Raw genomic sequence first — 93,960 nt, forward strand, 5'->3', positions numbered from 1 at the left:
GGTGGAGCCGGCCACCGAGCCCGCGGCAGCCGAATCCGCCACCGCGGTCGCGACGGCCGCGGCCGGTACCCGGACCCAGGTCGACGGAGAGACCAGAATCGTCATCCCGGCGCCCAGCAACGGCCCGCTCGTGCTGGTCGAGGCGGCCTGACCGGTTATAGCCGCCGTATATCCGATCGTGACAATGCGCGCGGCGCCGGGGACCGGATAGATTCGTAGTATGCGTCGGCGTGGCCGTGCCCGGCGAGACGCGGCGTCGTTCGGTGGCCGGGACCCGGCGCCGCATGGTGGAGGATAGGCAGATACCGAGTGCGTGACGGTCGCGCACTCCGAGTCGCCGAGGCGGCACAGTAGATGGAGGCGGGATCAACCGATGGCTAATCCGTTCACGAAGGCCTGGAAATACCTGATGGCCCTCTTCGATTCCAAGATCGAGGAGCACGCGGATCCGAAGGTCCAGATTCAGCAGGCTATCGAAGAGGCCCAGCGTCAGCACCAGGCCCTGTCCCAGCAGGCCGCCTCGGTGATCGGCAACCAGCGTCAGCTGGAGATGAAGCTGAACCGGCAGCTCGACGAGGTCGAGAAGCTCAACGCCAACGCCCGTCAGGCCGTCGTCCTCGCCGACCAGGCCAATGCCGCGGGTGACGCCGAGAAGGCCATCCAGTACACCAACGCCGCCGAGGCGTTCGCCGCGCAGCTGGTCACCGCCGAACAGTCGGTCGAGGACCTGAAAGTGCTGCACGATCAGTCGCTGCAGGCCGCGGCGCAGGCGAAGAAAGCGGTCGAGCAGAACGCGATGCTGCTGCAGCAGAAGGTCGCCGAGCGCACCAAGCTGCTCAGCCAGCTCGAGCAGGCCAAGATGCAGGAGCAGGTCAGCGCCTCCCTGCAACAGATGGACAGCACGCTGTCGGCACCCGGCAGCGTCCCCAGCCTGGACGCTGTGCGGGAAAAGATCGAACGCCGCTACGCCACCGCGCTGGGGTCTGCCGAACTCGCCCAGAACACCGTGCAGGGGCGCATGCTCGAGGTCCAGCAGGCCAGCGTCCAGATGGCCGGTCACAGCCGGCTCGAGCAGATCCGCGCTTCCATGCGCGGCGATTCCCTGCCCGCCGGGAACACCGGCGCGGCGCTCGACGCCGGGAAGTCGGCGGCCGAACCCGCACAACCACAGATGGACAAGGGTCGGACCGCGCAGCAGTAGCGGCTCCACCGAGTTCGGCGAGGACAGCGATGAAGTCTGACAGGTCCCGACTCCGCACCGGGTCCCGGGAGTTCGCCCGTGCCTGGCCCGAACTGCAGCCGCAGGCGGCCTACGTCGCCGACAGTCTGCGGGAGGCCGGTGCGAACGCGCTCGTCGCGGTCCGCCGCTGGGCCGATCCGCGCGAACGCGAACTCCGCCGGCGCCGCCGGGCCCGGCGGCGCAGTATCGGCCTCGGCACGGCCTCCGGCCTCACCACCGCCGGGGCGGTCGGACTGGTGATCCTGTCCGCTCCCGCCTGGGCGGTGGTGTTCCTCGGTGGCGGGGCGGTCGCCCTGGTCACCGGCGCCGCCTTGAGTACACGCCGTTATCTGCGGTTGCGACAGGCGCCGCTGCCGCCGGCCGGCTATCTCCCGCGCAAACTCCCCTCCGGCCGGTCCGCCGCCCGGCCCGCGATGGCTCGATTGGCGCGCGCCGAACGCGCGTTACACGAGGTGGCCGGGCAGATCGCCCGGTCACGTCGGCTACCCGCCGACGAACTGGAGGATCTGATCGCCACCGCCGGCTCCGGCGCCGCCGCGCTGACCGCGCTGGCCGCCGATATCGCCACGATGGAAGGCGCGGTCCGTGCCCTCGCCGGAGGCGCGGCCGAGATCACCGACGCGGCCGATGTCCATCGGCTCGGGCAGACACTGCAGTCGATCGTTGCCCGGCTCGACGGCGGCGTCGCCGAGTACGAGCAGGTGGTCGCCGCGGCCACCCGGATTCTCGCCGTCGACGAAACCGCGGCGCTACGGTACGAGTTCGACGGTATCGTCACCGATCTACGGCACGCGGCCGACCGGATGGACGGCTGGGCGCAGGCACTCACCGAACTCGCCGACCGGGCTCCCGGTCCGCTGCCGCCCGCCGCGGGCCACAGCTCGTGGCAACCGCCCGTGGCCGAGCTGCCCCGCTCTCGCGCGCGCGGGTAAACGGTCTCAGGGTCAACCCTGATCTTCCCCCGATATTGCCCTTCACCTGGTGATTTCCCCTGTTCGCGATGCCATGCTCGAAGCAGGAGACAACCGCTGGGAGGCACAAATGCTGTGGAAGATCATCGGCGTGGTCGCCGTCGTCTGGATCGCGCTGGCAGTGATCGGCGCACTGATCAAAGGGCTGTTCCCGATCCTGGTGATCAGCGCGGTGGTGTTCGGGCTGTATCTGCTCTACAAGGCGATCTCCGGCTCGGACGACAACTCGGTCACCAAGGTCTGAGCCGCGGCAGGCGACCATGCGGCCGGATGCCTCTCCGCCCGGAGGGTCATCCGGCTTTTCCGTGTCACAGGGCAGGCGCCGGTGCTTGAATGGCGCCATGCAGCACCTTCCGCAGGACTGGCAGCGCGCCCTGGTCATCGTCGCCCACCCCGATGATATCGAGTACGGGGTCGCCGCCGCGGTGGCCCGTTGGACCGGTCAGGGCAAAGACGTGCGCTACCTGCTGGTGACCTCCGGCGAGGCGGGAATCGCCGGTATGCCGCCCGCCGAGGCGGGTCCGTTGCGCGAAGCCGAAGAGCGCTCCGCGGCCGCGGTCGTCGGAGTCGGCGAGGTGGAATTCCTCGGCCATCCCGACGGCCGGATCGAAGCGAACCCGGCCCTGCGCCGCGATCTGGCCGCCGCGATCCGCCGGCACCGTCCGGAACTGGTGGTATTGGGTCACTTCGGGCCGACCTGGGCCCCCGGCATTGTCAACAGCGCCGACCACCGGGCCGTCGGTCGCGCGGCACTCGACGCGGTATCCGATGCCGGCAACGAGTGGATCTTCCCCGAGATCACCGATCCACCACCGTGGACCGCGCGCTGGGCGGCCGTGGCCGTTCCGGCCGGCGCCACCCACGCGGTGGATGTCACCGCCACGGTCGGCGTTGCCGAGGCGTCACTGGCCGAACACCGGCGCTATCTGGAAGCGCTGAGCCCGGAGCCGGTGGCCGATCAGGCGCGCGCGGTGGTCACGATGACCACGGGACAGCTGGCCGGTTTCGACGCCGAGCGCGCCGTCGGGTTCAAGCTGTACACCTTCACGGGCTGAGCCGGCGGCGCGCCGTGCGACCGCCGTGGCGGGACGCGCCCCGACAACGGTGCGGTGGCCGCCGCGAACGCCGAAGCGCGGCCCGGACTCGGTGCCTGCGGGTGCGCCGATAGCATGATCGGATGCGAGTGGCTGTCGTCGCCGGTCCCGATCCGGGTCACGCGTTTCCCGCTATCGCGCTCTGTCTGCGTTTCCGGGACGCGGGTGACGATCCTGTCCTCTTCACCGGTCCTCGCTGGCTCGAGGCAGCGCGAGCGGCGGGTATCGGGGTGCGGCGGCTGAAGGGGTTGGCGCCCAGGCCGATCGACGACGACGGCGACGCCGGTGCGCGGATTCACCAACGGGCCGCCTACATCTCGACCGAGATCCTGCCCGAGCTCGGGGCGATGCTGCCGGAACTGGTTGTCTCCGATGTGCTCACCGCGGGAGGCGGTATGGCCGCCGAACGGTTGCGGGTGCCGTGGGTGGAACTGTCACCGCATCCGCTCTACCTTCCATCGAAGGGGTTGCCGCCGATCGGCAGTGGGCTCGCGCCGGGCACCGGGGTGCGGGGTCGTACCAGGGACTCGGTGCTGCGGATGTTCACCGCTCGCGCGGTGCGGACCGGGCAGCGGCAGCGGGAGGCCGCCCGGGCCGGGGTGGGTCTACCGGCGACCGACCCGGGTCCGGCCGCGCGGCTCGTCGCCACCCTGCCCGCGCTGGAGGTACCTCGACCGGACTGGCCGGAGGAGGCAGAACTGGTCGGCCCGCTGTTGTGGGAGCCGACCGAGCGGCGACTGGAGCTACCGCCGGGGGACGGCCCCTTGGTGGTGGTGGCGCCGTCCACCGCGCATACCGGGGTCGCCGGGATGGTGGAAACGGTGCTGGACGCTTTGGCGGGAACCGGGGTCCGGGTGGCGATCTCGATGCTCGACGAGCCGCCGGAGTCGCTGCCGGAATGGGCGACCGCCGGCCTCGGACGACAGGACGAACTCCTCACCCACGCCGCCGTGGTGGTCGGTGGCGGTGGGCACGGACTCCTGGCGAAATCGCTGGCCGCGGGAGTGCCCGTGGTGACCGTTCCCGGTGGCGGCGACCAGTGGGAGCTCGCCAATCGTGCGCAACGCCAGGGTTCGTCGCTACTGGTCCGCCCGCTCACCCCGGAGGCGGTGCGCGCCGCGGTGCTGCGGATACTGGCCGAACCGGGGTTCACCACGGCGGCGCGGACGGCGGCCGCGGGAGTCGCCGAAGTGGCCGATCCGGTACAGATCTGCCATCGGGTCCTGGACTCGGTGCGGACACACTGACCGCACCGCGCCCACTGCCGCCGGTGCGGGTATCTTGTGCACGGTGCGGTTGACGGAATTCCAGGAACTCATGCACACCGAATTCGGCGAGGCCCGGGGCGACACTCTGCTCAACGATCACGTCATCCCCTCACTCGGCGGCCGGACCGGAGCCGTCGCCATCGAAGCCGGTGTCGATCCACGCGACGTATGGCGGGCGCTGTGCGCAGAATTCGACGTGCCGCGCTCTCGCTGGTGATCTCGTGCCCGCTGTGCGGCGGTCGGCTCCGGCGCGTAGGCGCCGGGCCCGCCGACTCCAGCCGGATCCGGAGACCGGCACCGTCGGTGAGCAGGTCGGGCGGGCCGTTCTCCCTCCACCGCGACGCGCGGCCGCCTGGCTTGACTCGAACACCTGTTCGTCTAGGCTGAGCCCAGAACTTGTCGGTGCCGCCCTCTACTGTGGGCGCCATCCACACCACCTACCTACCACCCGGTGAAAAGGGGAGTCACGATGGCGCCACAGCCCTATGACCGCGACAAAGCGCTCGAACTCGCGCTCGCGCAGGTCGAGAAGAGTTTCGGCAAGGGGGCGGTCATGCGCCTCGGTGAAGAAGCCCGCCAGCCGGTCTCGGTGATCCCGACCGGTTCCATCGCGCTCGACGTCGCCCTGGGTATCGGTGGTCTGCCCCGCGGCCGCGTCGTGGAGATCTACGGCCCGGAATCCTCCGGTAAGACCACGGTCGCACTGCACGCGGTCGCCAACGCGCAGGCCGCCGGTGGTGTCGCGGCCTTCATCGACGCCGAGCACGCACTCGATCCCGATTACGCCCGCAAACTCGGTGTCGATACCGACGCCCTGCTGGTGTCCCAGCCCGATACCGGTGAACAGGCCCTGGAAATCGCCGATATGCTGGTCCGCTCCGGCGCCATCGACATCATCGTCATCGACTCGGTGGCCGCCCTGGTGCCCCGTGCCGAGATCGAGGGCGAAATGGGTGACAGTCACGTCGGCCTCCAGGCCCGCCTGATGAGCCAGGCGCTGCGCAAGATGACCAGTGCCTTGAACAATTCCGGCACCACCGCCATCTTCATCAACCAGCTGCGCGAGAAGATCGGTGTCATGTTCGGGTCCCCCGAAACGACCACGGGCGGTAAAGCGCTGAAGTTCTACGCGTCGGTGCGGCTGGATGTGCGCCGTATCGAAACCCTGAAGGACGGAAGCGACGCGGTCGGTAACCGGACCCGGGTCAAGGTCGTGAAGAACAAGGTTTCCCCACCGTTCAAGCAGGCCGAATTCGACATCCTGTACGGACACGGAATTTCGAAGGAGGGCTCGCTGATCGATATGGGGGTGGAGCACGGATTCATCCGTAAGTCCGGCTCCTGGTACACCTACGAGGGCGATCAGCTCGGCCAGGGTAAGGAGAACGCCCGCAAATTCCTCCTGGAGAACACCGATATCCGGGACGAGGTCGAGAAGAAGATCAAGGAAAAACTGGGGATCGGCGCGGATGTGACCGCGACGGAAGAGACCCCGGCCGATTTCTGACCCGTTGGACACACGGCCACGGGCGCACACCGAGACCCCCGACCCGGTGGCGCAGATGCGGCGCCGGCTCGACGAACTCCTGGCGGCAGGTGGTACGGCCACCGGCTCCGCCCGGAGTCCACGGCCGGACGAACCCGATCCGCAGCGGGTTCGTCCGGCCGGCCCCGGCCCATCCGATGATGCGCCGGTCGGTGGATCCCCCGGCGCCGAGGCACAGGGCGTTACCGAACAGGCGAAAGAGGCCGCCCTGCGATTACTGGCCGTCCGGGCCCGTAGCCGGGCCGAGCTCGTGCGACGGCTGTCCGCCAAGGGGTATTCGCCCGACGTGACCGAGCAGGTGCTCGACCGGCTGGCCGAGGTAGGGCTGATCGACGACGCCGATTTCGCGCGGCAGTGGGTACGGCAGCGGCACGGTTTCTCCGGGAAGGGGCGGCGCGCGCTGGAGCAGGAACTGCGGCGTAAAGGGGTTTCGCAGGAGGATTCCGCGGCCGCGTTGGACACTGTCACGGCCGATGACGAATACGAGCGCGCCACCGAACTGGTGCGCCGCAAACTGCGGAGCCTGCCGGCGGGGCTGGACCGGGAGAAAGCCATCCGCCGATTGGTGGGGATGCTCGCCCGGCGTGGCTACGGACATTCGGTGGCATACGCGGTGGTCAAGGCCGAATACGAGTCCGCCGGTCTCGGAGACGAGAATGTACCGCTGGATTGAGCCCCGGTCGGCCACGGCGCTTCGGCTCTGTGGAGCCCCGGCGCTCACCCGTGAGCGGAGCCGGCCCGATGAATCCGCACGCGGGAAGTTTGTGCGGTGGTTTCCCGCCACCGAACCGCTGTGCCGGACCCCGCGAGGTCCGGCACAGCGACGGACTACTTGGTGATGTCCACTCCGGGCGCGGCGTCGGCGATGACCGAATCGGCCGCGACGACCGCGCTGCCGCGTTTCCGGCGGCCCGCCCGCAGGCGCTTCTCCAGCCCGGTGGCGACCGTCGAGAGCAGCACGTTCAGCACGATCATGATGATGGCGACCACGATCAAAGCCGGAATGGTGTTCGATTCCGCCGCCCCGAGCTGTTGCGCGCTGCGGACGACTTCCTCGTAGGTGATGACATAGCCCAGGGCCGAATCCTTCAGCGCGACCACCATCTGGGAGATGAGGGCCGGCAGCATCGCGGTGATCGCCTGCGGGAGCAGGATGAGCCGCATCAGCTGACCCTTGCGCAGGCCCAGCGCCACACCGGCCTCGGTCTGCCCCTTGGGCAGCGACAGGATGCCGGCTCGCACGATCTCGGCGATCACCGACCCGTTGTAGATGGTCAGTGCCGTCACCACGGCGCCCAACGCCAGGTACTCGGATTCGAAGAGATCGTATTCGGAGTACAGGGCGAACAGGAAGATCATCAGGATCAGCACCGGGATGGCGCGGGCGATCTCGACGATCGTGCCCGCGGTCCAGCGCACCCAGCGGTGATCCGAGAGCCGGGCGATACCGAAGATCATGCCGATCACCATGGCGAACACGATGGACAACAGTGCGGCGAGGACCGTGCCGCGCAGGCCGGGCAGGATATAGGTGCTCCACACCGCCCCGTCCAGGAACGGTTCCCATTTCTCGGCCGTGAACTGCCCTTTGTCGGCGAAGCCGCGGTAGACGAACCAGCCCGCGGCCACGACCACAGCGAATACCACGAGGGAGTAGACGATATTGCGGATACGGGCGACGGGGCCCGGGGCATCGTAGAGAACGGATGCTGTGCGGCTCATCGGGCCACCTCGAATCGTTTGGCCAGATGTCCGAACAGCAGGCCGGCGGGCAGCGTCAGGATCACGAAACCGAGCGTGAAGATCAGGCCGATGGCCAGTAGCGCCGCCTCGGTTTCGATCATGTTCTTCATCAGGAACGATGCTTCGGCGACGCTGATCGCGGAGGCGACCGTGGTGTTCTTGGTCAGCGCGATGAACACACTGCCCAGTGGGGCGATCACCGAGCGGAACGCCTGGGGCAGCACGATGATCCGCAGATTCTGCAGGAAGCTCAGCCCCAGCGAGCGACCGGCCTCCGACTGGCCCATGGGCACGGTGTTGATACCGGCCCGCAGCGATTCACAGACGAAGGCCGCCGTGTACACGCTGAGGCCGATCACGGCCCAGCGGAAGTTGTTGTCGGCCAGCGAGGTGGGCCCCTCGGAGGCCAGGTTCATCCCGAGCGTGGAGTACAGGCCCAGGGAACAGAACACCAGGATGAGGGTGAGCGGGGTGTTGCGGAACACGGTCACATAGGCCGTGCCGACCCAGCGGGCCACGGGGACCGGCGATACTCGCATTCCGGCGACAACGGTACCCAGCACCAGGGAACCCACCGCCGAGAACACGGTCAGTTTTATGGTCATCCAGAATGCTTCGAGCAGCTGGGTGTCGTATTCCGAGATCAAATCGAACACGGTGGTTGCGCGCCTCCGATCGGCAGGATGGGTCCGGACCGGAGGGCCGGACCGCGGTTGCGGCCCGGCCCTCCGATGCGGTGGTCAGTACCGGTCCACCTGCGGGGCCTGCGGGGTCTCGTAGCTCGCGGCCTTACCGACCGTCTCCTGGAACGCGGTGTCCCAGGCGCCCGAGCTGATCATCTTCTCGATCGCGTCGTTGATCTTGTTGCGGGTGTCCTGATCGCCCTTCTTCAGGCCGATCCCGTAGTTCTCGGTGGTAAACTTCTCGCCGACGACCTTGTACTTGCCGGGCGACTGCGACGCGTAACCGGCTAGGATGATGTCATCGGTGGTCACCGCCGCGATGGCACCACTGTTCAGACCCTCGAGGCACAGCGAGTAGGTGTCGTAGGTCTGCAGCTGGGTGTCGGGGTACTTCTTCTGGATGTTCTGCGCGGGCGTGGAGCCGGTCACCGAGCACACCGTCTTGCCCTCGAGGCTTTCCGGGCCGGTGACATCGTTGTTGTCGGCCCGCACCAGCAGGCTCTGCCCCGCGATGTAATAGGGGCCGGCGAAATCGACCTTTTCCTTGCGTGCGTCGGTGATCGAGTAGGTGGCGACCACGAAATCGACCTGCCCGTTCTCGATCAGGGTCTCGCGCTGCGCGGAGGGGGCTTCCTTGAAGGTGATGCCGTCCGGCTGGACGCCGAGTTCGGCGGCCACGTACTCGGCGACCTCTACATCGAAGCCGCTGTAGGTCCCGTCGGTGTTACGCAGGCCCAGACCGGGCTGATCGTATTTGATGCCGATGGTGAGCCGGCCCTCCTGGGCATTCTCCAGCGCGGTCTTGTCGCTGCCGCCGCCGCAGGCCGCGGTGGTGGCGGCGGTGACGGCCACCGCGACCGCGCCGACCGCGACGCGGAGTGCTCGATTGATCCTCATCGGTTTTCCTTCCCTCATCTCCTCGACGGCGCGATGCCCTCGAGTCTGTGCCTGTCTATCCGCCGGGCAGATTCAGTGACTGAGAATCTTGCCCAGGAAGTCCTTGGCACGATCGGACTTCGGTGCGCTGAAGAACGTCTCCGGGTCGGTGTCCTCGACCACCTGGCCGTCGGCCATGAACAACACCCGGTCGCCGGCACGGCGGGCGAAGCCCATCTCATGGGTGACCACCAGCATGGTCATGCCCTCTTTGGCCAGCGAGACCATCACATCGAGGACTTCGTTGACCATCTCCGGGTCGAGGGCCGAGGTCGGCTCGTCGAACAGCATCACCTTGGGGTTCATGGCCAGGGCCCGGGCGATGGCGACGCGCTGCTGCTGACCGCCGGAGAGCTGGGCGGGATATTTGTCGGCCTGATTGGCGATACCGACCCGCTCCAGCAGTTCCATGGCGTGGCGGCGGGCCTCGTCCTTCTTGGTTCCGCGAACCTTCATCGGCGCGAGCATGACGTTGTCCACGATGGTCTTGTGCGCGAAGAGGTTGAACGACTGGAAGACCATGCCGACATCGGCGCGCAGGGCGGCCAGAGCGCGACCCTCGGCCGGCAGCGGTACCCCGTCGACGCTGATCTCTCCGGAATCGATCGGCTCCAGCCGGTTGATGGTGCGGCAGAGTGTCGACTTCCCGGAGCCCGACGGCCCGAGCACGATCACGACCTGCCCACGGGGCACCTCGAGGTTGATATCGCGCAGTACGTGCAGAGCACCGAAGTGCTTGTCGACGGCGCGTAGGGTGATCATGGGCACAGCAGTAATGTCGCCGGCCGCCTCTGGCGTGTCGGCGTCGGTGTCGGTCATGGACATGACCTTAAGCCGAAATTTCGGTTTTGCGAGCCTTTCGACGACACTCCCCGGCGCCACACCGAGTCGAAATTCGGGTTTAACCCGGTGGTCATCCGCTGTAATCCGTTCGCTCGGCCGGGATTTGCCCGCCGCCGGGCCCGCGGGGTGGTAGCGGCGGATCGGCCGGCCGATTCCCCATATGTGGGAAGTACCACGGCGGGCGCACCGTCTCCGCGCGGCCGCGAGCGGGCCGGCTCCGGCCGTCGCGGCGGGAGGGGCGGATCTGCTGGAAAACGCCCCGGCGAGGGCCCGTACCCTGGACCCGTGGATTCGATCGGACAGGTAGCGCTCCCCACTCGGATCGAGCCGGACGGCGCGCGCAGTTACGAGGTCCGCACCTTCGGTTGCCAGATGAACGTGCACGATTCCGAACGCTTGTCCGGCCTGCTCGAGGATGCGGGCTATCGGAAGGCCGCGCCCGGCGCGACGGCCGATCTGGTGGTCTTCAACACCTGCGCGGTGCGGGAGAACGCGGACAACAAGCTGTACGGCACCCTCGGCCATCTCGCGCCGATCAAGGCGTCCCGACCCGGTATGCAGATCGCGGTCGGCGGCTGCCTGGCCCAAAAGGACCGGGATTCGGTCCTGAGCCGGGCGCCCTGGGTGGACGTGGTGTTCGGTACGCACAACATCGGTTCGCTGCCGGTGTTGCTGGAACGCGCCCGGCACAACGACGAAGCCCAGGTCGAGATCCTGGAATCGCTCGAGGCGTTCCCCTCGACTCTGCCCGCGCGCCGGGAATCGGCGTACGCGGGATGGGTCTCGATCTCGGTGGGATGCAACAACACCTGCACCTTCTGTATCGTGCCCGCCCTGCGCGGTAAGGAGGTGGACCGGCGCCCCGGTGATGTGCTGGCCGAGGTGCAGGCGCTGGTGGACCAGGGTGTGCTGGAGGTGACGCTGCTCGGGCAGAACGTCAACGCCTACGGTGCCTCCTTCGCCGATCCCGGGCAGCCCCGCGACCGTGGCGCGTTCGCCAAACTGCTGCGGGCCTGCGGCGGGATCGAGGGCCTGGAGCGGGTGCGCTTCACCTCACCGCACCCGGCGGAGTTCACCGACGATGTGATCGAGGCGATGGCCGAGACTCCGAACGTCTGCCCGCAGCTGCACATGCCGCTGCAGTCGGGTTCGGACCGCGTACTGAAGGCCATGCGCCGGTCCTACCGGCAATCCCGCTATCTGGGAATCATCGAGAAGGTGCGGGCCGCGATGCCGCATGCGGCGATCACCACCGATATCATCGTCGGCTTCCCGGGGGAGACCGAAGAGGATTTCCAGCAGACTCTCGATGTGGTCCGCCGCGCCCGGTTCACCAGCGCCTTCACCTTCCAGTACTCTCCGCGACCGGGTACTCCCGCCGCGGAGATGGCCGATCAGATCCCCAAGAAGGTGGTGCAGGAGCGTTACGACCGGCTGATCGCGCTACAGGAGCAGATCTGTGTGGAGGCCAATCAGGCCATGATCGGCACCGAGGTGGAACTCCTGGTCGCCGACGGTGCGGGCAAGAAGAACGCCGCGACCGCCCGGATGAGCGGGCGGGCCCGGGACGGGAGACTGGTGCATTTCCGGCCCGACGGCGCCGGCGCGCCGATCCGCCCGGGCGACCTGGTCACCGTCGAGGTGACCGGCGCGGCACCCCATCACCTGGTCGCGGACGCGGGTGTCCGGGTGCATCGCCGGACCCGGGCCGGTGATGCGCACGAGGCCGGTACCACTCCGAAGACCGCGCCGATCGGCGTCGGGCTCGGGCTGCCGCGGATCGGCGCGCCCGCAGCGGAACCGGTCGCCTCGGGTTGTGCTTCCGGATGCGGGACATGAGCGGGACCGGCGACGACGATCGCAGCGACGAGGAGCGCGCGGCCGAGGATGCACGGGATGCGACCCCGTCGGCGCACGACGCGCCGGGCGCGGGACACCGATCAGGCGAGGGAAACGAGGACGATGTGAATCCGGCCGAGACCGAGCAGTTCGAAGAATTCCGCCAAGACCTCGACGCGGTGGAGCGCCGGATCGCGGGCGAGATCGACCCGGGTATGCGGGCCATGGTGGTGGCCGGCGCGGTATTCCTGCTGCTGCTGTCGCTGGTGCTGCCGCATACCGGGGGCGCGCGCGGTTTCGATGTGCTGCTCGGCTCGCAGGCGGCCACGGTCGAGCACGTCGGGTTGCCGTCGCGGATCTTCGTATGGTTCGTGCTGATCTTCGGAATCGGTTTCTCGCTGCTGGCCCTGATGACCCGCCGCTGGGTGCTCGCGTGGATCGCGGTGGCCGGGTCGGCGATCGCCAGTGCGTTCGGGGTCTTCTCGATCTGGCATCGGCAGACCCCGGGCCTGAACAACTATGTGGGGTCCGGGCCCGGCATCGGCCTGGTGCTGGGCACCCTCGCGATCATGGTGCTGACCTTCCACTGGGTGAAGGTGGTCTGGAGCCGGACCGCGCTGCAACTGGCGGCCGAGGAACAGCGGCGTATCGCCGCGGCCCAGGAGGAAGAGCGGCAGCGGCGCGATCGGTTCGGCAAGGACTGACACCGGAATCCGGAGCCGTCCGCCGCGGCCGACCGGCCACGGCGGACGGAGCGTCGAAACAAGGGACCGCTCAGAGGTTGCTGACCGCGCCCTCCGCCGCTTCGGCCCATTCCCGCCACTGCTGTGCCTGCGCGAGAGCCTTCTCCGCATCGCGGGTCTTACCGGCGGCGGCGGCCTTGGCTGCCTGCTCCTCGAACTGGGCCACCCGCTCCCGGAACTGCGCGGCCCGGGCCAGTGCCTCCGGGTCGGTGCGGCGCCACTGGGCGTCGGCGGCCTGCCGGACGCGTTTCTCGATGGCGCGCAACCGGCTCTCGAGATCGTGCATCCGCTCGCGCGGGACCTTGCCGATCGCGTCCCAGCGTTCCTGCAGATCACGTAATGCGGCCCGGGCGCCTTCGAGATCGGTGTCGGGATCGATGACCGGCTCGTAGCTGTTCAGCAGTTCTTCCTTGGCGACCGCGTTATCGGTGAACTCGGCATCGCGTTCGGAGGCCGCCGCGTTGCGCGCGGCGAAGAAGACGTCCTGAGCGCTCTTGAACCGGCGCCACAGTGCCTCGTCGGCCTCCCGTGGTGCCCGGCCGGCGTTCTTCCACTCCACCAGCAGTTCCCGGAACACCGCCGCGGTACCCGGCCAATCGGTGGACCCGGACAGTTCCTCGGCCTGGACGCACAGTTCCTCTTTGCGGGCCTTGGCGGCGGCCCGTTCCCGATCCAGTTCGGCGAAATGAGCGCCGCGGCGGCGATTGAAGGCCTCCCGGGCCTTGGAGTACCGGCGCCAGAGGGCGTCGTCGACCTTGCGGTCCACCCCGCGGATGGTCTTCCACTCGTCGAGGATCTCGCGCAGCCGGTCGCCCGCGGCTTTCCACTGAGTGGATTCGGCGGCGATCTGCTCGGCTTCGGCCGCCAGTGCCTCCTTGCGCTCGGTGTGCTCGTGCCGGGTGCGCTCCTTTTCCTCCTTGGCGTGGGCGGCCGCCTCGTCGGAGTGTTCGGCGATCGCGCGGAGCCGGGCGGCCAGCCCCTCGATATCGCCGATCACCGCGGCCGTCGGCAGCGTTTCGGCGAGAGCGAGGGCGGCGGCCTTCGTCTTGCGGGCATCGGTGCCGGCGGCCAGCCGCGCCTCCAGCAGGGCGACCTCGGTGGCCAGATCGTCGAAACGGCGGCCGAAGTGCGCCAGTCCCTCAGCGGCGTCTCCGGCCTGCCAGGACCCGATGATCCGCTCGCCTTCGGCGGTCTTGACCCAGGCGGTGCCGTCCTCGTCGACCCGGCCCCAGGCGCTGGGGTCGGTGGTGCCGGGTACGACCACCGGATGCGGGTGTTCGGTGGCGGGCCCCGACGTTTTCATCGCGGCCGGGCTGGGGTGCGCCTCACCGGGTTTGGGACGGTTACCGGGCTTGGGAGCGCTGGACGGGCGACCGGGCTTGCCCGGGCCGGGTTTGGCGGTTCCGTTGCTGTGGGTCATTACTCCTCGTCCCTGCCGCGCGTCACGGCTGCCTGGTTTACGCGCTGCGCATTCTGGCTATGCTCTGCTCATTCTTGCCACGCCCGCTCATTCTGGCTACGTCTGCCCATCTCGGCCGTGCTGGGGTCGACGTGTCGTGCGTGCGTAGGCCGTGCGGCCGCACGCTGTCCCATTCAACCCGGCCGCACTTCCGCCGAACCACACCGCCGACAGCGGCGGCACTGGCCGGACCTGCGGATCCGAACCTCTCGGACCTGGTCCGGATACTTCGCACCCTAGCAATTGCCGCCCGGTTTCCGGGAGAGACACTCGTACCGCGGCGTGGGCGTGACAGTGCCGGGGAACCGGCCGCGTCCCTGGTCGGCGGGTACGGGCTACGGTTGACGGCGTGTTCTGTCTAGCGGCTCTGATCCCCTCGCCGCCCGTCCTCGTCCCCGAGCTGTGTGGCGGCGCGCCGGCGGCCGGCGCGGGTGCCGCTGTCGAACCGGGCGGTGCGCAACCCCCGGAGGCAGCGGTGAACGAACTCCGCGCGGCCGTTCTCGCCGCGGGGGCGACTCTGGGCGAGGAGGCGCCGCACTGGACCGTGCTCGGGGTCGGGCCCACCGAACGCACCTACGACGCCGATACGGTGGGCACCTTCCGCGGCTTCGGGGTGGATGTGCGGGTGAGTCTGGGCGGACCGGGTGCGCAGACCTCCGCGGACCCGGACCTGCCGCTGGCGGTCCTCGTCGCCGGATGGTTGCGCGCGGCGGTGGCCCCGCACGTCCCCGCGCGGGCGCATCTGCTCGCCGCCGACACACCGGCGCGCCAATGCGCGGAGTTCGGTGCGAAGTTGCGTGCCGACCTCGACGCCGCGGACCAACCGCAGGGCGTGCTGGTGGTCGCGGACGGCGCCGCGACCCTGTCGACCGCCGCACCCGGATATTTCGATCCCCGGTCGGCGCCGGTGCAGACCGCGATCGACCGGGCGGCCGGCGCCGGCGATCCGGAGGCCCTGCTCGCCCTGGACCCCGCGCTGTGTGCCGAACTCATGGTGTCCGGCCGCGCCGCCTATCAAGCGCTTGCCGGGCTCTTCGCCGTCGACGCCGCGCCCCCGGTGGCGACCGAACGGTATCGCGGCGCGCCGTTCGGTGTCGGCTGGTTCGCAGGTCTGTGGCGGCCGGCCGCCGTGGCACGGTGACCGGGGACCCGCGCCCGGTCGCGGTGGTCGGGCCGACTGCTACCGGTAAATCGGATCTCGCTCTCGACCTGGCCGAACAGCTCGGTGGGGAGATCGTGAACATCGACGCGATGCAGCTGTACCGAGGTATGGACATCGGTACCGCGAAACTGCCGCCGGACCAGCGGCGTGGAATCCCGCACCATCAGCTCGACGTGCTCGATATCACCGAGACGGCGACCGTCGCGGCTTACCAGGCCGCCGCATCCGCCGATATCGAGGCGATCATGGCGCGCGGCCGGGTACCCGTGGTGGTCGGCGGTTCGATGATGTACGTGCAGGCGTTGCTCGACCAGTGGGAGTTTCCGGCCACCGATCCGGTGGTGCGGGCGAAATGGGAAGAATTGCTGGCCGAGCAGGGCGTGGCCGCCGTGCACGGCGCGCTGCGCCGAGCCGATCCCGCCGCCGCCGCCACCATCCTGCCCACCGACGGCCGGCGGATGGTGCGCGCGCTCGAGGTCGTCGAGCTCACCGGACGGCCGTTCGCGGCCTCCGCCCCGGTGATCGGCATGCCGCGCTGGGGGACCCGCATCCTCGGAGTGGACCGGGAGACAGCCGAACTGGACGAGCGGATCGCCCGGCGCACCGCGCTGATGTTCGAGCAGGGTCTGGTGGAGGAGGTCCGGGGGCTGGTCGACCAGGGGCTGCGCGAGGGGCAGACCGCGCGCCGGGCCATCGGCTACGCCCAGGTACTGGCCTGTTTCGACGGCGAATACGACGAGGCGCAGGCGCAGGAGCGGACCTTCATCGGGACCCGCCGCTACGTTCGGCGGCAGCGCTCCTGGTTCCGGCGCGATCGCCGGGTGCGCTGGGTGGACGGCGCCGCCCCGGACTCGACCGCGACTGCCCTGGCGCTGCTGGCAGACTCTGCGGTATCCCATCCACCGGCGCCCCGTCCGCGGGCGTCCGACCGCCTACCCGAGGAGCGAACCCGCTCGTGACCCGGCAGATCCATCGCCGTAATGCCGCTGTCCAGGTATGGACGGCCTATCTGGACAATCGCACCAAACGGCACCGGGACAGCCGCTTCCTGGTGCACGGGGTCCGGCCGATCACCCAGGCGCTCGCGCACGACTGGCCGCTGGAAACCCTGCTGTACCGCTTGGGTGATCCGGGCCTGTCCGCGTGGGCGCGTGAAATTCTCGAGACGAGCCCGGTGCCCACTGTCGGGCTGGCGCCCGAGCTGATGGCCGATCTGGGCGAGAAGACGGGTGGTCCGCCCGAACTGGTGGCGGTCGCGGAGTACGCCGGTGGCGATCTGGCCGGTTGTGAACTCGGCGAGCCGGGGGAGGCGCCGGTGGTCGTCGTCTTCGACCGGCCGAATTCACCCGGGAACCTGGGCACCTTGATCCGGTCCGCCGATGCGTTCGGCGCGTCCGCGGTGGTGGTCGCCGGACATGGCGCCGACCAGTACGATCCGCGCTGCGTCCGGGCCTCCACCGGATCGCTGTTCTCGGTCCCGGTCTTGCGGGTACCCGGTCCCGCGGAGGTCCTGGAGTTCCGGGATCGGCAGGTGGCGCGTGGTGTGCCGACCCGGATCGTGGGGACCGACGAGAACGGCGAGCGCGCGATCTTCGACGAGGATCTGATCGACGCCACAATCCTGGTGGTCGGCAACGAGACCAGCGGTATGAGCGCCGCCTGGCTGGCGGCCTGCGATCGGACGGTCACCATTCCGATGGGCGGCAGTGCCAGTTCGCTGGGGGCGCCGTCGGCCGCGGCCGTGGCGCTGTACGAAATTTCCCGGCAGCGCCGGACGTTTGCCCGGTGAGAACAGCGGACGAGGAGACCCGAACCGACGTGCAGAACAGCCCCGATGTGCAGGAGAGCCCCGACGTGCCCCAGAGGTGGAACGGCAAGGACGTGGAGTTCACCAAGGGTCACGGAACCCAGAACGATTTCGTGGTGCTGCCCGATCCGCAGGTACGGCTGGACCTGACCGTGTCGCGGGTGGCCGCATTGTGCGATCGGCGCCGCGGACTCGGCGCCGACGGGGTACTGCGCGTCGCGCGCGCGGGCGAGTTGCTGGCCGCGGGAGTACTCGACGAATACCCCGAGGGTGTGGGCCCGGGCGATTGGTTCATGGACTACCGCAATGCCGACGGTTCGATCGCGGAGATGTGCGGGAACGGGGTGCGCGTTTTCGCGCACTACCTCATGGCCCGCGGTATGGCCGAGGGTGCGGAATTCGTAGTGGGCAGCCGGGCCGGGGCGCGCCCGGTCGTGGTGCACTCGGCCGATGCGGTCGCGGGGGAGGTGACCGTCGATATGGGTCCGGTGCGGGTGCTCGGCGCCTCGACCGCCACGGTGGCCGGAGGGGGATACCCCGGTCTGGGTATCGATGTCGGCAACCCGCATCTGGCGTGCGTCGCGGATCTGTCGGCCGATGCGCTGGCCGGACTCGATCTCACGGCGCCTCCCGGATACGACCCCGATATGTTCCCGCGGGGCGTCAACGTCGAGATCCTGACCGGGCTCGACGCCGACGGCACGGTCGATATGCGGGTCTACGAACGCGGAGTCGGCGAGACCCGCTCCTGCGGCACCGGCACCGTCGCCGCGGCCGCGGCGGCCCTGGCGGCCGACGGGTTCGATCTCGCGGACGGGACCGGTGAGGTCGGCGTCCGGATTCCGGGCGGGGAAGTGCGCGTCGGCATGAACGCGGGTGCGGCGTGGCTGCGGGGCCCCTCCGAACTGCTCGCCACCGGTCGGCTCGCCGCGCGGTGGTGGGACGCGCTGTAGCCGCGTCCGGGCGGAAAATCATATGCGCCGACCAGCGCATCAGTGGCAGCATGGATGGTGTATGAGAAATTCTGACATTTCCGGGACCACGAACCGGTCCCCTGAATCGTTCGACGCGCACTCGCCGGAGCCCGATCCGGCAGTCACCGTCGACGATATCGACTCGGGTGCGCCCGGTGCCACGCCGAGTAGCCGGCGTGGCGGCTGGTCCGCCGATCCGACCACCGGCGAACTGCAGCTGGACGAGCGGAGCGCGCTCCGCCGTATCGCGGGCCTGTCGACCGAGCTCACCGATATCACCGAGGTCGAGTACCGGCAGCTACGACTCGAACGTGTCGTGCTGGTCGGTGTGTGGACCGAAGGCAGTGTGGCGCGCGCCGAGGCGAGTATGGCCGAACTGGCCCGGCTCGCCGAGACCGCGGGGTCCGAAGTGCTCGAGGCCCTGATCCAGCGGCGCGACCGGCCCGATCCCGCGACCTATATCGGGTCGGGTAAGGCCGACGAGTTGCGCGCGGTGGTGCTGTCCACCGGCGCGGACACCGTGATCTGCGACGGTGAGCTCACCCCGGCACAGCTGACCGCGCTGGAGAAGGTCGTCAAGGTCAAGGTGGTCGACCGGACCGCGTTGATCCTGGACATCTTCGCCCAGCACGCCACCTCCCGCGAAGGTAAGGCGCAGGTCGCGCTGGCCCAGATGGAGTACATGCTGCCCCGGCTGCGCGGCTGGGGTGAATCCATGTCGCGGCAGGCGGGCGGCCGGGCCGGCAGCAACGGCGGTGTGGGGCTGCGCGGCCCCGGTGAGACCAAGATCGAAACCGATCGGCGGCGGATCCGGGAGCGGATGGCCAAACTGCGCCGCGAGATCCGGGAGATGAAGACCGCCCGCGATACCAAGCGTGCGCGGCGCACCTCCAGCGGGGTGCCGTCGGTGGCCATCGTGGGCTACACCAATGCCGGCAAATCGAGCCTGATGAACGCGCTCACCGGCTCGGGCGTTCTGGTGCAGGACGCGCTGTTCGCCACCCTGGACCCGACCACCCGCCGCGCCGAGCTGGAGGACGGCCGCGAGGTGGTGTTCACCGATACCGTCGGCTTCGTCCGCCATCTGCCGACCCAGCTCGTCGAGGCGTTCCGCTCCACACTGGAGGAGGTCACCGGCGCCGATCTGCTGCTGCACGTGGTGGACGGTTCCGACGCACTACCCGCCGAGCAGATCAAAGCCGTCCGGGAGGTCGTCACCGAGGTGATCCGGGAATCGGGACAGCCCGCGCCGCCCGAGCTGCTGGTGGTCAACAAGATCGACGAGGTCGATCCGGTCGAGCTGACCCGGCTGCGCGGACTGCTGCCCGACGCCGAGTTCGTCTCCGTGCACAAGGATCTCGGCATCGACGCGTTGCGTACCAGGCTTGACGAGGTTCTCGGTGGGCTGGATGTGGAAGTGAGCGTACTTCTTCCGTATACTCGCGGCGATCTGCTCGCCAGAATCCATGCCGACGGCAAGATTTCGCGGTCCGAGCACACCGAGAACGGCACCCGTGTGCACGCACGCGTACCGAACTCGCTGGCAGCGGCGCTTGCCGGCTACGCCAACGCGGGCGCTGCGCCGGCGTGACCGTATCGGGTACCGGCCGCCCCGGCTGATCTTCGTCGCGAAAATGTGGGACATCGCATAACCCTGTGGGATATCGACTCCTGTTGATTCACAATCGGTATGAATCGACTTCAGGAGGGTTTTATGTCACAGACCGGCCGCACCGCTCACGGCGGCGACGACCGAGAGCGCAGGGCGCTGATGGACCGGACCGGGCTCAGTGACGGCGCGCCGGTATCGGTCGATCTGAATGCGATCGACCTCCGGGTCCTCGAAGCGGTCCTGGCACCGCTGCGGGCCTGGAGCAGTCCCCGTTTCTTCGGCCTCGACAACATTCCCGCCGAGGGGCCGGTGCTACTGGTCGCCAATCACAACCTGCTCGGCTTGATCGACGCGCCGTTACTGCTACCAGAAGTGCTGCGCACGCGCGGCCGGTTGATCCGCGGGCTCGCCGAGAATCTGCTCATCTCCGTACCGGGAGTGCGGCATCTACTGCACTACTACGGGTCGGTGCGCGGGACGAGGGACAACTGCCGGACGCTGCTCGACCGGGGCGAAGCGGTTCTCGTCTTCCCCGGCGGGGGTCGCGAGGCGATCCGCCGCAAAGGGGAGAAGTACGCGCTGCGGTGGGAGGGCCGCACCGGCTTCGCCCGGATGGCGATCGAATCCGGTGCGCCGATCGTGCCGGTGGCGATGATCGGGGTCGACGATGCCTACGACATCGTCGCCGACAAGGACGACCGGTTGCTGCGGCCGCTGCGGTTTCTGGTCGAAGCGCTCGGTATCCATACCGAACTCACCCCGCCGCTGGTGCGTGGTATCGGGTTCACACCGATTCCGCGTCCCGAACGGTTCTATTTCACCGCCGGGACGCCCATCGAAACCGGGCCGTGGCGCGGTACCGACGATATCGACGAAGCCGCGGAACAGCTCTCCCGGGTGGTGCAGAAGGCGGTTCGCGAGGAACTGCTCTTCTTGCTCGGCCACCAGGCCGTCGACCCCGGCCGCACGCTCGGCGGGCGGCTGCGCGAAATGCTGCCCGTGTGACGGGCCCGGGCCCACCGGTGAATGGCAAGGCGGTGCGACTGCTGGACACCAGACGGATGCACCAGGTGATTCGGACAGTGAAGTGAACACCGATTCACACTCCGGGTACGGTAGATCACAGCGACGGGCCGGCGCGGTCCCGTCCGGAGTGTTCACTAGGAGGTTGGTGTGGAGCGCACACTGTTCGAGCCCGAGCACGAGCTGTTCCGGGAGTCGTACCGCAAGTTTCTCGAGACGCATGTGGCGCCGTTCCACGACCAGTGGGCGGAACAGGGCGTCGTGGACCGTTCGGTCTGGCTCGAAGCCGGGAAGCAGGGCTTCCTGGGCATGGCGATGCCGGAGGAATACGGCGGCGGCGGAGTGAAGGATTTCCGCTACAACTCCATCATCACCGAGGAATCGGTACGCGGGCAGTACTCCGGCCTCGGCTTCAGCCTGCACAACGACGTCATCGCGCCGTACCTGCTCGAGCTGGCCAACGACGAGCAGAAGCAGCGCTGGCTGCCGAAGTTCTGTTCCGGCGAGCTCATCACCGCCATCGCCATGACCGAGCCCGGCACTGGTTCGGACCTGCAGGGCATCAAAACCCGCGCGGTCCGCGACGGTGACGACTGGGTCCTCAACGGTGCCAAGACCTTCATCACCAACGGCATCAACTCCGATATCGTCATCGTGGTCGCCCAGACCGACCCCTCGGCCGGTGCCATGGGCTTCAGTCTGCTGGTGGTGGAGCGCGGAATGCCGGGCTTCGAACGGGGCCGAAACCTCGACAAGCTGGGCTTGAAGGCGCAGGACACCGCGGAACTCAGTTTCACCGATGTTCGGGTCCCCGCCGCCAACCTGCTCGGTGAAGAGGGCAAGGGCTTCATCCACCTGATGCAGAACCTCCCGCAGGAGCGGCTGTCGATCGCGGTCATGGCGGCCGCGGCAATGGAGTCCTGCCTGGACTACACCTGCCAATACGTCCGCGACCGCAAGGCCTTCGGTAAGCCGATCGGCGCCCTGCAGAACACCCGCTTCGTGCTCGCCGAACTGGCCACCAAGACCACGGCCGTGCGGGTGCTGGTCGACCGGTGCATCACCGAACTCAACGCGGGCACCCTCTCGGCCGAAGATGCCGCCATGGCCAAATGGTGGAGCACCGAGGAGCAGGTCGATCTCATCGACCGCTGCCTGCAGCTGCACGGCGGCTACGGCTATATGCGCGAATACCCGATCGCCCAGGCCTACCTCGACGCGCGGGTGCAGACGATCTACGGCGGCACCACCGAGATCATGAAGGAGATCATCGGGCGCAGCCTGAAGCTGTCCTGAGCGCCGGGATCCGTAGGGATCCCTGCGCGAGGGTCGCGGGAACGGGGCGGGTCCACCGGGTGTCCGGCGGGTTCGCCCCGTTTTGTCTCCACGGGCGCGCTACCTTACGGCCCGGAGCGTCGACTCGTACCTGGCGTGCGTGCTCGAGCGGTGACTTCGGGCCTTTCACGACAACCTTCCGTGGTTGGAAAGTGAGCAGGTCACCTGTCCTTCGCGTGTGCGTAGCACAAGAACCACTCGTCTCGGGCCGCCGAAATCGGGTGTATGTCGCCGGAGCCTTCGGTCGGACTGTGTCGACAACGGCTCACGGGTGGGACACGATTGGAATCGATGACGACGGTCGCTGCGGTGGCGAGCACGAACGCGCAGGGTGTGGGCCAGATCGGGCAACTCCTGCTGGCCTTCGCGCTGTCCTCGGTCATCGGATTGGAGCGACAGTTCCGAGGCAAGAGCGGGGGCTTGCGCACGCAGGCCATTGTCGGCACGGCCTCGGCGTTGTTCATGATCGTCAGCAAGTACGGATTCGGTGACGTTCTCTCGGCCGGCACCGTTGTCCTCGACCCGTCGCGCGTCGCGGCCCAGGTTGTTTCCGGTATCGGATTTCTCGGCGCGGGCTTGATCATCACCCGGCGTGGCGCCATTCACGGGCTCACCACCGCGGCTTCGGTGTGGGAGACTGCCGCGATCGGCATGACAGCCGGCGCCGGCCTGGTATGGCTGGCCCTGCTGGTCACCGGACTGCACTTCGTGATCGTGCTCGGCTACACCCCGCTGGGGCGCTGGATATCGCGGCGCGGTAACGCCGAGCGCGGGTACATCATCACCTACGAGGACGGCCGCGGCGTGCTGCGCGATCTCCTCACGACCTGCACCACACGTGGATGGACGATCGATTCGATGGCAGTTCTCGCTCAGCGCGCGGAACTCGATGGCCACCTTCCACCCGGTCGGCTGGTCACGGTCGCGCTGCGGCTCAGCGGCCCCGGCGTCGTGGACGCGGGCTCGGTTCTCGGCGTTGTCGACGGAGTAGTTCGCATCGACGCCGGAGAGGATGAGAACGACTGATCACACCGGGATCGAGGCTCGCTGCGGAGTGCTCGGCGGCCAAGTCTGTAAGCGAGACGTCCCGCTGGAGTACAGGCATTACCGGGCAAAATCAGAGGTGGATCGCGAGAGGGGTCGCCGATGACTACGAAAGCGGGGCCGGCGCCTTCGCATACCCGGCTCGGGTGGGCGGACCGCCGCGCCGGGGTTCCGCATTTCCGCGGCGATCACCTACCGGGTCGAGGCCGGTGTATGTCTGGCGGGCGGCGACCCGCTCGGCTCCGCTGCCCACTGGCCACAGGTGATCGCCGAATGGCGGGGACTGTGCGCGCGATACGGCTGGGAACCCGCGGTGATGGGGGCGAGCGAGGCGGGTGCCCGCGCGCACGCGGCGGCCGGGGCGGCGGTACTGCATCTGGGTGACGAGGCGATCGTCTCCACCCGTGCGCTGCGCACCCTCGGCGGCCAGCAGATGCGGGCCGTACGGCAGGCCGCCACCCGGGCCCGCGGGCGCGGCGTGCGGGTCCCCGGGTGCGCCGGCATCGTGACATCCCAGCCGGCGAGATGGGCGAGCTCATCCGACTGGCCGACCTGTGGCGAGACACCGGGACCGAACGCGGTTTCTCGATGGCGCTCGGCCGGCTCGGTGACCGCCTCGACGGCGATTGCCTGCTCGTCGAGGCGCTGACCGCGGAAGGGGAGTGCGTCGGACTGCTGTCACTGGTTCCGTGGGGTTCCTCGGGTGCTTCACTGGATCTGATGCGGCGCGGCCCGCACGCGCGGAACGGTTGTGTGGAGCTGATGGTGACCGAACTCGCGGCCGCCGCCGACGGGTTCGGCCTGTGGCGGCTGTCGTTGAATTTCGCGGTGATGCGCTCGGTTTTCGAGGAAGGCGCGCGGATCGGTGCCGGGCCGGTCCTGCGGTTGTGGCGATCGCTGCTGGTGTTCTCCTCCCGGTGGTGGCAGCTGGAGACCCTGTACCGCGCCAATGCGAAATATCAGCCGCAGTGGGTACCCCGATTCGTCAGTAGCCTGGTCTCCATCAACCCCGCCGCAACACTCCTCGGGCCTTCGGTCACGTGTCGGCGCTGCCCTGAACATCGCCCCCCGCGGCTGTCGATGGATGTGCGCCCCCGATCGGGACAGTGACGCGGTCTGTCTCCTCACAGATCCGGAATCGGGATATCGAGATTCGGGGCGATCAGGCCGCCGTCGGTCTCGATCACCTTCCCGGTCAGGTAACCGCCGGCGGGGGACGCCAGGAACAGCGCGGTGGCCGCGATATCGGCGGGATCGCCGATCCGGCGCAGCGGGGTGGCCTTCTCCAGGGCCCCGCGCAGGTTGTCGTCGGCGGCGACGACCTCCAGTGCGGAGGTCGCGATGGAGCCGGGGGCGATGGCATTGACCCGGATGCGCGGGCACAGGTCCATGGCGGCGAGCCGGGTGTAGTGCGCGAGCGCGGCTTTGGCGGTGCCGTAGGCGGCGAACGCGCGGCCGGGGAGCCGGCCCATCGTCGAGGTGATGTTGATGATCGACCCGCCGTCGGCGGTGTCCAGCATGATCGGTACGGCGGCCCGGACCAGAGCGTGGGCATTGGCGACATTGAAGCCGAAGGCCTGGGTCAGGGCGTCGGGCGTGGTATCGAGCAGTGGGGTGGGCATGGCACCGCCGACATTGTTCACGACGATGTCGAGCCGCCCGAACTCCGCCGACGCGGTCTCGGCGAGGGCGGCGCAGGCCGCGGGATCGGCCAGGTCGGCGATCACGATATGGGCCCGCCGGCCCGCCCGGCGGATCCGCTCGGCCACCGCGGTCAGTTCGGATTCGGTGCGGGCGGCGATCACGACGTCGGCGCCCGCCTCGGCGAAGCCGAGGGCGATGGCCGCGCCGAGTCCGCGTCCGGCGCCGGTCACGATGGCGACCCGGTCGTCGAGCCGGAACCGGTCCAGAATCATGGCGCCTCCTGAAGTATGCTGGTGTCGACTATTCGACGTCACTGCATCGAATAGTCGATGCAGTGTAGATCCCGGGATACCGGGCGACAAGGGAGCATCGGATATGGCGACGGCCGGGTCCCCGCCGACACGCCGGGTGGTGGCGGTGGTCGAACTGCTCGCGGAATCGGAGCGGGCGTTGACCGTTTCCGAGATCGCCGAACGTCTGGAACTGGCCCGGGCGACGGTCACCGCGGTGCTCACCGAATTGTGCGAGGCGAATTGGGTGGTCCGGGACGCGAGCCTGGCCTACCGGCGGGGACCGGCGCTGGCCCGCCTGTCACCTGCCGAACCCGTGGGCGCGGCGATCGCGGTGGGCGCCGAGTTGGTGGCGTTGGCCGAGGCCGCCTGTTGCGGAGCCACCCTGAGCCGGATCTCCGACGATCGACTCACCATCGTCGCCAAACAGTACGCGGGTGCGCGGATAGTGCCTGGCCTGTCCGTCGGGCAGTCGGTCCCGGTCGTCTATCCCGCGGCGGCCGCGGTGATGCCGTGGCGCACACCCGCGGAACGGCAACGCTGGCTGGCGACGACCCGCGGGCGGACCGGGGCGGCGGAACTACTCGATTTCGTCACCGCGCACGGATTCGCCATGTTCCGGCCCGAAGCCGACGACGCCGGTCTGGTGGATCTGCTGACCGAACTACTCGGCGCGCTCGGCGCCGAACTCCTGCAACCGAAGCTGCGGGCCGAGGCGCTGCGCCAGCTGGGCCGGTTGACCTCGCGCGCGTACACCGAGGTCGATATCCGGACCCGGCAGGCGCTGCCGCTCAGTTATGTGTCCGCGCCGGTGTTCCACGGCGACGAAGCACCTTATGAGGTCCAGCTCGGTCCATTGCGGGCGGAGGCCGGTCCGGCGGACCGTGCGCGTTATATCGACATCGTGCGCGCGGGAGCACGGTCGGTCTCGGTGGCACTGCAGACCGCGGACGAATAAGACGGTGCCGGCAGTGACCGCGCGGTGGACTGGTCTACGGGGACATCGACCCGGGCTCACCGGCGTCGACCAACACACGGGCGCACAGCGGCGATAGATCTGTGCGCTGATGCCGTCGGGCGGCCCGGGGGTCTATCCGTCGCGCAGTAGATCGGCCACCCTCGAAGGAGTCCAGTGACCGGCGGCGCCCGGACGACTGGCCAGATACCCCGCTGTCTCGCCGACCGACCATCGGTGTGTGCCACGCAGACCCGTGCCGATCCGGCGCAGGTACGCGGCGGCCGGTGGGTTTGCGCCGATCTCGCGCCAACGCCACGGGGCGGTGCAGGTCAAGATGGGAAAACCGTCGAAGACCCCTGGGCAGACAAGGGTTTCGTACCGACCGGGGCCGATGCGCGACCGGCCGGTGCGCACCACCTCGGACAGGTCGAGGTCGGTTCCTGCCGGACGGTACATCTCCTGGGCGGCGATATCGCTGAACTGCGACCGGGTCAGCAGGTAGGCGCGCACCGGCGTCTCGGCGGGGGTGACGGGGTCGTAGAAGGCACGGCCGCCGGTCCAGATCGCCGATTCGGTGGCGAAATAGAGCAGGCCGGGCAGTACCAGCGCGATCGAACGCGCCGGCTCTGTCCGGTCACGGCAACCCGCCGGTGGGGCCGCACCGCTGCAGGTACCGGGTGGGCGGTGGACCGCGCCGTCGGGGCGGGTACCGGTGAGGTAGCAGCGCAAGCGTTCCGGGTCGGCATTCGAACCGTAGGCGGCATACCAGACCCGGTCCGGGACCGGCCCGGAAGCGAGTCCCGACCGTGGCCGGGCGAGCGCGACCTCGTGTGCGGCCATATGCTCCTCACCGCCGCGTAGAGAAGGCCCGGCACCGGCGGGTACCCGATGCCGGGGAAGGATTTCAGATCTTGCGGATCACGGTGACGACTTTGCCCAGAATACGTGCGTCGTTACCCGGAATCGGTTCGAAATGCGGGTTGTGCGGCATCAGCCAGACGTCCTTGCCGCTGCGTTTGAACGTTTTCACGGTCGCTTCGCCGTCCAGCATCGCCGCGACGATATCGCCGTTGTCGGCCACGTTCTGCTGGCGGACGACCACCCAGTCGCCGTCGCAGATGGCGGCATCGACCATGGATTCACCGACCACCTTCAGCAGGAACAGCGAACCGTCGCCGACCAGTTCGCGGGGGAGTGGGAACACGTCTTCCACCGCCTGTTCCGCCAGGATGGGGCCACCGGCGGCGATCCGTCCGAGCACCGGTACGTAGGTCGGGATCGGCTGATCGGTACCGCCGGTCGCCTCGGATGCGGCGGCGGTATCGGCGGGGGGCAGGGTGGTCACCGAGCGGACGGCCTCGTCCATACCGCGGACGTCTACGGCGCGGGGACGGTTGGGGTCGCGGCGTAGATATCCCTTGCGTTCCAGGGTGCGCAGCTGGTGCGCGACCGAGGAGGTGGAATTCAGGCCGACCGCGTCACCGATCTCGCGGATGCTGGGCGGATAGCCGCGCAGACTCACCGAGGACCGGATGACCTCGAGCACCTTGCGCTGACGCACGGTGAGATCCGCACCGGTCGCCCCCGGTTCGGTGCCGGGGCCGGCCCCGTCACCCGTGTCGTCTGTTTGGCTCACCACAACCGCCCTTTCTCGTCGGTCTCCGGCCCGGTGACCGCCGTCCCGGCAGACGGCCCGGACCGGCTGTGCCCGAAGTTTCATGTCGTGCAGTGAATCTAGTCGGCGCTCTCGGATCTATCAAACATCTGTTCGAGGTATGTCCGGCGTTGCTACTGACATTATCCCCCCGGCATGGTAAAAATCGAACATCAGTTCGTCGAACATTTGATCGAATGCCGCCCATGGTTCCGCGAGCAACCAGCACGGAGGTCTATCCGATGAACACCGCTATCAGCGTGACCGGTACCGGCACGCGGGAAGACGTCACCGCCCGGGTACGGCCCGGTCCGGTCCCGCCGGGGGAGACCGGAACGGCCCGTCCGGGCGAGGGCGGGTTGCCGGGCCCGGACACGTGGCGGCCTCGTCCGTCCCGCCCATGCAGCGCGGGGCTGCATCGGGGCGGGGCGATCGGGTACCGACCGGTCGTCCGGTCCGCCGCGGTGGTCGCACGTCGCGGGCCGGCGTTGCGGCCCCGGCCGCCCGAACCCGGCGATCTGGTCGGGCGGGCCCGAGTCGGTTATGCGGCGACAGCCTTGACCGCCGTGATCACCGCGACGGTGGTGGTCGCCTTCCTCGCATTGTCCCACCTGCGGGCCCCGGATCCGGCGCCCGGACCGACTCCGGCCGGAATTCCGGCCGCGGCGGTGCCCGGTCCGGCCGCCGACGCGCCCGGGCCCCGATAGCGTGTCGGCGGCACGTGCGTCCGGACCAGGGGTGAGCGCGCGCACGACACACCCCGTACCGGTATCCTCGATGTGTTATGCACTCGAGCCGGTGCGTGTGACCGGCCCACCCGTACCCGGGCACCGGCCCGGTACCCGCGCTCGCCGGACCCGCGACCGGCGCCGGTTCGGCCGCGAGCGTTCGCAGCGACGAAGGACCCCGGATGCACTGCCCGTACTGCCGACACCCCGACTCCCGGGTCGTCGACTCGCGACTGGCCGACGAGGGCGCCGCCATTCGCCGCAGACGCTCCTGCCCGGAATGCGGCCGCCGTTTCACCACGGTGGAGACCGCGATCCTGTCGGTGGTCAAACGCAGCGGTGTCACCGAGCCGTTCAGCCGGGAGAAGGTGATTCGCGGGGTCCGGCGCGCCTGCCAGGGCCGCGAGGTCGACGACGATGCGCTGAATCTGCTGGCCCAGCAGGTGGAGGACGCGGTCCGGGCCAAGGGATCGCCGGAAGTACCGAGTCATGAGGTCGGCCTGGCGATTCTCGGGCCGCTACGCGAACTGGACGAGGTGGCGTATCTGCGTTTCGCCTCGGTCTACCGATCCTTCACCTCCGCCGAGGATTTCGAACGCGAGATCCGGGATATGCGGCAGGCCCGGGCGGCGGTCGGCCCCGGCGACTGATCGGGTGGCCTCAGCGGCGCACGGCCGCGATCGCCTTCTGGATCCGCTTGGTGGAGACCGGATACGGCGTGCCCACCTTCTGGGCGAACAGGCTCACCCGTAACTCCTGGATCATCCACCAGATCTCGGTGACGTCGGATGCGTTGCGCCGCGCCTCCGGTAACCGGGCCAGCAACTGGTCGTAGGCGGCCAGCGCGGTGTCCACGTCGGTCATCGCCTGGCGGTCGCGCATCGCGGACCCGGGCAGGGCCGCGAGCCGGGCCTGCGCCGCGCGCAGATATCGGGGCACTTCCCGCAGCCGGGCCGGGCCCCATTCGGAGACGAACCCGTCGAACAGCAGCTCTGCCAGCTGATCCCGTACGTCCTCGGCGATATCGGATTCCCGCACGCCGATCAACGCGGTCGACACCTCGTGCGCCGCGGCCAGGACCGGTACGACCAGCCGCACGATCCGGGTGACCAGCTCGTTCAGCTTCGGCCGCAGCGCCGCCACCAGGCGCTCGAACTGCGCGGGGTCGCGCACGGGCCCACCCGCGGCGCCGATGAGCTGGTCGGCCGCCGCGGCGCGGCAGTCCTCGACCAGCGCGTCGACCGAACCGTACGGATTCTGGCTCAATACCAGCCGATCTGCCGGGGACAGACCCGCGGTGACGGCGCGCACCGAGGTGGGGATGGCGTTGAGCACCAGCGCCCGGGTCCCGGCTCGCATGGCCCGCGCCTGTTCGGCGGGCGAGGTGAGCACCCGGACCGCCACACCGTCGGCTTCCGGAACCAGCGCGGGGTATCCGGTGACGGTCTGGCCGCCCACTTCCCGGCGCACGGTGTCATCCAGGGTGCCCAGGGATTCCGAGGTCCACACCGTCGCGGGAGCGCGTTCGGCGTTCGCCGTGGCGGCGGCCACCGAGGCGGAGACCTGATCGGCCAGACGGGTCCGCAATTGCGCCAGACTCTTGCTCGTTTCCAGGACGCGGCCGTCGGTATCGGTGGCGGCGAAGGTCATGCGGAGATGCTCGGGCAGCGCGGCCGGGTCCATATCGCCGGGAGCGATCGGCGTGCCCGCCAAGCGGGTCAGCTCCCGGGCCAGCCCGGTCCGCAGCGGCTCGGCCCGCGGGGTGAGGACGCGCAGGGCCGCGGCCGCGAAATCCGGCGCGGGGACCACTGTGCGCCGCAACTGTTTCGGCAGTGTCTTGATCAGCGCCGCGGCCAGTTCCGCACGCATCCCCGGCACCAGCCAGTCGAACCCGACCGCTCGGACATGAGCCAGCTGTGCCACCGGAATGCGCACGGTCACACCGTCGTCGGCCTGCCCCGGCTCGAATTGGTAGGTGAGCGGGAAGGACAGCTCGCCCTGGCGCCAGACGTCGGGAAAGTCCGTGGGGTCCAGCCGGTTCGCGTTCTCGTTCACCACCGTCTCGGTCGTGAAATCCAATTGATGGGGGTCCTGCCGGCGGGCCGTCTTCCACCAGGTGTCGAAATGCCGGACCGAGACGATATCGGCGGGGACCCGGCGGTCGTAGAACTCGAAGAGCACTTCGTCGTCGACGAGGATGTCCCGGCGCCGGGCTCGGTGCTCGAGATCGGCGATATCGTCGAGCAGCGCCCGGTTGCGATGGAAGAACTCGTGCCGGGTCTGCCATTCGCCCTGCACCAGGGCATGTCGCAGGAACAGCTCCCGCGAGACCTCGGGGTCGATACGCCCGTAGTCGACCGGCCGGCCGGTCACCAGGGGGACGCCGTAGAGGGTGACGCGTTCGTAGGCTCGTGCAGCGCCGCGCTTGGACGACCAGTGCGGTTCGGAATAGATGCGTTTGACCAGATCCCCGGCGAGCTGTTCGGCCCACTCGGGCTCGACGCGGGCGGCGATCCGGCCCCACAGGCGTGAGGTCTCCACCAGTTCCGCGGCCATCACCCAGCGCGGCGGTTTCTTGGCCAGCGCCGAACCCGGGAAAATCATGAACTTGGCGTTGCGTGCGCCGAGGAACTCCCGGGATTCGGCTTCCCTGACCCCGATATGCGACAGCATGCCCGACAGCAGCGCCTGATGGACGGCGGTCGCGTCCCACGGGTCGGTATCCGGGGTCATCTCCTCGACCGGCCGGGGGGACGCGGTGGCGGTCCGTGCGCGCTCGACGGCTTCCCGTTCCGGCTTCGTACCGTTGCGTCCGCGCCTGCGCCGCGGACCGCTCGCGGAGCGTGCGGGGTGGGGATCGGTCGTCGCTGGCTCGGCGGTCTGCTCGTGCAGCGACCAGCCCATGCCCTTGGTGATGGTGCGCAGCTGGCCGTACAGGTCCTGCCACTCGCGGATCCGCAGGTAGTGCAGGAATTCCTCGCGGCACATCCGTCGGAAACGGCTGGCCGACAGCGCCCGCCGCTGACCGGTGAGGTAATCCCACAGTCGCAGGTACGCCAGGAAATCGGAGTTCGGCACGACAAACCGGGCGTGTTTCGCGTCCGCGGCCTGCTGCTGGTCGACCGGCCGTTCGCGGACATCCTGGATCGACAGGGCGGCCACGATCACGAGCATCTCGGCCAGACAGCCGTTGCGGTGGGCTTCGACGAGCATCCGGCCCATGCGCGGGTCCACCGGCAGTCGCGCCATCTCCCGGCCCGTCGGCGTGAGGGTGGGGCCTGATCCGGACCGTCGGCGCCTCCGATCGTCGCCTGTCTCGTCGTGGTCCGCGGAATCCGCTTCCCGGTCCCCGGTTTCCGCCGGCGCCGGGGGGTGGGCCGGGCGCTTGTCCGGTGCGCTGCGGGTGAGTGCGCCCAACTCCTCCAACAGCGCGACACCGTCGCGGACCGCGCGCTGGTCCGGCGCCTCCACGAACGGGAACCGTTCCATCTCACCCAGTCCGAGCGCGGTCATCTGCAGGATGACCGCGGCGAGGTTGGTACGCAGGATCTCCGGATCGGTGAACGCCGGCCGAGACTCGAAATCGTCCTCGGAGTACAGGCGGATGCAGATACCGTCGGCGACCCGGCCGCACCGGCCGGACCGCTGCCGTGCCGAGGCCTGCGAAATCGGTTCGATCGGCAGTCGCTGCACCTTCGTGCGCATGGAATAGCGGGAGATCCGGGCGGTACCGGGGTCGACCACATAGCGGATACCCGGTACGGTGAGCGAGGTCTCGGCGACATTGGTGGCCAGCACCACCCGCCGACCGGTGTGCGGGGCGAACACCCGGTGCTGTTCGGCCGCGGACAGCCGGGCGTACAGCGGCAGGATCTCGGTCCGGGACAGCTTCAGATCCGCGAGCGCGTCGGCGGTATCGCGGATCTCCCGTTCACCGGAGAGGAACACCAGCACATCGCCGTCACCTTCGGCGAAGAGTTCGGTGACCGCCGCGCAGATCGCATCGACCGGGTCTCGGTCGACCGGCCGGTGATCTTCTTCCTCGTCGGCTTCCTCCGGTACCGGCAGGACCAGCGGCCGATACCGGATCTCCACCGGGTACGAGCGGCCCGAGACCTCCACGATCGGTGCCGGGTTGCCCGCGGCGTCGGCGAAATGCCGGGCGAACAGTTCCGGGTCTATGGTGGCCGAGGTGATGACGATCTTCAGATCCGGGCGCCGGGGCAGCAGCTGCTTCAGGTAGCCGAGCAGGAAATCGATATTGAGACTGCGTTCGTGGGCCTCATCGATGATGATCGTGTCGTAGGCGCGCAGCAGCCGGTCCCGCTGGATCTCCGCGAGCAGGATTCCGTCGGTCATCAATTTGACCAGCGTGTGCTCGGCGGCATGGTCGGTGAACCGGACCGTATAGCCGACCGTGTCGCCCAGCTCGGTCCCCAGTTCCGTGGCGATTCGCTCGGCGACCGTGCGCGCGGCGAGCCGGCGGGGCTGGGTGTGCCCGATCGCCCCGCGGATACCCCGGCCCAGCTCCAGGCAGATCTTCGGGATCTGGGTGGTCTTGCCGGAGCCGGTCTCCCCGGCCACCACCACGACCTGGTGGGCGGCGATGGCGGCCGCGATATCGTCGCGGCGACCGGTGACCGGCAGCTGCTCGGGATAGGTGATCGTCGGTAGCGCTGCCCGCCGGGCGGCGATACGTTCCTCGGCCGCCGTGATCTCGGACTCGATCCGGGACAGGTCGCCACCGCGCACTCGATCCAGTTGCCGGTGCAGCCGGTGTTCGTCGCGGAGGGTGAGAGAGGCCAACCGGGTACGAAGCTCCCGGTGCGTGACTGCGGTCCTGGTCATTGCATCGACCAGCCTATCGAAACCCGGCCTCCGGTCCGGTCGCGGCCCGGTCCGGTACCGCCGGCCGGTGGTGGCTCGGGCGGTGCCCGGGGGATCGAAGATCTCCCTGCGGCCGATCGGTCGTGCGAGTATGGACGGGGTGCGCTTTTGTGAAAGGCGGTGCGGCATGGCCGGATTCGTACTCGATCAGGCCGGCGTGCGGGCTCTGGTGGCGCTGGCGTTCGCCGGGGCGGCGCTGGTGGTGCTGGCCCGGGTGATGTTCGCCGCGCCGGTACTCGCGACGGGGGAGACCGAGAGCGGTGCCGCGGGCTGCGGTGATCCGGCACACGGCGGTGATCACGAATCCGATGCCGCGCATCTGCTGATGTGCGCGGTCATGCTGGTGATGGTGCTGTTCCCCACCCGGGTGCACACCCATGCCCTGCACGGCGTGCTGCTCGCGATGACGCTGGTGTTCACCCTCCTGCTGGGTGACCGGCTCGTGCGCTGGTATCGCGATGCGTATCCGCGGGCCGGGCAGCGCGCGGCGGCCATCGGCTACCACCTGGTCGGGGCCGCGGTGATGCTGTTCACGATGTCGGGACACGGCGGAGCCGGACACGGTGCGGATCCGGGGGCGGCCTCTGTATTCGCCGCCGTATTCCTGGCGGACGCCGTCGTGGTGCTGGTCTCGGTGCGCACCGGCCGGGCGCGCTGGTGGGTCGCGCATCCGGACGCGCCGGCCACGGGACGCGGGCTGCCCGTCGCGGTGCTGCCGCACCTCGTCATGGATCTCGGTATGGCCTACATGTTGCTGGCCTGACCGCCGACAGCCCGGCCGCGCAGCACGGTCGAGATACGGACGTGTTCGGGAGCGAGCGCAGCGCGCACCAGTTCGGCCACCACCCCGGCGCTGTCCGCGGTATCCGGGACCATCACCCCGACACCACCGTGACCTCGTCGAACACCACATCACCGGCCGCATCGGATTCGGCCAGGTCGACAGTGGCGATCAGCGCCCAGCCGTGGTCGCCCGCCGGATCGTCGAGAGTCTGCCGTACCTGCCAGAAACCGGGCCGCGTCTCGACCCGGAACAATTGCGGACCGCGTGCGTCCGGCCCGGTACCGATACTGTCGTATTCGTCGAAATAGGGACCGAGATCGGCCGCCCAATCCGGGCCGGGCGACAGTTCGGCCAGCTCGTCCCAGCGCTGCCGGGCGGCCAGTTCGACCCGGCGGAACACGGCGTTGCGCACCATCACCCGGAATGCGCGCTCATTGGCGGTGACCGGGCGTACGCTCTCTGCGCCGAACGCGATCTGCTCGGTGTCGGTCTCCGCACCTGCCCCGGTCAGCTGCTCCCATTCGTCGAGCAGACTGGAATCCACCTGCCGCACCAGCTCGCCCAGCCATTCGGTGAGATCGTCGAGTTCTTCGCTGCGCGCCGACTCCGGAACGGTCCGGCGCAAAGCGCGGTAGGCGTCGGCAAGGTAGCGCAGCACCACCCCTTCGGAGCGGGCGAGTTCGTAGTAGGAGATCAGTTCGGTGAAGGTCATTGCCCGCTCGACCATGTCGCGCACCACCGATTTCGGCGACGGCGCGAACTCCGACAACCACGGATGCCCGGCCCGGTAGGTCTCGTAGGCGCCCTCGATCAGTTCCGCGAGCGGCTTCGGCCAGGTGATCTCCTCGAGCAGTTCCATCCGCTCGTCGTAGTCGATGCCCTCGGCCTTCATCTCGGCCACGGCTTCCCCGCGCGCCTTGTGCTGCTGGGCCATCAGCAGTTGCCGGGGATCCTCGAGCGTGGCCTCGACCAGCGACACCATATCGAGCGCGTAGCTCGGCGACGCGCTGTCGAGCAGTTCGAATGTGGCGAGCGCGAACGGTGACAGCGGCTGGTCCAGCGCGAAATCCCGCTGCAGGTCCACGGTGAGCCGCGCGTAGCGGCCGTGCTCGTCGGGTTCGGGGAGCTGCTGCACCACGCCGGCATCACGCAGCGCGCGGTACAGCCGGACGGCGCGCAGGATATGGCGCCGCTGCGCCGGCCGCGGTTCGTGATTGTCCTCGAGCAGATGCCGCATGGCCTGGAAACAATTGCCCGGCCGGGCGATCACATTCAGCAGCATCGCGTTGGTGACCGCGAACCGCGACACCATGGGTTCGGGCGCGGCCGCGACCAGACGGTCGAACGTCTCCTCGCTCCACGACACGAAACCCTCGGGCGGTTTACGGCGCTGCACTTTGCGCATCTTCTTCGGGTCGTTACCGGCTTTGGCCAGCAACCGGGTGTTCTCGACCTCATGGTCGGGGGCCTGCACCACCACGGTGCCCATGGTGTCGAAACCGGCCCGACCGGCCCGCCCGGCGATCTGGTGGAATTCCCGGGCCTTGAGCCGCCGGGTACGGACACCGTCGAATTTGGTGAGGCCGGTCAACAACACGGTGCGGATCGGGACGTTGATACCGACTCCCAGGGTGTCGGTACCGCAGACGACCTTCAGCAATCCGTCCTGGGCCAGGCGCTCCACCAGTCTGCGATATTTGGGCAGCATTCCGGCGTGATGCACGCCGATACCGTGCCGGATGAGGCGGGACAGCGTTTTTCCGAAGCCGGACGAGAAACGGAATTCGCCCAGAGCTTCCGCGATCGCGTCCTTTTCGGCCCGGCTGGCGAAGTTCGCGCTGGTCAGTGCCTGAGCCCGTTCCAGAGCCGCGGCCTGGGTGAAATGGACGACATACACCGGAGCCTGATGTGTGGTGACCAGCTCGGTCAGCGTTTCGGTGATCGGCGTACGCGCGTAGGAGAAATGCAGTGGTACCGGACGCTGGGTACCCGCGACCACCGCGGCAGCGCGGCCGGTGCGCCGCTCGAGGTCGGCGGCGAAGAAATCCACCTCGCCGAGAGTGGCCGACATCAGCAGGAACTGTGCGCCGGGCAGTTCGAGCAGTGGCACCTGCCATGCCCAGCCGCGGTCGGGATCGGCGTAGAAATGGAATTCGTCCATCACCACCTGCCCGATATCGGCGCCCGGACCCTCCCGTAATGCCAGGTTTGCGAGGATCTCGGCGGTGGCGCAGATGATGGGTGCGGTCGGGTTCACCGCCGCGTCTCCGGTCACCATGCCCACGCGTTCGGCGCCGAAAACCTCGCACAGCGCGAAGAATTTCTCGCTCACCAGTGCCTTGATCGGGGCGGTGTAGTAGCTGCGCAGCCCCCGGGTCAGCGCGAAGAGGTGGGCGCCCACGGCGACCAGCGATTTACCCGAACCGGTGGGGGTGGCGAGAATGACATGGGATCCGGCCGCCAGCTCCAGTAACGCCTCGTCCTGGGCCGGATAGAGCGCGGTACCCTGCTCGGCGGCCCATATCGCGAACGACTCGTACAGTGCGTCGGCGTCGGTCCCCGGTATCTCGAGCAGCTCGGTCAGATCCACTCCGGACACCCTACGGGCCCGCGCGTACCGTTCACCGGCACGGTGGGCCTGTGCCGGGTCTCGGCTTGTCGTGGCGGGTCAGCCGCGTTCGTCGTCGTCGCCGGAGTAGCCGCCCTGCTCGGCGAGGAAACGCTCGAATTCGGCGCCCAGTTCGTCGCCGCTGGGCAGCTCGCCCTCACCGACCAGCAGGCTCGACTGCCGCTCCTGGGCGCTGACGAAGGTGTCGTACTGGCGTTCCAGCGCGTGCACCACCGTCTCCACTTCCGGGTTCCCGGCGATGTGCTCGTTGACCTGCTCACGCACCCGGGCCGCCGCTTCACCCAGCGCGGCGAGCGGGAACGCCAGGCCTGCATTCTCACCGACGTGTTCGAGCAGGGTCTGCGCGGCTTCCGGGTAGGAGGTCTGCGCGAGATAGTGCGGGACGTGGACCGAGAAACCCAGCGATTCGTGACCGTGCTGGGCCATGCGGTACTCCAGCAGTGTGGCCGCGCTCGCCGGTACCTGCAGTTCACCCGGCCAGCGCTGGTTTTCCGGGATGAGATCGCGGTTGGACGAATGCGCGGTGAGTCCCAGCGGCCGGGTGTGTGGAACCGCCATCGGGATAGCGCTCAGACCGATACTGCGGCGCACGCCGAGTTGCTCGGCGAGCAACCGCACCGCGGTGGTGAACTTTTCCCAGCGCAGGTCCGGTTCCATGCCGGCGAGCAGCAGGAACGGCGTGCCCTCGGTATCGCGCAGAGCCCACAGGTTCAGCTCGGGTTCGGCGTACTCGGAGAAATGATCGGTTTTGAAGGTCATCAGGGGGCGTCGCGAGCGATAGTCCAGCAACTCGTCCACATCGAACGAGGCGACGAGTTCGCTCTCCAGGCTCTCCCGCAGATGAGTCGTGGCCAGCCGGACCGCATGGCCCGCGTCGGAGTACCCCTCCAAGCCGTGCACCAGGACCGGCCCCGAGCCGTCGTCGGCCGAAAGCTGCGGAGCGGGGAACTCCAGTTCGTACATTCGCGACTCGTAGTCCATCGCGTACTCCTTCCTGCGCGATCCGTGGCGGGCGGGTCGAGCAACACTGCTGGTATTCGCTGCCGCGCCGCGCGCCGCGAATCGCCCTTCATTGTCCCCCATGCAGATGCAGGGCCACACGCTGGCCGTACACCGGCGCTCTGTGCTGACAACAGCGGTCGCCGCCGGTGAATTCCCCGGTCCCGGCGCGGGACGGGCCGGGAAGTCGAGGTGGGCTTGTGGCCGGTCGACGCACCGGGGAGTCTGGCACACTCCGCTTGCGGATGTACCCCATTTCCCGGTCGGCAACCAGCACTCGGCGCGGGCACCGGCCGCCGACCGGAGTTGTCCCCAACCCCGAGTTCTCCACAGACTTCGTGAGAACCAGTGTTCTGCCAGTTCACGCCCGTACTGCGCGAGATCCGATACCGCATGCTCGGGCCATGACATCCGCTGCGCCGTCCTCCCGTCCCGCTTCCGCCTCCGCCCGGTCGGTCCCGTGCCGTGCGGGCGGCCTCGGCCGCCCGGCTTCGGCACCATCCCGCTCCGGCCGGGCCCCGGGACGGTGTCCCACAGCGCGGGCACTGGCCGCGAGCGCAGGGTCACGCCCGGCTCCGGGGGCGTCCGGTGAGTGCGCCCCCGGTCCGTACTTCGCTGTGCGCGAAACCTACGAATACGCCGCGGCGTCGCGGGCACGCTGCGCCGACCGGGCCGGTGACGCGTACGACCGCCCGCTCGGTACCGGCCCCGCCCGGCTCGACGACCCGGGAGATCTGCTCGCCGCGCTCCCCGCCATGCTCGGCTTCCGTCCGGAACGTTCGCTGGTGCTGGCCGTCCTGTGCGCGGCCTCCACGGCCGAGAGCGCGGTCATCGATCTCGTGGTGCGCTTCGACCTCCGCCATCCCGGCACCGGCGCCTGCTCCGATACCGAAACGGTGGCCACCGCGGCCGCGCGGGTCTGTGCGCGGCCGGGAGTGGCCGGAGTGCTCGTCGTCCTGGTGGACGACGAGCTGACCGACGGTGAACGCGCTGTACCGCAACAGGTTCCGATATTCGGGGAACTGGAACGGCAGCTGGCGTCCCGTGCGGTACCGGTGCGCGGCGCCTGGGCCGCTCGGTCGATCGCGGCCGGGCAGCCGTGGTGGAGCGTGGTCGGCCCACCGCGCCGCGGGCGGATCGCCGATCCGGCGGCCTCGACGGTGACCCTGGGCCGGGTTCTGGACGGCCGGCCGATCCGCCGCAGCCGCGACGAACTGACCGCGTTGGTCGCCCCGGACGATGCGCTGCGCGCGCAGGTGTCGAGCGAATTGGAGGACGCCAGGGATCGTGCCAAGGACAGATACGTCGCTGCCGCGCAGCGTGGCGATCCGGCCGGTTATCTGCGCGGCGAACTGCAGACCGTGCTCTGGCTCATCGCAAACGCCGAATCCGGCGCCGGTCTCGATGCCCGGGAACTGGCCCGGATCGCGGTGGCCCTCCGTGACCGGGAAATCCGCGATTCCGTCTTCGCCGTGGCCGATACCGCGCACGCTGAAGCGGCCGAAAGCCTGCTGGCCCTGCTGACCCGCGCGCTGGACGGTGCCGACCGGGCGGAAGCGGCGACCCTGCTGGGCTATTTCGCCTATGTGCGGGGCGACGGCCCCTTCGCCGGAATCGCCTTGGACGCGGCGCTGGATATCGAGCCGCACCATTCGATGGCCGCACTGCTGCATACCGCTCTGGAGGCCGGTATGCGACCCGAACGCCTCCGCGATCTGGCGCAGTGCGGCCGGGATACCGCCACCGCTCTCGGCGTCGACCCGGCCGCGGTGTGGTGAGGCCGGCCGCGGCGGGGTCAGCGCGCGCTGTGCGCGCGCGAACCGAGACCCTGCAGATAACTCCAGGCGGTGGAAACGATCTCGTCGAGGTCGTTGTGCTCGGGTTTCCAGCCGAGTTCGTCGATCGCGCGCCGGCTGGAGGCGATCAGCACGGCCGGGTCACCGGCGCGGCGCGGGGCGTCGACCGCGGCAATGGGCCCGCCGGTGACCCGCTCACACGCCGAGATCACCTCCCGTACGGAGAATCCGGTCCCACTACCGAGGTTGAACACGCGGTGAGCGCTCGCCGCGGCCGTCTCCAGGGCCAGCAGATGTGCCTGCGCGAGGTCCAGGATATGGATGTAGTCGCGGACCGCGGTGCCGTCGTGGGTCGGCCAATCGGTGCCGAACACCGAAATGGAATCCCGGTGTCCCGCAGCCACCTGCAGCACCAGCGGGATCAGATGCGTCTCCACCGCCCGGTTCTCACCGAGACCGCCGTAGGCCCCGGCCACATTGAAATAGCGCAGGCTGGTGGCGGCCAGGCCGTGGGCGGCGGAATACGAGGTGATGGCGTGATCGATCGCCAGCTTGGACGCACCGTATGGGTTGGTGGGACGAGTCGGGGCGTCTTCGGTGATCGGAACCTGTTCCGGCTCGCCGTACACCGCCGCCGTCGAGGAGAACACCAGCCGCCGGGTATCGGTTTCACGCATTGCGTCCAGCAGTGCGAGCGTTTTCACCACATTGCCGTGCCAGTACTTTTCGGGCCGCTGTACCGATTCACCGACCAGCGATTGCGCCGCGAAATGCAGAACCCCGTCGAATTGCCGGGTGCGCAGCAGATCCGGCGCGGCCTCGGCGATATCCCCTTCGACGAATTCGACGCCCTCGGGCACTCCGTCTGCATTGCCGGTCGACAGATCGTCGAGGACCACCACCTCGTGGCCCTGTTCCCGCAGCACGAGCGCGCAGACGCCACCCACATAACCGGCTCCGCCGGTGACCAGGAGTTTCATCGATCAGACCAGCTTCACCTGTACGGCGTGGGCCATTTCGTCGGGCAGTTCGTAACCCGAGTGGCCCGGCACCGTGATGACCACGGCGCCCGGTTTGCTCTCGACGGTGACCCGGGCGTCGGGCACCACACCCGCCTCCCGCAGCCGGCCGATCACCTCGGGATCGGTCTGGATGTGTTCGGCCAGCCGGCGCACCACCACCGCATGCGTACGGCCCTGCGGCAGTTCGGACAACCGCTTCAGCGGTTCCTCCAGCAACTGGCTCGCTGCGATACCGAGTTCGTCCAGGCCGGGGATAGGGTTGCCGTAGGGCGAGGTGGTGGGATGGTTGAGTACCTCGACCAGCCGCCGTTCGACATCCTCGCTCATCACATGTTCCCAGCGACAGGCTTCGGCATGCACGTTCTGCCAGTCCAGCCCGATGATGTCCACCAGCAATCGCTCGGCCAGCCGATGTTTGCGCATGACCGCGACCGCCATACTGCGGCCCTTCTCGGTCAGTTCGAGATGCCGGTCACCTGCGACGAGCAGCAGTCCGTCGCGTTCCATCCGGGCCACGGTCTGGCTGACCGTGGGGCCGCTCTGCTCGAGGCGCTCGGCGATCCGGGCGCGCAGGGGTACTACACCCTCCTCCTCGAGGTCGTAGATGGTACGGAGATACATCTCCGTGGTGTCGACCAGATCCTTCACTGTTGCCCCTTCGTCGGCACGAATTCTACCTGCGCACCAGCGACCCCGGTCGAAACGAACGGGTCGCGTGACGCGATGGGAATACATTCGGCGCGCGGCCCGACGCCGCAGTCACGCATACATGTATTTCTACTGCATGACAACGTGCGATGGGGTTTCACCCTTCCCGATACGGTTGCGATCATGGCCACTGCACCGCCGGACGTGAACCCCGGCTCCGGAGAACCGGGGACCGTTGTGTGGACCGACCGCTTCATGGACTACTCGTGGACCCCCGAGCATCCGATGAAACCGGTCCGTCTGCAGTACACGATGGCGCTGGCGCGCTCGCTCGGGATACTCGACGGGATAGAGGTACTGGAGCCCGGCGCGGCCGACCGCGACGAGCTGCTGCGGATACACACCAGCGACTACATCGAGGCGGTCCGCTCGGCGGTGCCGCGGGAGACAGTGGGTGATCTTCCGATCGATCCGCCCTACGGGCTCGGATCCAGCGACAATCCGGTGTTCCCCCGGATGCACGATGCCGCCTCGGTGATCGTCGGCGGCACCCTGGCCGCGGCGCGCGCCATCGCCACGGGCACCACTCGGCGGGCGGTGAGCATCGGCGGCGGAATGCACCACGCCATGCCGGGCCGGGCCGCCGGGTTCTGTGTGTACAACGACGCGGCGGTGGCCATCTCCTGGCTGCTCGACCACGGCTTCGATCGGATCGCCTACCTCGATGTGGACGTCCACCACGGTGACGGGGTGCAGCACGCATTCTATCGGGACCCGCGGGTGCTCACCGTATCGATCCACCAGCATCCCGCAACGCTGTGGCCCAACACCGGCTGGCCGGACGAGACCGGAAGCGGACCCGGCGACGGTACGGTGATCAATCTCCCGTTGCTGCCGGGTACCCGCGACCCGCAGTGGTTACGTGCCTTCCACGCGGTGGTGCCCGGGGCGGTGGCGGCGTTCCGGCCCCAGCTGGTGGTCAGCCAGTGCGGGGTGGACACCCACCGCGAGGATCCACTCGCGGAGCTGGAGCTGGGTATCGAGGGACAGCGGGCGGCCTTCCTGGCGATGCGGGAGCTGGCCGACCGATACGCCGAAGGGCGATGGCTGGCGGTCGGTGGAGGCGGGTACGGCCTGGTGCGGGTGGTGCCCCGGGCCTGGACCCATCTACTGGGGATCGCGCTCGACCGCCCGGTGGACCCGACGACCGCGATACCGCAGGATTGGATCGATCTCGTGCACGCTGACAGGCCGCGGATATCGCCGCCCCGCACCATGGGCGACGGTGTGGATATCGAATTCCGGCGCTGGGACGGTCCCGGGGGTACCGCCGAAACCGGGGACGCCCGGTTCGACCGGGCCCAGCGGGCCGTCGATACGGCCGTTCTCGCCACCCGCCGCGCGTGCTTCGGCCCGCTCGGCCTGGACCCGGAGGATCCGCGTGACTGACCCCACCGATCGTGTGCCCGACGATCCACCGCCGGCGCCGCTGCACTGGCAGGCCGATGTCCTGGCCTCCGACGGCGGTGTGGTGCGGGTGCGCCCGATCACTCCCGCCGATGCCGACGAACTGCAGCGATTTCACACCGCATTATCCGAGCGCAGCCGCTACCTGCGTTATTTCGGGCCCTATCCCCGGATATCGCCGAAGGATCTGCACCGCACCACCCACCTCGACTACCGGGACCGGGTCGGGCTCGTGGTCGTCCTGGGGGATGCGATCATCGCGGTCGGCCGCTACGAGATATTGGACCGGTCCGGTTCGCGCGCGGCGGAGGTCGCTTTCGTGGTGGCCGACGAGCACCAAGGGCGCGGGCTCGGATCGATCCTGCTGGAACATCTGGCCGGCGCTGCCGCGGAGAACCGGATCGACACCTTCGTCGCCGAGGTGCTGGCCGAGAACACGGTGATGGTCACCGTGTTCCGGGAGGCCGGCTACCAGGTGGAGCGCAGTCGTGACGGTTCGGTGCTGCATCTGGAATTCGCCATCGACCCGACCGAGGCATTGCGCTCGGTGCGCGATGCGCGGGAACGGGCCTCGGAGGCACGCAGTGTGGGTAATCTGCTGGCTCCGCGCTCGGTGGCGGTGATCGGCGCGACGCCGAGCATCACCCGTGTCGGGGGTGTGGTGCTCGCCAATCTGCTGGACGGAACGTTCCAGGGGGCGGTGTACCCGGTGAATCCCGAGCGTCGTTCGGTCCGCGGCGTCCATACCTATCCGACGGTTCGCGATATCCCGGACGAGGTGGACCTGGCCGTGGTCGCGGTCCCCGCGGCCGCCATCGGTTCGGTCCTCGACGACTGTATGGCCAAGGGCGTCAAGGGCCTACTGGTGCTGTCGGCGGGGTTCGGCGAGACCGGGGAGCAGGGCCGCAGTGCGGAGGCCGAACTCGTCGCGGCCGCCCGGAGGCACGGTATGCGCGTGGTGGGGCCGAGCGCGCTGGGGATCGCGAACACCGATCCGGCGGTCGGTCTCAATGCCACGCTGGCCACCCTGCTGCCGGGCCGCGGGCGGATCGGATTCTTCTGTCAGTCGGGGCCGCTCGGAGTGGCCATCCTCGCCGAGGCCGCCACACGCAATCTGGGGTTGTCCACCTTCGTCTCCGCCGGTAATCGGGCCGATGTCTCCGGTAACGATCTGCTGCAGTACTGGGATACCGACGCAGATACCGATGTGATCCTGCTGTATCTGGAGAGTTTCGGTAATCCGCGCAAATTCTCCCGCATCGCGCGCCGGGTGGCCCGCAACAAACCGATCGTCGCGGTCAGTCCCAGTCGGCTGGCCGCGCGCGACCGGTCGGACGGGGGACTGGATCGGTCCATCGTGCACGATCTGTTCGCGCAATCGGGTGTGGTGCAGGCGGACTCGATTTCCGAGATGTTCGACTGCGCGGCCCTGCTGGGCTATCAGCCGCTGCCCCGCGGACCCCGGCCGGCCGTCGTGGGCAACAGTGCCGCACTCAACTGGCTGACCTCCGACGCCGCGCGCAGTGAGGGACTCGCCGTGGTCGAACCGGTGGACCTCGGACCGCAGGCCACACCCGAGGACTTCCGGATCGCTGTCGAGTCCGCACTGGAATCCGACGACAACGATGCGGTGATCATCATCTTCGCGCCGCCGATTCCGCTGCCGCAGACCGGATATGCCGAGGCGATCCGGGCTGCCGTGGCTTCGGTGCCCGCGACCAAACCGGTACTCACCACCTTCGCCGGCGGGGACGGTATCCCGAATCTGCTGGCGGTCCGCGGGCCGGGCGCGGCCGCGGTCCGTGGATCCATTCCGTCCTTCCCCGATCCGGCGCGCGCGGTCCGCGCGCTGGCCAGAGTGCATCGCTACGCGCGCTGGCGCGACCTGCCCGCGTACCCGGACTCCGATACCGTCCACACCGGCGATGAGAACGGGCGACCGGCCGGTATCGACAGCGAGCGGGCTGTGCGGCTGATGGAGCAGTGGACGACCGATCCGGCCGGGCGGTGGCTGACCGACGACGAGACCGTTCTACTGCTGGACTGCTACGGCATCTCCGTGGTGGAGTTCCGGGCGGTCCGCGATGCCGAGGCAGCCGTGGCGGCGGCCGAGGAACTGGGCTATCCGGTGGCGGCGAAGGCCACCAACGAGAGCTGGCGGCGTCGCCCCGATATGAGCTGGGTGCGCCTGGACCTGTGGCGGCCGGACGCGGTCCGCCAGGCCTATCGCGACCTGGTCGAGCTGTGCGGTGATCCGCTCCTGCATATCCAGCGTATGGCGCCCAAGGGCGTCGGCTGTGTGCTGAAGGTGCAGGACGACCCGGCTTTCGGTTCGGTGATCGAATTCGGGCTGTCCGGGCCGATCATCGAACTTCTCGGTGACCGCGCCTATCGAGCGCTACCTCTGTCGGCCCAAGAAGCCGCCGCGCTGATCGATGCGCCGCGCGCCGCCCCGTTGCTGAACGGGACCCCGGCCAGCCCCCGAGTGGACAAAGCGGCTCTCATCGAACTCGCCCGGCGTATCTCCGCGATGTTCGACGATCTCCCCGAGCTGCGGGAACTGTCCTTCGAGCCGGTGCTCGCCGCTCCGGAATCGGCGGCGATCCTCTATGCCCGGGCCCGGGTGGGTCCGCAGCCGAGCCGCTTCGACGCCGGTCCGCGTCGATTGGGATAGCCGGCGCCGCTCTCCGGCAATATCCGGCCGGCGCGGCGGCCGGGAACGGCCGCCGACTGCCATGGACCGACCGGTGCGTCGGCATTCCTCGGTGCCCGGCGAGGTCTCGACCGGCCCGGTGACCGAGCCGTGAGCCGGGCTATCGGTACAGCATGACCGGCCGAACTCGGCCGGTCACCGTTCCCAGAGGGGTCAGCTCGCGTACGCGCGCAGCCGGTCCGCCCGCTCGCCCTTGCGGAGTTTGGACATGACCTCGCGCTCGATCTGCCGGACACGTTCCCGGGACAGGCCGAACAACTTGCCGATCTGATCCAGGGTCCGCGGCTGGCCGTCATCGAGACCGAAGCGGAGCCGGATCACCTGCTGTTCGCGTTCGTCGAGCGTATTGAGCACGCTGCGCACATCGTGGTGCAACAGGCCGGCGATCACTGCGCTTTCCGCGGAGGTGGCCTCGGAGTCCTCGATGAAATCGCCCAGGGGGGCTTCTTCGTCGTTACCCACCGGCATGTCCAGGCTCACCGGATCGCGGCTGTGGTCGAGTAGATCGGCGATCTTCTCCACCGCGATACCCGATTCGGCCGCGAGTTCTTCGTCGGTGGCCTCGCGGCCGAGTTGCTGATGTAGTTCGCGCTTGATCCGGGCGAGCTTGTTGACCTGTTCGACCAGATGGACCGGGAGCCGGATGGTGCGGCTCTGATCGGCCATACCTCTGGTGATCGCCTGCCGGATCCACCAGGTGGCGTAGGTGGAGAACTTGAAGCCCTTCGCGTAGTCGAACTTCTCCATCGCGCGGATCAGGCCCAGGTTGCCCTCCTGGATGAGATCCAGCAGCGGCATTCCACGGCCCGTGTACCGCTTGGCGAGCGAGACGACCAGACGCAGGTTGGCTTCCAGCAGGTGCGACCGGGCGGCCTGGCCCTCCCGGACGACGATGGCCAGGTCATGCTTGCGGGTCGCCGACAAACGCTTGCCGGTCTCCAGCAGGTGCTGGGCGTAGAGACCCGCCTCGATGCGCTTGGCCAGTTCGACTTCGTCGGCAGCTGTGAGCAGGGCGGTCCGGCCGATTCCGTTCAGGTACACACGTACCAGGTCGGCGGCGGGGCTCGAAGCGTCGAGGTCCGTATCACTGGGGCGCACACGAGTGGTGGCGGGGCTTGTCATGACTTGCCTCCTGTCGGTGGTGTCTCACTCCGAACAACGGACCCGACATAGGGAAAGTTCCCTCGCCGGGCGCGGATAAACCGCTCTGAACTGCGGTTTTCACGGTGACGTTCTGAGAAGTTCCTGAGAACGAGAGTCCCTCGGCAGGCGGCGGAACACGCGGTCGGCGGCGTATCCCTAGTGCGGTACCGGGTGGATCAACCCGTGCCTCACCAAACCGGTGACCACTCCGAGGGCGGCGTCCGCGAACTCGGGGGAGACCTCCTCCGCTCCCTGTGACAGTGCCAGCAGTTCGATCAGTTCGTACAACGGCAGGCCGTCGGGCCGCATTCCCGCGAGCAGGGAGACCGTCGTCTCGTCCACTTCGTGCTGCCACCGCGGTCCGTCGCCCCGGTGCAGGCGTATCACCTGCTGCTCCCAGCCCTGCTCGCCCGGCAGCGAAACACGCTCGAGCGCGGTCGCCGGGTCGACCCGGTAGCGCGAGCGCCGGGCCCGGTCCGGATCACCGGCGATATCGCGCAGCCAGGCGGATCGGTGGAAGTAGGCGTGCGCTTCCGCGCCGAGCGGATCGTCGAAGCCGTGGGTGAGGTCCTCGGCGAGCAATTCGGTCGGCGCATCCACGGCGCGCAGGTAGACGAAACCGAAACCGATCCCCGTCACCTGGGCCTGTTCCAGCGCGGTCAGCCATTCCTCGGCCCGTTGCCGGGCCGTGGGGGTGCGTGGATCGAGACCGGCGTCGCGCAGCCAGGTGCCCACGTACAGCGCGGGGTCGGCGACATCACGCTGGACAACCCACGCGTCGATACCGTGGGGGGGCAACCAGCTCGAGACACGCTGCCGCCAGTCCTGTTCCTCGGTGTGCACCCAGGCGGCCAGCACCGCTGCGGTCCCTCCGGGGGCCAGCAGCCCCGGGACACCCGAGATCACCAGTTCGCTGGCGCCGTCGAGCGCGAGCCCGGAATCACGATAGATGTGCTCGACTCGGGCCGGCCCGACCACGAAGGGCGGATTGGCCACCACCTGATCGAACCGGCGTCCGGCGACGGGCTCGAACCACGAACCCTGCACCAGGTCGATATCCAGATCGTTGAGCGCCGCGGTGGCCCCGGCCAGCCACAGCGCGCGCGGATTGACATCCGTGGCGGTGACCGACCGGGCATAGGACGCGGCGTGCACGGCCTGGATACCGCAGCCGGTGCCCAGATCCAGCACCGAGTCGACCGGGGCCGTCGGAGTGGCCCGAAGCAGTGAGAGCGAGGCATGTCCGACCCCGAGCACATGGTCCTCGGTCAGAGTGCGCCGATGCATCGAATCGTCGAGGTCGGACAGGACCCAGCGGTTCCCCGCGCCGACATCGGTCGGGCGCAGGTCCAGCGCCGCGCGGACCTCCCCACCCGAGCGGGTCAGCAGGCCGGCCGCCACGGCCTCGTCGATGCGGACCGGGGCCAGCGCCGCGGCGGCCTCGCGCTCGTCCAGCGCGTCACCGAGAAGCAGCAGGCGGACGAGGGCGCCCAGGTCACCGGCCGTGCGCGCGGCCCGGCGTACGGGCACCGGCTCCCCGCGGCCCAGAGCGCTGTGCGCTTCCTCGCCCAGCATTTCGAGCAGGGTGCCGGCGTCGTATCCGACCCTGGTCAGCGCGGTGCGCAGGGTCGGGCACAGGGCGGTCAAGGGTGATCGGACAGTCGATCCGTAGGTGGGCACAGCGGTACTCTGCCACCCCCGGGGACTCGGCCCGATGGCCGCACCGCCGTGGCGATGCGGCCGCAGTCGCGGGGACGAGCGGTTCAGCCGTCTATCTGGTCGTGCCGGCGTTCCTCCAGCGCGGGACGCGGACGATCCCAGCGGCTGGGTTCGTTCTTGTCCCGCGGCGGCCGGTCGTTGGCGATGAGAACCGCGATCCACGGTAGGGGTACCGAAGCCGCCATGATCAGGATCGAGATCAGGGCGTTCCCGAAGACCGTGTAGGCCACCCCGGCCAGGATCAGCGCCGGAATCCGGAACGCCATGATGATCGTGTACCGGCGAACCCGGGCCCGGTGCTGCTCTTCGAAGGACGGGGCCGCCTTCGTGATCAGCGCCGCATGTCTGGCGTCGTCGCCGGGAAAGTATCCGCGCGAACGCGAGGGACGGGCCGGCCGCGGTGTGCCGGGGGACTCACCGGGACCGCTCGCACCGGCGTCGAGGTGCTCCGAGCCGCGCTCGGAGTCTTCGCCGTGCTGCTGCATACCTTCGAGTCTTGCACTATCGCCGGCACCGTGTACAACGCGTCCGCCGGTAACCGTGCGCGACGGCCGCGATGCCGGGTCCGGCACCTTCCACCGTGATGCCTGCGCCGCGCCGCCACGCGCCGGTACTGCCCGGTCGCGGGGGTGATCGTGCGAGCGGAGTGCGGTGATACGGCATCATGGAGGTCGTGAGTACCGATACTCTGGTCCGCCCCGATACGACCACCGACGAGACCACCGGTGACGACACCCCCAAGTTCTTCCACTATGTGAAGAAGGACAAGATCGCCGAGAGTGCCGTGATGGGCACCATGGTGGTCGCGCTGTGCGGTGAAGTCTTCCCGGTGACACGCTCGCCGAAGCCCGGTTCCCCGGTCTGCCCCGAGTGCAAGAAGGTCTACGAGACCCTCCGTAAGGGCGACTGACCGCGACCCCGCCCGGGGGTCGGACGAGCCACGGCCGCGGATCGGTTCGGTGGCGCGTTCGGTGCAGCCGCAGCGCTCGCGCAAGCCGTTCCTCCCGGCCTCGGCCCGCCCGAGCGGCCGCGCCGAGCATCGGGCGTCGGGCGGCAGGTCAGCGGGTGACCAGCGGAGCCGGCGGCCCGCCCGCGGAACCGCCCTCCGGGCCGCGGTCGTCGCCGCGGCGCGCGCCGCGCCGGCGCGGGATCCGGTGTGAACCCGGATCCGCCGGATCGGCCTCCGCCCCACCCTGCGCTTCGCTGCGGCGTTTGGCCAGCCATGCCTTGAACTGTTGCATCCGGGTCGCGCGGGCCGGCCAGAACTCCTGGACCGCCGCGTTGAATTCCGCGCCGAGGATCACCGCGAAACCCAGGAAGAATGTGAACAGCAGGAAGGCGATCGGGGTGGCCAGGGCCCCGTAGGTCACCCCGGTCCGGGTTACCAGCGCCAGGTAGTGGCGCAGGATATCGCTGGCCGCCATGAAGAACACCGCCGCAAGCAGCGCGCCGCAGAAGAGCCGGTGGTAGGGCAGCGAACTGTGCAGCGCGAGTTTGTACAGCGTGGCCAGCCCGACGATGAGCAGCAACCCCACCGCGGGGTAGTAGAACGTATCGACCAGGCGTAGTCCCGGCTCCAGCCACGAATCCGGCAGTATCCGCCCGATGAGTACGGGGCCCAGCGCGACGAGCGGCAGGATGAAGATCGCCGCGATCAGGAACTGGACGTAGAGGAGCAGAGCGAAGATGCGCTGCCAGATCGGGTTCCGGGCGTCCTGCTGGCCGTGCGCTTCCACGATCGCGTCGACGAAGGTGGCCATGGCCGAGGACCCGGCCCACAGCGAGAGTACGAAACCCACCGAGACGAACGCGGCCCGGCCACGGCCGAGTACATCGCGGATCGTCGGTTCGATCAGATCGGTGACCACACTCTGACTGAACAGGTCGCGACTGAATGTCAGCGCTTTCGATTCCACGATCTCCACGGTGTCCGGTCCGAAGAGGCCGCTGACGTAGCCGAGCCCACCCAGCAGGCCGAACAGCAGCGGTACCAGCGAGAGGGTCTGCCAGAAGGCGGCGGCGGCGGATTTCGCGAAAATCGAGTCGTCCCAGGCCTTGACGGCCACCCGGGCGACCAGCCGGCCGATCTGGGCGAGGGCGCGCCGGGCCCACGCGGTGCCCGACGGGTCCGCGCCGGGTTCGCGTCCGTAACTGTGCATGGTCTGTCCAGCATCGCGCACCCGGGCGCCCGGCGGTACGGCGGCGGGCCACGTGTCGGGGTCCTCCGGCGGAATCGCCGGTTACCGAGCCCGCCCGGAAACCGCCGCACACGAGGTGTGACCCCCGTCGCGCGCTCCGCGCCGGTTTGGCACCATCACCGCCACGGCCGCTAGTGTTTGTCTCCGTGACCGATGCGAGCGGTGCTATTGCGACGGAGGTTCCGGGCGCATCCCTGCGCGCGTGGCAGCGGCGCGCGCTCACCCGGTACCTGGCGACCAAACCCCGGGATTTCCTCGCTGTGGCGACCCCTGGGGCCGGTAAGACAACCTTCGCGCTGCGGGTAGCGGCGGAACTGCTGGCCGATCGTACGGTCGACCAGGTCACCGTGGTGGCGCCGACCGAACATCTGAAACATCAGTGGGCCGCGTCGGGGGCGCGCTCGGGACTGGCGTTGGATTCGAACTTCTCCAACACCACCGGCGGCACCTCGGGTGACTATCACGGCGTGGTGGTCACCTACGCCCAGGTCGCCGCGCACCCGTTCAAGCACCGGGTGCGCACCGAGAACCGGCGCACCCTGGTGATCCTGGACGAGATCCACCACGCCGGTGATTCCAAGAGCTGGGGTGACGCGGTGGCCGAGGCGTTCGGTGACGCCACCCGCCGCCTGGCGCTCACCGGCACTCCGTTCCGCAGCGACGACAGTCAGATCCCGTTCATCACCTACGAACCCGACGAGGCCGGGCTGCCGCGGTCGCGGGCCGATCACAGCTATGGCTACACCGAAGCGCTCGCCGACGGGGTCGTGCGGCCGGTGGTGTTCCTCGCCTATTCCGGCGAAGCGCACTGGCGCGACAGCGCGGGCGAGGAGTACACCGCCCGGCTCGGCGAGCCGCTGAACGCCGAGCAGACCGCCCGGGCCTGGCGCACCGCGCTGGATCCGGCAGGGGACTGGATCTACGCGGTGCTGCGCGCGGCGGATATGCGGCTGGCGCAGCTGCGCGAGGGCGGTATGCACGATGCCGGCGGGTTGGTGATCGCCTCCGATCAGGAACGGGCCCGTGCCTACGCGGAACTGATCGAGCATCTCACCGGTAACCGGCCGGTGCTGGTGCTCTCCGACGATCCCACATCCTCGGCCCGGATCGGCGAGTTCAGCGCGGGTACCCAGCCGTGGATGGTCGCGGTGCGGATGGTCTCCGAGGGCGTGGACGTCCCGCGGCTGGCTGTCGGCGTGTACGCCACCAGCGCTTCGACGCCGCTGTATTTCGCCCAGGCCATCGGCCGTTTCGTCCGCGCCCGGCGGCCGGGCGAGACCGCGAGTGTGTTCCTGCCCTCGGTTCCGGTGCTGCTGGACCTGGCGGCCCAGCTCGAGGTCCAGCGCGACCATGTCATCGGGAAGCCGCACCGCGAGAAGGACGGTCTCGACGACGACCTGCTCGCCGAGGCGAACAAGCAGCAGGACGAACCCGGCGAGGCGGAAAAGGCATTCGTGCCGCTGGCCGCCGACGCCGAACTGGACCAGGTGATCTACGACGGATCCTCGTTCGGTACCGCGACATTCGCCGGCAGCGCCGAGGAAGCCGACTACCTGGGCATTCCCGGTCTGCTCGATGCCGATCAGATGCGCGCGCTGCTGCGGGAGCGGCAGGCCCGGCAGATCGCCGACCGGTCCAGGGCCGAACCGCAGGCACCGGCTCCCGCGTCCCCGGCAGCGGGTGATGCCGCCGAGCGGGTGGCGACCGCCGACAAATTGGGCGAACTGCGGCGCGAGCTGAACAGCCTGGTCGCGATGCATCATCACCGCACCGGTAAACCACACGGGGTGATCCACGGCGAGCTCCGGCGCCAGTGCGGCGGGCCGCCCACCGCACTGGCCACTGCCGACCAGCTCGGCGAGCGGATCGCCGCGCTGCGCCGGATGTGAACCCGCCGCGGCCGCATCGGCGGCCCGGTTCGCCGGACACACGAACGCTTCGGCGTCGGCGCTCACACTTCGAAGAACATCGCGGGGTCCAGTGCGTTGAGCGGTATCCAGCGCGGTGTCTCCGACTTCTCGCCGCAATCGCCCGGCGCGGCACTGCGATCCGGGTGGCCGAACCCCTGTAGATCCAGGCTCAGCCGCGGATCCTCGTCCACCCGGCGGGCGAGATCGTAGAACGTGGCCAGCACGTGGAGGCAGCGTGCGGTGCGCGCGCTGCACGAGCAGTCGATCGCCGCGGGTTCCGGGGCCACCGAGACGCCCGCCGCGAGGGCCGCCGCGTGCATTTCGTCGGTCAGCAGGGTGGGTTCGGTGCCGACGATCGCCGACAATGCCGTGAGCGCGGTCCGGGTGAGCGGTGCCAGTTCGAGATGGACGACCGACGCCTGGCCCCCGCGGTGGATGTGCGCGCGGACGGTACGCCCTTCCACCACGGCCCGGACCCCGTCGTTGCGGGCGATACTGCGCGCCCGCGGGAGCAGCGGTTCGGGGCGGGTCTGTCCTAGCGGCTCGGCCAGCCGGACCCAGTCCATCCCCCAGCGGGTATAGCCGAATTCGTTGTCCGCCATCAGTTTCCCCGCTTCCGTCGTAGCACTTCCAGGAGCCGCTCGTCGTCGAGCCGGGCGAGGTCGGCGATACCGCTGCCATCGCCGAGTTCGGTGAGCGCGGATTTGCGGCGTTGCATCCCCGCGATATGTTCCTCGACCGTGGTGGCCGAGGTCAGTGTGGTGACGGTGACCGTGCGGGTCTGCCCGATCCGGTGCACCCGGTCGGAGGCCTGGGCTTCGACCGCGGGATTCCACCACCGGTCGAAATGGATCACATCGGCAGCGCGGGTGAGGGTGAGCCCGGTACCCGCGGCCCGCAGGCTGAGCACCAGGACCGGTGGTCCGCCGGGGGACTGGAACCGGGTGACGATCGCCGCACGTTCGGCCTGGGTCAGCCCGCCGTGGAAGAAGGGCGCGGTGATCGCGAATTGTTCGGCCAGATGCCGCACCAGGAGGTCACCGGTGGCCCGGTACTGGGTGAAAATGAGCGTCGGCGCGCCGTTGTCGAGATTGGCGGCGACGATATCGGTGCACAGATCGAGTTTTCCCGAGCGGCCTGCCAGTTCACCCTGATCGCCGTCCACCAGACCGGGGTGGTTGCACACCTGTTTCAGCGCGGTGAGCGCCGCCAGCACCCGGGTCTGCCGCTGGGTGCCGGTACCGAAGCCGTCGGCGACCGCGCGGTCGAGCAACTGGTCGTAGAGTTTTTCCTGTTCGGGGGTGAGATCGCACAGCAGGTCGTTGTGGATCTTGGCCGGGAGCGCGGCGGCGACCTGAGCTTTGCGGCGAGCGAGCAGGACCGGTTCGATCGCGTCCTGCAGGCGCGCGGCCGCGGTGGCCGAACCCTGTTCGATGGGTTTGACGAAGCGACGGCGGAATTGGGCGCGATGCCCGAAAAGGCGTGGTGCCACGAGGTGTAGCAGCGACCACAGTTCGTCGAGGTGATTCTCCACCGGGGTACCGGTCAGGGCGACGACGGCCGCGGCATCGAGAGCCCGGGCCGCCTTGGACACCTGTGTGCGCGGATTCTTCAGCGCCTGGGCCTCGTCGAAAATTACCGTCGCCCACTCGTTTCCGGTCAGCCGGTGACCGTGCAGCCGCAGCACGGGATAGCCCGTCACGACGATATCGCCGGCCGCGGTGCCGATCTCGCCGCCCCGCCAGGCAATCGGCCGCAGGGTGGGGGCGAAGCGCTGTATCTCGTGTACCCAGTTGCCCACCAGCGAGGTCGGGCACACCACCAGTTGGGCACCCTGGCCCGCCCGCCCCAGCAGCAGGCCGATGGTTTGCACGGTTTTACCCAGACCCATCTCGTCGGCGAGGATCGCCCCGCCGTGGCGGGCGACGGTGTCGTGTAACCAGCCGATCCCGCGCACCTGATAGGGCCGTAGGTCGGTGCGCAGGTCGTTGCGCAGGCCGGCGGCGACGGCCGTGGTGTCGTGGAGCACGGAGCGGGCGTGGTCACCGGTGAGCATCGCGGTCCCCGCCGCGTTGGGGAACGCGTGCCCGGCAGGGGGGAGTGCTGCTTGTCCGCCGGCGAGGATCGCCTGCCAGGCGCGGGTGGAGTGGCCCGGATCGGCAGGTGTGAAACCGGCGAGACCGGCAGGGTCCACCAGCGCGCAGTCGACCGGAGTCACCTGCACGGTAATGCTTCCCGCACGGGCCTGGGCCCGGGTTCCGCCGGGTACGGCCAGGGCGAGGGTCGCGGTGTCGCCGATTCCCGTGGGTGCAGAGCCGGGTTCCCGGCCGGTCCAGGTCCACAGGGCGAACATGTGACGGTCGGGCAGATAGGTGGTCTCGATGGTCGGCAGCGTGCACCCCTAATGATCAGCGTATAGTGTACGGAGTATTAGGACCAACGCGCACCGCACCGGATTTGTTCCGGGACGCACCCCGCGGTGCTCGAGCGGTATCTCTACGTGGTGAAGGGAATGCGATGAGCAGCGACGATGCGCCGCCGGCAGCGCGGCACCCGGGCCGTCCGGGAGCCCTATCGGCTGCGGCCGGCCGGAGGTGCCGGTGACCCATCCGCCCGATCCTGCCCGCGTCCTGCTCGAACTGCTGTGGCGGCACCAGCTGCCGCCTCGGCGCGGCGGCCGCGGTCCCCGGCAGACGGTGAGCGTCGACGAGGTGGTGGCCGCGGCGGTCGGCCTCGCGGACCGCGAGGGCTACGAGAAAGTGTCGGTCCGCGCGGTCGCCGCGGAACTGGGATTGCGGCCGATGAGCCTGTACACCTACGTGCCGAGCAAGGACGCGCTCACCGTCCTGATGGTGGACGCGGTCGCACTGGAGGATGCCCCGATCCCCGCCGGCCTGCCCGTGCGGGACCGGTTGGTGGCCGTCGCCCGGCAGATCCGGGACGAATACCTGAACCATCCGTGGCTGTTCGACGTGCCCTCCTGGCGCATGGTGCTGGGGCCCGGCCGGACGCGGCGGTACGAGCGGCACCTGGCGGCGGTGGACGGGGCGGGACTCGACGATATCGAGATGGACCGGGTGATCGCGGTGCTGTCGCAGTTCGCGACCGGTAATGCCCGGACCGCGCTCGCCGCGGCCCGCAGCGTGCGCGAGCAATCCGACGCCGACTGGTGGGCGGCGTACGGCCCGGTGCTCGAGCAGGTCATGCCGACCGCCGATTTCCCGCTGTCCACCCGGGTCGGCGCGGCCGTCGGCGAGCTGTATCACGCGCCCGGTGACCCGGCCGGAGATTTCGATTACGGGCTGCGACGCTTGATCGACGGCATCCTGCCCGGTTGAAACGCCCGTGACGGGCGACCGGATCGGTCGCCCGTCACGGAGACGGTGTTCTGTTGTTCGATGCTGTTGTGTCGGACGCGAGGACGGGTCAGAGAGCGGGAGCGGACTCCGTGTCGATCACGGCGTCGAGTTCGCGCAGTCGTTCCATGTGTTCATTCGCGTGGTGCTGGCAGAAGAGCAACTCGCCACCTGCGGGCAGAACGGCACGTACACGCGCAGCCGCCCCGCAGCGATCGCAGCGATCGACCGCGGTCAGTGGGGTGCTTGTCAGGGTTCCTGGCATGACTCCTCCGTCCTGGCTTCCGGCACAATACCGTTCACCTGGTGTGAGGCCCGTGGTCACTCCGCGGGCTCGCTTCCGCTACTTCCCAGCAGTGGTGTAACTACTCTGTCAGACGTTCGGGGCATCGGGTTTGTTCCCACTGGGGAACCAGTGTGTTTTCCCTAACACGACCAGCGGTTTTCGCCTGTGGCGAACACCGCGGGGCGGGTGTGGAAAACGTAGGGCCGTTGCTCCGTACCGACTGTCGAGTTGTGTATCGGAGGTTACCCGTGCCCTGTGACACTCACACCCTTGTTCACCTCTGCACTCCCGGTGAGTGGGCACTTGCCCGGCAAGATGGTGCGCATCGGCCCGATTCGCTGCGGACGGAGGGCTTCGTTCATCTCTCCGCGCCACAACAGGTGCATTTGCCCGCGAACCGTCTTTTCGCAGGTCGGCGCGACCTTCTGCTGCTGCGTCTGGATCCGGACCGGCTCGGGGCACCGGTGCGCTGGGAGCCAGGGGCGCCCAGCGACGATCCGGCGTTGCGTTTCCCACATCTGTACGGTCCGCTGCCGGTCGAGGCCGTGATCGGGGTGGACAGCTACCTCCCGGGCACCGACGGACGCTTCGTACCGCTGTCCGGCTGAGTCGCGCCCGACCTCGATTACAGGTGTCCGGCGGCCCCGTCGCCGAGTTCGCGCGCCAGGATCGCGGCCTGCACCCGCGAACGCATCCCCAATTTGGTGAGGACCCGTGACACATGTGTTTTGACCGTGGTCTCGCTGATGAACAGCCGCGCCGCGATCTGAGCGTTGGACAGCCCGCCGCCCAGGCAGTCGAACACTTCCTTCTCCCGGCCGGTGAGCTCGGCCATACCCGGTGGCGGTTCTGGCCCCCGCCCGGAGGGTGTTCCGGCGAAGGCGTCGATCACCGCGCGGGTGACCTCCGGGGCGAGCACCCCCTCGCCTGCGGCGACCGCGCGGACCGCGTCGACCAGCGCGGGCCCGGACGCCGATTTCAGCACGAACCCGGAGGCGCCCGCGCGGAGGCTGCGGAAAACGTACTCGTCCAGGTCGAAGGTGGTGAGGACGAGCACCCGTGCCAGGCCCTCACCGGTCACCCGGGTGGTCGCGGTGATGCCGTCCACGCCCGGCATGCGCACATCCATCAGCACCACATCCGGCCGCAGCGCCCGGGCCTGAGCCACCGCGACCTCGCCGTCGGCGGCCTCGCCTACGACCTCGATATCGCCGGCGGCGTCCAGGATCATGCGCAGTCCGGCGCGGATCGCGGCGTGATCATCGGCGAGGAGAACCCGGATCGTCACCGCGGATCACCCGCGGTGTCGGGCACCGCGGTCAGCGGTAGCCGCGCCCGTACCCACCAGGCGCCGGCCTGCGGCCCCGCTCGCAACGTACCGCCGAGGGCGGCCGCGCGTTCGCGCATGTTCGACAGGCCGCGGCATTCGGCGGCGGTTTCCGGCGTCGGCGGCGATCCGGCGGTCAACGGGTTGCGTACCGTCAGCACCAGTGTCGTGGACTCGCTGTACACGTCGATATCGACCTCCTGCCCGGGGGCGTGTTTCATCACATTGGTCACCGCTTCCTGGACGATGCGATAGGCCGCCTGGTCCACCGCCCCGGCCGGTACGGTCTCGCCCAGATCCAGCCGGGCCCGTACCCGCATACCTGCCTGCCGGGCCGCGGTGACCAGCCCGGGCAGCTGGGCCAGGCGCCCCGGCGCGGTCGTCTGATCGGTGTCGTCCGCACGGCGCAGCAGACCGATCATCGTCCGCATCTCCCGCAGCGCTTCGACGCTGTTGGTGCGGATCGCGCCGAGCACCCCGGCCAGCCGCGGCTCGGCGGTGCCGTCGAGGCTGCCCAGTGCCGCTTCGGATTGCAGGGCGATGGCCGACAGATGCCCGGCGATCACATCGTGCAGATCACGGGCCATGGCCTTGCGTTCGTCGGCCACTGCCGCCCGCCGGTCCAGTTCGGCGACGAGCGACAGGGCGCGAGCACGGGCCCGTTCGGCATCGGCGGTCTCCTTGTGCGCGCGGACGGTCAGACCCCACCACAGCGAGGTGCCGACGAAGGCCGCCGCCAGTACCAGCGCCAGCGACATCAGACGCCAGTCGCCGGTGACCGCCAGTACCACCCCCGCCGCGGTCGCGGAAAGCGCCAGCCAGGCCACCACGGCGCCCTGCATCTGGCGTCGCGTGCCGTACACCACGGCCGCGTAGATGAGATCGGTGTACACCAGCCACACCGGCAGTGTCGGCCCGAGCGAGAGATCCATCACCAGCGGGATCAGCCCCAGCACCATCGCCGTGATCGGCGCGCGGCGCCGCACCAGCAGGACCGCGCTCGCCAGCGCGAGGATCGTGATCCGCGGCAACAGCGGTCCGGCCTGCGCTTCGGAAGCGAACATCATATGGAAACCGGCCAGGTACAGCAGCACGCCGAACAGGAACCATCCGCCCGCCACGACGACGTCCCGTGTCGTCGCCGATAACGCCGACCACCGCTGCATCCGTTCATCTCAGCACACCGATGCATGGCTCGGATCCGTCGAAGTGATGAGCGGTGCCGGTACGAAACGCCGAGGCGCCCGGACGATTCGTGGCGCACGCGGGTCGCCGCCGTATCCGAGGTTCCGCTGTCCGGGTGCCGGTTGCGGGGACGTCGGGCATGGCCGGGGAAATGAGTCACTTCATCCGGGAAGCCGTCTGCTTTCCCGTTGCGGCCGCGGCCGGGCCGTGGTCTCGCGAAGTTCCCGGTGATCGGGGCGCGGAACCCCCGGCGGCGGTAATCTGCGGGGGCACCGTGTATGTCGGCCGCTGCGCCGACCCGTCCGCAGGACACCGTCCACCGGCCGGGCGAGCCCAGCGGCCCGGACGGACGGGAACCGGATGACGGTCTACACCCAGCGCCTCGGCGGCACGAACTATCGCTTCGACGGACTCGTCGACGTGCTGGCCAAGGCCACGCCCCGGCGCAGCGGCGACGAACTGGCCGGATGTGCCGCGGGCACCGATGCCGAACGAGCGGCCGCGCAATGGGTGCTCGCCGATATTCCGCTCACCGAGTTCCTCGAGCAGCCGGTGGTCCCCTACGAAACCGACGAAGTGACCCGGCTGATCCTGGACGCCCACGATCGCGCCGCGTTCGGCCCGGTCGCCGCGCTCACGGTCGGCGGGCTCCGGGACCGGCTGCTGGCGATCGCGGCCGGCGAGGGATCCGCCGATCCGGCCGCCACCCTGCGCGCGCTGGCGCCCGGACTGACCCCGGAGATGGCCGCCGCGGTCAGCAAGATCATGCGCAATCAGGACCTCATCGCTGTCGCGCACGCGGCCCGCGTGAGCTCGGCGTTCCGGACCACCATCGGGGCGCCCGGCGCCCTGGCCACCCGGTTACAGCCCAACCACCCCACCGACGACCGCGACGGGATCGCCGCCGCCGTCCTGGACGGCCTGCTGCTGGGCTGCGGGGATGCCGTGATCGGCATCAACCCGGCCACCGACTCCCCGCGGGCCGCGGCGGATCTGCTCACGCTGCTCGACGATATCCGCACCCGCTTCGACATTCCGGCGCAGTCGTGCGTGCTCGCCCATGTCACCACCACGATCGATCTGATCTCGGCCGGGGCGCCGGTCGACCTGGTCTTCCAGTCCGTCGCCGGTACAGAGGCCGCCAATGCGGCGTTCGGCGTGAACCTGGCGCTGCTGCGGGAAGCGAACGACGCCGGACGGTCGCTGCGGCGTGGCACCGTCGGCGACAATGTGATGTATCTGGAAACCGGTCAAGGGTCGGCGTTGTCGGCCGACGCGCACCGGGGAACAGGTGGGAGACCGGTGGATCAGCAGACCCTCGAGGCACGCGCCTACGCCGTGGCCCGGGAGCTGCGGCCGCTGCTGGTGAACACGGTGGTCGGGTTCATCGGCCCGGAGTACCTCTACGACGGCAAACAGATCGTGCGGGCGGGCCTCGAGGATCATTTCTGCGGCAAGTTGCTGGGCCTGCCGATGGGCGTGGACGTCTGCTACACCAATCACGCCGAAGCCGACCAGGACGATATGGATACGCTGCTCACTCTGCTCGGCGCCGCCGGATGTGCCTTCGTCATCGCGGTCCCCGGCGCCGACGATGTGATGCTGGGCTACCAGAGCCTGAGTTTCCACGACGCGCTCTACGTCCGCCGGGTGCTGGGACTGCGGCCCGCCCCGGAGTTCGCGCACTGGCTGGACCGGCTGGGGATGCTCGACGAGACCGGCCGGGTGCTGCCGGTGGCGCCGGCCGAATCGCCGTTGCGCGCGCTGACAGGGGGCCGATGACCACCGATGAGGAGCGGGCGCCTGCGGACAGCCAGGCGTTCTGGACCGGATTGCGGTCGTTCACCCAGGCACGCATCGGTTTGGGCCGGGCCGGTGACGCGCTGCCCACCCGGCGCGTCCTGGAGTTCGCCGCCGCGCACGCCGCCGCCCGCGATGCGGTGCACATCCCGCTCGAGGTACCGGCGCTGTGCGCGCGGCTCGCCGAACTCGGCGTGGGCGAGCCGGTCCATATCCCCAGCCGGGCCCGGGACCGGGCCGAATATCTGCGCCGCCCCGACCTCGGCCGGCTGCCGGGCGTCGACCCGGACGCGGCGGACGGCGGGCCGGTGCGACTCGCGCACTCGGGCGCCGATATCGGTCTGGTACTCGCCGATGGATTGTCCGCTCGCGCGCTCACCGCCCACGGGCCGCCCACTGTCGCAGCGCTGCTGGAGGTTCTGCGCCCGCGCTGGTCGATCGCGCCGCCGGTGGTGGCGACGCAGGCGCGGGTGGCGCTGGGCGACCATATCGGCGCCGCCCTGGGGGTAACGACTGTGCTGGTGCTGATCGGTGAACGTCCCGGCCTCTCGGTGGCAGACAGTCTCGGGGTCTACCTGACCCACCGGCCCCGGCCCGGTCGCACCGACGCCGACCGTAATTGCGTATCGAACATCCATCCACCCGAAGGCACGGGATACCGCCGGGCGGCGGAGGTCATCGCCGCCCTGGTGGCCGGGGCCCACCGGCTCGATCGCTCCGGTGTGACGCTGAAGGACACGTCCCGGGACCCGATCCTGCCGGGGCCGTCCGGCCGGTTGCCGGATGGCGGAACGGGATAGCCGCGCAACGGCCCCTGGACACCGTGGGAACCGATGGTTCCACACGTGTTCAGGGGCCGTTGTGTGGCTGCTGCCCGGACTCAGTCCAGGTAGTCGCGCAGGACCTGCGACCGGCTGGGGTGCCGGAGCTTGCTCATGGTCTTGGATTCGATCTGGCGGATCCGCTCGCGGGTCACCCCGTAGACCTGACCGATCTCGTCCAGGGTGCGCGGCTGACCGTCGGTCAGGCCGAACCGCAGCCGGACCACGCCCGCCTCACGTTCGGACAGGGTCTCCAGTACCGACTGCAGCTGATCCTGCAACAGGGTGAAGCTGACCGCGTCCACCGCGACCACGGCCTCGGAGTCCTCGATGAAATCACCGAGCTGGCTGTCGCCCTCGTCGCCGATGGTCTGATCCAGCGAAATGGGCTCCCGGGCGTACTGCTGGATCTCCAGCACCTTCTCCGGGGTGATGTCCATTTCCTTGGCCAGTTCCTCCGGGGTGGGCTCGCGGCCCAGATCCTGGAGCAGCTCGCGCTGGATACGCCCGAGCTTGTTGATGACCTCCACCATGTGCACCGGGATACGGATGGTGCGGGCCTGATCGGCCATGGCGCGGGTGATCGCCTGCCGGATCCACCAGGTGGCGTAGGTGGAGAACTTGTAGCCCTTGGTGTAGTCGAACTTCTCGACCGCGCGGATCAGGCCGAGGTTGCCCTCCTGGATGAGGTCCAGGAACGCCATCCCGCGGCCGGTGTAGCGCTTGGCCAGTGACACCACCAGGCGCAGGTTCGCCTCGAGCAGGTGGTTCTTGGCGCGGTTGCCGTCGCGGATGATCCAGTTGAAATCGCGGCGGGTGGCCACGGGAAGCTTGTCCCCGGCCTCGGTGAACTCGCGCATCTTCTCCGCCGCGTAGAGCCCGGCCTCGATCCGCTTGGCGAGTTCGACCTCCTCCTCGGCGTTGAGCAGCGCGACCTTACCGATCTGCTTGAGGTAGGCCCGCACCGAATCCGCGGACGCGGTCAGCTCGGCATCCTTGCGCGCCTGGCGCAGGGCCTCGGATTCCTCCTCGTCCCAGACGAAATCGCCGGAGGCCTTGTCCGCCGCGGTGGGTTCGGAGGTGCCGTCCTCGGCCGCCTCGGTCTCGGGTTCCTCCTCGACGGCCTCGGCGACGAGATCGTCGCCCTCGTCGGTGAGATCGTCCTCGGAGACCTCCAGATCGCCGAGATCCGCCACATCCAGCGAATCGTCGTCGAGCTGTTCCTCGCCCGAGCCAGGGGCGCCCGCGCTCCCCGCCTTCTTGGCCGGGGCCTTCTTGGCGGCTCCCTTCTTGGCAGCGGCCTTCTTGGCCGGAGCCTTCTTGGCAGCGGCCTTCTTCGCCGGGGCCTTCTTGGCCACGGCCTTGCGGGCCGGGCGTGCCGCGGGAACTTCCGTGGCCTCGGCGTCGGCCGATTCGGCTGTCTGACGGGTATTCGTGGCTACCACGTACGCCCTTTCGTGACGGTCTCGTGCGGCGTCACGCCAGAGTAGTATTCCGGCGGAGCGGTCTGTCGGGTTTACCGGCTAAAACGCCGGTCGGGGGTCCGGCTCACCGCCGGGTGCTTCCATTGTAACGATCCGACCAGTGTGCACTGGCCCGTGCGGTGGACAACCTCAGGGGGTGATCCCGGCGTCCACCGCCATGGCCGCGCCGACGATACCCGCTGTGTTCTTCAAGTTCGCCGGGACCACGCGGGTGCGGTTGGTCAGCAGCGGAATCCACTGGTCGGCGTCGCGGCTGATGCCGCCTCCGGCGACGATCACCGTCGGCCAGAAGAGGTCTTCCAGCCCGCTCAGTACGGTACTGACCCGCGCCGCCCACTCCGGATAGTCGAGGTTCTCCCTTTCCTTGACCGAGGCGGCGGCCCGGTGCTCGGTTTCCATGCCGCCGATCTCCAGATGCCCGAGTTCGGTGTTCGGGACGAGCGAGCCGTTGTTGAGCAGCGCGGAGCCGATCCCGGTACCGAAGGTGAGCAGGAGCACGAGGCCGTGGATATCGCGGGCGGCGCCGTAGCGGTCCTCGGCGAGTCCCGCGGCATCGGCGTCGTTGAGCACGGTCACCTCGCGACCGCCGAGTGCTGTCGCGAACAGGGCCCGGGCATCGGTGCCGATCCAGGACTTGTCGACATTGGCGGCGGTGTGCGCGACACCGTCGAGGACCACGCACGGCAGCGTGAGGCCCACCGGCCCGTCCCAGCCCGCGGTCTCGATCAACTTGGCCACGGCCGCCGCGACCGCGTCCGGGGTGGACGGATGCGGGGTCGCGATCTTGATGCGCTCGTGCACGAGCGCCCCGGTATCCAGATCGACCGCGGCGCCCTTGACGCCGCTACCGCCGATATCGATACCGAACGCGTGCCGTCCAACGGACATGCGGGTTCCTCGTTCCCTGTGCTGGCTGGTGTCGGGGTGGGCCGCACCGGTTTCCGGGTGGGCTCGGCCGCGTGCGCGGAGATCCGGACGGCGTCGACCGGCCACCCGCGGCGCGCCGCCTCCTCCGCCGCCGCGCGCCGCCGGTGTGGTGTGCACGACAAGGGTAATGTGCGCGCCCGAATGACCGCACCGCAGGATCTGTGCTGCGATGGAAGACGTGCCGGAATCGATTTGGTCTCTCACCGCTGCCACCGAACCCGCCCCCGCCGATGCCACCGTGCTGCGCCGGATCGCGGCCCATCTGGCCGGTATCGCCGCCGCGCATGTCCGGGCCCGCCGCCGCGAGGTCTTCGCCTCTGCCTCGGCCACCGAGGCCGCGGTACGCACCAAGAGCACCCCGACCGACCCGGTCACCGTGGTCGATACCGAGACCGAACAGCTGATCCGCGACGAACTGGCCCGGCTGCGACCCGGCGACCACATTCTCGGCGAAGAGGGGGGCGGCGATCCGGCCGCGGCGGCCGACGACGAGGTGATGTGGGTGGTCGACCCGATCGACGGCACCGTGAACTTCCTCTACGGGATTCCGGCCTATGCGGTATCGGTGGCCGCGGTGCGCGGCGGACGACCGGTCGCGGGTGCGGTCGCCGATGTCGCCGCGTCGACGGTCTACACCGCGGCCACCGGCCTCGGGGCGCTGCGGATCGGCCCGGACGGCCGCGATCGGCCGTTACGGTGCAACCCGGTGCGCTCCACGCAGCTGGCGCTGGTCGCGACCGGGTTCGCCTACGGGGTCCCGCGGCGGACCCGCCAAGCGGCCTGCGTCGCCGAGCTGCTGCCACATGTGCGCGATATCCGCCGGATCGGCGCGGCCGCGCTGGATCTGTGCATGGTCGCCGAGGGGCGGGTGGACGCGCACTACGAACACGGGCTGAATCCCTGGGATTGGGCGGCCGGCGCGCTGATCGCGGCCGAGGCCGGGGCGGTGCTGCGGCTGCCCTCGCTGTCGACGACCGGCGCCGCGGGGGCACTCGTGGTGGCCGCGGCGCCCGGCATCGCCGACGAACTGTTCGCGCTGCTCGATCGCCTGGGTGTGGCCGCGCCGATCCCGCAGGACTGACTCCGGGCCGGGGCCCGCGGTCAGCAGCGGGCGGTTCGGGCGGCCGCGAGCATATCCGGGTCGATCGACGGGCTCTCCCCGCTCACCGGGTTCTTCAGCGACCGCAGCACTTCTTCGGCGTCGTTGTTGGGCTGCAGATCGCCGCCGAACAGCGAGCCGAGCACCAGATCCACGGATTTGTCGGATCGTTTGTCCTCGATGAGCTCGGCGCACGGGACGGCCAGTTGCACGGCCGCAGCGATCGGGCGGCCGTTCTCGCCGAACCGGATCTGACCGGTGCATTCCAGGTCCCCGTTGGCATATACCGGATCGTTACCGTATGGATCTCCGGGCGGACTGCCGAAACCCAGATCACCGAGCTGGGCCGCGACGTGCGCGGCCTGACCGCGCTGGCCGTTGGCGTTCAGGACACGCACCTGGGTACCCGCCATCGGTGCGGGCTCCACATCCTCGAGGCGACTCGCCCCGACCCGCTGGCCGGGCAGCGGCTGCGGGGCGGCTTTGGGATCGGTGGCCGGGGTCGGCGAATTGCACGCCATCGGTGTGTGGTCGTCATCGTTGGTGGTCAGTGCTTTGATCCACAGACCTGCGCAAACAACCATGAGAACGACGACGAGAATCAGCCACGGCCGCGGCCGTCGACGCGGGTAGGGACGGCCTTTGGCATCCGTCGGACTGCCTTCGGTGATCAGTGAAACCACGTCGATACTGTACGTACCCCCGCCCGCGCGCCGCGCATTACCCAGGCCGCTCCGGGCGCGTTACCGGGGCCGGTCACGGCACGCTCGGGGCGGCGTATCGATTGCCCAGCGGTTTCGACACGGCCGGGTTTCGATTGCGACATTTTCCGCACCGTCCGCTATTGTCTGGCCGCCCAGACCGAAATATCCATGAGTAAATCGGCGATCGGTCGCGGGAACAAGCAGGGCAACTCATGCGTTGTCCGGACGCTATCGGAGGTGAGTCCATCGGATTCGCGCTGATAGAGGACCGGTGCGGGTGTGAAGTGCACCACCGGCGGGGCGGCGGGCGCGGTCGAGAGACGGCGTGCGCCGATCCGGATATACGGAGTAAGGACGAGGGGAAGACGACATGGCAACCGACTATGACGCACCGAGGCGTACCGAGTCCGACGATGTGTCGGAGGATTCGCTGGAGGAGCTGAAGGCTCGTCGCAACGAGGCCCAGTCCGCCGTCGTGGATGTCGACGAATCCGATACCGCGGAGTCGTTCGAGCTCCCCGGCGCGGACCTGTCCGAGGAAGTGCTGACGGTCCGGGTGATCCCGAAACAGGCCGACGAGTTCACCTGCTCGAGCTGTTTCCTGGTACATCACCGCAGCCGCCTCGCCAGTGAGGCGGGCGGTCAGATGATCTGCATGGATTGCGCGGCCTGAGCGGAGCGAGAGGTCAATCCGCGCTCGGAAGTCCGAGCGCGGTCAGGACCGCGGTGGGCCGGCGCGTGCTGACCAGCCAGTAGGGTGTCGGATCGTCCGGGTCGTCGAGTACCAGCAGGACCATGGTGCCGATCCACGGACGGTGCTGCACGTAGGCCGCGGGATCGAGCTGGCGGCCCAGCGCCGCGCTCTTGGCGCTCCTGGGCACCACGGTCGCCCGGGCGACGAACGATACCGGCAGATGGGCCCGGTCCACCCGCAGTTCGGGGGTGCCCGTCGCGTCCGGGACGACTTCGAGACGATGCCGGCTCATCCACAGCAGCACCCATACGGGCACCGGGAACAGCAGGACATACGGCAGCCAGGCCCGCAGGCCGGGCGCTCCCATATGGATCTCCGCGGCGAGCAGACCGGCGAGGGCGAAGCCCACCGGCCACCACCACAGCGGCACCCAGAGGCGTTCGCGATAGGCGGTCGGTTCCGGTCGCGCGGGGTGCTCGGTTTCGGCGGGTCGAGGCTGGTCGGACACGACTCAACACTAAGCGACACCCACGCGGGGCCTGCGCGTAGGCTGGTCGGACGTGAACGCACTCTCACCGATACCGCTGCTGCGGCTGGACCCCGGGATTCCCATGCCGACGCGTGCCCACGAAGGCGACGCGGGCGTGGATCTGTGCACCGCCGAGGACGTCGTCCTGGAACCGGGGGAGCGGGTACTGGTCGGCACCGGTATCGCCGTCGCGCTGCCGGTGGGCACCGTGGGCCTGATCCATCCCCGCTCCGGGCTGGCGGCCAAGGCCGGGCTATCCGTGGTGAACACGCCGGGGACCATCGACGCCGGGTACCGGGGAGAGATCAAGGTATGCCTGATCAACCACGATCCGCGCACACCCATCGAATTGCGCCGCGGTGACCGGATCGCGCAGCTGCTGGTGCAGCGGGTGGAGCTGGTCGAGTTCGTGGCAGTGGACCGGCTCGACGAGTCCGCGCGCGGCGCGGGCGGTTACGGATCCAGCGGGGGACACGCGAGTTTGACGCCGGGCGGGGCGGACGTCGCCACCGGCAAGGAGGCCTGACATGTTCGGACGACGGAAATCCGGCGGACGCAGATCCGGCGACGAGCGCGACACCGGCGCGTACACCACGGGTGAGTACGAGACCGGCGAATACGAGGACTACGACGACGGCGGATACCACCGCGCCGGATACGACGAGCCCTACGACGACAGCTATGACGACGGGTACGGCGGCGCCGCTTACAGCGACGCCTACGACGCCGCGATCGACGATCCCGACACCGAACCCCAGCGGCGCGGCCCCTACGACTACGACGATGTCGCCGAGGTGCTGGAGAACTTCGCCGATACCCGCCTCGACCTGGGTTCGGTGATCCTGCCGGTGCCGCCGGGTGGGCAGCTGCAGGTCGAGATGACCCCGCAGGGCACCCCGCAGGCGGTCCATCTGGCCACCGAACACGGACGCATCACCGTCGCGGCCTACGCTGCGCCGAAATCCAAGGGCCAGTGGCGCACTGTCGCGGCCGATCTGGCGGAATCGCTGCGCAAGGAGGGGGCCCGGGTCTCGGTGGAGAAGGGCCCGTGGGGCCGGGAACTGGTGGCCGTCACCGAGGGCGCCGATCTGCGCTTCATCGGGGTGGACGGGTACCGGTGGATGATCCGGCTCGTGGCGGCGGGACCCTCGGGTTCCACCGCGGCGGGCGGCCCGCTGGTCGTGGCGGCACGCACCGTGCTCAGCGAGACGATCATCCGGCGGGGAACCGACGCGCTGCCGGTGCGGGAACCGCTCCCGGTGGTCTTGCCTCAGCAGCTCGCCGAACAGCTCACCGCCGCCCACCAGCAGCAGCAACAGCAGGCCCAGCAGCAGGTCGCCACCCCGCCGCCCGGCGCCCGGCCCTCGCCGACGCCCGCGGTGCTGCCGCCCCAGCAGCCGCAGCAGCCGCGGCGGGGCGCCGAAGGGTCGGCGATGCAGCAGCTCGGTCGTAACTGACCGACCGGCGTGATCCGGTGCCCGAGCGGCACCGGATCACGCGGCCGGGGTACGGATCCGGCCGGCCGGCTGTCGGCGGGTGTCAGCCGAGGTGGCGCAGCGCCAGCCGCCCCACAATGCCCGGGTCGGCGCCGAATTCGTCCAACCTCACCTCGGTGAGCGCGGACCGGGGCGCCCGGCGTGCCCATTCCCGTCCCACGGCCACCGGATGCACCGGGTCGTCCGAAGCGGCGATCACCGCCAGGGGGACGCTCAGCGAGTCCAGTAGGGCGGGTTCCGGCCATTTGTACTGCGCCGCTTCCTCCAGCGCGGCCGGCAGCCCGGGCCACTGGGAGCGCCATGACCGGGTGAGCGCGTCGGCCAGCCAGCCGGGGCTGCTCGCCCGCATCCTGTCGATCACCGCATCGAGGCCCTCGGCGCGCAACTGGGCCGCCGTGGCCGCCGCACTGTGCGTGGCGGGGCATTCCGCGGTATCCGGGCCGGTCCACGCGGGCAGAGCCGCCACCACGCCACCGACCTCACCCGGTTCCCGGCCCGCGGCCCATTCGACGGCGACCGCGGCGCCGAGCGAAATACCCGCCGCCAGCACCGGGCCGCGGGTCGCGGCGGCGTCCAGGGCCGCGCGGTAGCTCTCGATCACCGCGGCCGGATCGGGGTCCACGGCGACGAAATCGATTCCCGCGGCGGCGGATGCGGGGCCGAACGCCCGGCGGGCGAAATACGCGTCGGAACCGGTTCCGGGGAGGGCGACGACAACGGCCGGACGTGGGGAATCGAACACCGGACCGAGCGTAGCGGTGCCGCCGGTACCCATCTACAGTGGCGGGTACGGCCACAGCCGGGCCGGAGTAAGGAAATCGGATGACGTGCGATCCATGTCGTCCGCGCACAGGAGAGCAGGCGATGTCTTCCGCGGCAGGAAGAAAAGCGGGCGCCAAGTCCGCGACCGGATATTTTCGCAGGCTCGGCCGCAGATTGACCGAGGATATCGATCAGCTCGACGCCGAGGAGCTGGCGGAGAAGGCGGACGCTTCGGGCGCCTGCCGGGTCTCGGAGTGCCGGCGCGGTGAGGAGGCGACGATGCTGGGCCGTTTGCGCAGTGTCGATTCCTGTCCGCAGGCCTCGGGTGCGAGTATGCAGGCGGAGTTCTTCGACGGTACCGATGCCATCACCCTGGTATGGATCGGGCGACGCCGGATTCCCGGTATCGAATCGGGACGGCGCATCATGGTGCGCGGCCGGGTGGGAGAACGCGAAGGCCGCAAGGTGATGTACAACCCCTACTACGAATTGCGCGGAAACAGCTGACGTATGCCATCGAGCGACGAGTACGCCACCAGACCGCTGCCCCGGGCCGCGATCACCCCGGAGTCCGCGCCCGCCGCCCGGGCCGGTTCCGCCGACGACCCTCCTGAGGAACCGGACAAGCAGACCTTGCTGGAACAGCTGGGCGGCTTCGGCGGCCTCATCTACTCGACGCTGCCGGTGCTGGTCTTCGTACCGGTGAACACCCTGTTCGGGCTCACCGCGGCGATCTGGGCCGCGCTCGGGATCGCGGCGGCGATCCTGGTCTGGCGGCTGGTGCGCCGCGAGCCGATCCAGCCCGCCATCTCCGGTTTCGTGGGCGTGGGTATCTGCGCGCTCATCGCCTGGCGGGTGGGCGAAGCCAAGGGATTCTTCCTGTTCGGCATCTACACCAGCCTGATCTACGGTGCCGCGTTCTTGATTTCGATACTCGTCCGGCGACCACTGGTCGGCGTGGTGTGGGGCGTGCTCAACGGCCACGGCGGCGACTGGCGCGCAGATCCGCGGGTGGTCCGCCTCTACGACCTGGCGACGGTGGCGTGGGTGCTCGTCTTCGGTGCCCGCTACCTGGTGCAGAACCATCTCTACGATACCGACAGCACGGGCTGGCTCGCCGCCGCGCGGATCGCGATGGGCTGGCCGCTCACTGCCGTCGCGCTGGTGGTGACGGTCTGGGCGGTGCGTCGTGCCGGGCATCTGCCCGCCGGCTCCGGACGGCATTCCGCCGGCCCGGCCTGACTCTCGCGGCGCCGCGTCATCCGAAGGCGAGGGCCGGCGTCATCCGGAAGGGTGGACGAGTACCCACCCTTTGGTGTCTATCCCGCGCGCGCCGTTCATCGGACGATCGTTACCGAAGACGATCTCCCGAGAGGACCGGCGAATGCGAACCGAGCAGCACCCGACCACCCGCCCCGAGCGGGGATCCGAACATCCGGTGCGGTCCCAGAGTCGCCGGATCTCCGCCGAACTGGACGTCCTCGTCCCGGCGGCGGCCGACGGTGACCGTGCCGCCGTGGCCGAGATCCTGCGACTGGTCCAGCCCCTCGTCCAGCGTTACTGCCGGACCCGCCTGGGCAATGCCGCCCATCTGCACGTCACCGCCGACGACGTCGCGCAGGAGGTGCTGATGGCCACTGTCCACGCCATCGGACGCTACCGGGATCAGGGGAAGTCGTTCCTCGCCTTCGTGTACGGCATCGCGGCGAACAAGGTGTCCGACGCCTTCCGCGCCGCCCAGGTGCATCCGGCCTATCCCGTGGCCGAGGTCCCCGAAGCGGTGTCCACCGCGGCCGGCCCCGAGGAGTGGGCGCTGGCCGCCGAACGCGGCGCCCTGGCCCGCGAACTGATGCAGCAGCTCAACCCCGTGCACCGGGAGGTACTGGTGATGCGGATCGTGCTTGGCTGGAGCGCGGCCGAGACCGCGGCGGCGATCGGCACCAGTCCCGGCGTGATCCGGGTCATGCAGTACCGGGCGTTGAACAAGCTGCGCGCACGCGCCGCGCAGCCCGTGGTCGCCTGAGGCCGCGGACACGGGCCGAGTGCTGCCGGGTGGTCAGTATTCGGCGTCCTGCGCGGGGGCCAGGCCGGTGGTGCCGCCGGTCGGCTGTTCGATCCCGTGCGGTGCCAGTACCGTGCGCAGCTCCTCCTCGGCGGCCGCGGAGACGACGAACAGCAATTCGTCGTCGCCCTCGAAGGGATCGTCGGGCTGCGGCACGATGACCCGTCCGCCGCGCAGAATGGTGACCAGCGCGGAATCCCGCGGCAGGGTCAGATTGCGCACCGGTTTGCCGGCCAGCGTCGTATCCGGTGGCAGAGTGAGCTCGACCAGATTGGCCTGTCCCTGCCGCAATGTCATCAGGCGGACCAGATCGCCCACCGATACCGCTTCCTCGACCAGGGAGGCCAGCAGGCGCGGGGTCGAGACGGCCACATCGACACCCCAGGAGCCGTCGAAGAGCCATTCGTTGCGCGGATCGTTGACCCGCGCTACCACCCGGCGTACCCCGAATTCGGTCTTGGCCAGCAGACTGTGCACCAGGTTGGCCTTGTCGTCGCCGGTCGCGGCGATGACGACCTCGTAGTCCTCCAGCCCGGCGTCTTCGAGCAGTTGCAGTTCGCAGGCGTCGGCATGGACCCAGATCGCCTCGGGGACCGCTTCGCGGTCGATATGGTCGAGTTGGCGTTCGAGCAGCATGACGATATGCCCCGCCCGGAGTAGTTCGCGGGCGATGGAGCGGCCGACGGCCCCGGCTCCGGCAATGGCCACTTTCATGATCAATCCTTGCTAGCTGGAGGTTTCGCGGCCAGCGCGACGGCCTCTCCGGCCGAACCGGAGGTGGCGGCCACGTACACGATGTCGTCGGCCTGCACGACGGTCTTGGCGTCCGGCAGGATGCCCTGTCCGAACCGGATGACGAACGCGACCCGGGCGCCGGTGGCGTCCTCCAGTTCGCTGACCGTGCGCCCGTACCACTCCTCGTGCAGGATCAGCTGGGCGACGGCGACTGTACCGGTGGGGTCGCGCCAGGTCGTGGTGCCCGCGTCACCGATCAGGGTGTGCAGGAAGCGGTCGGTCGTCCATGGCACGGTGGCGATGGTCGGGATACCGAGCCGTTCGTAGACGGCCGCGCGTTTGGCGTCGTAGATACGGGCGACCACCCGGTCGACACCGAACATCTCCCGCGCCACCCGCGCGGAGATGATGTTGGAGTTGTCGCCCGAGGACACCGCCGCGAAGGCACCGGCCCGTTCGATACCCGCCCGGCGCAGGACCTCGCGGTCGAACCCGACGCCCACCACCTGCTCACCCGGGAAGTCCGGGCCCAAGCGCCGGAACGCGTCCGGGTTGCGGTCGATGACGGCGACCTCGTGACCTATCCGGACCAGGGCGCGGGCCAGCGACGCCCCCACCCGGCCGCAACCCATGATCACCACGTACACCGTGAACCTCGCTCCTGACTCGCTCTGCCCTACGGCAAGTGAAACAGCCGTGTGGCTGCTGCGAAAACGAACCGTACTCGCTGGTTCTCGCCCTCAGCCACGTTCCCCCCGCGGGGGGTGGCCAAACCCCGGCGAGCGGTGATGCCTCGCAGCGCCGCGGGGCACGGGGGCTTATGCTCCGTCCAGTGTCGAAGTTGACGACCGCCACCAAGCGTCTGGTGTTGGGGCGGCCATTCCGTAGTGACTCCCTGGGCCACACCCTGCTGCCGAAACGGATCGCGCTGCCGGTGTTCGCCTCGGACGCGATGTCCTCGGTCGCCTACGCGCCCGAGGAGATTTTCCTTGTGCTGTCGGTGTCCGGGCTGGCCGGTTACGCGTACGCCCCGTGGCTCGGACTCGCCGTCGCGGTCGTGCTGGTCATCGTCGTCACCAGCTACCGCCAGAACGTGCACGCCTACCCGTCCGGCGGTGGTGACTTCGAGGTCGTCACCACGAATTTGGGTCCCACGGCCGGCCTGGTGGTGGGCAGCGCGCTTCTGGTCGACTATGTGCTCACGGTGGCGGTCTCGATCGCGTCGGCCGCCTCCACCATCGGTTCGGCGATCCCGTTCGTCGCGACCCACAAGGTGCTTTTCGCGGTGGCCGCCATCGTGCTCATCACCGCGATGAACCTGCGCGGGGTGAGGGAATCGGGCCGGATGTTCGCGCTGCTGTCCTATGCCTTCCTGTTCGGTATGTTCACCATGCTCGCCTGGGGGCTGATCCGGATCTTCGTCCTCGGCGACGAAGTACGCGCCGAATCGTCGGGTTTCGAACTGCGGGCCGAGGAGGAGCATCTGGCCGGGCTGGCCCTGATCTTCCTGCTCGCCCGCGCGTTCTCCTCGGGCTGTGCCGCGCTCACCGGTGTCGAGGCGATCAGCAACGGCGTACCTGCTTTCCGCAAACCCAAATCGCGTAATGCCGCGACGACTCTGCTGATGCTCGGGACGATCGCCATCGTGTTGCTGCTCGGTATGATCGTGCTCGCGCGCCAGGCACATGTGGTGTTCGCCGAACACCCCGAACAACTCGTCGGCGCGCCCGAGGGCTACCAGCAGAAAACATTGATCGCGCAGATCGCGCACGCGGTGTTCAGCGGTTTCACCCCCGGTTTCTACTTCGTCGCGGTGGTGACCGCGGTGATCCTGGTACTGGCCGCCAATACCGCGTTCAACGGGTTCCCGGTCCTGGGTTCGGTGCTGGCCCAGGCGCGCTTCCTGCCCCGCCAGCTGCATACGCGCGGCGACCGGCTGGCCTTCAGCAACGGGATCCTGTTCCTGGCGGTCGGCGCGATCGCGTTCGTGGTGGCGTTCGACGCGGAAGTGACCCGGCTGATCCAGCTCTACATCATCGGGGTGTTCGTCTCGTTCACCCTCAGCCAGACCGGCATGCTGCGGCATTGGAGCCGGTTGCTGGACCGGGAGACCGATCCGGCCGAGCGGCGCCGGATGATGCGGTCCCGGGCCATCAACGCGCTGGGCCTGGTGGCCACCGGGGCCGTCCTGGTGATCGTGCTGGTGACGAAGTTCTTCGCCGGCGCCTGGATCGCCATCGTCACCATGGCGGTGATCTTCGTGATCATGAAGATGATCCACCACCACTACAACTCGGTGGCCCGGGAACTCGAAGAACACGTGTGGGACGGGGTCCTGCCGAGCCGGACCCATTCGATCGTCCTGGTGTCGAAACTGCACCTGCCGACCCGCCGGGCACTGGCCTACGCCCGGGCCGGGCGGCCGGATACCCTCGAGGCGATCACGGTGAACGTGGACGAGGACGATACCCGGGCGCTCGTGCGGGACTGGGAGAAAAGCGATAATCCGGTCCCGTTGAAGGTGATCGAATCGCCCTATCGCGAGATCACCAAACCGGTGCTCGAGTATGTGAAGCGGGTGCGCAAGGACGCGCCGCGCGATGTGGTGACCGTCTTCATCCCCGAATACGTGGTGGGGCACTGGTGGGAGCAGGTCCTGCACAATCAGAGCGCGTTACGGCTGAAGGGGCGGCTGCTGTTCGAACCGGGTGTGATGGTGACCAGCGTGCCGTGGCAGCTGAGTTCCTCGGCACGTGCCCGGGCGGCGGGCGAACCCGCGGCACCGGGCGCGGTACGGCGCGGTTACGGCGACAATGGGTGAGGTCCGATGAGTTCGTGGCGTGATCGGGTGCTGCCGGTACGGCTCGGGCCGCCCGGGCACGGCGGATTCTGTGTGGCGCGCCACGAGGGCCGGGTGGTGTTCGTCCGGCACGGCCTGCCCGGCGAGCTCGTGCGGGCCCGGGTCACCGAGGATCGTGGCGGCGCGTTCTGCCGCGCCGAGGCCGTGGAGATCATCGAGGCGTCGCCGGACCGGATTCCGGCCACCTGCCCGGTCTCGGGCCCGGGTGGGGCGGGGTGCTGCGATTTCTCCTTTGCCACCGCGCCGGCGCAGCGGCAGCTGAAGGCCGCGGTCGTGGCCGAACAGCTGAGGCGCATCACCGGTCTCGAACGCGCGGTCGAGGTGGAACCCATCACCGGTTCCGGCGATCGCACCGGCGGCTGGCGCACCCGGATCCGGCTCGCGGTGGATCTGGAGGGCCGCGCCGGTGTGCATCGCTACCGCAGCACCGAGGTGTTGACCGACCTCCGCTGTCCGCAACCCGTGCCCGGCGCCCTGGACGATATCGCTCGGCGTCGCTGGATGCCCGGCGCGGAGCTGGTGATCGCGGTCGACGACACCGGGGCCCGGCATATCGTCGAAATCGCTCCGCCGGTACCCGAGGCCGGCCGGCGCGGCGGTGATCGGCACGGTGGCCGATCCGGCCCCGGGGGCCGGGCCGACCGGCGTAGCGGACGTACACGCGGGCCGCGAGACGGATCGGGCCGGGGCGGCGCGGAGCCGGAGACGCCGGGCGCGCAGCGGCGGCGCACGGCCGCCCGGCGCGCCGCCGCCCACACCGACCGCGACGAATGGGTGGTCGAGGGCAGCGGCCGGGCCGTCCAGTACGTGGCCGGCCGACGCTGGGAGGTGTCGGCGGCCGGATTCTGGCAGGCGCACCGCGGTGCCGCCCAGTGCTATTCGGATATCGTCGCCGGCTGGGCCGACCCGGGCGTAGGTGCGACCGCGTGGGACCTGTACAGCGGCGCGGGAGTCTTCGCGGCGCGCCTGGCCGAACAGGTCGGGCCCACCGGAGCCGTGCATGCGCTGGAATCCGCACCGGCCGCGGTCGCCGACGGTAACGCCGCCCTGGGCGATCTGCCGTGGCTGGACCTGCGCGCCGCACGGGTGGAGCAGTGGGCTGCCGACCACCCGCATCCGAGGCCCCGGGTGGTCGTACTCGATCCGCCGCGGGCCGGGGCCGGCAAACCCGTGGTGCACGCCGTGACCGCCGCGGCGCCGGACCGGATCGTGCACATCGGCTGTGATCCGGCGTCGTTCGCCCGGGATCTGCGCCTCTACCTGGACGCCGGCTATGGACTGGCGGCGTTGCGCGCCTTCGACGCGTTCCCGGCGACCCATCATGTGGAATGTCTTGCGCTCCTGGAACGCTGAGAACGCCGGCGTCCGGGCCCGGCGCCCTACTTCAACTGCCAGGTGGCCCGCAGCGTCGCGGTGATCTCGGTCTCCCCGGATTCGATCGGCACCGGCGCCGGAGCCGACGCCGCGACCATCCGGATCCCGCCGGGTTCGGCGGGCTGCGCCGGCGGTGGCGCGGTGGTGTGTTCGGTGATCTCGAGCACGGGACCCAGGTCGCGGGCGGCGCGGCGGGCGTACTGCCGTGCCTTGTCCAGTGCGTTGTCCCAGGCGGCGTCGCGGGCGCGCTCGAGCAACCGTTCCGGGTCGGCGAAAGTGTGCCGCAGCCCACCCAGCCGCGCGTCGTCGCCGCCCGCCGCCACGGCATGGGCCACCACGTCCGCCGGGGCCGGTCGGGCGGGGTCGGCCGCGGCGGCGAGCGAGACCGTGAGGGTGCTGGTCGCGATATAACCGATCACCCGTGCCGTGCCGTCCTGCCAGGCCGTATCCGAGCGCACCGAGAGTATGCCGGTGCCGATATCGGTGCTCGGGACACCGTCTTCGCGCAGCGCGGCCGTCAGCGCCGTCACACTCCGGCCCGCCTTGTCGTATGCCAGACCGACGGTGCTCGCGCGACATTCGACGCCCATCGTGAGCACGATCAGATCGGGAGTGGCGCGTACGGTGCCGTATCCGAATACGGTCACCGTTCCCGCATGTGGCTGGGTCATCCGGTCTCCTCGCGGTCGGTTTGCGGCGCTCGCCGGTGCGCCGCCGTCCCGCGGTCCGCGGCCGGACGCGGTTCGCGCGGCACCCGTCTCTCACCTTAGGCTGGACCGAACGCCGGACCGCGGTTCCGGCCCGGTACGGAGATGGGTACGGCTCGCCGCCCGGGTGGTGCAGTCGGCCGCGGCTCCTAGACTGGTCGGATCAACTGCGCTATCCGGAGGGAGCGAATCAGGTGGGAGTGCTTTCCCGGGTCAATACGCCCGAAGACGTGCGTCGGCTCTCGGCACCGCAACTGCGGGAGCTGGCGGCCGAGATCCGCGAATTCCTGGTGCACAAGGTCGCCGTCACCGGCGGGCACCTGGGACCCAACCTCGGGGTGGTGGAACTCACCCTCGCCCTGCACCGGGTATTCGATTCGCCCGCCGATCCGTTGATCTTCGATACCGGGCACCAGGCCTACGTGCACAAGATCGTGACCGGTCGCAAGGACCGGTTCGACACCCTGCGCCGCAAGGACGGGTTGTCGGGGTATCCCAGCCGCGCCGAGAGCGAACACGACTGGGTGGAGTCCTCGCACGCCTCGGCGTCGCTGTCCTATGCCGACGGTCTGGCCAAGGCGTTCGCGCTCACCGGACAGGATCGCCATGTCGTGGCGGTCGTCGGTGACGGAGCGCTCACCGGCGGTATGTGCTGGGAAGCGCTGAACAATATCGCCGCTGCCAAGGACCGGCCCGTGGTGATCGTCGTCAACGACAACGGCCGCTCCTACGCCCCCACCATCGGCGGTCTGGCCGACCGGCTCACGGCGCTGCGCACCCAGCCGGTGTACGAGCATATGCTCGACACGGGCCGCCGGTTGCTGAAAAGTATTCCCGGCGTGGGTGATTCCGCGTATTCGATGGTGCACGCGGTGAAGGCCGGGATAAAGGACGCGGTGAGCCCGCAGGAGCTGTTCAGCGATCTCGGTCTCAAATACGTCGGTCCGGTGGACGGCCACGATCTCGTCGCGCTCGAGTCGGCGCTCCGGCACGCCAAGGATTTCGGCGGCCCGGTGGTGGTGCACGCGGTCACCCAGAAGGGGCACGGATACGAACCGGCCGAGAACCATGTGGCCGATCAGATGCACGCCTGCGGTCCCATCGATCCCCGCACCGGCGAAGCCGTGAGCAGCGGGACCGCGGTCAGCTGGACCTCGGTGTTCTCGAAGGAACTCATCGCCCACGCCGAACGTCGCGACGATATCGTCGCGATCACCGCGGCCATGCCCGGGCCCACCGGGTTGTCCGCGTTCGGTGAACGTTTCCCGGATCGGCTCTTCGATGTCGGTATCGCCGAACAGCACGCGCTGGCCTCGGCATCGGGTCTGGCGCTGGGCGGTATGCACCCGGTGGTGGCGATCTACTCGACCTTCCTGAACCGGGCGTTCGACCAGTTGCTGATGGATGTGGCATTACTGAAGCAACCGGTCACCCTGGTGCTGGACCGAGCCGGGATCACCGGCGCCGACGGTGCGAGCCACAACGGTATGTGGGATCTGTCGCTGCTCGGTATCGTGCCCGGGATGCGGGTGGCCGCCCCGCGCGATGCCGCGACCTTGGCCGAGGAACTGACCGAGGCGCTGGCCGTCGGCGACGGACCGACCGCGTTGCGGTTCCCCAAGGACAATGTGGGCGCCGAGATCAGGGCGCTCGAGCGGCTCGACGGCGTGGACGTGCTGTGGCTGCCGGACCGGGAGGGACCCTCGGCGCAGGCCCAGCGCGGCGATGTGCTGTTCGTGGCCGTCGGTGCCCTGATACCGGCTGCGCTACAGGCCGCGGAGTTGCTGGAGGCGGACGGGATCACCGCCACGGTCATCGACCCGCGGTGGGTGCTGCCGGTTTCCGATACCGTCGTGAAACTGGCCGAGAACTACCGTCTGGTGGTGACCCTGGAGGACAGCGGCCTGCACGGGGGGATCGGGGCGACCGTCTCGGCTCGGCTACGTGCCGCCGGTCTGGACGTGCCCGCTCGCGATATCGGTATTCCGCAGGAATTCCTGGAGCACGGCAGCATCGCTCAGGTGCGTCAGGAGCTCGGTCTGACCGCGCCCGATATCACCCGGCGCGTCACCGGCTGGCTGGACGCGTCCTAGCGGCCACGCGGGGGCGGCCCGGGTACCGTGCGGGTGGCCGTCAGTTCGGCGATTGGTCGACGAGGACGGTGGCCAATGGCTGGGCGGCGAGTTCGCGCTGCCAGGGCCGGGCGCCGTGACTCTCGAGGAAACCGTCGACCGCCGCCGCGACCTCGCCGGCGGCTTCCGGCCCGCCGCGGTAATCGGGCAGGCCGTCCCAGCACAGCCGCCGCACCAGGTCGGGAGACAGTAGATTCTCCACCGGTACCGCTACCCGCTCGGAGATCCGGGTCATCACCGCGCGGGCCCGGGTCAACCGGGCCGCGGCAGCGGGATCGCGCCGTTCCCAGCGGTTCACCGGCGGCGGCCCGTCGTAGGGCTGGCTCATTCGGGGTAGGTCCTCGTCCGGTAGGGCGCGTGCGCGTTCCACCGCGCCCAGCCATTCCCGCGAGTAGCGGCGCTGGCGGGGGCCGCCGAACACCGGTAGCTCCCGTAGCTGCCCGATCGAGGCGGGTTCGGCCTTGGCGGCCGCGATGATGGCGGAATCCGGGAGAATCCGGGAGGGCGCGATATCGCGGCCGCGCGCCAGCGTATCGCGGGTGGTCCACAGTTCCCGCACGATCGCCAGCTGGCGGGCCCGGCGCAGTGTGTGGATTCCGGAGGTGCGGCGCCAGCGGTCCGGTTTCGGCGTGGCCGGTTCGAGCAGCCGGATATGTTCGAACTCTTGGGCGGCCCAATCGGTTTTGCCCTGCTCGGCCAGCGAGGCGGCCACGGCCGCACGGAGTTCGATCAGTAGTTCCACATCGAGGGCGGCGTAGTTGAGCCAGGCTTCCGGGAGGGGCCTGGTCGACCAGTCCGCGGCGCCGTGCCCCTTGCGCAGCGCCCGACCCAGCAGTTGCTCGACCATGGCCGCCAGACCGACCCGGGGAAACCCGGCCAGTCGCCCGCCCAGTTCGGTATCGAACAGCTGCGCCGGGCGCAGGCCCAGCTCGGCCAGGCCGGGTAGGTCCTGGTCGGCCGAATGCAGAATCCATTCCAGTCCGTTGATCGCCGCGGCCAGCGGCGCCAGCGCGTCGGCGACCGGTATCGGGTCGATGAGCACGGTGCCCGCCCCGGCACGGCGCAACTGGATCAGATACGCCCGCGACGAATACCGGAAGCCGGACGCACGTTCGGCGTCCACCGCCAGCGGCCCGGAGCCGGCGGCGAGAAGTTCGGCGGCCGCCGCCACCTCCTCGGCGGTGCGGCAGACCCGGGGGATACCCTCGGCCGGGGCCAGCAGCGGTACCGCGGCGGGCTCGGCCGGACCAGGATCGATGGCCTCGTCGTGTGGGCCCACATCGGACGCCGGAGGCAGGCCGGTGCCACCATCCGGGTGGTCACCGGACAGGTGTTCGGGCTCCTCTACTACCGGCATAGAGCGCCACTCTACGTGGCCGAGGCCGGCTCCGATATTCAAGCACGGTCGGTCTCGCCCGCGGGCGAGGGCCGCAGATCGGTGATCCCCGCCGGCGGCAGACCCGCCGCGTAGGCCAGGACTTCCCCGAACGCTTCCACATGGGGGCGCATCTCGGTGGTGCGCGCGGTCCAGGAGGCCCGGAGTTCGAGCTGGTGCGCGCGGGGCGGACCGGCGATATCTCCGTAGCGCACCGAACTGGTGGAGGTCACCGTACCGCCGAGCGCGGTGAACGGTCCGTCCCGGGATTCCAGGGCGTCCACCAGCCAGCTCCAGGCGACCTCCGGTAGCAGCGGATCGGCGGCCAGCGCACCGTCGATATCGGCCTGGATATAGGCGACCAGACGGAAGACGCCGTGCCACGCCTCGTCCCCGCCGGGGTCGTGGAGCAGGATGAGCCGCCCGAAGGCGTCACCGTCGGAATCGATCGGTACGACGGGTGAGTCCTCGTGGATCACCTCGGCGCCGAGCGCATAGGAGTACGGGGCGAGACGCTGCGGCGGACGGATCGGGGACAGCTCGATCCGCGGGTGTACGGATGCGGCGCCCATCGCCGAGACGGCGGCACGAAACGCTGCGGGTTCGTCGCCGGGCCCGTCGTCGGGTGCGCCGTCGCGGATATCGAGCGGTGTCACGGGGAATGACGGTAGACCCGTAGCGCCCGGGGCGCGCGGAGGCGCGCCGGGCGACCGTTGTTGCTGCGTGCGCGGGCTCGACCGTGGTAAACACCGCGCAACCCGGTGGGGCGGCGTACGCAACCGCCGCCCAGGACGGCGGATCGGTGGTTGCGGCGATGCTGTGCGGCCTTGCGCGCCCGGCCGGCCGGGGCCGCATACGATGGCGGGTGATGAGCACATATACGCGCCGCCGGTTGTCCGATGCCCCGTTCCTGGCCGCCGCCACCGGCGCCACACCGGCACGGCGGCCGGTGTGGTTCATGCGCCAGGCGGGCCGGTCGCTGCCGGAATACCGCGAGGTCCGGGCAGGTATCGGGATGCTGGAGTCGTGTTTCGATCCGGAACTCGTCTGTGAGATCACGATGCAGCCGATCCGCCGCCACGGCGTCGACGCGGCGATCCTGTTCTCCGATATCGTCGTTCCGCTCAAGGCCGCCGGAATCGATCTCGATATCGTGGCCGGAGTCGGGCCGGTGGTGGCCACACCGGTACGTACGGCCGCCGACGTCCAGGCGCTGCCCCGGTTGCGGCCCGAGGAAGTGGGCGCGGTCATCGACGGAGTGCGGTTGCTGGTCTCCGAACTCGGACAGACTCCGCTCATCGGTTTCGCCGGTGCCCCGTTCACGCTGGCGTCCTATCTGGTGGAGGGCGGCCCCAGCAAGAACCATGAGCGGACCAAGGCCATGATGCACGGCGATCCGACGACCTGGCACGCGCTGCTGGGAGTGCTCACCGATATCACCATCGTGTTCCTGCAGGCCCAGCTCGAGGCCGGGGTGGACGCGGTGCAGCTGTTCGACTCGTGGGCCGGGGCGCTCTCGCTGGCCGACTACCGCCGCTATGTGCTGCCGCATTCGGAGCGGGTCTTCGCCGAACTCGCCGCGGCCGAGGTACCCCGGATCCATTTCGGGGTGGGTACCGGAGAACTGCTCGGCGCCATGGGTGAGGCCGGGGCCGATGTGGTCGGCGTCGATTGGCGGCTGCCGCTGACCGAGGCGGTGCGGCGGGTCGGCCCCGGAAAAGCTTTGCAGGGCAATCTCGATCCCGCGGTGCTCTTCGCGGGCTGGCCGGTGGTGGAGGCCGAGGCCCGCCGGATCGCCGACGAAGCGGATTCGGCGCTGGCCATGGGCGCCGCGGGCCATATCTTCAATCTGGGGCACGGGGTGCTGCCCGAGACCGATCCGGGGGTGCTCACGGCGCTGGTGGAGCTGGTCCACGAGCTGTGAGGCCACGGCAGCCGTCGTGATTACGGCGTCCGCGACCGGACGCTCCGGCCGGGGTGGGTGGTCCGGGCCCCCAGGGCGCGATCGCGCGGTACGCGGACGCCGGATACGGTCGGAGGATGAGAATCGCGGTGGTCGGTGGGGGGATCAGCGGGCTCGTCGCGGCCTACCGGTTGCGCAGGCTGCTGGGGGAATCGGTCGCGATCACGGTGGCCGACACCCGGGACCGGGTCGGCGGGGTGCTCCGAACCAGCGAGATCGCGGGCGAACCGGTCGATCTGGGCGCGGAGGCGTTCGTCGGCCGGCGGCCCGAGGTGCCCGAGCTGCTGAGCGAACTGGGGATTGCCGATCAGCTGGTACATCCGGCCGGTCTGCGCCCGCTGATCTGGTCGCAGGGGTGTACCCACCCGCTCCCGGAGCGCACGCTGATGGGTATCCCGGCCGATGCCGCGGCCGTCGACGGATTGGTCGATGCCGCGACCGTGGCGCGCATCGCCACCGAACCCGAGCGTCCGTTCGCCTGGCGGCCCGGCGCCGATATCGATGTGTGCTCGCTGGTGGCCGACCGATTCGGGGAGCAGACCGTGGCGCGCAGTGTCGATCCGCTGCTCGGCGGCGTGTACGCCGGTTCCGCCCGCTCCATCGGCCTGCGCGCGGCGCTGCCCACGCTGGCCGCGGCGCTGGACCGTGGCGCCCGCTGCCTCACCGAGGCGGTAGCGGCCGCACTACCCCCGCCTTCCGGCGCGCCGGTGTTCGGGGCGCTGCGCGACGGTTACGGCGCGCTGCTGGACGCGCTGGCCGGTCGGACGGCGGCCACCACGGTCCAGGACACCGCCGTCACCGGTCTCCGGCGGATACCGGGTGGCTGGGTGGTGGAACCGCTCGGGGAATTCGAGGCGGTCGTCCTCGCGACCCCGGCGCCGGTGACGGCCCGCTTGCTGACCGATATCGCGCCCGCGGCGGCGCGCGCGGCCGCGGGAATCGAGCTGTCCTCCTCCGCACTGGTCGCATTGGAGCTGCCGAAGGACACCGCGCTGCCGCCGAATTCGGGTGTGCTGGTCGCGACCGGGGAGCCGTTGCGGGCCAAGGCGTTCACCCTGTCCAGCCGGAAATGGGCCCATCTGGCCGCGCGGGAGACGGCCCTGGTGCGGGTCTCGTTCGGCCGGTTCGGTGACGACGCGGTGCTGGGTCTGCCCGATGCCGAACTCATCGATGCCGCCATCGCCGACCTGGCCACCGTCACGGGAGTGCCGATCACCCCGCGCTCGGCGATCGTGCAGCGCTGGCCCGGTGGGCTCGCCCAGTACGCCCCCGGGCACACCGAACGGGTCGCCGAGATCGAGTCCGCGCTGGCCGGTTTCGGCGATCTCGCGGTGACCGGCGCCTATCTGCACGGTGTCGGGGTGCCCGCCTGTGTGGCGACGGCGACGAGGGCTGCGACACATATCGCCGGCGGTGCGGCTGCGGCACCGGCCTGACCGCCGCTGCACCCGGGTGTGGGCAGCCGGTCGGTCCGGGCCCGGCGATCGACCGGCCCCGGCCCCGTGAGGATCCGGCGAGTGGCACGATGGGGCTATGGCGCGACTCGATTACCAGTCCCTCAACTCCACCATCCGCTATCTCATGTTCTCCGTGTACCAGGTGCGGCCCGGGGTACTGGGGGACGACCGCGCGACAGCGCTGAAGGAGGCCCGCGAGTTCTTCGACGGGCTGGCCGATCGCGGTGTCGTGGTGCGTGGCGTCTACGACGTGGCCGGGATGCGCGCCGACGCGGATTTCATGGTGTGGACCCACGCCGAGCGGGTCGAGGACCTGCAGGCCGCCTACGCCGATTTCCGGCGCACCACCGAACTCGGCCGGGCCAGCACCCCGGTCTGGAGCAATGTGGCGTTGCACCGGCCCGCGGAGTTCAACAAAAGTCATATCCCCGCGTTCCTGGCCGGTGAGGAAGCCGGGAACTATATCTGCGTCTACCCGTTCGTCCGGTCCTACGAGTGGTATCTGCTGCCCGACGACGAACGCCGCAAGATGCTCGCCGATCACGGCAAGGAAGCGCGCGGCTACCCCGATGTGCGAGCCAATACCGTCGCGTCGTTCGCGCTCGGCGACTACGAGTGGATCCTCGCGTTCGAAGCGCCGGAGCTGCATCGGATCGTCGATCTGATGCGTGACCTGCGGGCCACCGAGGCCCGGATGCACGTCCGGGAGGAGACCCCCTTCTACACCGGGCCGCGGGTCGAACTCGATCAGCTCGTCGCCGCACTGCCCTGACCGGGCGCGGCGCAAACCGCCCGGCGGAGACTGCGGGAACGGGGACATATCCGCCGGGCGGTTGTCACATGACCTACAGCGGGCCGACAGGACGGGTCACTGCGCTGTGCCGGTCGCGGGTCGCAGGCGCAGGGAGATGGAGTTGATGCAGTACCGCTTGTCGGTGGGCGTCGGATAGCCCTCGCCCTCGAACACATGCCCGAGGTGGCTGTGGCAGTTCGCGCACAGCACTTCGACGCGGCGCATGCCCAGCGAATTGTCCTCGCGCAGCAGTACCGCGTCCGAGTCGGCCGGATCGAAGAAGGACGGCCATCCGCAATGCGACTCGAACTTCTCCGTGCTCCGGAAGAGTTCGGCGCCGCAGGCACGGCAGCTGTACACCCCTTCGGTGGTGGTGTCGGTGTACTCACCTGTGAACGGTCGCTCGGTGCCGGCTTCACGGAGCACCGCGTACTCCGCGGGGTCCAGCCGGGCCCGCCACTCCTGCGGGCTGAGCTGAATCTTCGGGGTCGGCAGGGAGGTATCGGTCGCGTCCGTTTCGGAACTCATGCCTCCACGCTAATACGTGTGCCGCGGCGCGTCCCGTATCAGCCGCGGACGGCCTGCGTCTCGACCACGCGCGCACCGGCCGGCTCGGTCTCCACCGCGCGGCCTGCGGCCGGGGAGCGGACCGGCGGGGCCGGGGCGGCGAAATCGTCCACTCCGGCGTCCCGGGAGTCGGGCGCCTCGGCCATCCACACCGGGTCCAGCCGCGGCAGCCGGCCCGCGCGCCGGGCGGCCAGATACCGGTCGCCGAGCACACAGAACACGACGACCAGCAGCAGGCCCCACCCGAAGGTGATCCGCAGATATTCCAGGTTGCGGCCGATATCGGGCCAGCGGTCCGACAGCCATTTGTCGTAGGACAGGAAACCGAAAATCGCCAGCCAGGCCGGCCAATTGCGCAGCACGGAATTGCGCAGCACGACCGACATGAGGAACGGGAACAGCATCATCGAGTAGTACATCTGGCCCAGCGAGGCCAGCAGCCACGAGGCGGTGAGCAGCACACCCGAGGCGGTGGTGACGAAGAACAGCTCGTCCTCGCGGTAGTACCGGTACAGGATCCACAGTGAGACCAGCACCAGGACGGCCATCGTGAGCCGGATGGTCCAGGTCAGCCAGGGCGGCAGGCCGTAGTACTCCGCGTTGCCGGGAATGGCGCTGTTGAAGTAATCGCGCGTTTCGAACAGATACGGCGCGGTGCGGGTGAAGAAGCTCTCCGGATCCCGCGACAGCGGCCAGGCGACGCCGGTCAGCGCGATCGGCACGGCCACCGCAGTGGCGACGAGTGTCCATTGTTTGCGGACCACGGCGATCAGCAGCAGCGGCGCCAGTGTCGGTTTGACGGCCATACTCAGGCCCAGCACCACACCTGCCCAGACATCTCGTCGTCGCAACAGCAGGATCAGGAACAGCATCTCCGCCAGCAGCAGGCAGCCGTTGACATTGGTGAACACCAGCGTGTTGATCACCGTCTCGGACAGGAACATCGCCAGCAGCAGTACCGGGGCGGCGATGGAGCGCAGCGTGTAGTTGAACAGCCGCAGCAGCAGATACCAGGCGATCAGGATGGCGACAGCGTTGAGCAGGATGAACAGCCAGCGCGACTTCTCGTAGTCGATCACCGCGATGGGCGCGATCAACAGGGTGCCGCTGGGCGGGTACAGGTAGTGCGGGTCGACCGAATCGAAATTCGCCGTGTAGACCGCGCGCCCGTTGAGGAAATCCAGCGAGGCCTGGTAGACCGGCTTGTAGTCATCGGTCACGAAACCGTTGACAGCCTTGATGAACACCCGGTTCAGCACGGTCATGACCGCCAGCGGCCACAGCGCGAACCGGATCACGTCGGCGGTTGTTCGAGCAGTGCGGGGCTCGAGCTGTCGAAGGAACACCACGGCACGGTACACCGGGCGGTGCCGTGGTGTTGCCGGGGCCCACCCTCGACGCGCCGGTCAGGCGCCCCTCGGGCGGTGTTCGCCAGGGCCGTCGCGCGGGTCCGGTCAGGCGGGGCAGGCGGTGCCGTCGCCGGGCAGCCGCCCGTCCTTCAGGTACTCCACGAGCGCGGTCTGCGCGCAGCCGGAATGCGCGCTCACCGGATGACCCCACCCCTGCCAGGTCATGGTCGAGGTCCGGGCACCGGCGGCGCCGAGGGCGCCGGTGACCGAGGCCTGGGCGGCGCCGGTCACCGGATCGGCCACCCCGGTGAGCACCAGCACCGGCAACTCGAGTTTCTCCAGCGCCGCGGGGGCCTCGGTCACCGGCCAGGCCGAGCAGGCCAGCATCGATAGCGCGCTCGCCCGGCCGAACGCCGGATACTTCTGCGCCCAGATGCCGGCGAGGTCGGTGACCTGGGGCGCGGGCGGGGTCTGCGGCAGATCGGTGCAGCCGTTGACGAATTGGCCGTCGGTCGCGGTGGCGGCCTCCTGCTGGTCGATCAGCGCCTTCAGTCCGCCGAGATCGCCGCGCCCGGCCGCGGACAGGGCGTCGGCGAGTGCGCCGATCCGGCCGGTCTGGTCCGCGCGGGGGCTGCCGAGGAACCCGGTGACAGCCGTGCGTACCGCGTTTGCCGAGATGTCGCCCAGCTGCCCGTCGGCGGCTTTCTGCACCAGCGCGGTCACCGCCGCGCGTGGATCGGGTCCGAGTGAACACGAGATGCCGGCGCACTGCTGGGCGAACGCCGACAGCGCCGCCTCCGCGCCCTGGACCGCGGTCTCGGCCCGGGTGACGGTGTCCACGCCCACCGGAGTGGGGGAGTCGAGGACCAGCCGGGCCAGATGGTCACCGTACTTGCGGGCGTACTCCAGTCCCACCAGCGCGCCGCTGCCCGTGCCCAGCACGGCGATATGATCGACATTCCATTCGCGGCGCAACTGCTCGATATCGTCGGCGGCGTGCGCGGCGTCGAAGGTGCCGTCGTAGGGCTGCAGGAAGTCCCGGCAGGAAATGGTTCCGTTGCGGGACAGATCCGACATACCGGTCACCGCGTCACCGCCCGGCGTGAACTGGGCGTTGTCCTGCAGACCGCTGCGGATATCGGCGGGCAGACAGTCGATCGCCTGGGAGGTGCCGATACCCCGGCGGTCCACCGCGACCAAGGGGTGCGCGGTGAGCAGGGCGCTCGCCGGACCGCTGGCCAGCCCCGCGAGAGTGGCGCCGGAGGAGCGGTCGACACCGGAGGTGAGTACCAGAGGCGCGGCGTCGGGCGGGGTCTGCGGCAGCCGGGCGCGCACCGCGCCGGTACGGAAATTGCCCAGTACCGAGCCCGCGCTGTCGATCGGGGTGGAGAAATCGGCACATTCCAGTACCAGCCCGGCGGGTCCCGGGCCCATCCCGGCGTTGTCGAATGTTTCCCGGGTGCAGTCGCGCCATGGGAGATCCTTTGTCGGGACCTCGGCGGCGGGCGGCGGCGGGACCTGGGCGGAGGTGGTGGATTCGCCTGGTACAGGCGGACGTTCGACGGCGACGTGCGGGCGGTCCGACGGACCGGCCCCGCATCCGGCGATCATGATCAAAAGTGCCGAGGCCGGCACCACTGCCCGAGTCCAGCGCATGCGCTACACCCTGCCAGGTCCGGATCGGATCCGCCTGAGCGGGACGCCCGGGCCCCGCCGCGCACGCCCGCCGCTCGGTTTCAGACGCGCACCCAGCGGGCGAGTATCGTCCCGTCCGAGTCCAGCAGCACATGCGCCGGCATCATCGACATCCCGAATTCCTCGTGCGACACCGAGATCCGGCGCGCCGCGCCGCCGACCAGCAGCGGCGCGGTGGTCAGGCAGAGTTCGTCGACCGCCCCCGCGCCGGCCAGCGAGCCGAACAGCTGTGGTCCGCCTTCGCACAGCACCCGTCGCAACCCACGCGCCGCGAGCGCCTCCGGAACTGCCTGTGGCGCGATGATCTCGTCACCGATTTCGATCACCTCGGCACCGGCGTCGGCAAGCGCGCGTACCCGCTGCGCGGGCGCCGCGGCGGTGGTGAGGATCAGGGTGGGGGTCCGGGCGGTGGTGATCACCCGATGGTCCGGGTCCAGCGCGGCGGTGGCGGTCACGATCGCGATCGGCGGCGGATCGCCCTCGACATGGCCGCCGATGCCACGGGCGAACAGCTCACGCCGCAGACCCGGGTCGGTCTGCGCGCCCCCGTAGTTCTCCGCGCGTACGGTGCCCGCGCCGACCAGGACGACCTCGCACAGTTCGCGCAGCAGATGGAACACCCGTTTGTCCGCCGGGGTGCCCAAGGCGCCCGATACGCCACCCGATCCGGTGACGGCGCCGTCGATACTGGAAACGAAATTGACTCGCAGCCAGCTGTCGTCCGGGCCGCCCGGGTAGGCGTACAGATCGGCGAGTGCGTCGTTGTCGAGGTCTGTGAGCTGGATCGCATCCGGGATACGCTGCATACCAACAGCTCATACCACGTCACTAGGCTACGTCCATGCCGATGCGCCTCGTCGACCGCCGTCCGGAGGTCCCCGCCGACCAGCTGGTCGCCCAGATGGTACCGCCGCCCATGTTCGACGAGGTCGGTTTCGATACCTACATCCCCGACCCGAACGAGCCCAGCCAGGCCGCGGCGGTCGCCTCGGCCCGTGCCTTCGCGGAGAAGGTCACCGCCATCCACAAGGCCACGCACAAGAAGTCCTTCTTCGGGAAGAGGAAGCCGACCCAGGGCGCGGGCCTGTACCTGGACGGCGGTTTCGGTGTCGGCAAGACACACCTGTTGGCCTCGATCTTCCACAGCGCGCCGGCGCCGAAATCGTTCGGCACCTTCGGCGAACTCACCAACCTGGTCGGCGCGCTCGGATTCGGCAACGCGGTCGAGCGGTTGTCGGCGAACAGTGTGCTGTGCATCGACGAATTCGAACTGGACGATCCGGGCGACACCATGCTCGTCTCCCGGCTGCTCACCGAGCTCTCGGCGAGCGGCGTCTCGGTCGCGGCCACTTCCAACACGCTGCCCGGCCAGCTCGGCGAGGGCCGGTTCGCCGCGCAGGACTTCCTGCGCGAGATCAAGAAGCTCGGCTCGATCTTCGACACGGTCCGGGTGGACGGCCCCGACTACCGGCACCGTGATCTGCCGCCGGCGCCGGAGCCCAGCAGTGACGCGCAGCTGAACGAACGGTCGGCGGCCACTCCCGGCGCGACGCTGGACGATTTCGACGCCCTGCTGCGCCACCTCGGCACCCTGCACCCGTCGAAGTTCGGCGCGCTGATCGACGGAGTCTCGGCGGTATTCGTCTCCGGTGTGCATCCGGTCAACGATCAGGCGGTGGCCCTGCGCCTGGTGGTGCTGGCCGACCGGCTCTACGACGCGGGCACCCCCGTGACCGTCTCGGGAGCGAAACTCGACGAGATCTTCTCCCAGGAAATGCTCGACGGCGGCTATCGCAAGAAGTACCTGCGGGCGATCTCGCGGCTGTTGGCGCTGTCCCGTTTCGAGGTACCGGCCTGAGGGCGGCCCGGCGGTAGCCGGATCGTTCCCGGACGCCGGGCGCCGACCCGCGCGGCGTGCGCGGACGCGCCGTTTCCGGGTTGACCGCGGCGCCGGGGATTGGTTTGCTGACTCCGGCACGCCGCGCGGGGGTGCCGGCGAGCACGATGGGAGATCCGCTCATGGTTCATCGTTCGGCGCGCGTACCGGCCGCTGTTCTCACCGGTGCCCTGATCGCGTTCGGCCCAGCCGCGGCGGCGAATGTCACCGCCGCTCCGGCGGCCGCCGACGTGCTCACCGCCGACCGCTCGCTACATCTCACCGGTGCTCCCAACGCCCGCGATCTCGGCGGTTACCGCACCGTGGACGGACGGACCGTACGTACCGGCATCGCGCTGCGCTCCGATCAACTCAACGACCTCACCCCCGCGGATCTGGCGGAACTGACCCGGCTCGGGGTCGGTACGGTCGCCGATCTGCGCACGGTCTACGAGCGCGCGCTCGGACCGGACCGGATCCCCGCCGGTGCGCGCGCCAACTGGTACGACATGATCGGCGCCGCCCCGCTACCGGAACTCGTGTCGACCCTCGCCGGTGGCAGCGACCTGTACCGGGCGTTCATCACCGCCCCGGGCGCGAACCAGGCGGTGGCCGGAGTGCTGCGCGATATCGCGGCGTCCGGGCAGGCGCCCGAAGCCGGCGCGGTGCTCTTCCACTGCACCGCCGGTAAGGACCGGACCGGCTGGACCGCCGCGGTCCTGCTCACGATCCTCGGTGTGGATCGGGCCACGGTCACCGAGGATTACCTGCTGTCCAACCACTACCGCGGCGCCGCGGCCGGTGATCCGGTGGGCGGGGTCCAGCGGGAGTGGCTCGACGCCGCCTTCGATCAGGTCGCGGTGAGCTATGGCGGTTTCGACCGCTATGTGAGCGAGGGCCTGGGGCTGAGCTCCGCGGAGGTAGACGCCCTGAAACAGCGCATGCTGCACTGACACCGTGGTACGGCCGGTGGTCAGAGCTCGAGCCGCAGCACGTAGTCGTGGTGGACCTGACGCCCGACGGTGAAGGTCCGGGTACCCACCTGTTCGAAGCCGTATTTGGCGTAGAAGCGCTGCGCCCGCAGGTTCTGCTGGTTCACGCCGAGCCAGACACCGGCGTAATCGGCGCCGCGGGCCTGCTCCAGTGCCGCGTGCATCAGCGCACTCGACACTCCGGTGCCGTGATGGCCCGGCAGCACGTACATCTTGCTGATCTCGAGTACGGGGTCCAGCGCTACCGCCGTCGCCACGGCGGGATCCGACGGTGGTCCACTGTGCAGGATGGCGTAGCCGACGATCTCGTCGTCCGCGACCGCTTTGAGAACCGTGCGTGCCGGATCGGACAGATACTCGCCGAACCGCTCACTGGAGAGCACCTCCGCCAGGAACACCTCGATATCTTCCATGGCCGAACCCGGCGGGCAGGCCAGCGGGAAGGTCGCGGCGGCGACATCGCTGAGTGCCTCGGCGTCCCACAGTCCGGCCCGGTCCACGGTGACAGCGGTCATATTCCAATGAGACCACAGCGGTACGGTCCCCGGTGTGTCCGCTGGTCCGGCAGGCGCGGGCCCGCCTCGCGCATCAGCTGGTCCGGGTTCCGGCGGGACTCCTGCGACCTGCGGTGATGGGCGCAATGGAGCCTTCAGCTTTGCTGCCGGACACATCCGACGTAATCTCTCGCCCATGAGGAGCGGGAACCGCATCGCGATCGTCGGTGCGGGTATCGCGGGTCTGGTCTGCGCGAAGGTCCTGAGTGAGGATGGGTTCGCGGTCGAGGTTTTCGACCGAGCCCCCGATATCGGCGGCGTGTGGAGCGAGACTCGCCGTTACCCGGGCTTACGCGCACAGAGCAGCAAGTACACCTACCACTTCTCCGACCATCCGATGCCCGCCGACTACCCGCGGGTGCTCGACGGAGCCCGGATGCAGGAGTACCTGGCGAGCTACGTGCGCGCTTTCGGGCTGACCGATCGCCTCCGGCTGCGCACCGAAGTGGTCGCGGCCGACCCCGTCGACGGCGGCTGGCTGCTCGAGATACGCGATCTCGACGGTGTGCACCGCACCTCCTGCGATCACCTCGTCATCGCCAACGGTGTGTTCAGCACACCGGAGATTCCCGATTTCCCGGGTATGACCGAGTTCGGGCGTGCCGGAGGCCAACTGGGCCACAGCACCCAGTTCCTGGATGTGGACGCGGTCCGCGATCGCTCGGTCGTCGTGGTCGGCTACGGTGCCGCGGCCTGCGATCTGGCCACCGAGATCAGCCGGGTGGCCGCCGAGACCACGGTCGTGGCGCATCGGCTGCTGTGGAAGATGCCGCGCCGGCTGGCTCCCGGGCTGGACGCCGAACGGGTGCTGCTCACCCGCGTCGGCGCTGCGCATTTCCGGCATCCCGAGCCCGGGCGGTTCGAGCGTCTGCTGCGTGGCCCGGGCCGTTCCTTCCGGGAGAGCAACCTCGCTCTCATCGAAGCGCTGGTAGCGCAGCGGTCCCGGGCCGCGGAGCTGGGTTTGGTGCCGCCGGTACGGTTCGAACAGGCCCATGAAGCAGCATTCGGCCTGGTCGCAGATGATTTCGCCGACCAGGTCGCGGCCGGCCGTATCACCGTGTGCGGCGGGACCGAGGTCGCTGCGCTGGGCGGCGGCCAGGCCGGACCGTATGCCGAACTGTCCGACGGCCGGCTGGTCCGTGCGGATATCGTCGTCTGCGCTACCGGCTTCCAGCAGCGGGTGCCGTTCCTGACCCCGTACGTGCAGCGCCGGCTCACCGACGATCACGGTAATTTCCGGCTGTACCGGCAGATCCTGCCGTTGCAGGTACCGCATCTGACCTTCGCCGGTTACAACTCGTCGTTGCTGAGTGCGGTGGGCGCGGAGGTCGGCGCGCACTGGACCTCGGCCCTGCTCACCGGAAGTCTGGCCCTGCCGCCCGCGGAGACGATGAGCGAGCGGATCGAGGCCCGCCTGCGCTGGATGCACGAGTACACCGGCGGCCACCACGCGCACGGCACCTCGGTCACGCCCTACGCCCTGCGCGATATCGATGAACTGCTCGCCGATCTCGGGGTGAAGCTGCCCTTCGCGGCACGTACCGCGCAATGGGTGCGCCCGGCCCGGCCCGGTGACTACAAGGTGGTGTCGCGCCGGAAGCGAGGCCCCGGGGCCCGGACTTTCGGTCCGTCCCCTTCCGATGCCTCCCCGTCGCAGCCCCGGCCGCAGTCCGCGCCACCGCAACCGGTGTCCCCGCCGACCGGCGCGACCGAACCGATCCCCGCCGGGCCCACCCCCCTCGATTCGTCCGGCGGGCGGCCCGTGCCCTCCGAATCCCCTACCGTGAAATTGCCGGAGTCGGCTCTCCCGGGCGCCGACGAGCGGACCAGGATCCTCGCGATGCCTCCCACCCACCCGGCCGTACCGGAGACGCAGCAGGCGCCCGGAAACACTCCGCAACCGGTTCACCGGCCCCCAGCGCCCGCCCCGGTGAACACCCGGTGGCCGGTGAACGCCCCGCAGCCGCCGAACATGCCACAACCGGCGAACGCGGCATCGCCTCTCGGCGGGCAACCCACGGATACGCCTCCCGCGGCACAGCAGCCGGCGGTGGATATCGCACGGGACGCGGCACGCCGCGCCGCGGCCGAGAAGCGCGCGGCCGGTATCGCCGCACGATCCAACAGCCCCACGGTCCGGCTCGATATGCGTGCGGCCCAGGCCGCCGCTGCCGCCGCTGCCGCCGATGCCTCCGCGCCGTGGCCCGGAGCGGGGACGCCCGGCGGTGATCCGGCGGGTGCGGAGTCCGTTCCCGCCGCCGAGAGCGGTACCCGGGAGGTGACGGAGCCGGATACGGCCTCCGCGGAACCGCATACGGCCACCAGGGGACCGGAGAGCGCCCAACCGGCGAAGACCGGCTCGGCACCCACCGCCGTGGAAACGGGGTCGGCCGGGACCACCGACCGGGCACCGGCTACCGGTGCCGCTGCCGCAGCGCCTGTCGGTGCCAGCGGACCGGCATCGGCTTCCGAACCTGCCGGTTCGACG

General features: G+C 69.5%; 85 protein-coding genes and 1 pseudogene. 48 read left to right on the forward strand and 38 right to left on the reverse strand.

All coding sequences use genetic code 11. From position 1 onward, the window contains the following. Positions 1–373: 373 nt before the first annotated feature. From pspA to recX, 8 genes are all read left to right on the forward strand, one after another. On the forward strand, positions 374–1,201 hold the full coding sequence (gene pspA, locus NS4_RS19605) for a phage shock protein PspA (protein WP_063060993.1): 828 nt from the start codon (positions 374–376) through the stop codon (positions 1,199–1,201). A 29-nt stretch (positions 1,202–1,230) separates the two neighbouring features. Then, positions 1,231–2,172: a phage shock envelope stress response protein PspM gene (gene pspM, locus NS4_RS19610; RefSeq protein ID WP_174552112.1), complete on the forward strand. Its 942-nt coding sequence runs from the start codon at positions 1,231–1,233 to the stop codon at positions 2,170–2,172. A gap of 49 nt (positions 2,173–2,221) precedes the next feature. After that, positions 2,222–2,455: a hypothetical protein gene (locus NS4_RS32315; protein WP_157106137.1), complete on the forward strand. Its 234-nt coding sequence runs from the start codon at positions 2,222–2,224 to the stop codon at positions 2,453–2,455. Between the two features lie 97 nt (positions 2,456–2,552). Further along, positions 2,553–3,266, forward strand: coding sequence for a PIG-L deacetylase family protein (locus NS4_RS19615; protein WP_063060994.1), 714 nt, complete (start codon positions 2,553–2,555; stop codon positions 3,264–3,266). Positions 3,267–3,388: 122 nt separating this feature from the next. After that, the gene (locus tag NS4_RS19620; RefSeq protein ID WP_063060995.1) at positions 3,389–4,552 is read left to right on the forward strand and encodes a glycosyltransferase; all 1,164 of its coding nucleotides are present in this window, start codon (positions 3,389–3,391) and stop codon (positions 4,550–4,552) included. 43 nt (positions 4,553–4,595) lie between these two features. Continuing rightward, positions 4,596–4,790, forward strand: coding sequence for a DUF3046 domain-containing protein (locus NS4_RS19625; protein ID WP_063060996.1), 195 nt, complete (start codon positions 4,596–4,598; stop codon positions 4,788–4,790). A 252-nt stretch (positions 4,791–5,042) separates the two neighbouring features. Then, positions 5,043–6,080 (forward strand): recombinase RecA, encoded by a 1,038-nt coding sequence (gene recA / locus NS4_RS19630; protein ID WP_039825750.1) that lies wholly within the window; start codon positions 5,043–5,045, stop codon positions 6,078–6,080. A 79-nt stretch (positions 6,081–6,159) separates the two neighbouring features. Continuing rightward, complete coding sequence (gene recX, locus NS4_RS19635) at positions 6,160–6,792, forward strand: recombination regulator RecX (RefSeq protein ID WP_439955797.1); 633 nt, start codon at positions 6,160–6,162, stop codon at positions 6,790–6,792. A 155-nt stretch (positions 6,793–6,947) separates the two neighbouring features. Here recX and NS4_RS19640 read toward each other — a convergent pair whose 3' ends face one another. From NS4_RS19640 to NS4_RS19655, 4 genes are all read right to left on the reverse strand, one after another. Next, entirely contained in the window at positions 6,948–7,841 is an 894-nt protein-coding gene (locus tag NS4_RS19640; protein WP_063060997.1) for an amino acid ABC transporter permease, read from the reverse strand. After that, a complete protein-coding gene (locus NS4_RS19645; RefSeq protein WP_084487518.1) occupies positions 7,838–8,518 on the reverse strand; it encodes an amino acid ABC transporter permease in 681 nt (226 codons plus the stop codon). Before NS4_RS19645 ends, NS4_RS19640 begins: the two co-directional genes overlap by 4 nt. An 84-nt stretch (positions 8,519–8,602) precedes the next feature. Further along, entirely contained in the window at positions 8,603–9,442 is an 840-nt protein-coding gene (locus NS4_RS19650) for a glutamate ABC transporter substrate-binding protein (RefSeq protein ID WP_063060998.1), read from the reverse strand. Between the two features lie 72 nt (positions 9,443–9,514). Next, the gene (locus NS4_RS19655) at positions 9,515–10,243 is read right to left on the reverse strand and encodes an amino acid ABC transporter ATP-binding protein (protein ID WP_085995427.1); all 729 of its coding nucleotides are present in this window, start codon (positions 10,241–10,243) and stop codon (positions 9,515–9,517) included. A gap of 366 nt (positions 10,244–10,609) precedes the next feature. Between NS4_RS19655 and miaB the strand changes: the two genes are divergently transcribed. Both miaB and NS4_RS19665 read left to right on the forward strand, forming a co-directional pair. Continuing rightward, positions 10,610–12,163: a tRNA (N6-isopentenyl adenosine(37)-C2)-methylthiotransferase MiaB gene (miaB, locus tag NS4_RS19660; protein WP_169811784.1), complete on the forward strand. Its 1,554-nt coding sequence runs from the start codon at positions 10,610–10,612 to the stop codon at positions 12,161–12,163. Continuing rightward, a complete protein-coding gene (locus NS4_RS19665) occupies positions 12,160–12,867 on the forward strand; it encodes an Rv2732c family membrane protein (protein WP_439955795.1) in 708 nt (235 codons plus the stop codon). The genes miaB and NS4_RS19665 overlap by 4 nt, the downstream gene beginning before the upstream one ends. 70 nt (positions 12,868–12,937) lie before the next feature. Here NS4_RS19665 and NS4_RS19670 read toward each other — a convergent pair whose 3' ends face one another. Beyond that, entirely contained in the window at positions 12,938–14,326 is a 1,389-nt protein-coding gene (locus NS4_RS19670; RefSeq protein WP_063061000.1) for a DUF349 domain-containing protein, read from the reverse strand. Between the two features lie 388 nt (positions 14,327–14,714). Between NS4_RS19670 and NS4_RS19675 the strand changes: the two genes are divergently transcribed. The 9 genes and pseudogenes from NS4_RS19675 to NS4_RS31590 all read left to right on the forward strand — a co-directional run. Beyond that, the gene (locus NS4_RS19675) at positions 14,715–15,506 is read left to right on the forward strand and encodes a class III extradiol ring-cleavage dioxygenase family protein (protein WP_063061001.1); all 792 of its coding nucleotides are present in this window, start codon (positions 14,715–14,717) and stop codon (positions 15,504–15,506) included. Beyond that, positions 15,503–16,486: a tRNA (adenosine(37)-N6)-dimethylallyltransferase MiaA gene (gene miaA / locus NS4_RS19680; RefSeq protein WP_174552113.1), complete on the forward strand. Its 984-nt coding sequence runs from the start codon at positions 15,503–15,505 to the stop codon at positions 16,484–16,486. The genes NS4_RS19675 and miaA overlap by 4 nt, the downstream gene beginning before the upstream one ends. Next, entirely contained in the window at positions 16,483–17,316 is an 834-nt protein-coding gene (locus tag NS4_RS19685) for a TrmH family RNA methyltransferase (protein ID WP_063061003.1), read from the forward strand. The genes miaA and NS4_RS19685 overlap by 4 nt, the downstream gene beginning before the upstream one ends. Before the next feature lie 92 nt (positions 17,317–17,408). Next, the gene (dapF, locus tag NS4_RS19690) at positions 17,409–18,287 is read left to right on the forward strand and encodes a diaminopimelate epimerase (RefSeq protein ID WP_063061054.1); all 879 of its coding nucleotides are present in this window, start codon (positions 17,409–17,411) and stop codon (positions 18,285–18,287) included. 61 nt (positions 18,288–18,348) lie between these two features. Beyond that, positions 18,349–19,899: a GTPase HflX gene (hflX, locus tag NS4_RS19695; RefSeq protein WP_169811785.1), complete on the forward strand. Its 1,551-nt coding sequence runs from the start codon at positions 18,349–18,351 to the stop codon at positions 19,897–19,899. Between the two features lie 123 nt (positions 19,900–20,022). Further along, a complete protein-coding gene (locus tag NS4_RS19700) occupies positions 20,023–20,925 on the forward strand; it encodes a lysophospholipid acyltransferase family protein (RefSeq protein WP_084487519.1) in 903 nt (300 codons plus the stop codon). 168 nt (positions 20,926–21,093) lie between these two features. After that, positions 21,094–22,239 (forward strand): acyl-CoA dehydrogenase family protein, encoded by a 1,146-nt coding sequence (locus NS4_RS19705; RefSeq protein ID WP_063061004.1) that lies wholly within the window; start codon positions 21,094–21,096, stop codon positions 22,237–22,239. 330 nt (positions 22,240–22,569) lie between these two features. Then, complete coding sequence (locus NS4_RS19710) at positions 22,570–23,304, forward strand: MgtC/SapB family protein (RefSeq protein ID WP_063061057.1); 735 nt, start codon at positions 22,570–22,572, stop codon at positions 23,302–23,304. Between the two features lie 199 nt (positions 23,305–23,503). After that, positions 23,504–24,309: pseudogene (locus NS4_RS31590) on the forward strand (phosphatidylglycerol lysyltransferase domain-containing protein); the annotation flags it as partial. 137 nt (positions 24,310–24,446) lie between these two features. Here NS4_RS31590 and NS4_RS19720 read toward each other — a convergent pair. Next, positions 24,447–25,238, reverse strand: coding sequence for an SDR family oxidoreductase (locus tag NS4_RS19720; RefSeq protein ID WP_063061006.1), 792 nt, complete (start codon positions 25,236–25,238; stop codon positions 24,447–24,449). A 103-nt stretch (positions 25,239–25,341) separates the two neighbouring features. Here NS4_RS19720 and NS4_RS19725 point away from each other — a divergent pair, with 103 nt between their 5' ends. Further along, positions 25,342–26,214: a helix-turn-helix domain-containing protein gene (locus NS4_RS19725; protein WP_063061007.1), complete on the forward strand. Its 873-nt coding sequence runs from the start codon at positions 25,342–25,344 to the stop codon at positions 26,212–26,214. A 132-nt stretch (positions 26,215–26,346) separates the two neighbouring features. On the opposite strand, the gene NS4_RS19730 is transcribed toward NS4_RS19725, so the two are convergent. Then, on the reverse strand, positions 26,347–27,054 hold the full coding sequence (locus NS4_RS19730; protein ID WP_063061008.1) for a hypothetical protein: 708 nt from the start codon (positions 27,052–27,054) through the stop codon (positions 26,347–26,349). A gap of 64 nt (positions 27,055–27,118) precedes the next feature. Next, positions 27,119–27,850: a transcriptional repressor LexA gene (gene lexA / locus NS4_RS19735; protein WP_439955796.1), complete on the reverse strand. Its 732-nt coding sequence runs from the start codon at positions 27,848–27,850 to the stop codon at positions 27,119–27,121. Positions 27,851–28,074: 224 nt separating this feature from the next. On the opposite strand from lexA, the gene NS4_RS19740 reads away from it, so the two are divergent. Both NS4_RS19740 and nrdR read left to right on the forward strand, forming a co-directional pair. Next, positions 28,075–28,575 carry a hypothetical protein gene (locus tag NS4_RS19740; protein WP_157106139.1) on the forward strand — a complete coding sequence of 167 codons (501 nt, stop codon included), beginning with the start codon at positions 28,075–28,077 and terminating at the stop codon, positions 28,573–28,575. 203 nt (positions 28,576–28,778) lie between these two features. Further along, complete coding sequence (gene nrdR / locus NS4_RS19745; RefSeq protein ID WP_039825717.1) at positions 28,779–29,246, forward strand: transcriptional regulator NrdR; 468 nt, start codon at positions 28,779–28,781, stop codon at positions 29,244–29,246. Positions 29,247–29,256: 10 nt separating this feature from the next. Here the strand turns inward: nrdR and hrpA are convergent, their stop codons facing one another. Beyond that, positions 29,257–33,444: an ATP-dependent RNA helicase HrpA gene (gene hrpA, locus NS4_RS19750; protein ID WP_063061011.1), complete on the reverse strand. Its 4,188-nt coding sequence runs from the start codon at positions 33,442–33,444 to the stop codon at positions 29,257–29,259. 166 nt (positions 33,445–33,610) lie between these two features. Between hrpA and NS4_RS19755 the strand changes: the two genes are divergently transcribed. After that, a complete protein-coding gene (locus tag NS4_RS19755) occupies positions 33,611–34,246 on the forward strand; it encodes a DUF5134 domain-containing protein (RefSeq protein ID WP_063061012.1) in 636 nt (211 codons plus the stop codon). Here NS4_RS19755 and NS4_RS33680 read toward each other — a convergent pair. From NS4_RS33680 to NS4_RS19765, 3 genes are all read right to left on the reverse strand, one after another. Continuing rightward, on the reverse strand, positions 34,228–34,362 hold the full coding sequence (locus tag NS4_RS33680) for a hypothetical protein (RefSeq protein WP_281219839.1): 135 nt from the start codon (positions 34,360–34,362) through the stop codon (positions 34,228–34,230). The genes NS4_RS19755 and NS4_RS33680 overlap by 19 nt on opposite strands. Continuing rightward, entirely contained in the window at positions 34,359–36,857 is a 2,499-nt protein-coding gene (locus tag NS4_RS19760; protein ID WP_063061013.1) for a DEAD/DEAH box helicase, read from the reverse strand. Before NS4_RS19760 ends, NS4_RS33680 begins: the two co-directional genes overlap by 4 nt. A gap of 78 nt (positions 36,858–36,935) precedes the next feature. Next, on the reverse strand, positions 36,936–37,877 hold the full coding sequence (locus tag NS4_RS19765) for a PAC2 family protein (protein ID WP_063061014.1): 942 nt from the start codon (positions 37,875–37,877) through the stop codon (positions 36,936–36,938). Between the two features lie 635 nt (positions 37,878–38,512). Between NS4_RS19765 and NS4_RS19770 the strand changes: the two genes are divergently transcribed. Further along, complete coding sequence (locus NS4_RS19770) at positions 38,513–39,673, forward strand: DUF4192 domain-containing protein (RefSeq protein ID WP_063061015.1); 1,161 nt, start codon at positions 38,513–38,515, stop codon at positions 39,671–39,673. 17 nt (positions 39,674–39,690) lie between these two features. On the opposite strand, the gene galE is transcribed toward NS4_RS19770, so the two are convergent. Continuing rightward, on the reverse strand, positions 39,691–40,671 hold the full coding sequence (gene galE, locus NS4_RS19775) for a UDP-glucose 4-epimerase GalE (RefSeq protein ID WP_063061016.1): 981 nt from the start codon (positions 40,669–40,671) through the stop codon (positions 39,691–39,693). Between the two features lie 3 nt (positions 40,672–40,674). Then, a complete protein-coding gene (locus tag NS4_RS19780) occupies positions 40,675–41,361 on the reverse strand; it encodes an iron-dependent transcriptional repressor DtxR (RefSeq protein WP_063061017.1) in 687 nt (228 codons plus the stop codon). 183 nt (positions 41,362–41,544) lie between these two features. Here NS4_RS19780 and NS4_RS19785 point away from each other — a divergent pair, with 183 nt between their 5' ends. Together NS4_RS19785 and NS4_RS19790 are read left to right on the forward strand one after the other, a co-directional pair. Beyond that, complete coding sequence (locus NS4_RS19785; RefSeq protein WP_063061058.1) at positions 41,545–42,810, forward strand: acetoin utilization protein AcuC; 1,266 nt, start codon at positions 41,545–41,547, stop codon at positions 42,808–42,810. Then, positions 42,803–45,502: a bifunctional acetate--CoA ligase family protein/GNAT family N-acetyltransferase gene (locus tag NS4_RS19790; protein WP_063061018.1), complete on the forward strand. Its 2,700-nt coding sequence runs from the start codon at positions 42,803–42,805 to the stop codon at positions 45,500–45,502. Before NS4_RS19785 ends, NS4_RS19790 begins: the two co-directional genes overlap by 8 nt. A gap of 192 nt (positions 45,503–45,694) precedes the next feature. Here the strand turns inward: NS4_RS19790 and NS4_RS19795 are convergent, their stop codons facing one another. The 3 genes from NS4_RS19795 to NS4_RS19805 form a co-directional block, all read right to left on the reverse strand. Further along, positions 45,695–46,663, reverse strand: a complete 969-nt coding sequence (locus NS4_RS19795; protein WP_063061019.1) for a sigma-70 family RNA polymerase sigma factor — start codon at positions 46,661–46,663, stop codon at positions 45,695–45,697. 177 nt (positions 46,664–46,840) lie between these two features. Further along, a complete protein-coding gene (locus NS4_RS19800; protein ID WP_063061020.1) occupies positions 46,841–48,364 on the reverse strand; it encodes a DUF7782 domain-containing protein in 1,524 nt (507 codons plus the stop codon). Positions 48,365–48,447: 83 nt separating this feature from the next. Beyond that, entirely contained in the window at positions 48,448–48,888 is a 441-nt protein-coding gene (locus tag NS4_RS19805; RefSeq protein WP_084487522.1) for a DUF3099 domain-containing protein, read from the reverse strand. 188 nt (positions 48,889–49,076) lie between these two features. On the opposite strand from NS4_RS19805, the gene NS4_RS19810 reads away from it, so the two are divergent. Continuing rightward, positions 49,077–49,313, forward strand: coding sequence for a DUF3039 domain-containing protein (locus NS4_RS19810; protein ID WP_039825726.1), 237 nt, complete (start codon positions 49,077–49,079; stop codon positions 49,311–49,313). A gap of 148 nt (positions 49,314–49,461) precedes the next feature. Here the strand turns inward: NS4_RS19810 and NS4_RS19815 are convergent, their stop codons facing one another. Next, positions 49,462–50,562 carry a YihY/virulence factor BrkB family protein gene (locus tag NS4_RS19815; RefSeq protein WP_084487524.1) on the reverse strand — a complete coding sequence of 367 codons (1,101 nt, stop codon included), beginning with the start codon at positions 50,560–50,562 and terminating at the stop codon, positions 49,462–49,464. A 185-nt stretch (positions 50,563–50,747) separates the two neighbouring features. Here NS4_RS19815 and NS4_RS19820 point away from each other — a divergent pair, with 185 nt between their 5' ends. Beyond that, a complete protein-coding gene (locus NS4_RS19820; protein ID WP_084487535.1) occupies positions 50,748–52,490 on the forward strand; it encodes a DEAD/DEAH box helicase in 1,743 nt (580 codons plus the stop codon). Positions 52,491–52,552: 62 nt separating this feature from the next. Here the strand turns inward: NS4_RS19820 and NS4_RS19825 are convergent, their stop codons facing one another. Then, the gene (locus NS4_RS19825) at positions 52,553–53,113 is read right to left on the reverse strand and encodes a hypothetical protein (RefSeq protein WP_063061022.1); all 561 of its coding nucleotides are present in this window, start codon (positions 53,111–53,113) and stop codon (positions 52,553–52,555) included. Beyond that, on the reverse strand, positions 53,113–54,864 hold the full coding sequence (locus tag NS4_RS19830) for a DEAD/DEAH box helicase (RefSeq protein WP_063061023.1): 1,752 nt from the start codon (positions 54,862–54,864) through the stop codon (positions 53,113–53,115). The genes NS4_RS19825 and NS4_RS19830 overlap by 1 nt, the downstream gene beginning before the upstream one ends. Before the next feature lie 247 nt (positions 54,865–55,111). Between NS4_RS19830 and NS4_RS19835 the strand changes: the two genes are divergently transcribed. Continuing rightward, entirely contained in the window at positions 55,112–55,849 is a 738-nt protein-coding gene (locus tag NS4_RS19835) for a TetR/AcrR family transcriptional regulator (RefSeq protein ID WP_063061059.1), read from the forward strand. An 88-nt stretch (positions 55,850–55,937) separates the two neighbouring features. Here NS4_RS19835 and NS4_RS33470 read toward each other — a convergent pair whose 3' ends face one another. Then, on the reverse strand, positions 55,938–56,132 hold the full coding sequence (locus NS4_RS33470; RefSeq protein WP_030521621.1) for a DUF7455 domain-containing protein: 195 nt from the start codon (positions 56,130–56,132) through the stop codon (positions 55,938–55,940). A gap of 269 nt (positions 56,133–56,401) precedes the next feature. On the opposite strand from NS4_RS33470, the gene NS4_RS19845 reads away from it, so the two are divergent. Further along, positions 56,402–56,761: a DUF952 domain-containing protein gene (locus NS4_RS19845; RefSeq protein WP_063061024.1), complete on the forward strand. Its 360-nt coding sequence runs from the start codon at positions 56,402–56,404 to the stop codon at positions 56,759–56,761. Between the two features lie 17 nt (positions 56,762–56,778). On the opposite strand, the gene NS4_RS19850 is transcribed toward NS4_RS19845, so the two are convergent. Together NS4_RS19850 and NS4_RS19855 are read right to left on the reverse strand one after the other, a co-directional pair. Beyond that, positions 56,779–57,441 carry a response regulator gene (locus NS4_RS19850; RefSeq protein ID WP_063061025.1) on the reverse strand — a complete coding sequence of 221 codons (663 nt, stop codon included), beginning with the start codon at positions 57,439–57,441 and terminating at the stop codon, positions 56,779–56,781. Next, positions 57,438–58,646 carry a sensor histidine kinase gene (locus NS4_RS19855; RefSeq protein WP_063061026.1) on the reverse strand — a complete coding sequence of 403 codons (1,209 nt, stop codon included), beginning with the start codon at positions 58,644–58,646 and terminating at the stop codon, positions 57,438–57,440. The genes NS4_RS19850 and NS4_RS19855 overlap by 4 nt, the downstream gene beginning before the upstream one ends. 379 nt (positions 58,647–59,025) lie before the next feature. On the opposite strand from NS4_RS19855, the gene NS4_RS19860 reads away from it, so the two are divergent. Then, positions 59,026–60,447, forward strand: a complete 1,422-nt coding sequence (locus NS4_RS19860; protein ID WP_063061027.1) for an ethanolamine ammonia-lyase subunit EutB — start codon at positions 59,026–59,028, stop codon at positions 60,445–60,447. After that, positions 60,444–61,265: an ethanolamine ammonia-lyase subunit EutC gene (gene eutC / locus NS4_RS19865; protein WP_063061028.1), complete on the forward strand. Its 822-nt coding sequence runs from the start codon at positions 60,444–60,446 to the stop codon at positions 61,263–61,265. Before NS4_RS19860 ends, eutC begins: the two co-directional genes overlap by 4 nt. Before the next feature lie 80 nt (positions 61,266–61,345). Here eutC and NS4_RS19870 read toward each other — a convergent pair whose 3' ends face one another. Together NS4_RS19870 and ppgK are read right to left on the reverse strand one after the other, a co-directional pair. Continuing rightward, positions 61,346–62,731, reverse strand: coding sequence for an RNA polymerase sigma factor (locus NS4_RS19870; RefSeq protein ID WP_063061029.1), 1,386 nt, complete (start codon positions 62,729–62,731; stop codon positions 61,346–61,348). A gap of 168 nt (positions 62,732–62,899) precedes the next feature. Beyond that, on the reverse strand, positions 62,900–63,658 hold the full coding sequence (gene ppgK / locus NS4_RS19875) for a polyphosphate--glucose phosphotransferase (RefSeq protein ID WP_063061030.1): 759 nt from the start codon (positions 63,656–63,658) through the stop codon (positions 62,900–62,902). A 208-nt stretch (positions 63,659–63,866) separates the two neighbouring features. On the opposite strand from ppgK, the gene NS4_RS19880 reads away from it, so the two are divergent. Beyond that, a complete protein-coding gene (locus NS4_RS19880; protein WP_084487526.1) occupies positions 63,867–64,778 on the forward strand; it encodes an inositol monophosphatase family protein in 912 nt (303 codons plus the stop codon). Positions 64,779–64,798: 20 nt separating this feature from the next. Here the strand turns inward: NS4_RS19880 and cei are convergent, their stop codons facing one another. Further along, positions 64,799–65,479 carry an envelope integrity protein Cei gene (cei, locus tag NS4_RS19885; RefSeq protein WP_063061031.1) on the reverse strand — a complete coding sequence of 227 codons (681 nt, stop codon included), beginning with the start codon at positions 65,477–65,479 and terminating at the stop codon, positions 64,799–64,801. Between the two features lie 391 nt (positions 65,480–65,870). Here cei and NS4_RS19890 point away from each other — a divergent pair, with 391 nt between their 5' ends. Beyond that, positions 65,871–66,173 (forward strand): DUF4193 domain-containing protein, encoded by a 303-nt coding sequence (locus NS4_RS19890; RefSeq protein WP_030521610.1) that lies wholly within the window; start codon positions 65,871–65,873, stop codon positions 66,171–66,173. Between the two features lie 13 nt (positions 66,174–66,186). Here NS4_RS19890 and NS4_RS19895 read toward each other — a convergent pair whose 3' ends face one another. Beyond that, positions 66,187–66,702, reverse strand: a complete 516-nt coding sequence (locus tag NS4_RS19895; protein ID WP_063061032.1) for a DUF3093 domain-containing protein — start codon at positions 66,700–66,702, stop codon at positions 66,187–66,189. 52 nt (positions 66,703–66,754) lie between these two features. Here NS4_RS19895 and dut point away from each other — a divergent pair, with 52 nt between their 5' ends. Further along, positions 66,755–67,249 carry a dUTP diphosphatase gene (dut, locus tag NS4_RS19900; protein WP_084487527.1) on the forward strand — a complete coding sequence of 165 codons (495 nt, stop codon included), beginning with the start codon at positions 66,755–66,757 and terminating at the stop codon, positions 67,247–67,249. Between the two features lies 1 nt (position 67,250). Beyond that, positions 67,251–68,180, forward strand: coding sequence for a DUF3710 domain-containing protein (locus NS4_RS19905; RefSeq protein ID WP_063061033.1), 930 nt, complete (start codon positions 67,251–67,253; stop codon positions 68,178–68,180). Between the two features lie 82 nt (positions 68,181–68,262). Here the strand turns inward: NS4_RS19905 and NS4_RS19910 are convergent, their stop codons facing one another. Beyond that, entirely contained in the window at positions 68,263–68,994 is a 732-nt protein-coding gene (locus NS4_RS19910; RefSeq protein ID WP_063061034.1) for an alpha/beta fold hydrolase, read from the reverse strand. An 89-nt stretch (positions 68,995–69,083) separates the two neighbouring features. Between NS4_RS19910 and NS4_RS19915 the strand changes: the two genes are divergently transcribed. The 3 genes from NS4_RS19915 (at position 69,084) to shbA (ending at position 71,004) form a co-directional block, all read left to right on the forward strand. Beyond that, the gene (locus tag NS4_RS19915) at positions 69,084–69,488 is read left to right on the forward strand and encodes an OB-fold nucleic acid binding domain-containing protein (RefSeq protein ID WP_063061035.1); all 405 of its coding nucleotides are present in this window, start codon (positions 69,084–69,086) and stop codon (positions 69,486–69,488) included. Positions 69,489–69,491: 3 nt separating this feature from the next. Continuing rightward, a complete protein-coding gene (locus tag NS4_RS19920) occupies positions 69,492–70,223 on the forward strand; it encodes a DUF3159 domain-containing protein (protein WP_084487528.1) in 732 nt (243 codons plus the stop codon). A gap of 142 nt (positions 70,224–70,365) precedes the next feature. Then, positions 70,366–71,004 (forward strand): RNA polymerase sigma factor ShbA, encoded by a 639-nt coding sequence (gene shbA / locus NS4_RS19925; protein WP_084487529.1) that lies wholly within the window; start codon positions 70,366–70,368, stop codon positions 71,002–71,004. A 33-nt stretch (positions 71,005–71,037) separates the two neighbouring features. Here the strand turns inward: shbA and NS4_RS19930 are convergent, their stop codons facing one another. Together NS4_RS19930 and NS4_RS19935 are read right to left on the reverse strand one after the other, a co-directional pair. Continuing rightward, complete coding sequence (locus NS4_RS19930) at positions 71,038–71,757, reverse strand: potassium channel family protein (RefSeq protein ID WP_063061036.1); 720 nt, start codon at positions 71,755–71,757, stop codon at positions 71,038–71,040. Positions 71,758–71,759: 2 nt separating this feature from the next. Then, positions 71,760–72,425 (reverse strand): potassium channel family protein, encoded by a 666-nt coding sequence (locus NS4_RS19935; protein ID WP_063061037.1) that lies wholly within the window; start codon positions 72,423–72,425, stop codon positions 71,760–71,762. 185 nt (positions 72,426–72,610) lie between these two features. Here NS4_RS19935 and NS4_RS19940 point away from each other — a divergent pair, with 185 nt between their 5' ends. Then, complete coding sequence (locus NS4_RS19940) at positions 72,611–74,599, forward strand: APC family permease (RefSeq protein WP_063061038.1); 1,989 nt, start codon at positions 72,611–72,613, stop codon at positions 74,597–74,599. Between the two features lie 6 nt (positions 74,600–74,605). After that, positions 74,606–75,991, forward strand: coding sequence for a class I SAM-dependent RNA methyltransferase (locus NS4_RS19945; protein WP_063061039.1), 1,386 nt, complete (start codon positions 74,606–74,608; stop codon positions 75,989–75,991). A 26-nt stretch (positions 75,992–76,017) separates the two neighbouring features. Here NS4_RS19945 and NS4_RS19950 read toward each other — a convergent pair whose 3' ends face one another. Beyond that, positions 76,018–76,683, reverse strand: a complete 666-nt coding sequence (locus NS4_RS19950; RefSeq protein WP_063061040.1) for an SIMPL domain-containing protein — start codon at positions 76,681–76,683, stop codon at positions 76,018–76,020. 230 nt (positions 76,684–76,913) lie between these two features. On the opposite strand from NS4_RS19950, the gene dxs reads away from it, so the two are divergent. Further along, on the forward strand, positions 76,914–78,812 hold the full coding sequence (dxs, locus tag NS4_RS19955; protein ID WP_063061041.1) for a 1-deoxy-D-xylulose-5-phosphate synthase: 1,899 nt from the start codon (positions 76,914–76,916) through the stop codon (positions 78,810–78,812). Between the two features lie 40 nt (positions 78,813–78,852). Here the strand turns inward: dxs and NS4_RS19960 are convergent, their stop codons facing one another. Together NS4_RS19960 and NS4_RS19965 are read right to left on the reverse strand one after the other, a co-directional pair. Further along, on the reverse strand, positions 78,853–80,208 hold the full coding sequence (locus NS4_RS19960) for an HRDC domain-containing protein (protein ID WP_084487530.1): 1,356 nt from the start codon (positions 80,206–80,208) through the stop codon (positions 78,853–78,855). Between the two features lie 38 nt (positions 80,209–80,246). After that, entirely contained in the window at positions 80,247–80,798 is a 552-nt protein-coding gene (locus NS4_RS19965) for a DUF3000 domain-containing protein (protein WP_063061065.1), read from the reverse strand. Positions 80,799–81,094: 296 nt separating this feature from the next. Here NS4_RS19965 and hemE point away from each other — a divergent pair, with 296 nt between their 5' ends. The 3 genes from hemE (at position 81,095) to hemQ (ending at position 84,418) form a co-directional block, all read left to right on the forward strand. After that, a complete protein-coding gene (gene hemE / locus NS4_RS19970; RefSeq protein ID WP_063061042.1) occupies positions 81,095–82,150 on the forward strand; it encodes a uroporphyrinogen decarboxylase in 1,056 nt (351 codons plus the stop codon). A gap of 116 nt (positions 82,151–82,266) precedes the next feature. Further along, positions 82,267–83,625, forward strand: a complete 1,359-nt coding sequence (locus tag NS4_RS19975) for a protoporphyrinogen oxidase (RefSeq protein WP_063061066.1) — start codon at positions 82,267–82,269, stop codon at positions 83,623–83,625. Positions 83,626–83,722: 97 nt separating this feature from the next. Further along, entirely contained in the window at positions 83,723–84,418 is a 696-nt protein-coding gene (gene hemQ, locus NS4_RS19980) for a hydrogen peroxide-dependent heme synthase (RefSeq protein WP_063061043.1), read from the forward strand. 96 nt (positions 84,419–84,514) lie between these two features. Here the strand turns inward: hemQ and msrB are convergent, their stop codons facing one another. From msrB to NS4_RS20000, 4 genes are all read right to left on the reverse strand, one after another. After that, on the reverse strand, positions 84,515–84,967 hold the full coding sequence (gene msrB, locus NS4_RS19985; RefSeq protein ID WP_063061044.1) for a peptide-methionine (R)-S-oxide reductase MsrB: 453 nt from the start codon (positions 84,965–84,967) through the stop codon (positions 84,515–84,517). 38 nt (positions 84,968–85,005) lie between these two features. Further along, entirely contained in the window at positions 85,006–86,352 is a 1,347-nt protein-coding gene (locus NS4_RS19990; RefSeq protein WP_245665564.1) for a glycosyltransferase family 87 protein, read from the reverse strand. Between the two features lie 108 nt (positions 86,353–86,460). Then, positions 86,461–88,011 carry an alpha/beta hydrolase gene (locus tag NS4_RS19995; RefSeq protein ID WP_063061046.1) on the reverse strand — a complete coding sequence of 517 codons (1,551 nt, stop codon included), beginning with the start codon at positions 88,009–88,011 and terminating at the stop codon, positions 86,461–86,463. A gap of 80 nt (positions 88,012–88,091) precedes the next feature. Further along, complete coding sequence (locus NS4_RS20000; protein ID WP_063061047.1) at positions 88,092–88,856, reverse strand: pyrimidine reductase family protein; 765 nt, start codon at positions 88,854–88,856, stop codon at positions 88,092–88,094. A 35-nt stretch (positions 88,857–88,891) separates the two neighbouring features. Here NS4_RS20000 and zapE point away from each other — a divergent pair, with 35 nt between their 5' ends. Further along, positions 88,892–89,908: a cell division protein ZapE gene (gene zapE / locus NS4_RS20005; RefSeq protein WP_063061048.1), complete on the forward strand. Its 1,017-nt coding sequence runs from the start codon at positions 88,892–88,894 to the stop codon at positions 89,906–89,908. Positions 89,909–90,069: 161 nt separating this feature from the next. Then, on the forward strand, positions 90,070–90,879 hold the full coding sequence (locus tag NS4_RS20010; RefSeq protein WP_063061067.1) for a tyrosine-protein phosphatase: 810 nt from the start codon (positions 90,070–90,072) through the stop codon (positions 90,877–90,879). A gap of 20 nt (positions 90,880–90,899) precedes the next feature. Here the strand turns inward: NS4_RS20010 and NS4_RS20015 are convergent, their stop codons facing one another. Then, the gene (locus NS4_RS20015; RefSeq protein WP_063061049.1) at positions 90,900–91,433 is read right to left on the reverse strand and encodes a GNAT family N-acetyltransferase; all 534 of its coding nucleotides are present in this window, start codon (positions 91,431–91,433) and stop codon (positions 90,900–90,902) included. Between the two features lie 175 nt (positions 91,434–91,608). Here NS4_RS20015 and NS4_RS32320 point away from each other — a divergent pair. Further along, positions 91,609–93,960 (forward strand): flavin-containing monooxygenase (locus NS4_RS32320; protein ID WP_157106141.1); only part of this gene is annotated, 2,352 nt, incomplete at its 3' end.

Source organism: Nocardia sienata NBRC 100364 (assembly GCF_001613205.1).
In the GTDB taxonomy this organism is placed as follows: Bacteria; Actinomycetota; Actinomycetes; order Mycobacteriales; family Mycobacteriaceae; genus Nocardia; species Nocardia sienata.

Coding starts and splice junctions, on each gene's coding strand:
- NS4_RS19855 (WP_063061026.1), bottom strand. CDS start 58,646: ATGCAGCGGTGGTCGGCGTTATCGGCGACGACACGGGACGTCGTCGTG.
- pspA (WP_063060993.1), top strand. CDS start 374: ATGGCTAATCCGTTCACGAAGGCCTGGAAATACCTGATGGCCCTCTTC.
- NS4_RS19700 (WP_084487519.1), top strand. CDS start 20,023: ATGTCACAGACCGGCCGCACCGCTCACGGCGGCGACGACCGAGAGCGC.
- msrB (WP_063061044.1), bottom strand. CDS start 84,967: ATGAGTTCCGAAACGGACGCGACCGATACCTCCCTGCCGACCCCGAAG.
- NS4_RS19805 (WP_084487522.1), bottom strand. CDS start 48,888: ATGCAGCAGCACGGCGAAGACTCCGAGCGCGGCTCGGAGCACCTCGAC.
- NS4_RS19795 (WP_063061019.1), bottom strand. CDS start 46,663: ATGACAAGCCCCGCCACCACTCGTGTGCGCCCCAGTGATACGGACCTC.
- galE (WP_063061016.1), bottom strand. CDS start 40,671: ATGAAACTCCTGGTCACCGGCGGAGCCGGTTATGTGGGTGGCGTCTGC.
- NS4_RS19915 (WP_063061035.1), top strand. CDS start 69,084: ATGTCTTCCGCGGCAGGAAGAAAAGCGGGCGCCAAGTCCGCGACCGGA.
- NS4_RS19950 (WP_063061040.1), bottom strand. CDS start 76,683: ATGACCCAGCCACATGCGGGAACGGTGACCGTATTCGGATACGGCACC.
- NS4_RS19620 (WP_063060995.1), top strand. CDS start 3,389: ATGCGAGTGGCTGTCGTCGCCGGTCCCGATCCGGGTCACGCGTTTCCC.
- nrdR (WP_039825717.1), top strand. CDS start 28,779: ATGCACTGCCCGTACTGCCGACACCCCGACTCCCGGGTCGTCGACTCG.
- NS4_RS19720 (WP_063061006.1), bottom strand. CDS start 25,238: ATGATTCTGGACCGGTTCCGGCTCGACGACCGGGTCGCCATCGTGACC.
- NS4_RS20015 (WP_063061049.1), bottom strand. CDS start 91,433: ATGACCGCTGTCACCGTGGACCGGGCCGGACTGTGGGACGCCGAGGCA.
- shbA (WP_084487529.1), top strand. CDS start 70,366: ATGCGAACCGAGCAGCACCCGACCACCCGCCCCGAGCGGGGATCCGAA.
- NS4_RS19740 (WP_157106139.1), top strand. CDS start 28,075: ATGGTTCCGCGAGCAACCAGCACGGAGGTCTATCCGATGAACACCGCT.
- recA (WP_039825750.1), top strand. CDS start 5,043: ATGGCGCCACAGCCCTATGACCGCGACAAAGCGCTCGAACTCGCGCTC.
- NS4_RS19995 (WP_063061046.1), bottom strand. CDS start 88,011: ATGCGCTGGACTCGGGCAGTGGTGCCGGCCTCGGCACTTTTGATCATG.
- NS4_RS19755 (WP_063061012.1), top strand. CDS start 33,611: ATGGCCGGATTCGTACTCGATCAGGCCGGCGTGCGGGCTCTGGTGGCG.
- NS4_RS20010 (WP_063061067.1), top strand. CDS start 90,070: ATGGTTCATCGTTCGGCGCGCGTACCGGCCGCTGTTCTCACCGGTGCC.
- NS4_RS19665 (WP_439955795.1), top strand. CDS start 12,160: ATGAGCGGGACCGGCGACGACGATCGCAGCGACGAGGAGCGCGCGGCC.
- NS4_RS19905 (WP_063061033.1), top strand. CDS start 67,251: ATGTTCGGACGACGGAAATCCGGCGGACGCAGATCCGGCGACGAGCGC.
- NS4_RS19910 (WP_063061034.1), bottom strand. CDS start 68,994: ATGGGTACCGGCGGCACCGCTACGCTCGGTCCGGTGTTCGATTCCCCA.
- NS4_RS19765 (WP_063061014.1), bottom strand. CDS start 37,877: ATGGACTACGAGTCGCGAATGTACGAACTGGAGTTCCCCGCTCCGCAG.
- NS4_RS19945 (WP_063061039.1), top strand. CDS start 74,606: ATGAGTTCGTGGCGTGATCGGGTGCTGCCGGTACGGCTCGGGCCGCCC.
- NS4_RS19880 (WP_084487526.1), top strand. CDS start 63,867: ATGGAAGACGTGCCGGAATCGATTTGGTCTCTCACCGCTGCCACCGAA.
- NS4_RS19815 (WP_084487524.1), bottom strand. CDS start 50,562: ATGCACAGTTACGGACGCGAACCCGGCGCGGACCCGTCGGGCACCGCG.
- NS4_RS19830 (WP_063061023.1), bottom strand. CDS start 54,864: ATGTTCGCCCTGTGGACCTGGACCGGCCGGGAACCCGGCTCTGCACCC.
- NS4_RS19710 (WP_063061057.1), top strand. CDS start 22,570: ATGACGACGGTCGCTGCGGTGGCGAGCACGAACGCGCAGGGTGTGGGC.
- NS4_RS19965 (WP_063061065.1), bottom strand. CDS start 80,798: ATGGGCGCCGCATCCGTACACCCGCGGATCGAGCTGTCCCCGATCCGT.
- NS4_RS19920 (WP_084487528.1), top strand. CDS start 69,492: ATGCCATCGAGCGACGAGTACGCCACCAGACCGCTGCCCCGGGCCGCG.
- NS4_RS19670 (WP_063061000.1), bottom strand. CDS start 14,326: ATGACCCACAGCAACGGAACCGCCAAACCCGGCCCGGGCAAGCCCGGT.
- NS4_RS19650 (WP_063060998.1), bottom strand. CDS start 9,442: ATGAGGATCAATCGAGCACTCCGCGTCGCGGTCGGCGCGGTCGCGGTG.
- NS4_RS19615 (WP_063060994.1), top strand. CDS start 2,553: ATGCAGCACCTTCCGCAGGACTGGCAGCGCGCCCTGGTCATCGTCGCC.
- ppgK (WP_063061030.1), bottom strand. CDS start 63,658: ATGTCCGTTGGACGGCACGCGTTCGGTATCGATATCGGCGGTAGCGGC.
- NS4_RS19640 (WP_063060997.1), bottom strand. CDS start 7,841: ATGAGCCGCACAGCATCCGTTCTCTACGATGCCCCGGGCCCCGTCGCC.
- hrpA (WP_063061011.1), bottom strand. CDS start 33,444: ATGACCAGGACCGCAGTCACGCACCGGGAGCTTCGTACCCGGTTGGCC.
- NS4_RS19930 (WP_063061036.1), bottom strand. CDS start 71,757: ATGAAAGTGGCCATTGCCGGAGCCGGGGCCGTCGGCCGCTCCATCGCC.
- NS4_RS20000 (WP_063061047.1), bottom strand. CDS start 88,856: ATGCAGCGTATCCCGGATGCGATCCAGCTCACAGACCTCGACAACGAC.
- NS4_RS19890 (WP_030521610.1), top strand. CDS start 65,871: ATGGCAACCGACTATGACGCACCGAGGCGTACCGAGTCCGACGATGTG.
- NS4_RS19960 (WP_084487530.1), bottom strand. CDS start 80,208: ATGCCGGTAGTAGAGGAGCCCGAACACCTGTCCGGTGACCACCCGGAT.
- pspM (WP_174552112.1), top strand. CDS start 1,231: ATGAAGTCTGACAGGTCCCGACTCCGCACCGGGTCCCGGGAGTTCGCC.
- NS4_RS19975 (WP_063061066.1), top strand. CDS start 82,267: ATGAGAATCGCGGTGGTCGGTGGGGGGATCAGCGGGCTCGTCGCGGCC.
- hemE (WP_063061042.1), top strand. CDS start 81,095: ATGAGCACATATACGCGCCGCCGGTTGTCCGATGCCCCGTTCCTGGCC.
- NS4_RS19655 (WP_085995427.1), bottom strand. CDS start 10,243: ATGATCACCCTACGCGCCGTCGACAAGCACTTCGGTGCTCTGCACGTA.
- NS4_RS19825 (WP_063061022.1), bottom strand. CDS start 53,113: ATGGCGGACAACGAATTCGGCTATACCCGCTGGGGGATGGACTGGGTC.
- eutC (WP_063061028.1), top strand. CDS start 60,444: ATGACCACCGATGAGGAGCGGGCGCCTGCGGACAGCCAGGCGTTCTGG.
- NS4_RS19785 (WP_063061058.1), top strand. CDS start 41,545: ATGGCCACTGCACCGCCGGACGTGAACCCCGGCTCCGGAGAACCGGGG.
- hemQ (WP_063061043.1), top strand. CDS start 83,723: ATGGCGCGACTCGATTACCAGTCCCTCAACTCCACCATCCGCTATCTC.
- NS4_RS19860 (WP_063061027.1), top strand. CDS start 59,026: ATGACGGTCTACACCCAGCGCCTCGGCGGCACGAACTATCGCTTCGAC.
- zapE (WP_063061048.1), top strand. CDS start 88,892: ATGCCGATGCGCCTCGTCGACCGCCGTCCGGAGGTCCCCGCCGACCAG.
- hflX (WP_169811785.1), top strand. CDS start 18,349: ATGAGAAATTCTGACATTTCCGGGACCACGAACCGGTCCCCTGAATCG.
- NS4_RS33470 (WP_030521621.1), bottom strand. CDS start 56,132: ATGCCAGGAACCCTGACAAGCACCCCACTGACCGCGGTCGATCGCTGC.
- NS4_RS19730 (WP_063061008.1), bottom strand. CDS start 27,054: ATGGCCGCACACGAGGTCGCGCTCGCCCGGCCACGGTCGGGACTCGCT.
- NS4_RS19725 (WP_063061007.1), top strand. CDS start 25,342: ATGGCGACGGCCGGGTCCCCGCCGACACGCCGGGTGGTGGCGGTGGTC.